General features: G+C 64.5%; 109 protein-coding genes, 1 pseudogene and 1 riboswitch (1 of these 111 running past the window's edge). Of the genes and pseudogenes, 63 read left to right on the top strand and 47 right to left on the bottom strand.

All coding sequences use genetic code 11. The features are described from left to right. The 6 genes from AC1RRJ_RS13150 to AC1RRJ_RS13125 form a co-directional block, all read right to left on the bottom strand. Positions 1-878 carry the 5' portion of a cation:proton antiporter domain-containing protein gene (locus AC1RRJ_RS13150; RefSeq protein WP_493123390.1) on the bottom strand. Its footprint begins 769 nt before the window's first position, so the window shows 878 of its 1,647 coding nt (coding positions 1-878); its start codon is at positions 876-878; its stop codon lies off the left edge, out of view. Positions 879-1,010: 132 nt separating this feature from the next. Further along, positions 1,011-1,562 (bottom strand): hypothetical protein, encoded by a 552-nt coding sequence (locus AC1RRJ_RS13145; RefSeq protein ID WP_493123388.1) that lies wholly within the window; start codon positions 1,560-1,562, stop codon positions 1,011-1,013. Between the two features lie 43 nt (positions 1,563-1,605). Continuing rightward, the gene (locus AC1RRJ_RS13140; protein ID WP_493123386.1) at positions 1,606-3,420 is read right to left on the bottom strand and encodes an ABCB family ABC transporter ATP-binding protein/permease; all 1,815 of its coding nucleotides are present in this window, start codon (positions 3,418-3,420) and stop codon (positions 1,606-1,608) included. Positions 3,421-3,743: 323 nt separating this feature from the next. Further along, positions 3,744-4,301, bottom strand: a complete 558-nt coding sequence (locus AC1RRJ_RS13135) for an LptA/OstA family protein (protein ID WP_493123384.1) — start codon at positions 4,299-4,301, stop codon at positions 3,744-3,746. Between the two features lie 14 nt (positions 4,302-4,315). Further along, positions 4,316-4,954 carry an LPS export ABC transporter periplasmic protein LptC gene (gene lptC / locus AC1RRJ_RS13130; RefSeq protein WP_493123382.1) on the bottom strand — a complete coding sequence of 213 codons (639 nt, stop codon included), beginning with the start codon at positions 4,952-4,954 and terminating at the stop codon, positions 4,316-4,318. Between the two features lie 18 nt (positions 4,955-4,972). Next, the gene (locus tag AC1RRJ_RS13125) at positions 4,973-5,590 is read right to left on the bottom strand and encodes a ribonuclease D (protein ID WP_493123380.1); all 618 of its coding nucleotides are present in this window, start codon (positions 5,588-5,590) and stop codon (positions 4,973-4,975) included. Positions 5,591-5,852: 262 nt separating this feature from the next. On the opposite strand from AC1RRJ_RS13125, the gene AC1RRJ_RS13120 reads away from it, so the two are divergent. After that, positions 5,853-6,656, top strand: coding sequence for a cold-shock protein (locus AC1RRJ_RS13120; RefSeq protein WP_493123378.1), 804 nt, complete (start codon positions 5,853-5,855; stop codon positions 6,654-6,656). Between the two features lie 93 nt (positions 6,657-6,749). Here AC1RRJ_RS13120 and AC1RRJ_RS13115 read toward each other — a convergent pair whose 3' ends face one another. The 4 genes from AC1RRJ_RS13115 to AC1RRJ_RS13100 form a co-directional block, all read right to left on the bottom strand. Beyond that, entirely contained in the window at positions 6,750-7,208 is a 459-nt protein-coding gene (locus tag AC1RRJ_RS13115) for a Dps family protein (protein ID WP_493123376.1), read from the bottom strand. Positions 7,209-7,311: 103 nt separating this feature from the next. Further along, positions 7,312-7,890, bottom strand: a complete 579-nt coding sequence (locus AC1RRJ_RS13110) for a hypothetical protein (protein WP_493123374.1) — start codon at positions 7,888-7,890, stop codon at positions 7,312-7,314. A gap of 33 nt (positions 7,891-7,923) precedes the next feature. Next, entirely contained in the window at positions 7,924-8,253 is a 330-nt protein-coding gene (locus AC1RRJ_RS13105) for a hypothetical protein (RefSeq protein ID WP_493123372.1), read from the bottom strand. A gap of 51 nt (positions 8,254-8,304) precedes the next feature. Continuing rightward, positions 8,305-8,904 carry a GGDEF domain-containing protein gene (locus AC1RRJ_RS13100; RefSeq protein ID WP_493123369.1) on the bottom strand — a complete coding sequence of 200 codons (600 nt, stop codon included), beginning with the start codon at positions 8,902-8,904 and terminating at the stop codon, positions 8,305-8,307. Between the two features lie 240 nt (positions 8,905-9,144). On the opposite strand from AC1RRJ_RS13100, the gene purE reads away from it, so the two are divergent. From purE to AC1RRJ_RS13050, 10 genes are all read left to right on the top strand, one after another. Further along, entirely contained in the window at positions 9,145-9,663 is a 519-nt protein-coding gene (gene purE, locus AC1RRJ_RS13095; protein ID WP_493124132.1) for a 5-(carboxyamino)imidazole ribonucleotide mutase, read from the top strand. Positions 9,664-9,667: 4 nt separating this feature from the next. Beyond that, on the top strand, positions 9,668-10,741 hold the full coding sequence (locus tag AC1RRJ_RS13090; RefSeq protein ID WP_493123367.1) for a 5-(carboxyamino)imidazole ribonucleotide synthase: 1,074 nt from the start codon (positions 9,668-9,670) through the stop codon (positions 10,739-10,741). Then, the gene (locus AC1RRJ_RS13085; protein WP_493123365.1) at positions 10,738-11,229 is read left to right on the top strand and encodes a dihydrofolate reductase; all 492 of its coding nucleotides are present in this window, start codon (positions 10,738-10,740) and stop codon (positions 11,227-11,229) included. Before AC1RRJ_RS13090 ends, AC1RRJ_RS13085 begins: the two co-directional genes overlap by 4 nt. Then, positions 11,229-12,410 (top strand): dipeptidase, encoded by a 1,182-nt coding sequence (locus tag AC1RRJ_RS13080; RefSeq protein ID WP_493124130.1) that lies wholly within the window; start codon positions 11,229-11,231, stop codon positions 12,408-12,410. The genes AC1RRJ_RS13085 and AC1RRJ_RS13080 overlap by 1 nt, the downstream gene beginning before the upstream one ends. Beyond that, positions 12,407-13,336, top strand: coding sequence for a bifunctional riboflavin kinase/FAD synthetase (locus tag AC1RRJ_RS13075; protein WP_493123363.1), 930 nt, complete (start codon positions 12,407-12,409; stop codon positions 13,334-13,336). The genes AC1RRJ_RS13080 and AC1RRJ_RS13075 overlap by 4 nt, the downstream gene beginning before the upstream one ends. A gap of 91 nt (positions 13,337-13,427) precedes the next feature. Next, entirely contained in the window at positions 13,428-14,474 is a 1,047-nt protein-coding gene (locus AC1RRJ_RS13070) for a glycerophosphodiester phosphodiesterase family protein (RefSeq protein WP_493123360.1), read from the top strand. A gap of 112 nt (positions 14,475-14,586) precedes the next feature. Next, on the top strand, positions 14,587-14,874 hold the full coding sequence (locus tag AC1RRJ_RS13065) for a GIY-YIG nuclease family protein (protein WP_493123358.1): 288 nt from the start codon (positions 14,587-14,589) through the stop codon (positions 14,872-14,874). Positions 14,875-15,018: 144 nt separating this feature from the next. After that, positions 15,019-17,922, top strand: coding sequence for an isoleucine--tRNA ligase (gene ileS / locus AC1RRJ_RS13060; RefSeq protein ID WP_493123356.1), 2,904 nt, complete (start codon positions 15,019-15,021; stop codon positions 17,920-17,922). Continuing rightward, positions 17,922-18,455 carry a signal peptidase II gene (lspA, locus tag AC1RRJ_RS13055; protein WP_493123354.1) on the top strand — a complete coding sequence of 178 codons (534 nt, stop codon included), beginning with the start codon at positions 17,922-17,924 and terminating at the stop codon, positions 18,453-18,455. Before ileS ends, lspA begins: the two co-directional genes overlap by 1 nt. A gap of 26 nt (positions 18,456-18,481) precedes the next feature. Further along, complete coding sequence (locus tag AC1RRJ_RS13050; RefSeq protein WP_493123352.1) at positions 18,482-18,901, top strand: DUF3035 domain-containing protein; 420 nt, start codon at positions 18,482-18,484, stop codon at positions 18,899-18,901. Between the two features lie 59 nt (positions 18,902-18,960). Here AC1RRJ_RS13050 and AC1RRJ_RS13045 read toward each other — a convergent pair whose 3' ends face one another. Genes AC1RRJ_RS13045 through AC1RRJ_RS13025 form a run of 5 tightly spaced genes read right to left on the bottom strand, consistent with a single transcriptional unit; the run spans position 18,961 to position 22,838 of the window. Beyond that, positions 18,961-19,629 carry a hypothetical protein gene (locus AC1RRJ_RS13045; RefSeq protein WP_493123350.1) on the bottom strand — a complete coding sequence of 223 codons (669 nt, stop codon included), beginning with the start codon at positions 19,627-19,629 and terminating at the stop codon, positions 18,961-18,963. Continuing rightward, entirely contained in the window at positions 19,626-20,045 is a 420-nt protein-coding gene (locus AC1RRJ_RS13040; RefSeq protein ID WP_493123349.1) for a hypothetical protein, read from the bottom strand. Before AC1RRJ_RS13040 ends, AC1RRJ_RS13045 begins: the two co-directional genes overlap by 4 nt. Next, on the bottom strand, positions 20,042-21,970 hold the full coding sequence (gene dxs, locus AC1RRJ_RS13035) for a 1-deoxy-D-xylulose-5-phosphate synthase (protein WP_493123347.1): 1,929 nt from the start codon (positions 21,968-21,970) through the stop codon (positions 20,042-20,044). Before dxs ends, AC1RRJ_RS13040 begins: the two co-directional genes overlap by 4 nt. Positions 21,971-22,027: 57 nt before the next feature. After that, entirely contained in the window at positions 22,028-22,603 is a 576-nt protein-coding gene (locus AC1RRJ_RS13030; protein WP_493123345.1) for a hypothetical protein, read from the bottom strand. Continuing rightward, a complete protein-coding gene (locus tag AC1RRJ_RS13025) occupies positions 22,590-22,838 on the bottom strand; it encodes a hypothetical protein (protein WP_493123343.1) in 249 nt (82 codons plus the stop codon). The genes AC1RRJ_RS13030 and AC1RRJ_RS13025 overlap by 14 nt, the downstream gene beginning before the upstream one ends. A gap of 153 nt (positions 22,839-22,991) precedes the next feature. On the opposite strand from AC1RRJ_RS13025, the gene AC1RRJ_RS13020 reads away from it, so the two are divergent. Both AC1RRJ_RS13020 and AC1RRJ_RS13015 read left to right on the top strand, forming a co-directional pair. Continuing rightward, positions 22,992-24,008, top strand: a complete 1,017-nt coding sequence (locus tag AC1RRJ_RS13020; RefSeq protein WP_493123341.1) for a MipA/OmpV family protein — start codon at positions 22,992-22,994, stop codon at positions 24,006-24,008. Between the two features lie 140 nt (positions 24,009-24,148). Further along, on the top strand, positions 24,149-24,604 hold the full coding sequence (locus tag AC1RRJ_RS13015) for a DMT family transporter (protein ID WP_493123339.1): 456 nt from the start codon (positions 24,149-24,151) through the stop codon (positions 24,602-24,604). 7 nt (positions 24,605-24,611) lie between these two features. Here the strand turns inward: AC1RRJ_RS13015 and AC1RRJ_RS13010 are convergent, their stop codons facing one another. From AC1RRJ_RS13010 to AC1RRJ_RS12995, 4 genes are all read right to left on the bottom strand, one after another. After that, positions 24,612-25,016 (bottom strand): GFA family protein, encoded by a 405-nt coding sequence (locus AC1RRJ_RS13010; RefSeq protein ID WP_493123337.1) that lies wholly within the window; start codon positions 25,014-25,016, stop codon positions 24,612-24,614. Positions 25,017-25,062: 46 nt separating this feature from the next. Continuing rightward, entirely contained in the window at positions 25,063-25,797 is a 735-nt protein-coding gene (locus AC1RRJ_RS13005; RefSeq protein ID WP_493123335.1) for a helix-turn-helix transcriptional regulator, read from the bottom strand. A 24-nt stretch (positions 25,798-25,821) separates the two neighbouring features. Then, entirely contained in the window at positions 25,822-26,262 is a 441-nt protein-coding gene (locus AC1RRJ_RS13000) for a DUF6265 family protein (protein ID WP_493123333.1), read from the bottom strand. 87 nt (positions 26,263-26,349) lie between these two features. Next, the gene (locus tag AC1RRJ_RS12995; protein ID WP_493123331.1) at positions 26,350-28,818 is read right to left on the bottom strand and encodes a YadA family autotransporter adhesin; all 2,469 of its coding nucleotides are present in this window, start codon (positions 28,816-28,818) and stop codon (positions 26,350-26,352) included. 504 nt (positions 28,819-29,322) lie between these two features. Then, a riboswitch (TPP riboswitch) is annotated at positions 29,323-29,434 on the top strand. 56 nt (positions 29,435-29,490) lie between these two features. Here AC1RRJ_RS12995 and thiC point away from each other — a divergent pair. The 9 genes from thiC (at position 29,491) to AC1RRJ_RS12950 (ending at position 36,218) form a co-directional block, all read left to right on the top strand. Beyond that, positions 29,491-31,383: a phosphomethylpyrimidine synthase ThiC gene (thiC, locus tag AC1RRJ_RS12990; protein ID WP_493123329.1), complete on the top strand. Its 1,893-nt coding sequence runs from the start codon at positions 29,491-29,493 to the stop codon at positions 31,381-31,383. Between the two features lie 158 nt (positions 31,384-31,541). Next, positions 31,542-32,087, top strand: coding sequence for a toll/interleukin-1 receptor domain-containing protein (locus AC1RRJ_RS12985; protein ID WP_493123327.1), 546 nt, complete (start codon positions 31,542-31,544; stop codon positions 32,085-32,087). Between the two features lie 4 nt (positions 32,088-32,091). Further along, the gene (locus AC1RRJ_RS12980) at positions 32,092-32,613 is read left to right on the top strand and encodes a TIR domain-containing protein (protein WP_493123325.1); all 522 of its coding nucleotides are present in this window, start codon (positions 32,092-32,094) and stop codon (positions 32,611-32,613) included. Next, entirely contained in the window at positions 32,606-33,265 is a 660-nt protein-coding gene (locus AC1RRJ_RS12975) for a hypothetical protein (RefSeq protein WP_493123323.1), read from the top strand. Before AC1RRJ_RS12980 ends, AC1RRJ_RS12975 begins: the two co-directional genes overlap by 8 nt. A gap of 144 nt (positions 33,266-33,409) precedes the next feature. Continuing rightward, positions 33,410-33,922, top strand: a complete 513-nt coding sequence (locus AC1RRJ_RS12970; protein ID WP_493123321.1) for a 2'-5' RNA ligase family protein — start codon at positions 33,410-33,412, stop codon at positions 33,920-33,922. A 482-nt stretch (positions 33,923-34,404) separates the two neighbouring features. Beyond that, positions 34,405-34,734 (top strand): hypothetical protein, encoded by a 330-nt coding sequence (locus AC1RRJ_RS12965; RefSeq protein WP_493123319.1) that lies wholly within the window; start codon positions 34,405-34,407, stop codon positions 34,732-34,734. Between the two features lie 77 nt (positions 34,735-34,811). Further along, positions 34,812-35,228, top strand: coding sequence for an NAD(+)--rifampin ADP-ribosyltransferase (arr, locus tag AC1RRJ_RS12960; protein ID WP_493123317.1), 417 nt, complete (start codon positions 34,812-34,814; stop codon positions 35,226-35,228). Between the two features lie 37 nt (positions 35,229-35,265). After that, the gene (locus AC1RRJ_RS12955; RefSeq protein WP_493123315.1) at positions 35,266-35,706 is read left to right on the top strand and encodes a nuclear transport factor 2 family protein; all 441 of its coding nucleotides are present in this window, start codon (positions 35,266-35,268) and stop codon (positions 35,704-35,706) included. Positions 35,707-35,750: 44 nt separating this feature from the next. Beyond that, positions 35,751-36,218, top strand: coding sequence for a nuclear transport factor 2 family protein (locus tag AC1RRJ_RS12950; protein ID WP_493123313.1), 468 nt, complete (start codon positions 35,751-35,753; stop codon positions 36,216-36,218). Between the two features lie 11 nt (positions 36,219-36,229). Here AC1RRJ_RS12950 and AC1RRJ_RS12945 read toward each other — a convergent pair whose 3' ends face one another. Then, positions 36,230-37,066, bottom strand: coding sequence for an arylamine N-acetyltransferase family protein (locus tag AC1RRJ_RS12945; protein ID WP_493123311.1), 837 nt, complete (start codon positions 37,064-37,066; stop codon positions 36,230-36,232). A gap of 158 nt (positions 37,067-37,224) precedes the next feature. Between AC1RRJ_RS12945 and AC1RRJ_RS12940 the strand changes: the two genes are divergently transcribed. Further along, entirely contained in the window at positions 37,225-37,833 is a 609-nt protein-coding gene (locus tag AC1RRJ_RS12940; protein ID WP_493123309.1) for a 2'-5' RNA ligase family protein, read from the top strand. On the opposite strand, the gene AC1RRJ_RS12935 is transcribed toward AC1RRJ_RS12940, so the two are convergent. From AC1RRJ_RS12935 to AC1RRJ_RS12920, 4 genes are all read right to left on the bottom strand, one after another. Then, entirely contained in the window at positions 37,830-38,258 is a 429-nt protein-coding gene (locus AC1RRJ_RS12935; RefSeq protein WP_493123307.1) for an OsmC family protein, read from the bottom strand. The genes AC1RRJ_RS12940 and AC1RRJ_RS12935 overlap by 4 nt on opposite strands. A 66-nt stretch (positions 38,259-38,324) precedes the next feature. Beyond that, positions 38,325-38,858 (bottom strand): hypothetical protein, encoded by a 534-nt coding sequence (locus tag AC1RRJ_RS12930; protein ID WP_493123305.1) that lies wholly within the window; start codon positions 38,856-38,858, stop codon positions 38,325-38,327. A gap of 110 nt (positions 38,859-38,968) precedes the next feature. Next, the gene (locus AC1RRJ_RS12925) at positions 38,969-39,310 is read right to left on the bottom strand and encodes an Mpo1-like protein (RefSeq protein WP_493123303.1); all 342 of its coding nucleotides are present in this window, start codon (positions 39,308-39,310) and stop codon (positions 38,969-38,971) included. A 133-nt stretch (positions 39,311-39,443) separates the two neighbouring features. Next, positions 39,444-41,762: a TonB-dependent siderophore receptor gene (locus tag AC1RRJ_RS12920; RefSeq protein WP_493123301.1), complete on the bottom strand. Its 2,319-nt coding sequence runs from the start codon at positions 41,760-41,762 to the stop codon at positions 39,444-39,446. A 793-nt stretch (positions 41,763-42,555) separates the two neighbouring features. On the opposite strand from AC1RRJ_RS12920, the gene AC1RRJ_RS12915 reads away from it, so the two are divergent. The 7 genes and pseudogenes from AC1RRJ_RS12915 (at position 42,556) to AC1RRJ_RS12885 (ending at position 52,139) form a co-directional block, all read left to right on the top strand. Next, positions 42,556-45,630, top strand: coding sequence for a TonB-dependent receptor domain-containing protein (locus AC1RRJ_RS12915; protein ID WP_493123299.1), 3,075 nt, complete (start codon positions 42,556-42,558; stop codon positions 45,628-45,630). Positions 45,631-45,709: 79 nt separating this feature from the next. Continuing rightward, on the top strand, positions 45,710-47,716 hold the full coding sequence (locus AC1RRJ_RS12910) for a tetratricopeptide repeat-containing sulfotransferase family protein (protein WP_493123297.1): 2,007 nt from the start codon (positions 45,710-45,712) through the stop codon (positions 47,714-47,716). Then, complete coding sequence (locus tag AC1RRJ_RS12905) at positions 47,713-48,870, top strand: aspartyl/asparaginyl beta-hydroxylase domain-containing protein (RefSeq protein WP_493123295.1); 1,158 nt, start codon at positions 47,713-47,715, stop codon at positions 48,868-48,870. The genes AC1RRJ_RS12910 and AC1RRJ_RS12905 overlap by 4 nt, the downstream gene beginning before the upstream one ends. Further along, positions 48,867-50,384 (top strand): 2OG-Fe(II) oxygenase family protein, encoded by a 1,518-nt coding sequence (locus AC1RRJ_RS12900; RefSeq protein ID WP_493123293.1) that lies wholly within the window; start codon positions 48,867-48,869, stop codon positions 50,382-50,384. The genes AC1RRJ_RS12905 and AC1RRJ_RS12900 overlap by 4 nt, the downstream gene beginning before the upstream one ends. A gap of 80 nt (positions 50,385-50,464) precedes the next feature. Beyond that, a complete protein-coding gene (locus AC1RRJ_RS12895) occupies positions 50,465-50,791 on the top strand; it encodes a hypothetical protein (protein ID WP_493123291.1) in 327 nt (108 codons plus the stop codon). 202 nt (positions 50,792-50,993) lie between these two features. Then, positions 50,994-51,062, top strand: a pseudogene (locus AC1RRJ_RS12890) (zinc-ribbon domain-containing protein); the annotation flags it as partial. Between the two features lie 30 nt (positions 51,063-51,092). Next, positions 51,093-52,139 carry an SH3 domain-containing protein gene (locus AC1RRJ_RS12885; RefSeq protein WP_493124157.1) on the top strand — a complete coding sequence of 349 codons (1,047 nt, stop codon included), beginning with the start codon at positions 51,093-51,095 and terminating at the stop codon, positions 52,137-52,139. 22 nt (positions 52,140-52,161) lie between these two features. Here the strand turns inward: AC1RRJ_RS12885 and AC1RRJ_RS12880 are convergent, their stop codons facing one another. Together AC1RRJ_RS12880 and AC1RRJ_RS12875 are read right to left on the bottom strand one after the other, a co-directional pair. Beyond that, the gene (locus AC1RRJ_RS12880) at positions 52,162-52,632 is read right to left on the bottom strand and encodes a DUF3237 domain-containing protein (protein WP_493123289.1); all 471 of its coding nucleotides are present in this window, start codon (positions 52,630-52,632) and stop codon (positions 52,162-52,164) included. A gap of 65 nt (positions 52,633-52,697) precedes the next feature. Next, a complete protein-coding gene (locus AC1RRJ_RS12875) occupies positions 52,698-54,848 on the bottom strand; it encodes a TonB-dependent receptor (RefSeq protein WP_493123287.1) in 2,151 nt (716 codons plus the stop codon). Positions 54,849-55,036: 188 nt separating this feature from the next. Between AC1RRJ_RS12875 and AC1RRJ_RS12870 the strand changes: the two genes are divergently transcribed. Then, positions 55,037-56,434: a spinster family MFS transporter gene (locus tag AC1RRJ_RS12870; RefSeq protein ID WP_493123285.1), complete on the top strand. Its 1,398-nt coding sequence runs from the start codon at positions 55,037-55,039 to the stop codon at positions 56,432-56,434. An 8-nt stretch (positions 56,435-56,442) separates the two neighbouring features. Here the strand turns inward: AC1RRJ_RS12870 and AC1RRJ_RS12865 are convergent, their stop codons facing one another. Then, positions 56,443-56,724 carry a putative quinol monooxygenase gene (locus AC1RRJ_RS12865; RefSeq protein ID WP_493124128.1) on the bottom strand — a complete coding sequence of 94 codons (282 nt, stop codon included), beginning with the start codon at positions 56,722-56,724 and terminating at the stop codon, positions 56,443-56,445. A 33-nt stretch (positions 56,725-56,757) separates the two neighbouring features. Then, the gene (locus AC1RRJ_RS12860) at positions 56,758-57,675 is read right to left on the bottom strand and encodes a hydroxymethylglutaryl-CoA lyase (protein ID WP_493123283.1); all 918 of its coding nucleotides are present in this window, start codon (positions 57,673-57,675) and stop codon (positions 56,758-56,760) included. A gap of 138 nt (positions 57,676-57,813) precedes the next feature. Between AC1RRJ_RS12860 and AC1RRJ_RS12855 the strand changes: the two genes are divergently transcribed. Together AC1RRJ_RS12855 and AC1RRJ_RS12850 are read left to right on the top strand one after the other, a co-directional pair. Next, positions 57,814-58,980, top strand: coding sequence for a CaiB/BaiF CoA transferase family protein (locus tag AC1RRJ_RS12855; RefSeq protein WP_493123281.1), 1,167 nt, complete (start codon positions 57,814-57,816; stop codon positions 58,978-58,980). A gap of 4 nt (positions 58,981-58,984) precedes the next feature. Further along, positions 58,985-59,689, top strand: a complete 705-nt coding sequence (locus AC1RRJ_RS12850; protein WP_493123279.1) for a glutathione S-transferase family protein — start codon at positions 58,985-58,987, stop codon at positions 59,687-59,689. Positions 59,690-59,734: 45 nt separating this feature from the next. Here AC1RRJ_RS12850 and AC1RRJ_RS12845 read toward each other — a convergent pair whose 3' ends face one another. Together AC1RRJ_RS12845 and AC1RRJ_RS12840 are read right to left on the bottom strand one after the other, a co-directional pair. Further along, a complete protein-coding gene (locus AC1RRJ_RS12845) occupies positions 59,735-60,460 on the bottom strand; it encodes a glutathione S-transferase N-terminal domain-containing protein (protein ID WP_493123277.1) in 726 nt (241 codons plus the stop codon). Between the two features lies 1 nt (position 60,461). Further along, entirely contained in the window at positions 60,462-60,965 is a 504-nt protein-coding gene (locus AC1RRJ_RS12840; RefSeq protein WP_493123275.1) for a DUF3237 domain-containing protein, read from the bottom strand. A 125-nt stretch (positions 60,966-61,090) separates the two neighbouring features. Here AC1RRJ_RS12840 and AC1RRJ_RS12835 point away from each other — a divergent pair, with 125 nt between their 5' ends. From AC1RRJ_RS12835 to AC1RRJ_RS12810, 6 genes are all read left to right on the top strand, one after another. Beyond that, complete coding sequence (locus AC1RRJ_RS12835) at positions 61,091-63,445, top strand: TonB-dependent receptor (RefSeq protein ID WP_493123273.1); 2,355 nt, start codon at positions 61,091-61,093, stop codon at positions 63,443-63,445. 202 nt (positions 63,446-63,647) lie between these two features. Beyond that, positions 63,648-64,943 (top strand): spinster family MFS transporter, encoded by a 1,296-nt coding sequence (locus AC1RRJ_RS12830; protein WP_493123271.1) that lies wholly within the window; start codon positions 63,648-63,650, stop codon positions 64,941-64,943. Next, positions 64,940-65,356, top strand: a complete 417-nt coding sequence (locus AC1RRJ_RS12825) for a nuclear transport factor 2 family protein (RefSeq protein ID WP_493123269.1) — start codon at positions 64,940-64,942, stop codon at positions 65,354-65,356. Before AC1RRJ_RS12830 ends, AC1RRJ_RS12825 begins: the two co-directional genes overlap by 4 nt. Before the next feature lie 11 nt (positions 65,357-65,367). Beyond that, the gene (locus tag AC1RRJ_RS12820; protein WP_493123267.1) at positions 65,368-66,012 is read left to right on the top strand and encodes a carboxymuconolactone decarboxylase family protein; all 645 of its coding nucleotides are present in this window, start codon (positions 65,368-65,370) and stop codon (positions 66,010-66,012) included. Positions 66,013-66,085: 73 nt separating this feature from the next. Beyond that, positions 66,086-66,703, top strand: a complete 618-nt coding sequence (locus AC1RRJ_RS12815) for a glutathione S-transferase family protein (RefSeq protein WP_493123265.1) — start codon at positions 66,086-66,088, stop codon at positions 66,701-66,703. Positions 66,704-66,721: 18 nt separating this feature from the next. Next, a complete protein-coding gene (locus tag AC1RRJ_RS12810) occupies positions 66,722-67,315 on the top strand; it encodes a VOC family protein (RefSeq protein WP_493123263.1) in 594 nt (197 codons plus the stop codon). A 153-nt stretch (positions 67,316-67,468) separates the two neighbouring features. Here AC1RRJ_RS12810 and AC1RRJ_RS12805 read toward each other — a convergent pair whose 3' ends face one another. Next, positions 67,469-69,034 (bottom strand): long-chain-fatty-acid--CoA ligase, encoded by a 1,566-nt coding sequence (locus tag AC1RRJ_RS12805; RefSeq protein ID WP_493123261.1) that lies wholly within the window; start codon positions 69,032-69,034, stop codon positions 67,469-67,471. A gap of 86 nt (positions 69,035-69,120) precedes the next feature. Here AC1RRJ_RS12805 and AC1RRJ_RS12800 point away from each other — a divergent pair, with 86 nt between their 5' ends. Further along, entirely contained in the window at positions 69,121-70,173 is a 1,053-nt protein-coding gene (locus tag AC1RRJ_RS12800) for a 5-methyltetrahydropteroyltriglutamate--homocysteine methyltransferase (RefSeq protein WP_493123259.1), read from the top strand. Between the two features lie 88 nt (positions 70,174-70,261). Here the strand turns inward: AC1RRJ_RS12800 and AC1RRJ_RS12795 are convergent, their stop codons facing one another. Genes AC1RRJ_RS12795 through AC1RRJ_RS12770 form a run of 6 tightly spaced genes read right to left on the bottom strand, consistent with a single transcriptional unit; the run spans position 70,262 to position 76,953 of the window. Further along, complete coding sequence (locus AC1RRJ_RS12795) at positions 70,262-70,954, bottom strand: alpha/beta fold hydrolase (RefSeq protein WP_493123257.1); 693 nt, start codon at positions 70,952-70,954, stop codon at positions 70,262-70,264. Beyond that, on the bottom strand, positions 70,954-71,874 hold the full coding sequence (locus AC1RRJ_RS12790) for an NAD(P)-dependent oxidoreductase (protein WP_493123255.1): 921 nt from the start codon (positions 71,872-71,874) through the stop codon (positions 70,954-70,956). Before AC1RRJ_RS12790 ends, AC1RRJ_RS12795 begins: the two co-directional genes overlap by 1 nt. Next, a complete protein-coding gene (eno, locus tag AC1RRJ_RS12785; RefSeq protein ID WP_493123253.1) occupies positions 71,871-73,169 on the bottom strand; it encodes a phosphopyruvate hydratase in 1,299 nt (432 codons plus the stop codon). Before eno ends, AC1RRJ_RS12790 begins: the two co-directional genes overlap by 4 nt. Next, the gene (locus AC1RRJ_RS12780; protein WP_493123251.1) at positions 73,166-74,149 is read right to left on the bottom strand and encodes a phosphotransferase family protein; all 984 of its coding nucleotides are present in this window, start codon (positions 74,147-74,149) and stop codon (positions 73,166-73,168) included. The genes eno and AC1RRJ_RS12780 overlap by 4 nt, the downstream gene beginning before the upstream one ends. Next, positions 74,150-75,283 (bottom strand): alpha/beta hydrolase, encoded by a 1,134-nt coding sequence (locus AC1RRJ_RS12775; protein ID WP_493123249.1) that lies wholly within the window; start codon positions 75,281-75,283, stop codon positions 74,150-74,152. A gap of 35 nt (positions 75,284-75,318) precedes the next feature. Next, positions 75,319-76,953 (bottom strand): long-chain-fatty-acid--CoA ligase, encoded by a 1,635-nt coding sequence (locus AC1RRJ_RS12770; RefSeq protein ID WP_493123247.1) that lies wholly within the window; start codon positions 76,951-76,953, stop codon positions 75,319-75,321. Positions 76,954-77,107: 154 nt separating this feature from the next. Here AC1RRJ_RS12770 and AC1RRJ_RS12765 point away from each other — a divergent pair, with 154 nt between their 5' ends. Next, positions 77,108-77,566 carry a MarR family winged helix-turn-helix transcriptional regulator gene (locus AC1RRJ_RS12765; RefSeq protein ID WP_493123245.1) on the top strand — a complete coding sequence of 153 codons (459 nt, stop codon included), beginning with the start codon at positions 77,108-77,110 and terminating at the stop codon, positions 77,564-77,566. Here AC1RRJ_RS12765 and AC1RRJ_RS12760 read toward each other — a convergent pair. Both AC1RRJ_RS12760 and AC1RRJ_RS12755 read right to left on the bottom strand, forming a co-directional pair. Further along, complete coding sequence (locus AC1RRJ_RS12760) at positions 77,563-78,138, bottom strand: NADPH-dependent FMN reductase (RefSeq protein ID WP_493123243.1); 576 nt, start codon at positions 78,136-78,138, stop codon at positions 77,563-77,565. The genes AC1RRJ_RS12765 and AC1RRJ_RS12760 overlap by 4 nt on opposite strands. 87 nt (positions 78,139-78,225) lie before the next feature. After that, entirely contained in the window at positions 78,226-78,735 is a 510-nt protein-coding gene (locus AC1RRJ_RS12755) for a MarR family winged helix-turn-helix transcriptional regulator (protein WP_493123241.1), read from the bottom strand. Positions 78,736-78,936: 201 nt separating this feature from the next. Here AC1RRJ_RS12755 and leuD point away from each other — a divergent pair, with 201 nt between their 5' ends. Continuing rightward, the gene (gene leuD, locus AC1RRJ_RS12750) at positions 78,937-79,521 is read left to right on the top strand and encodes a 3-isopropylmalate dehydratase small subunit (protein ID WP_493123239.1); all 585 of its coding nucleotides are present in this window, start codon (positions 78,937-78,939) and stop codon (positions 79,519-79,521) included. Here the strand turns inward: leuD and leuC are convergent. Then, positions 79,518-80,936, bottom strand: coding sequence for a 3-isopropylmalate dehydratase large subunit (gene leuC / locus AC1RRJ_RS12745; protein WP_493123237.1), 1,419 nt, complete (start codon positions 80,934-80,936; stop codon positions 79,518-79,520). The two genes, leuD and leuC, sit on opposite strands and share 4 nt — an antisense overlap. A 414-nt stretch (positions 80,937-81,350) precedes the next feature. Here leuC and AC1RRJ_RS12740 point away from each other — a divergent pair, with 414 nt between their 5' ends. Both AC1RRJ_RS12740 and AC1RRJ_RS12735 read left to right on the top strand, forming a co-directional pair. Continuing rightward, entirely contained in the window at positions 81,351-83,627 is a 2,277-nt protein-coding gene (locus AC1RRJ_RS12740; RefSeq protein WP_493123235.1) for a TonB-dependent receptor, read from the top strand. Between the two features lie 73 nt (positions 83,628-83,700). Beyond that, on the top strand, positions 83,701-85,416 hold the full coding sequence (locus tag AC1RRJ_RS12735; protein WP_493123233.1) for a sulfatase family protein: 1,716 nt from the start codon (positions 83,701-83,703) through the stop codon (positions 85,414-85,416). A 47-nt stretch (positions 85,417-85,463) separates the two neighbouring features. Here the strand turns inward: AC1RRJ_RS12735 and AC1RRJ_RS12730 are convergent, their stop codons facing one another. The 3 genes from AC1RRJ_RS12730 to AC1RRJ_RS12720 are packed head-to-tail and all read right to left on the bottom strand — an operon-like array spanning position 85,464 to position 88,050. Next, the gene (locus AC1RRJ_RS12730) at positions 85,464-85,919 is read right to left on the bottom strand and encodes a MarR family winged helix-turn-helix transcriptional regulator (protein WP_493123231.1); all 456 of its coding nucleotides are present in this window, start codon (positions 85,917-85,919) and stop codon (positions 85,464-85,466) included. After that, a complete protein-coding gene (locus AC1RRJ_RS12725) occupies positions 85,900-86,892 on the bottom strand; it encodes a substrate-binding domain-containing protein (protein WP_493123229.1) in 993 nt (330 codons plus the stop codon). The genes AC1RRJ_RS12730 and AC1RRJ_RS12725 overlap by 20 nt, the downstream gene beginning before the upstream one ends. 9 nt (positions 86,893-86,901) lie before the next feature. Beyond that, the gene (locus AC1RRJ_RS12720) at positions 86,902-88,050 is read right to left on the bottom strand and encodes a Gfo/Idh/MocA family oxidoreductase (protein WP_493123226.1); all 1,149 of its coding nucleotides are present in this window, start codon (positions 88,048-88,050) and stop codon (positions 86,902-86,904) included. 123 nt (positions 88,051-88,173) lie between these two features. On the opposite strand from AC1RRJ_RS12720, the gene AC1RRJ_RS12715 reads away from it, so the two are divergent. Continuing rightward, a complete protein-coding gene (locus AC1RRJ_RS12715) occupies positions 88,174-89,424 on the top strand; it encodes a Rieske 2Fe-2S domain-containing protein (protein ID WP_493123224.1) in 1,251 nt (416 codons plus the stop codon). Positions 89,425-89,487: 63 nt separating this feature from the next. Continuing rightward, on the top strand, positions 89,488-90,957 hold the full coding sequence (locus AC1RRJ_RS12710) for a helicase HerA domain-containing protein (protein WP_493123222.1): 1,470 nt from the start codon (positions 89,488-89,490) through the stop codon (positions 90,955-90,957). 51 nt (positions 90,958-91,008) lie between these two features. Here AC1RRJ_RS12710 and AC1RRJ_RS12705 read toward each other — a convergent pair whose 3' ends face one another. Continuing rightward, positions 91,009-92,058: an ACP S-malonyltransferase gene (locus AC1RRJ_RS12705; RefSeq protein WP_493123220.1), complete on the bottom strand. Its 1,050-nt coding sequence runs from the start codon at positions 92,056-92,058 to the stop codon at positions 91,009-91,011. Then, positions 92,055-94,256, bottom strand: a complete 2,202-nt coding sequence (locus AC1RRJ_RS12700; protein ID WP_493123218.1) for a dehydrogenase E1 component subunit alpha/beta — start codon at positions 94,254-94,256, stop codon at positions 92,055-92,057. Before AC1RRJ_RS12700 ends, AC1RRJ_RS12705 begins: the two co-directional genes overlap by 4 nt. Positions 94,257-94,430: 174 nt before the next feature. Here AC1RRJ_RS12700 and AC1RRJ_RS12695 point away from each other — a divergent pair, with 174 nt between their 5' ends. Genes AC1RRJ_RS12695 through AC1RRJ_RS12660 form a run of 8 tightly spaced genes read left to right on the top strand, consistent with a single transcriptional unit; the run spans position 94,431 to position 101,710 of the window. Further along, positions 94,431-95,114 carry a DUF4129 domain-containing protein gene (locus AC1RRJ_RS12695; protein ID WP_493123216.1) on the top strand — a complete coding sequence of 228 codons (684 nt, stop codon included), beginning with the start codon at positions 94,431-94,433 and terminating at the stop codon, positions 95,112-95,114. Continuing rightward, a complete protein-coding gene (locus AC1RRJ_RS12690; protein WP_493123214.1) occupies positions 95,111-96,349 on the top strand; it encodes a DUF4350 domain-containing protein in 1,239 nt (412 codons plus the stop codon). The genes AC1RRJ_RS12695 and AC1RRJ_RS12690 overlap by 4 nt, the downstream gene beginning before the upstream one ends. Next, complete coding sequence (locus AC1RRJ_RS12685) at positions 96,339-97,304, top strand: AAA family ATPase (protein ID WP_493123212.1); 966 nt, start codon at positions 96,339-96,341, stop codon at positions 97,302-97,304. Before AC1RRJ_RS12690 ends, AC1RRJ_RS12685 begins: the two co-directional genes overlap by 11 nt. Next, entirely contained in the window at positions 97,301-98,617 is a 1,317-nt protein-coding gene (locus AC1RRJ_RS12680; RefSeq protein WP_493123210.1) for a DUF58 domain-containing protein, read from the top strand. Before AC1RRJ_RS12685 ends, AC1RRJ_RS12680 begins: the two co-directional genes overlap by 4 nt. Then, positions 98,614-99,651, top strand: a complete 1,038-nt coding sequence (locus AC1RRJ_RS12675) for a stage II sporulation protein M (protein ID WP_493123208.1) — start codon at positions 98,614-98,616, stop codon at positions 99,649-99,651. The genes AC1RRJ_RS12680 and AC1RRJ_RS12675 overlap by 4 nt, the downstream gene beginning before the upstream one ends. Then, positions 99,648-100,520: an RDD family protein gene (locus AC1RRJ_RS12670; RefSeq protein ID WP_493123206.1), complete on the top strand. Its 873-nt coding sequence runs from the start codon at positions 99,648-99,650 to the stop codon at positions 100,518-100,520. Before AC1RRJ_RS12675 ends, AC1RRJ_RS12670 begins: the two co-directional genes overlap by 4 nt. Beyond that, complete coding sequence (locus tag AC1RRJ_RS12665) at positions 100,507-101,202, top strand: nitroreductase (RefSeq protein WP_493123204.1); 696 nt, start codon at positions 100,507-100,509, stop codon at positions 101,200-101,202. Before AC1RRJ_RS12670 ends, AC1RRJ_RS12665 begins: the two co-directional genes overlap by 14 nt. A 1-nt stretch (position 101,203) precedes the next feature. Next, complete coding sequence (locus AC1RRJ_RS12660) at positions 101,204-101,710, top strand: hypothetical protein (protein WP_493123202.1); 507 nt, start codon at positions 101,204-101,206, stop codon at positions 101,708-101,710. Here AC1RRJ_RS12660 and AC1RRJ_RS12655 read toward each other — a convergent pair. Then, entirely contained in the window at positions 101,707-102,153 is a 447-nt protein-coding gene (locus tag AC1RRJ_RS12655) for a hypothetical protein (RefSeq protein ID WP_493123200.1), read from the bottom strand. The genes AC1RRJ_RS12660 and AC1RRJ_RS12655 overlap by 4 nt on opposite strands. Positions 102,154-102,259: 106 nt before the next feature. Here AC1RRJ_RS12655 and gyrB point away from each other — a divergent pair, with 106 nt between their 5' ends. Next, positions 102,260-104,836 carry a DNA topoisomerase (ATP-hydrolyzing) subunit B gene (gene gyrB, locus AC1RRJ_RS12650; protein ID WP_493123198.1) on the top strand — a complete coding sequence of 859 codons (2,577 nt, stop codon included), beginning with the start codon at positions 102,260-102,262 and terminating at the stop codon, positions 104,834-104,836. Between the two features lie 234 nt (positions 104,837-105,070). Then, the gene (locus AC1RRJ_RS12645; RefSeq protein ID WP_493123196.1) at positions 105,071-105,484 is read left to right on the top strand and encodes a septal ring lytic transglycosylase RlpA family protein; all 414 of its coding nucleotides are present in this window, start codon (positions 105,071-105,073) and stop codon (positions 105,482-105,484) included. A gap of 12 nt (positions 105,485-105,496) precedes the next feature. On the opposite strand, the gene AC1RRJ_RS12640 is transcribed toward AC1RRJ_RS12645, so the two are convergent. Next, complete coding sequence (locus tag AC1RRJ_RS12640) at positions 105,497-106,426, bottom strand: glutaminase (RefSeq protein WP_493123194.1); 930 nt, start codon at positions 106,424-106,426, stop codon at positions 105,497-105,499. Between the two features lie 102 nt (positions 106,427-106,528). Here AC1RRJ_RS12640 and AC1RRJ_RS12635 point away from each other — a divergent pair, with 102 nt between their 5' ends. The 7 genes from AC1RRJ_RS12635 to pdeM all read left to right on the top strand — a co-directional run bounded on the left by AC1RRJ_RS12635 (position 106,529) and on the right by pdeM (position 112,951). Further along, positions 106,529-107,002: a VOC family protein gene (locus AC1RRJ_RS12635; protein WP_493123192.1), complete on the top strand. Its 474-nt coding sequence runs from the start codon at positions 106,529-106,531 to the stop codon at positions 107,000-107,002. Continuing rightward, positions 106,999-107,325, top strand: coding sequence for an ArsR/SmtB family transcription factor (locus tag AC1RRJ_RS12630; RefSeq protein ID WP_493123190.1), 327 nt, complete (start codon positions 106,999-107,001; stop codon positions 107,323-107,325). The genes AC1RRJ_RS12635 and AC1RRJ_RS12630 overlap by 4 nt, the downstream gene beginning before the upstream one ends. Next, positions 107,322-107,789, top strand: a complete 468-nt coding sequence (locus AC1RRJ_RS12625; RefSeq protein WP_493123188.1) for an SRPBCC domain-containing protein — start codon at positions 107,322-107,324, stop codon at positions 107,787-107,789. Before AC1RRJ_RS12630 ends, AC1RRJ_RS12625 begins: the two co-directional genes overlap by 4 nt. A 122-nt stretch (positions 107,790-107,911) precedes the next feature. Continuing rightward, positions 107,912-108,424, top strand: a complete 513-nt coding sequence (locus AC1RRJ_RS12620) for a hypothetical protein (RefSeq protein WP_493123186.1) — start codon at positions 107,912-107,914, stop codon at positions 108,422-108,424. A 232-nt stretch (positions 108,425-108,656) separates the two neighbouring features. After that, positions 108,657-111,065 (top strand): ligase-associated DNA damage response DEXH box helicase, encoded by a 2,409-nt coding sequence (locus tag AC1RRJ_RS12615; protein WP_493123184.1) that lies wholly within the window; start codon positions 108,657-108,659, stop codon positions 111,063-111,065. Positions 111,066-111,124: 59 nt separating this feature from the next. After that, on the top strand, positions 111,125-112,195 hold the full coding sequence (locus tag AC1RRJ_RS12610) for a retroviral-like aspartic protease family protein (protein WP_493123182.1): 1,071 nt from the start codon (positions 111,125-111,127) through the stop codon (positions 112,193-112,195). Positions 112,196-112,237: 42 nt separating this feature from the next. Continuing rightward, complete coding sequence (pdeM, locus tag AC1RRJ_RS12605; protein WP_493123180.1) at positions 112,238-112,951, top strand: ligase-associated DNA damage response endonuclease PdeM; 714 nt, start codon at positions 112,238-112,240, stop codon at positions 112,949-112,951. Positions 112,952-113,104: the final 153 nt, after the last annotated feature.

Genomic DNA, 113,104 nt, shown 5'->3' with positions numbered 1-113,104 from the left:
TCGAACAGCATCCCGACCGAGACGAAGAACAACACCGCAAACGCATCGCGGAGCGGCAGCGTCTCTTCGGCCGCACGGCGACTGAGCTGCGTTTCGCCGAGGATCATCCCCGCAAAAAAGGCGCCGAGCGCGAATGACACGTCGAAAATCACCGCCGCACCAAACGCGACGCCCAGCGCAATCGCCAGCACCGCGAGCCGGAACAGCTCGCGCGACCCCGAATGCGCGACCCAGTGCAGCACCCATGGCAGCACGCGACGCCCGACGATCAGCATGAAGGCGATGAAGCCGACGACCTTGAGGAAGACGATCGCCGCCGCCTGCGCCAGCCCCGCAGTCGTCGCCGCGTCGCCGCGCGCCCCGAAAAAGGCAGGGAGCAGCACGAGCGCGAGGACCATCACCAGATCCTCGACGATCAGCCAGCCGACCGCGATCCGTCCCATTTCGCTGTCGAGCATGTCGCGCGCCTGCAGCGCGCGCAACAGCACGACCGTGCTCGCGACCGACAGCGCAAGGCCGAAGACCACGCTGCCCTCGACCGACCAGCCGAGCCACAGCCCGAGCGCGACGCCGAGGCTGGTCGCGACTGCGATCTGCACCAGCGCGCCCGGCACCGCAATCTTGCGCACCGAGAGCAGGTCTTTCAGCGAAAAATGCAGCCCGACCCCGAACATCAGCAGGATCACGCCGATCTCGGCGAGCTGGAGTGCGAGCCCGGTATCGGCGACAATCCCCGGGGTGAACGGCCCGACGAGCACGCCCGCGAGCAAATAGCCCGCAATCGGCGAAATCTTGAGCCGGTGCGCCAGCGCCCCCATCAGGAACGCGACGCCGAGGCCGGCGACGATAGTTCCGATCAACGAGGTATCATGTGGCATTTCCAACGCCTACGGGCCGAAACCGCACCGGGTCAAGTAACACAAGTGATTTGGTTGCGATTCACGCTTGAGCAGCAGGTACCGGCCCGAACATCGCGCCAATCTCTCCCGCGCCGATACGACAAGTCAGCCTTATTCGCAGCGCGGCGGCATGCCTTCGGCCCATTTCTCCAGACGCAAATCCGTCAACATGATGCGGTCCGAGGCATAGGGCCAATGTTCGATGCCATGGAGGCCGGGCATCACGGTACAGACGTCGGTGCGCTGGTCCTTTCCACCGACGCGAATGACGGCCCGGAACGCCAGCGCGCGATCATATCCGTTTGCGATAACCAGCAAGCGGTGATCGCTGGTGCCGATCTGACGGAAGGCGATGTGGATCCGGCCCGGCACGACCGTATCGGCACGCAAGCCCGTTTCGTCACCGGAAAGCCCGATCGCATTTTCGCCCGTCGCCCAGTCATATTGACCGCCCGTCAATTGCCGGGCCACATTATGCAGCCACGGCGTCGGCGGCCCCAGCTTTTTGCCTTCGAGTGCTGCGACGCCGGTCCCGTCGTCACCGATCTCCATCACGGCACCGCTGTCGACGGCGAGTGCGATGACTATCTTCTCACCCTCGCGCGCGGCGGCAGGAACGGTCAGGACGGAGGCGAACAGAGCGCCGATCAGCAAGCGGTTCATGCCGCCAACCTATGCGCGCAGCAATCGGGGTGCAACGGCGGACCTAAACCGTCCCCTCTTCCTTCTCCGCCTGCTGCCGCGCCCACATATCAGCATAAAGTCCCCGCATCGAGAGAAGCTGATCGTGCGTCCCCGTTTCGGCAACGCGGCCCTTGTCGAGCACGATGATCCGGTCGGCGCCAGTCACGGTCGACAGGCGGTGCGCGATCACCAGCGTCGTGCGGCGCTTCGCGATGCGTTCAAGCGTGTCCTGGATCGCCGCCTCGGTGCGGCTGTCGAGCGCGCTCGTCGCTTCGTCGAGGATCAGCACCGGCGGATTTTTGAGCAGAGTGCGCGCGATCGCGACCCGCTGTTTCTCGCCGCCCGACAGTTTCAGCCCACGCTCACCGACCTCGGTGTCATAGCCCTGCGGCAGGATGCCGATGAAGGTGTCGATCGCGGCGCCCTCGGCAGCCGCCGCAATCTCCGCGGCGCTCGCGCCTTCGCGGCCATAGGCGATGTTGTAGCCGATGCTGTCGTTGAACAGCACCGTGTCCTGCGGGACGATGCCGATCCCGGCGCGCAGGCTCTTCTGCGTGACCTGCGCGATATCCTGATCGTCGATCGTGATGCGCCCGCCCTGCGGGTCATAGAAACGGAACAGCAGGCGCGCGATCGTCGACTTGCCCGCGCCCGACGGCCCGACGATCGCCAGCGTCTCACCCGCGCCGACCGCGAAGCTCACGCCATTCAAAATCGTCCGGTCGGGCTCGTAGCCGAACACGACATTGTCGAACGCCACCGCGCCGCCGTTCACCACCAGCGGCCGGGCATCCGGCGCATCGCTGATCTCGGGCGGGGTGTCGATCAGGCGGAACATCGCCTCCATGTCGATCAGCCCCTGGCGGATGACGCGATAGACCATGCCGAGCATGTCCAGCGGGCGGAAGAGCTGCGCGAGCAAGGTGTTCACCAGCACGACGTCGCCGACGGCGAACTGCCCCTTCGACCAGCCCCACACGGTGTACGCCATCGCCCCCGCCATGGCGGCGTTGGTGATCAGACTCTGCCCGATGTTGAGCCACGCGAGGCTGTTTTCGCTCTTCACCGCGGCCTTGGCATATTGGTCGGCGACGTCGCGATAGCGCGCCGCTTCGCGCTCTTCGGCGCCGAAATATTTGACCGTCTCGTAATTGAGCAGGCTGTCGACGCTACGCCCGATCGTCAGCGTGTCGAGGTCGTTCATCCGCGTGCGCAGCGCGTTGCGCCAGTCGGTCACCTTGCGGGTGAAGATGATATAGACGACGACCATCAGCGCGGTCGCGCTGGCGAGGCCAAAGCTGAATTTGGTCCAGAAGATGATCAGCACCGCGGCCAGTTCGACGATCGTCGGCGCGATGTTGAACAGCAGGAAATAGAGCATCGTGTCGATGCTCTTGGTCCCGCGCTCGATCACCTTGGTCACCTCGCCCGTGCGCCGCGCGAGGTGGAAACGCAGGCTCAGCGCATGAAGATGACTGAAGGTCGCGATCGCCAGCTCGCGCGTCGCATCCTGCCCGACGCGTTCGAACACGACGTTGCGCAGATTGTCGAACAGCACCCCGGCAAAGCGCGCACCGGCATAGGCAAGGACAAGCCCGATCGCGAGCGCGACGCCCTCTTCCATCCCCGGCGCCATCTTGTCGATCGCGGCGCCATAGAGGAAGCCCATCGACAGCTGGATGCCCTTCGACGCCAAGACGATGAGGCCTGCAAGGACGATCCGGATCTTATGCTCGGTATGCCCGGCCGGCCATAAATAGGGCAGGAACCGCTTCAGCGTCGCCAGGACGGGCGGTTCGCGGTTCGCGTCGGCGGAGGTGGAGGTGTCAGGCGGCATGCGCGCCCCATGTAGGGAGACGCTTGTCTGTCGCCAAGCACCTATGCGCAACCTTGCCTTGCCGTCATCGCGGCTCGCGATCCCCCATGCGGTGGATGATGCGGTCGATCAGGCGGCGCTCCTCGCTGGTCGGCCCCGCGACGACGGGCAGATCGGCCGGCACCTGACGGCGGCCGAATATGGGGCGACGGGGCGGAAAAAGCGGGGAAAAACGCATCGGGGGCTGGCCTTGCTTGCGCGGCTTCGCCCCCCGGCGCCGCAGGTGATTGGTCCCTGCGGCGAGCATCGCGGACCCAAGGTATCGGTCCGGTAAAGCTGTGTGGTTACTGCTTTCTTTCCGGTACCGTGAAGGTGCCGGTCACCCGGCCATTGGTGCCGCCCGAAACCGGATTGCCGTCGGGACCGCGGGCCGCGCCGCGTCCGTCGACCGTCGCGCGACCGGTGTTGAGATCGATCAGCAGCCGCCCGCCGCGCAGATGATTGCCGCGCTGGCGCAGTTCGACATTGCCGACCATCGTGATCAGCCGCTTGTCGAGATCGTAAATCGCGACATTGCCCGTCGCGCGCTCGTCGCCCTTGGTCACCACGACTCCGCCGGTCGCGTCGAGCCGGTTGACGTCGGTACCGCCCGCGCGCGTATAGGCGACGGTCATCCGCGCCGCGGTCAGCGTCAGCCCAGCCTGCGTGACGCGAACATTGCCCGAAATGACGACGCGGTCGGACCGGTCCTGCACCTCGATGCTGTTCGCGGCGAAATCGACCGGCGCATTGCTGTTGTGATTGGCGAGCGCCTGTGCATGCGCGGCGTTGCCGCCGCCCACGGAAAGGATCGCAAGGCTGGCGAGCGCGAAGCCCGCACCGGCGAGGGCGGCGCTTTTCATGGCCGATAGGCGGTTCATTTCAGCACTCCCTGGTTGATCCTCAGCCGCGCATTGCCCTGCAAGCGCACCACTCGCTTGTCGAGATCGGCGGTCAGCTCGTTGGCCGAAAAATGACCGATGTTCAACGTGCCGTTGACCCCGCCCTGCCCGACAAGGCTGCGAGTCTTGAGGTCGATCGCGACATTTTTCGCATCGATGCGATAGCCGTCGGCGCTTTTCACCTGCACGTCGCCCGGAAAGGCGACCTTTTCGGTGTCCATATTATAGGCGCCATCCTTGGCGACGATCGTCGCCGGGCCGTCAGCCAGCTTGATCGCGCCCGACAGGTCGGTCATCCGCACGATCGGTTCGGCCGAGCTTTTCTGCACCGCGCTGCCCGCGAGCAGCGCAAAGGGCTGCCCCTTGCCGTCCTGACCGCGATATTCGGCGCGCGTCACCTTCATCCGTTCCTTCGCCACCTCGACCTTGTCCTTGGCGAGCAGGAAGCTGACCTCGGTGCGCTGGGTGAAGGGGGAGAAGACGAGGATCGCCCCGACGACGCCGATAACCAGCGGCAGGCCATAGCGCAGCAGGCGCACGACGCGATCGTGACTCGATCCGCTGGCCGCCCACATCCGGCGCATCGTGCGGTCAAGATCGGCGCGTTCGGACATGCTCTATCGATTCGCCCTTCAGCTATGCGCGAAAATATCGGTTTCGGGCCAGCCTGCGAGGTCGAGCGCGGCGCGCGCCGGCAGGAAGTCGAAACAGGCCTGCGCCAATTCGGTGCGCCCCTCGCGCGCCAGCCGCATGTCGAGAATCTCTTTCATCGCATGCAGGAAGCGCACGTCGCTCGCGGCATAGTCGCGCTGCGCGTCGCTCAGTTCGGCCGCGCCCCAGTCGCTCGACTGCTGCTGCTTCGACACGTCCTGCCCCAGAAGTTCGCGCACCAGCTCCTTGAGGCCATGACGGTCGGTATAGGTGCGGATCAACCGCGACGCGATCTTGGTGCAGTAAACCGGCGCGGTCACCACGCCCAGCGCCTGCTGCAGCGCCGCGATGTCAAAGCGCGCAAAATGAAAGAGTTTCAGGCGATCGGGATCGGTCAGGATCGCCTTCAGCACGGGCGCATCGTAACGGCTGCCCGGCTTGAAGCGCACGAGATGCTCGTCGCCCGACCCGTCGCTGATCTGAACGAGGCACAATCGGTCGCGCAGCGGGTTCAAACCCATGGTTTCGGTGTCGATCGCGACCGCACCGGGGCCCATCACGCCCTCGGGCAGATCTTCTTCGTGGAAATATACGCTCATACGCCCGCCTTAGGCGAAGCGGCCGCGCCGCTCAATGACTGGTTTTCGCAGCTGTGGCCGGTGTGCCACAGTCCTGCGGCAAAGCGCGCAAAACAGCAGTTTTCGGTGTTGAATTTTCCGTTCGCTCGCAGCGGGCTTATAGGTTATATATTGTGCTGTTAGAGGCACGGGGCGAGTCTGTGCCCATGGTGAACTGCGTCCCCGTCCGACGCAAGGCGCTGATCGAATGGGGTATGGACGAACCGAAAGCGACTATTAGACAATGAGTTTCAACAAGGATCGCCGCGGCCAGCGGGGGCGCGGCAAGCGCGATGATTTCGGCAATTTCGATAGCTTCGAACCTGCACCCTACGGCGGCGACAGCTACGGCGGCGGAAACCGCGGTGGCGGCTTTGGCGACCGCGGCGGCTTCGGCGGTGGCGATCGCAGCGGCGGCGGTGGCTTCGGCGGCGGTGATCGCGGCGGCTTCGGCGGCGGCGGCGGCGGTGGTGGCGGCTTCGGCGGCGGACGTGGCGGCGGCATGCCCGCGCAGGTCGTCGGCGAAGGCAATGGCACAGTGAAATTCTTCAATCCCGCCAAGGGCTTCGGCTTCGTTGCGCGCGACGATGGCGGCGAAGATGTCTTCGTTCACATCAGCGCGGTCGAACAGGCCGGGCTTCAGGGTCTCGCGTCGGGTCAGCCGCTCGGCTTCACCCTCGTCGAACGCAATGGCAAGGTGTCGGCCATCGATCTGAAGATCGAAGGCGAACCGATGCCGATCGAAGATAGCGCACCGCGTCGCGACGATCGTGGCGAACGCCCCGGCGGCGCAGCGCCCGGCGGTGCTCGCGGCCGGCGTCAGCTGACCGGTGAGCGCACCTCGGGTACGGTCAAGTTCTTCAACGCGACCAAGGGCTTCGGCTTTATCGCGCGCGACGATGGACAGGCCGATGCCTTCGTCCACATCAGCGCGGTCCAGCGCGCGGGCATGACCGGCCTGGAAGAAGGCGACCGCGTCGCTTTCGATATCGAGGTCGACGATCGCGGCAAATTCGCCGCGGTGAACATCCAGCCGCATCAGGACTGATCGGCGGATACAGGATAACGAAAAGGGCGGCCCTCGGGCCGCCCTTTTTGTTTGCGCTCAATCCCCTCCCGCAAGCAGGAGGGGGAACCGGCTTCAATACCCCAGCGTCGCCTGCAGAAACCAGATCCGCTGCTGCGTCTCGTCGGCCCACGTATCGACCAGCCCGCTGGTCGCAATGTCGCCATCGGCTTCGGCCGCCGCTTTGACGGCCTTCAACTGCGCGAGCAGCGTCTGATTGTCCTTGGCCAGCGTCTTGATCATCGTGTCGGCATCGACGTTCGCGCCGTCATCATCCCTGATCGACTGGCGACGACCGATGTCGCCGATCGAGCGCAGCGTCGATGCGCTATTTTTGCGCACACGCTCGGCAATCAGGTCGGTGGTCGCCAAGATCTGCGTCGCATGCTCGTCGAACAGCAGATGCAGGTCCCGAAAGCGCGGGCCATGGACATGCCAGTGAAAATTCTTGGTCTTGAGATAGAGCGCGAAGCTGTCGGCGAGCAGTGCGTTCAGCGCATCCGCGACCGCGGGCTCATTGTGATTCTGGGGCATGGGTCATCCTTTCTGTTGCCCAACGACATAGCAGGGCCGACGACAAAAGGCCCATGGATGCTCTCGGTCGCTGTTATCGAGAAACTCGATCACCAGCGTAATATCAGGAAGATAGCCCGATCAAGCCGAACGCGGCCATCGCGGTGCGAACGCCCCAGAGGATGAGGATGATCGCACACACCCGGCGCAATATGCGCGCACCGCGCCGGTCGGCGATCGCAGGACCAAAAGCGAGGAAGGGCAAAAGCGCAAGCGTCCAGCCGATCAGCCCGCCCGCCGCCGCCCAATATCCCGCCCCGCTGGTCGCGGCGAGCGCGCCGATCAGGAAATGGCTGCGATCGCCAAACTGGTCGAGCAGCATCCGTACCATCAGCCCGGCGGGTGGCATTTCGGCCACACGATCCGCCGTGATCGCCGGCCGCTCCCGCCACAACAGTGCCGCGGCCGCAGCCAGCAATGCAAAAGCGACGAACAGCGCGATCACGCCCTGCCCGATCATCCGGTTGGCCACCGATCCGGCGATGGCCGCGATCGCAGCATTGAGAATGAAGCTGCCGAACGCGAGTCGCGTGACGCGCCGACGATCCACGCCCGCGCGCAACAACCGCGAGAGAAAAACACCGGTGCGCCCGTCGGCATTGGCGAGCAGCACCGCCACGAGCGCGAGCATGATGGCATCCATGGAAATCGCGCCTGACGGGTCAGTCAGCGCGCGTCAATGCCCCAGCCGCATCGCGACCGACGCCAGCCATGCCTCCTGCGCGGCCGCAGGCAGCGGCCCGGGCGTGCTCGCGGCATCGCTCATCGCGTCGAGATAGGTCAGGATCGCCGCGCGTTGTCCGCCCGATCCGACCGCCGATTCGAGCCGGCTCGCCAGCGTTTCGACCGCGGCAAAACCATGGTCGCGCGCGAGGCAGCGAATGTCGTCGATACCCTGGACGATCTGCGCCAGCGCACAATGCGGCAGCGCTTCGGCGAGCGCGCCGATCTGGCCGGTAATCCGGCGCTGCATATCGGGAAACGGGTCGTTGTGGCTCAGCATCATGCACCCCCTGTTTACTGGGGATGACGATGCGCCCTTTTGGTTAACGCGCGGTTAGCGGTGGCCGGGAAGCCGGTCCTGCGTCTGCTTGCACCGGTACATGTCGCGGTCGGCGGCGGCCAATATGTCCGATTCGCTCACTCCCGTCCGCAGCATCGCGATCCCGAAACAGGCCGACAGCCGGATTTCATGGCCGTCATAAAATGCGGGGGTCGCGCTCAGCATCTCGCACAGCCAGCTAACCTGCGTCCGCGCCGCCGCCTCGCTCGACTGGTCGAGGATCAGGCCGAATTCATCGCCGCCGATCCGCGCCGCCACGTCGCTCGGACGGATTGCCGTCGCGAGCCGCGCGGCGATTTCCATCAGCGCAAAGTCGCCCGCAGCATGACCGAAGCTGTCGTTGATAAATTTGAGCTGGTTGACGTCGACAAAAACGACCGCGGCCGGTTCGGCATGACGCTCGAACCGCGCGATCCGCTGATGAATCGCGGTCAGGAAATAGCGACGGTTGAACAAGGGGGTCAGCGTGTCGCGTTCGGACACCCGCTCGAGCTCGGCTACGGCGATTTTGAGCACGCGGTTTTCACGGCGCAGTGCGTCGCGTTCCCGGCGCATTTCGCGCAGCTGGTCTTCGACGGAGTCGACGGACAGCATGCCGATATGGCTGACTGCAATCCGCGCTCCTCCTACGCTATCCATTCCCGGTCCCCGCGCATGTCACATTGCTCGCCGATGGATGCCGGCGATCATCTGGCCAAGGTCATTAGCCAGCAGGTGATACCAATCCGTAAACGCAGGGGCGTTTGGCGGCGTTGCGCCTGCGAAAGCGAATAGCTAGGGGAGTGCAGCGGCGATTCATCGCCGGAACAGGGCCGGGGTCAGGAGTATAGGGTGATGGGCGATAGCGCGCCGCAGGGCGGAAGCGCCAGAGTCAGCGTTGGCGTAATCATGGGCAGCCAGTCGGACTGGCCCACGATGGCGCACGCCGTCCATATACTGGAAGAATTCGGCATAGCGCACGAGGTGCAGATCGTCTCCGCCCACCGCACCCCCGACCGCCTGATCGACTATGCGAAAAGCGCAGCAAGCCGCGGCCTCCGCGCGATCATCGCCGGCGCGGGCGGCGCCGCGCATCTGCCCGGCATGGTCGCATCGATGACGCGCGTGCCGGTGCTCGGCGTTCCCGTCCAGTCGGCGGCCTTGAGCGGCGTCGACAGCCTCTATTCGATCGTCCAGATGCCCGGTGGCATCCCGGTGGCGACCTTCGCAATCGGCAAGGCGGGGGCGACCAACGCCGGCCTGTTCGCCGCAGCGCTGCTCGCGGGCGAAGATGCTGACCTTGCGGCCAGGCTCGACGCATGGCGCGCCGCGCAGACCGAGGGGGTCGCCGTGATCCCCGTGCGCGAGGGCTGAGCCCTTGCTGCCTCCCGGTTCGACGATCGGCATTTTGGGCGGCGGCCAGCTTGGCCGCATGCTCGGCCAGGCCGCCGCACAGCTCGGCTATCGCATCCACATCTATGCCCCCGACCGCGAAAGCGTCGCCGCCGATGTCGCGGCGCAGCACACGCAGGCGGCATGGGACGACGAATCGCGCCTCGCCGCTTTCGCTGCGGCGTGCGACGTCGTCACCTTCGAATTTGAAAATGTTCCCGTCGACACCGTTCGCTTCCTGTCGGGCCATGTCGCGGTTCGTCCCGGCGGCGGCGCGCTCGAAATCGCGCAGGACCGGTTGATCGAGAAGAATTTCGTCGCCGACCTCGGCGGCCGCCCCGCCCCCTTCGCGGCAGCACCCAACCGCGCCGCGCTCGACACCGCACTGGCAGAGGTCGGCGCCCCTGCGATCCTGAAAACCGTCCGCATGGGCTATGACGGCAAGGGTCAGGCGCGGCTCGCCAGCACCGCCGATGCCGATGCCGCATGGGACGCGATCGACCGCCACGCCGCGGTGCTCGAAGGCTTTGTCAGCTTCGCGCATGAATTTTCGGTGCTGATGGTGCGCGGGATCGATGGCGAAACGCGCTTCTGGGACAGCCCGGTCAATGTTCACGAGGGCGGCATCCTCGCGACCTCGAGCCTGCCGCCGCCGCAGATCATCCTCGATCAGCAGGACGAAGCCCGCGCGCTGCTGGCCAGGATCGCCGACGCGCTCGATTATGTCGGGGTACTCACCGGCGAATTTTTCGCCACCGAAAACGGCCCGATATTCAACGAAATGGCGCCGCGCGTCCACAACAGCGGCCATTGGACGATCGAGGGCGCGGTGACGAGCCAGTTCGAAAATCATATCCGCGCGGTCGCCGGCCTGCCGCTCGGCGACACCTCGACGACAGCCTTGCCTGTCACCATGCGCAATCTGATCGGCGCCGAAATCGAGAGCGTAACCGCGCTGCTCGCCGACGGCGCCGCGCGCGTCCATCATTATGGCAAGGCCGAGGTCCGCGACGGCCGCAAGCTCGGCCATGTCACCTGGGTTGGAACCTCGCCAGCATGAACCATCCCGAAATCACGCTCATCCTCGCGCGCGCCAGCAACGGCGTCATCGGCGCCGACGGCAAGATGCCGTGGCACCTGCCGGCCGATCTTCGCCGCTTCAAACAGCTGACGATGGGCCGCCCGATGATCATGGGACGCAAGACCTTCGACAGCCTGCCCGCGCTGCTCGAAGGCCGCCGCCACATCGTTCTGACCCGCGATCCCGAATGGCAGGAGGAAGGCGCCGAGCCCGCAGCAACTGTCGAAAGCGCGCTACGCCTCGCCAACGCACCGCAAGTGATGGTGATCGGCGGCGCCGAAATTTACGCGCTGTTCCTGCCGATCGCCGACCGCATCGAGCTCACCGAAATCGCGCTCGAACCCAAGGGCGACGCCGCGATCCCCGCCCCCGGCGCCGAATGGCGCGAGATCGCACGCGAAGATCATCCCGCGGGTGACGCAGGGCGCCCCGCCTACAGTTTCGTCACGCTCACAAGGAAAAAATGATGCGCCGCTGGCTGATTGGCACTCTGGTCGTCCTCGCCGTCGCGGCGGGCGCCTTCTTCACCCTCGCCCCCGGCATACTCGAGCGCGGGATGAACAAGGTCGACGGAAAGCCGCTGCTAACGGTCAGCGAGCGCGCCAGGGCGCTGCACCAGACGCTCACCGTCGTTGATCTGCACAGCGACAGCCTGCTGTGGAGCCGCGACTTTCTCGATCGCGCGAAGCGCGGCCATATGGACCTGCCGCGCCTTGAAGACGGAAATGTCGCGCTGCAAATCCTCGCCAGCACGACCAAATCGCCCAAGGGCCAGAATTACGACGCCAATAGCGGCGACACCGACAATATCACCGCGCTGGTGATCGCCCAGCTTCAGCCGGTGCGCACCTGGAACTCGCTCCTCGAACGCTCGCTCTGGCATGCCGAGAAGCTGCACCGCGCAGTCGCCGCGTCGAACGGCCAGCTCGTCGCCGTCGCCGACCAGGCCGGTCTGAACGCGCTGCTTGCGGCGCGGCGCGGCAAGACACCGCCGGTCGGCGCGATGCTCAGTATCGAGGGGCTCCACGTCCTCGAAGGCAAGATCGCCAATCTGGACAAGCTCTACGCCGCGGGCTTTCGCATGGCGGGGCTCACCCATTTCTTCGACAATGATCTCGCGGGTTCGATGCACGGGCTCAAAAAGGGCGGCCTCACCCCGCTCGGGCGGCAGGTCGTGACGCAGATGGAAGCCCGGGGAATGATCGTCGATCTTGCCCATTGCTCCAGCGCCTGCGTCGCCGATATCCTCAAAATGGCGCGCCGTCCCGTCGTCTCGAGCCACGGCGGCGTGCAAGCGACGTGCAAGGTCAACCGCAACCTCAGCGACGAACAGATCCGCGGAGTCGCCGCGACCGGCGGCCTCGTCGGCATCGGCTATTGGGACGCTGCGGTGTGCGACACCTCGCCCGCGAGCATCGCGAATGCGATGAAGCATGTCCGCGACCTCGTCGGCATTAGCCATGTCGCGCTTGGCAGCGACTATGACGGCGCAACCACCGTGCGCTTCGACACGTCGAAGCTGGTGCAGGTGACGCAGGCGCTGATCGATGCGGGTTTCAGCGACGACGAAATTCGCGCTGCAATGGGCGGCAATGCGATCCGTGTGCTGGGCGCGGGGCTCGTCCCCCTGAGCCCGCCGGCCCCATGATCCGCCTCGACGGCCACGCCCGCATCGACGATCCGCTGCGCAGCGGCGTCATCGCGCTCGGCAATTTCGACGGCTTCCACGCCGGGCATCAGGCGGTCGTCGGCCGCGCGGTGCGCCATGCCCGCGACGAGGGTCGCCCCGCGATCGTCGCGACCTTCGACCCGCATCCGGTGCGCTTTTTCAAGCCCGACGTCCCGCCCTTCCGCCTGACCACCCTCGACCAGCGGCAGGAGCTGTTCGCAGCGGCGGGCGCCGACGCAATGCTCGTCCTCCCCTTCGACGCGACCCTCGCGGGGACCACGGCAGAGGACTTCATCACCCGCCTTCTGCTCGATCGCTACGGCGCCGCAGGCGTCGTCACCGGCAGCGATTTCGTTTTCGGCAAGGGCCGCGGCGGCGATGTCGTAACGCTGGCCGACCATGCGCGCACCCACAGCTTCTTCACCGAAATGGTCGCGCCGGTCGACGACGCCGAGGAGGTCGTCTCGTCAAGCCGCATCCGCGACGCGCTGCGCGACGGCGATTGCGACACCGCCGCGCGCCTGCTCACCCGCCCCTTCACCGTGCGCGGCCGAGTCGAGCATGGCGACAAGAACGGCCGCCTGCTCGGCTTTCCGACCGCGAACATCGACATGGGCAACTACCTGCGCCCGCGTTACGGCATCTACGCGGTCACCGGCCGCCTGCCCGACGGGCGCATCCTCAAGGGTGCGGCGAACATGGGCATCCGCCCGAGTTTCGATCCGCCCAAGGAACTGCTCGAACCGCATTTCTTCGATTTCGCCGAAGATTTATACGGGCAGGAAATCGATATCGCCTTTCGCGCCTTCATCCGGCCCGAAGCGAAATTCGACAATATGGACGCCCTGACCGCGCAAATCGCGGCAGATTGCGACGAGGCGCGGGAGCTACTCGCGAACATATAATCATCGTCACCCCGGACTGGATCCGGGGTCCATGCGACGCTGCGGGATGGATGCCAGGTTGCACCCGGCATGACGAAGAGGGGATGGGGGAATGATGACCGAAACGACCGACGACTGGGCAGCCGGGCTCGAAGCCCCGCCCAAAAAACCGATGAGGCGCGGTACCAAAATCTTCCTCTGGATCTTCGGGGCGATCGTCGCCTGGTTCACCCTCAGCAACGCGAGCTGGCTCGCCCCCGATGCTCCGGGCAAACGCACCCTCATCGCCCATCGCGGCGTGTCGCAGCTCTTCGATCACACAGGGATCGGCCGCGACACGTGCACCGCAACGCGCATCCGCGCGCCCGAGCATGATTATATCGAAAACAGCCTGCCCTCGATCCGGGCGGCGATCGGCCGCGATGCGAACATGGTCGAACTCGACATCGCGCCGACGAAGGACGGTCAGCTCGCGGTCTTCCACGACTGGACGCTCGATTGCCGCACCGACGGCAAGGGTCCGATTCGCGATGCCACCATGGACGAGCTCCGGAAACTCGACATCGGCTATGGCTATACCGCCGACGGCGGCCAGACCTTCCCGCTGCGCGGCAAGGGCGTCGGCATGATGCCAAGCTTCGATGAGGTCCTCGGCCAGCTCGGCCACCTCTCGCTGCTGATCAATTTCAAGTCGCCCGACCCGAAGGAGGCGGAAATGGTCCTTGCTGCCTTCGCGCAGGCCGGCATCGACCCCAATGACGCCCGATTCGGCTTCTACGGCAAGGGCAAGCCGATCGAAATCATCCGCAAAAAGGCGCCCAAAGCGTGGGCAATGGATCCGGGCAGCGCCAGGACCTGCACCACCGACTATATCAAATATGGCTGGTCGGGCTGGTTTCCGCCAAGCTGCGCCGGCAACACGATCATCGTCCCGCTCAACCGCCAATGGGCCTTTTGGGGCTGGCCCAAACGCCTGCAGGCGCGTGCGGCGGCGCATGGCACCCGTGTCCTCCTTGTCGGCAATCACGGCGACAAGGCGAACGGCCTTGGCCTGCACGACGTCCACCAGCTGCAAAAAATCCCCGCCGCTTTCACCGGCTATGTCTGGGTCGAAGATATCTACAACCTCGGCCCTGCATTGCGGCCGCGGCAGAAATAGGGACGCACGCGCGGCTCGCGCCTTCTGGGCCCCGGCTTTCGCCGGGGAACAGCTCGACATCGGAGCAATCTGTTCCCCGGCGAAAGCCGGGGCCCAGTATGACGGTGCGATAATGAAATCCGGCAGCGTCTACATTGTGACCAACCAGCGCAACGGCACGCTTTACATCGGCGTCACCAGCGACCTGCCCCAGCGCATCTGGCAACATCGCGAAGGCCTGATCGACGGTTTCACCAAGAAATATGGCTGCAAGCTGCTCGTCTGGCACCAGCATTTCGATGATTTGCAGGATGCTCGCCGCCGCGTAGTCCAGATGAAGGAATGGAAACGCGCGTGGAAGATCGAGTTGATCGAGGCCGCGAATCCCGAATGGCGCGATCTATATTTCGAGCTTGTTTAGTCCCGCATGGGCCCCGGCTTTCGCCGGGGAACAAGAACCGCAGCCGCGCTTCATAGCTACTTCCCGGCGAAAGCCGGGGCCCATGCGGCACGGAACCACATAAAAGGTGACGAAACCCCTTCTGTTACGCTAAGCGCCGCCACCATGACCGAAACCACGCCCGCGCCCGAAACACGCGATTATCGCGACACCGTCTTCCTGCCCAAGACCGACTTTCCGATGAAAGCCGGCCTGCCGCAGAAGGAACCGCTGATTCTCGCCAAATGGCTTGAGGGCAATCTGGAAGGGCAGATTCGCGAAGCCCGCCGCGGCCGCGACCAGTTCATCCTCCACGACGGCCCACCCTACGCCAATGGCGACATGCACATCGGCCATGCGCTGAACCATATCCTGAAGGACATGGTCGTCCGCACCCAGACGCTGAAGGGCAAGGACGCGCCTTATGTTCCCGGCTGGGACTGCCACGGCTTGCCGATCGAGTGGAAGGTCGAGGAGCAATATCGCAAGAAAAAGCTCAACAAGGACGAGGTTCCGGTCGAGGAATTCCGCGCCGAATGTCGCGCCTATGCGCAGCATTGGGTCGACACCCAGCGCGAACAGCTCAAGCGCCTCGGCATCGGCGGCGACTGGGACCATCCGTACCTGACGATGGATTATGAGGCCGAGGCCACCATCGTCCGCGAACTGCTCAAATTCGCCGCGAACGACATGCTCTATCGCGGCGCCAAGCCGGTGATGTGGTCGCCAGTCGAAAGGACCGCGCTGGCCGAGGCCGAGATCGAATATGAGGATATCGTCTCGACCCAGATCGATGTTGCGTTCGAAATCGTCGAGAGCCCGATCGCCGAACTGGTCGGCGCTTATGCGGTGATCTGGACGACGACGCCGTGGACGATCCCGGTCAACCAGGCTTTGGCCTATGGGCCGGAGGTGGACTATGTCCTGCTAGAAGGTGATGGCGGCAGGAAATTCCTTGTCGCGGACGCTCTAGATACGGCATTTGGCGAGCGCGTTGCCAAACAAACCGGTAACACCTCGGTCTTCAGACAGACTTGGGAAGGCAAAGGCTCCGACCTCGCCGGCACCATCGCCCGCCACCCGATGCACGCGCTCGGCGGCTTCTTCGCGCGCCCGCGCCCCTTCCTCGCGGGCGATTTCGTCACCACCGACAGCGGCACCGGCCTCGTCCATATGTCGCCCGATCATGGCGAGGATGATTTCGACCTGTGCAAGGCGAACGGCATCGACCCCGTGTTCGCGGTCGAGGGCGACGGAAAATATCGCGAGGATTGGGCATGGCTCGGCGGCCAAGGATCGGTGATCAACCCCAAGTTCAACGCCCCCGACGGCCCGATCTGCGCCGACCTCCACGAAGCCGGCGGGCTGCTCGCCGCATCGGCCGATTATAAGCACAGCTATCCGCACAGCTGGCGCTCGAAGGCCAAGGTCATCTATCGCTGCACCCCGCAATGGTTCGTGCCGATGGACAAGGTGATGACCCACATCTCGCCCAAGACGCCGAGCGATCGGCGCTGGGAGAATGAGGGCGGCGCGATCGATCCGCACAAGGAAGAGCTTTGCGACGCCCCGACGCTGCGGCAGGCGGCGATGCAGGCGATCGACGTCACACGCTTCGTCCCCGAAAAGGGCCGCAACCGCATCAGCAGCATGGTCAAGGACCGCCCCGACTGGGTGCTGTCGCGCCAGCGCGCATGGGGCGTGCCGATCACGCTCTTCGTCGACCGCAAGACCGGCGTCTATCTGAACGACCCGATCGTCAACGACCGCATCGTCGCGGCGGTGAAGGAAGGCGGCGTCGACGCGTGGAGCGACGCGCGCGCGCAGGAATATCTCGGCGATCAATATGACGCCGCCGATTACGAGCGCATCGTCGACATTCTCGACGTCTGGTTCGATTCGGGCTGCACCCACGCTTTCGTTCTCGAAAGCGGCCGCTGGCCCGCGCTCGTCCGCCACGACGGATCGACCCACAGCGCCGATCTGTATCTGGAAGGCAGCGACCAGCATCGCGGCTGGTTCCAGTCGTCGCTGCTCGAAAGCTGCGGCACGCGCGGACAGGCGCCGTACAAGGCGGTGCTGACGCACGGCTTCACGATGGATTCCAAGGGCTTCAAACAGTCCAAATCGCTCGGCAATACGACCGATCCCGTCAAGGTGATGGAAACCAACGGCGCCGACATCATCCGCCTGTGGGCGCTGAGCGTAGACTTTACCGAGGATCACCGCATCGGCGATGAAATCCTCAAGGGCGTCGCCGACCAGTATCGCAAGCTGCGCAACACCTTCCGCTACCTGCTCGGCGCGCTCGACGGCTTTTCGGAAGAAGAACGCGTTACCGACATCGCGGCGATGCCCGAGCTGGAGCGTTATATGCTCTCGCTCCTCGCCGACCTCGACAGGAAGATGGCGCAGGCGGTCGATGATTTCGATTTCAACACCTACACGCGCCTGCTCGCCGATTTCTGCAACGAAGACCTCTCGGCCTTCTATTTCGACATCCGCAAGGACGTCCTCTACTGCGACCTCGGCCCCGCCGCGCCGCTCGGCACCGACACGCGCCGCGCGTATCGCACCGTCCTCGACACGCTGTTCCACGCGCTCGTCCGCTACGCGACACCGGTTCTGGTCTTCACCAGCGAGGAAGTGTGGGGCACGCGCTATCCCGAAGCAGGTTCGGTCCACCTCCTCGAATGGCCCGAAGTCGATGCCCGCTGGCAGGACAATAAGCTGACCGCAAAATGGGCGGGCGTGCGCACCCAGCGCGAGGCCGTCACCGAAGCGATCGAACCCTGGCGCCGCGAAAAGACGATCCGCTCGAGCCTCGAGGCCGAGGTCGTCGTCCCCGACCCGACGCTCGATCCGGCGGCGCTTGAAGAAATCTTCATCGTATCGGTCGCGCGCGCGGGCGATACGCTGACGGTGACCCGCACCGAGAACCACAAATGCGGCCGCTGCTGGCGCCACTTGCCCGAGGTCGAGGCCGACGGCAGCTTGTGCAATCGCTGCGACACGGTATTGGACGCCTGATGACCCGCACCCGCTCCCCCTATCTGGGCTTCGGCCTGCTGATCGCGGCCTTCGCCTTCCTCCTCGATCAGGTCAGCAAGTGGATCGTCATCGTTCCGCTGTCGCTCGAGCCCAAGCGGGTGATCGAGATCTGGCCCTTCTTCAATCTGACCTGGGCTGAAAATTGCGGCATTTCGCTGTCGATGTTCTCGGCCTGCAACGACACCACGCGCTGGACGCTCGTCGCGGTCACCGCCGCTGTCGCCGCCGCCGTCGCCTTCTGGATGACGCGCGAAAAGGCGAAGGGCGATGTCATCGCGCTCGCGATGATTCTCGGCGGGGCGCTCGGCAATATCGTCGATCGTGTCCGCCACGGCTTTGTCGTCGATTTCGCCGACCTGCATTTCGGCGATTTTCGCCCTTTTCTGATTTTCAACGTCGCCGACGCCTGCATCACCATCGGCGTACTTTTGCTGGTTGCGCGCGCGCTGCTCTTGGGCGAAAAGGCCCCAGCCGCGGCCGATCGTTCGCAAGACGGAGCCGCCACCGATTAAACGGGGCGCATAGGAGAATATTTCAAGTGAACCGGACCACCGCCATCCTTGCCGCCTCGGTCATTGCCACGACATTGTCCGCCTGCGGGTCGAACAGCCTGTTCAGCCGCGACCGTCCCGATGAAATGATGGTGTCGCGTCAGGCGCCGCTCGTCGTGCCGCCCGATTATTCGCTGACCCCGCCGGCCCCCGGCTCGGCGCGTCCCGGCGGCGAATCGACCGCGGAGCAGACGCTGCGCGCGCTGTTCGGCGGCCCCGCCCCGCGCAGCGCCAGCGAAGCCGCGGTGATCGGCAGCGCCGACGGCGCGCGCGGCGATCCCGGCATCCGCAGCCAGGTCGGCAGCCCCAATACGCAGGTCGTCGACAAGGGCCTCGTCGTCCGCGACATCCTCGCCGCCCCCGAAGGCGACGGCCGCGACGCATCTTCGGCGATCCCGGGCGCCTGAGCCCATATCATCGATCATGAGACGACGGCCCGGCGATCCCGGGCCGTTTTCTTTTGGGGTCAGCTAAACAGGTTAGACAGCAACAGCACGGCGACGAGGCTTTCGACCATCGCGCGCGATGCGTGGCCGAAAGCCCGCAAGCGGCTGCATTGCAAATGCTGGGTGAACCAGGCGGTCTGCAGGCTCCCGAACCACAGCAACGCCGCCAGCCCCAGCGCGCCGCCCGCGAGGATCGACCACTGGTGCCCCAGCCGGATCAGGATCTCGCTGGCCCCAAACAGGATCGCGAGCAGCGCAACGACATAGCATTGACTGTAGAAAGGCGCGCGCAGCGTCGCGCGGCTGAGCTCGATCTTGCGCGCCCGAACCAGCCGCGTCGCCATCATCACCGCGAACAGGCTGTAGGACACGATGCGCAGCAAGATGAGATCGGTGTTGGTCTTGACCAGCGCCGACAGGCCGATCTTGCTCGTCACGACCGCGTCAGGACCGACCAGCGCCAGTTCGGCGGCATGGACCAGCATCAGCGACAGCAGTAGGAACAGCGGCGGCGACAATGTGTCGGTATATTGCTGGTCCTGGGTATCGCCCTGCTCAAGGTCCGAATAATCCATCATTTTCAGCGGATGGACGAGAGTCCGCCAGAGCGTGATCGGATAGAAGACCAGCCAGGACATAACCTCGTAGAGCAGTTCGTCGAGCGATTGCAGCAGGTTGAAGAAGTTCATGCCGCCATGCGCATCATCAGTCGACGTCCCTCCGACAGCCAGCGGGCAAAGTTGCGTACCGTCGAATCCCGACTCTCGGGCCAGTCAGGCCAATCCGCCGCCCGTAGGCCATTGAGGCCGCAAAAATCGCGAACCCAATCCTCCTGCTCGTCAGGATCGATCGGCAGATCGTTGAGATAATCGTCGTCGGGATGCGGTGTCAGGCCCGGTTTCCAATAGACGGCCAAGGCGCCCCACAAAAAGGCGGCGACATCCGGCTCGCAATCATCGGCAAGAAGCACGACAAACTCGTCCCGGGTTGGATTGCCCCGCCGCGCCACCAGGCCCGCCGCCTGTCTTTTCCATTTTTGGGCCATATAGGCCCACAGCAGGAGATAGAGGCCGAGGCAGATTGCCGCGAACCACCCGCCGCTCAAGCCCGTGCGCCCGCTTCCTCGACACCCGCGCTATTATGGCGTAGCGCCTTGAGCACCGTGTCGACGATCTGCGGCGCGTTCAGCCCCGCTTCGTCATATTGCACCTGCGGCGAATCCTGATCCTGGAACACATCGGGCAGGCGCATCGTGCGCAGCTTCAGCCCGGCGTCGATCAGCCCCTCGTCGCTCGCCAGCGTCAGCACATGCGCGCCGAGCCCGCCGATGCTGCCTTCCTCGACCGTCACGCAAACCTCGTGGTTCGCGAGCGTCTTGCGGATCAGTTCCTCGTCGAGCGGCTTGGCGAAGCGCAGGTCGATCACGCTCGTCGACAGCCCGCGCGCTTCCAGCGTGTCGGCGGCCTTGAGCGCCTCGGCGAGCCGCGTGCCGAGCGACAGGATGGCGACTGCCTTGCCCTGCCGCACGACGCGGCCCTTGCCGATCGGCAATTTCTCGGGAACCGTGGGCAGCGCGACCCCCGTGCCATTGCCGCGCGGATAGCGGAAGGCGATCGGGCCATCGTCATATTCGGCGGCGGTATAGGTCATATGGACCAGCTCGGCCTCGTCGGCCGCCGCCATCACCACCATGTTGGGCAGCGTCGCAAGATAGGTGACGTCGAACGACCCCGCATGGGTCGATCCGTCGGCGCCGACCAGCCCGGCGCGGTCGATCGCAAAGCGCACCGGCAGATTCTGGATCGCCACATCATGGACGACCTGATCATAGGCACGCTGGAGGAAGGTCGAATAAATCGCCGCGAACGGCCGCATCCCTTGCGCCGCGAGCCCGGCGGCAAAGGTCACCGCATGTTGTTCGGCAATCCCGACGTCGAAGGTCCGCGTCGGATGCGCTTTCGCGAATTTGTCGACCCCGGTCCCCGACGGCATCGCGGCGGTGATCGCGACGATGCGCTTGTCGGTGTCGGCCAGCTTCGCCAGCGTCTCGCCGAACACATTCTGGTACGCCGGCGGTCCCGGCGGTGATTTTGCCTGTTCGCCGGTGATCACGTCGAATTTCTGAACGCCATGATATTTGTCGGCGGCGGCCTCTGCGGGGGCATAGCCGTGCCCCTTCTTGGTCACCGCATGGATCAGCACCGGGCCATGGTCGCTATCGCGCACATTCTCCAGAATCGGGATCAGATGCTCGAGATTATGGCCGTCGATCGGCCCGACATAATAGAACCCCAGCTCCTCGAAGAGCGTCCCGCCCATCGCCATGCCGCGCGCAAACTCGTCGGTCTTGCGCGCCGCCTTGTGCAGCGGCTCGGGCAGTTTGCGTGCAAAGCGCCGCGCAATCTCGCGCAGTTCGAGGAACGGTCGCGACGACACGAGCTTGGCAAGATAGGCCGAAAGCCCACCGACCGGCGGCGCGATCGACATGTCATTGTCGTTGAGGATCACGATCAGCCGATTGCCCGCCGCCTTGGCGTTGTTCATCGCCTCATAGGCCATGCCCGCCGACATCGACCCGTCGCCGATCACCGCGATCGCGCGGCCGGGTTCGTCCTTGAGCTGGTTGGCGATCGCAAAGCCCAGCGCGGCGCTGATCGAGGTCGACGAATGCGCCGCCCCGAACGGGTCATATTCGCTCTCGGCGCGCTTGGTGAAACCCGACAGGCCCCCGCTGGCGCGCAACGTGCGGATGCGGTCGCGGCGCCCGGTGACAATCTTGTGCGGATAACATTGGTGGCCGACGTCCCACACCAGCTTGTCGCGCGGCGTTTCGAAAACATAGTGGATCGCAACGGTCAGTTCGACGACGCCCAGCCCGCTGCCCAGATGCCCGCCGGTCGTCCCGACGGCGGAAATCATCTCGGCGCGCAGTTCGTCGGCGAACTGGCGGAGTTGTTCGGGCTTCAGCTTGCGGAGGTCGGCGGGGACATCCACCGTGTCGAGCAGCGGCGTATGCGGACGTTCGGTCATCCCCCGGTCATAAAGATAAGCGCCGAAGCTGTCGAACGAAAAGGCGGTGCGCGCCCGTCAGCGCGCGCGCCCCGGATTTCGGATATCGTCGGTCAGCTGCCAGCAATCGGCCGTGGGGCGAAAGATCAAATAGCCGCCGGGCCCGGTCTTTTCGATCAGCGTCCCTGGCCCGTCGCCCTCGCCGGGCTCGAAACGCCCCGGAACCCAGTCGACGCGTTCGGTTCCCGTCGACGCGGTGTTGAATTCCACCTGGACATAGACAAGCTGCCCGGGATCGCCTCCACCCGGCGCATCGAACCGCCGCGCCGAAGCGCCGGTGACATAGCTGTAGTCGATCATCACCACCGGAAAATCATCAGCGTCCAGATAGCGGTTCGCCGGCACCTCGCGCGCGCTGCCCTCAACACCCGAACCGACGGCAGGCGCCGTATAGCGCTCGCGCACCGTCCGGCTGTTGGCGAAGGGCCAGAGAAAGGCCGGAAAATCGCCGCTGCGGCACGCACTCGCGGCTTCATCCAGAAAGAAACGGTCGCTCTCGCTCACCCCATCCCCAGCGGCTGCGGACCCCACTGGCACCAGTACAGACAGCATCGCCGCAAGCGCCCGGCCCGTCCGCAAATCAATCTTCGCCATTACGTCTTTTCTCCTCGGTCGGCGGCGCATCCTTCGCCGCCCCGACCTGCGCATAAAGCCCCCGCACCATCAGGTCTGTGAACACGATCATAACCCCGATCATCCCGACCAACAGCACGACCGCCGCGACCGGAAAGGGGCCGATGCCATCGATCAGCCCGCGACGCGACGCAAGCGCGAGCAACGCCGCGAGCGCCATCAGCGCATAACCGGCAAAACGCGGGGTGCGGCTCATGCCGCCGGGCCCGCGAAGGAAGAAACAGGAAATTGGTGCATGACAGCGTGATGAAGCCAAACGCGCCCGCCCGCAAGACGAAGCCTTTGCATTGCCCCGTCAATCTCTTACACCTGTGAACAAGGGGGTCGGATCGCAGGAATGTCGAAACGCATGACCCTGACCCGCTCCATGCCCTTTCCGCTTCGTCGCCGGCATATCCTGCTGCCGTTCGCACCCCTCGCTCTGGCGACAGCCGCAGGGGCCGAAGAGATGGCCGCGCCGCGTCATCACGTCACCGTGACGACCGGCTTCCCGATCGCCGGGGACGACGGCGAATCCGCCCGCTTCGTTCAGGACACCAGCGATATCGACGAGAATATCCTGCTTCCCGCTGCGCGCATTGACGCGGATGACAGCGATCGCAAATGGGCGCGCGACTATATCGCGCTGGCCGCCGGGGTGATGACGACCCCCAGCTATAATGGATCGAACGACCGCTCGATCCTCCCCGCCTTCTATCTGCGCGGGCGGCTCGGAGGCTACGCCTTTTCGACCCGCGGCACCAATTTTCAGGTCGACCTGATCCGCCAGCGGCGCGGCCAGAAGACCGATTTCAAATTCGGCCCGATCATCAGCCTGCGCAGCGACCGCAGCGGCGGGATCAAGGATCCGCAGGTGGAGGCGCTCGGCGAAAAGAAACTCGCGGTCGAACTCGGCATCTCGGCGGGCATCACCCACACCGGTGTGATCACCAGCGATTATGACCAGATCGGACTGCGCCTCGTCGCGCTCAGGGATATTTCGGGCCGCCACGGCAGTTGGGTCGCCTCGCCAACGATCGACTATGGCACCCCGCTGTCGAAGCGCGCCTTCATCGGCGTCTCGGCCTCGGTCAACGTCTATGGCAAGGGTTTCGGCCATTATTATTACGACATCGACCCGCTCGGCAGCGCCGCAAGCGGCCTGCCTGTCTATGACCGGGCCGGGACCAAGGCGACCGCGGGCAAATATACGGTCGGGATCGCGGGCGCCTATGCCTTGTCGGGCGATCTGCGCAAAGGCTTCGCCCTGATCGGCGGGGCCCAATATGGCCGGCTGACCGGCCGCTACGCCGCCTCGCCGATCGTCGCCGAGGCGGGCAGCGCCGACCAGTGGCTCGCGGGTGCAGGCGTCGCCTATCAATTCTGACCGGATATCCTGTAACACCTGTCGGGCCGACACGGGATATCCGCACGCGTAGCGGTAACGAAATCGGCACCCCCAATTGGGGCTCGCCCGGCCGCCCGTCCTCGACTATGCGCGATGCAAGCCGTGGAGGACCTGCCCCGATGACCGCCAATAACGCCGCTCCCGCCTTTGCCACGATCATGCTGCTCACCGGGATCGGCATCCCGATCCTCGCCGCGCTCAATTCAGGGCTCGGCGCGCGGCTGGACAGTCCGATGGCGGCGTGCGTGATCCTGTTCGGCATCGCGCTGCTCATCGCAATCACCGGCGCACTCGTCACCGGCACGCTGGGCCATGTCAGACTCTCGTCCGACATCCCCTTTCATTTCTATTTCGGCGCGCTGTTCATGGCCTTTTACGTCATCGCGGTGACCTTCATCGCGCCGCGCTTCGGGGTCGGCAACGCGATCTTCTTCGTCCTCGTCGGCCAGTTGATCAGCGCCGCGACGATCGACCATTTCGGCCTGTTCGGCGCGATACCGGCAGCGATCGATACCAAACGCATCGCCGGGATCGCGCTGATGGTCGCGGGCGTCTACCTCGCACGGCGGAGCTGAAGGCCGCTCACATATGCGCGGTAACCTCGGGCGGATTCCACCAATTATTGCCCGCACCGTCCATATACCGGACCGGCAGTGCCGCCATCTCGGCAGGCTCGAGGTTGTCGATGCTTGCGATCGACACCGAATAATAAGCGCCGCCGATCTCCTCGACATAGCCGTGCCCGAACGACGACACGCCGCACGTCTTGCAGAAGACATGATGCGCGCTGTTCGACCCGAACTGGTAATCGCTCAGCGCGGCGGGATCGCTCAGCAGGCGAAAGGCGTCGGGCTTGATTTGCGCGCTCCAGCCCCGCTTCTTGGTACAGATCGAGCAATTGCATTTGCCCGTTCCCGCCGACAGGTCGATATCGGCTTCATATTTGACCGCGCCGCAGTGGCATGAGCCGTGATAGGTCTTGATCATCGCGTAAAATCCTCGCCATTTTCGGGCGCCAATCGCCGGCCGCCCTTCACTTGGCGGGGGTTAGACCATCCTGCTGACAGATCGTGTCAGGAGGCTGCCCGGACAAATCGCGGTGGCGCCAGAAATCGGCCATCAGCACCGCGCGGCGGCGCCCGAACCCCTCGCCGCCAATCCGCGCCGACGTCACCCGATCGATACGGAAACTGCGGAAATCCTGTCGCAGCAGGCACCAGGCGGCGATGATCTGCTTCTCTTCATAATAGGCAAGCGCCGCGGGCCAGATCGCGCGTTCGGTCGCCGCCCCGCCCTGGTCGGCATAGCCGATATGCAGCGTCTTTTCGGCGCGCATCGCCGCGCGCACCGTCGCCAGCAGCGGCGCGTCGGTCTCGCGCCAGCGGCTGTTCACCGGCCATAGCCCCGCCTCGTCGATCCGCTGCTTGAGCTCATCGGAGCTCGCCGCCGCGATCTTCGCCAGCGCCATCCCCGCGGCGCGCGACAGCGATCCGTCCTGCCGTCCCTCGACCCAGCGCGCGCCGAGCACCAGCGCCTCCAGTTCGTCGGCGGTGAACATCAGGGGTGGCAGGAAAAAGCCGGGGCGCAGCACATAGCCGACCCCCGCTTCGCCCTCGATCGGCGCGCCGAGTGCCACCAGTGCCTGGATATCGCGATAGAGCGTCCGCACCGACACGCCCCGCTCCGCGGCGAGTATCTCCGCGGTCACGGGCCGTCGCCGCCGGCGCAGGCTGTCGATGATCGCGAACAATCGTCCGGTCTTGTCCATGCCGCTCCCTTCGCCTCGACAATATCAGCGGCGCCGATAGGTCCAGCGGCGCGCCTTCATCCCGTCGATCGCCGAAATCGATGCGGTCAGCGTGTCGCCCGCGCGAACATAATCGATGCGTTGCGGATAATCATGCGCCGGATTTTCAAAGCGCGCGCTGGTCGCATCGTGGCGTACCAGTCGAAACGCGACCGGCGCCCCGCCCTGCGGCTGCGCGACATAGGCGGGCACCCCGTCGGCATCCGCCGCGATCCGCAGAAATTCAAACTCGCGCAAATTCTCGCCGCGCCCCGATCGGCTCACCCCCAGCATCATCCCGCCACGCGGCGGCATCCAGCTTTCCTCGGTCCAGCGCCCTGCATCTTCGCGCACCCAGTCGCCCGCCAGCCACGCGAGGTCGCCGACCGTCGCGGGCGATCCCGCCGCAAACAAAAGCGCCGTCACTCCCGCCAGCCATGGCATCATTGCGCACCTCCCGACAAAGCCGACGGGATGCGTTTATCGGCGTGTTGGCGGGAGCGGTCAACGACCGCTCCCGCCCGTCTTTCACGATCAGAAGCCGATCGTCACGCCCGCACGCGCAGCCGTTTTACCGCGGCGGTTGAAGCCCGACGCGACCCCGGCGTTAAGCGCGAGGTTCGGCGACACCAGCACGCCCATCTGAAGCGCCCCGGCATGCGCGCCATCATAAGTGGCGACGTTCGCAGTCAGGTTGAACTTCATGTCGGGCAGGAAGGCGTTGCCGCTAAGCGCCGACGCGACCGCGGTCGAGCTGGCGATGCGGTCGTCGAGCACCGACATCCGCGATTCGATCTGGTCGATCCGCGTCGATACGGCGTCGATCCGCTGCGACAGCGCATTATCGGCGGCGAGACGCGCCGACATTTCATTGGCAAGGCCCAGCGTCAAACTGGTCGTTGCCGCTTCCTGTACCGCCTGCCGCTGCGACATTTGCAGGTTGAACTGCTGGCGGGCCGCAGCTTCGGCATCCAGCTGATCCTTGTTCACCGCGTCGGTCGCCGCGGACCCTGCCGCGACGTTGGTCACCCGGCGCTCGGCTCCGGCCGCGCCCACCGAGACGGTGTTCGCCTGGCTCGCGACCGATCCCGCACCCAGCGCGACGCTGTTCGCACCCGTCGCCGACGATCCGCCGCCGAGCGCGATATTGCCCGCGCCATTCGCCGTCGCACCGTCACCAAGCGCGATCGCCGACCCGCCATTGGCGGTGCTGAGATTGCCCAGCGCGACCGCGCCGTCGCCGGTTGCCGTGTTATCGGCGCCGATTGCGACCGCGCCATTGCCCGTTGCGATATTGGGATCGCCGATCGCGACCGCGCCATTGCCCGTCGCCTTGTTGTCGAGCCCGAACGCGATCGCTCCCGCCCCATCGGCGACCGTCCCCGACCCGCCGGCCATCGCGCCATTGCCCGTCGCCTGCGCCGACACGCCGCCATTGTTGTTGCCGACGACATTGCCGTTCTGGACGATCACCTGCTGCACCGCAGCAAGCGCCTGATCGGCCTTGCCATTTGCCTGATTGGCGGTGGTCAGCGCGGCATTCGCGACCGTCCCAACGGCATTGAGCTGGTCGAGATTGACCGCATCGGTGCCTTGCGTACCGGCGGAGACATTGGTCAGCTGGCGTTCGTTGCCCACTGCACCGAAAGACACGCTGTTGGCACGGTCGGCCAGCGAATCGCTACCAATCGCCGTGCTATTCTCGGCCGAGGCATAGGCGTTCGTGCCAATCGCCGTGGAGAGCAAGTTGTCGGCCGTCGCGCCGGATCCGATAGCGATGCTATTGTCTCCCGTTGCGGATGACGAGATACCGAGCGCGACGGCAGCACCTCCGCTGGCATCCGCGCCGTTACCGACCGCCGTCGAGCCAAAAGATGCCACAGCCTGCGTCCCCAGCGCCGTGCTGAACGGACCATTGGCCCGGCTGCTATAGCCAAGGGCTACCGCGAAAGAGTCCGACGCCAGGCTTTCGGAGCCAATGGCGACGGCGAGTCCTCCACTCGCATTGGCATTGCCGCCGATCGCGACGCTTTCCTGCCCACTCGCCTGCGCCGCCGCGCTCGACGAATTGGCCTTAAAATAGATGCTCGACCCCAGATTTGCGGTAACAGAATCGGCAAAACTACTAATCGCTTGCTGAAGCTGGCCCAGGTTGACGGCATCGGTCGCCTGCGTGCCAGCGGCAACATCGACAATCTGTCGCTGACCGACCCCAACACTATTGTCACGCATTGCAAAGGTTCCGGCGCCCAGCGCAACGCTATTCAGTCCCCCTGCAAGCGAACCACTGCCAAGCGCCGTGCTGCCGCTTCCCGCGCGCGCATCGCTGCCGATCGCCGTTGCGCGCACGCCATTGGCATACGCGCCTTCGTTGTCGCCATTGCTATCGCCGCCGATCGCGACGCTTCCGTTTCCTTCCGCTTTTGTGGCCCGGCCGATGGCAATCGCCGCTTCGCCGTTTGTCCGGACAAAAGATCCAAGAGCGACGGCATAATTTCCCTGCGCAGCGATATTTTCGCCGAGGGCCGCCGACGCATCGCCAGCGGCGCTCGTATTCGAGCCCAGCGCGAGAGCGCCATAGCCTTGGCTTGATGCGAAATTGCCGATAGCAGTCGACACGCCCCCACCGGCATTGGCGAATTGCCCGATCGCAATAGCGCCAGCCCCACCGGCGGTCGCGCCCTGGGCTGCGGAGTTTATCCTGATATAAGGCGTTCCGCCGCCACTAAGCGCGGCATTGAGCTGCGTGAGATTGACCGCGTCAGTACCATTTACCGCCGTTGCGACATTTGTGATCCGGCGTTGCAGACTCAGCGAGCCTACCGACACTGTGTTCGCCGCATCGGCTACCGAATTTGCGCCCAGCGCGACGGAATTGGTTGCGAAACTGAGCGTCGATGCGTTCGTTCCAACCACGACAGACGCCTCCCCCCCTGCGTTGGTCGATGCACCGATCGCGATGGAGCGCTGCGCGGCAGAGGTCGCGCCGAAGCCCAACGCCACGCTATTTGTAAAGCCGGCATTTGCACTCGCTCCCACTGCAAGCGAACCGCTGCCGCCCGACTGCGCACCATTTCCGACCGCAGTCCCGAAGGCACCGGCCGCGCTGCTGTCTGCGCCCAGGGCGGTCGAGAATGGAGCCTGAGCGCCAGCGTTGTTGCCGCAGGCCAGCGTCTCGGCCGTTCCATCCGATTGCGCTCCGCCGTCAGTATCGGCGGCATCCACAACGCCGTTGTTATTGGTATCCAGCAGACACTCGGCCGCCTGCGCAGTTCCCGAAAAACCCGCCGTCAAAGCGGCAACACAAAGGGACGCGCGAAGCGCGTTACGAACACCGGAAATCATATATTATGCCCCCATAACAAACGGCTACGATTCGCCGCCCCATCCCGATTCCGAAAAGATTAACGCTTCGTCAACCAATAAAGTTTTTGTTTACTATCTATTTATGTCAACGCTCCACCAACGCCTCTCCGGTGGACAGCAAGCCCCTGCCCGGCTAAACACCCCCCATCCCCGGGGAGCCTGTCGCGTGATCGCAGGTTGAGAGCGGAATAAACCGCGACCCGTTGAACCTGATCCGGATAATACCGGCGGAGGGAGGGTCGGCGTTTCGTTCCATATCCAAGGACCGGAATCCCCGTTCTCGCTCCGACATATATGGAGCGACTGCACATGGCCGACATCGACACCCGCCTCGCAAAGGGCGCCGCCACCCCGATCGGCGTCACCACCGGACCGATCCGTGGCAGCCGCAAAATCCATGTCGCGACGCAGACCGGCAGCGGCATCCGCGTCGCGATGCGCGAGATCGATCTCGACCCGCATTCGGGCGAGCCCCCGGTGCGCGTCTATGACACGTCGGGCCCCTACACCGACGTCAACGCCACCATCGACATCGAAGCCGGCCTCCCCGAAATCCGCGCCGACTGGATCCGCGCCCGCGGCGACGTCGAGCAAGTCGCCCAGCGCGAAGTTCGCCCTGAGGATAACGGCCAGCTCGGCCCCGACCGCAGCGGCGGCGTCGCCCCCTTCCCCAACGTCCGCCGTCAGGTGCTGCGCGCCAAGCCCGGCGCGAACGTCAGCCAGATGTATTACGCCCGCCGCGGCATCATCACGCCCGAGATGGAATATGTCGCCGAGCGCGAAAATCTCGGCCGCGTCCGCCTCGCCGAGTACAAGCGCGACGGCGAAAGCTTCGGCGCGTCGATCCCCGATTATGTCACGCCTGAGTTTGTCCGCGACGAGGTCGCGCGCGGCCGTGCGATCATCCCGAACAACATCAACCACCCTGAATCCGAACCGATGGCGATCGGCCGCAACTTCCTCGTCAAGATCAACGCCAATATCGGCAACAGCGCGGTCGCATCCGACGTCGCGAGCGAAGTCGACAAGATGGTCTGGTCGATCCGCTGGGGCGCCGACACCGTCATGGACCTGTCGACCGGCCGCAACATCCACGACACCCGCGAATGGATCATCCGCAACTCGCCCGTCCCGATCGGCACCGTCCCCATCTATCAGGCGCTCGAAAAGGTCGGCGGCGTCGCCGAGGACCTGACCTGGGAAATCTTCGCCGACACGCTGATCGAGCAGGCCGAACAGGGCGTCGACTATTTCACCATCCACGCCGGCGTCCGCCTTCCTTACGTCCCCCTCGCGGCAAAGCGCATGACCGGCATCGTGTCGCGCGGCGGCAGCATCATGGCGAAATGGTGCCTCGCGCATCACAAGGAAAGCTTCCTCTACGAACGCTTCGACGAGATTACCGAGATCATGAAGGCGTATGACGTCGCCTACAGCCTCGGCGACGGCCTGCGTCCCGGCAGCATCTACGACGCGAACGACGAGGCGCAGTTCGCCGAGCTCTACACGCTGGGCGAGCTCACCAAGCGCGCCTGGGCGCAGGATGTGCAGGTGATGATCGAGGGGCCGGGCCATGTCCCGATGCACAAGATCAAGGAGAATATGGAAAAGCAGCTGGAGGCATGCGGCGAGGCGCCCTTCTACACGCTCGGGCCGCTCACCACCGACATCGCGCCGGGTTACGACCATATCACCAGCGGCATCGGCGCCGCGCAGATCGGGTGGTACGGCACCGCGATGCTTTGCTACGTGACGCCCAAGGAGCATCTGGGCCTGCCCGACCGCGACGATGTGAAGGTCGGCGTCGTCACCTACAAGCTCGCCGCCCACGCCGCCGATCTTGCCAAGGGCCACCCCGCCGCGCAGGTCCGCGACGACGCGCTATCGAAAGCGCGCTTCGAATTCCGCTGGCGCGACCAGTTCAACCTGTCGCTCGACCCCGACACGGCGGAACAATATCACGACCAGACGTTGCCGGCGGAGGGCGCCAAGACCGCCCATTTCTGCAGCATGTGCGGTCCGAAATTCTGCTCGATGAAGATCAGCCAGGAAGTCCGCGAGTTTGCGGCGAAGCAGAACCAGCCCGCCGAAAACTTCATTGCGGCCGAGGAAGCCGAAAAGGGCATGGCCGAGATGAGCGAGCTGTTTAAGGAAACGGGGAGCGAGCTGTATATGGGCGCGGGTGGCAGGGAGCATGATTGATAGAGACTAGCAAAAGCCGTCTCGATTCACTTTGAAGTATGCTGCCAGCGCCATGAGTACGAACTAAAGAAGCCAAGAAAACTCATTCCTCTTCCCATTGAGTGAAAATCCGATAGTAGCTAAACGAAGATTTGCTTAGGGGAAGGGGCCGGGGATCTGTGCCTGTCGAATATACAACAGCAAGTGAGCTTAGAAGCCTCGGGGCCGGGCTGTCGGAGGAAGTTCGCAAAAGCGTTACAGCCGCAACAGCATCTTCAGCTACTACTTTTTTATCGCACTCAAGCAAAGACATAGATATTTTACCGGGCGCAATAAGGGTTTTGCGTAATCACGGGGCAAGCGTCTATATCGACAAAAAAGATACTGCGCTCCCACCGTATACGTCACGCGAAACAGCGGAAATCCTCAAAAGACGCATCGGCCAGACAAAAAAATTCGTCTTGCTTGCAAGCGTCAATAGCAAGGACAGCCGCTGGGTTCCTTGGGAACTTGGCTTGGCGGACGGGTACAAACGCCTAGAAAACGTAGCAATTTTTCCTTCTGTCGATTCTCGAAATGAGACAAATTGGACCAAGCAAGAGTATCTCGGCTTATATGATCGTATTGTATTTGGAGACATGAAAGGCCGTAGTGACAGAATCTGGATGGTCTTAAATCATGAAAAATTTACTGCCACACCCTTGTCGATTTGGCTGAACAGGTAGGTATATGTCCTCAATCTTTGGCACTCAAAAATCTGTTAAGCCTCGCATTTTTGTGAGCTACCATCACGCGCTTGATCAACAGTACTATGATCATTTGTCCGCCAACATGAATCACCCCTATTCTTTCTGTTACGATAATTCTTTGGACAGAATGATAGATAGCGATTCATCTGACTACGTAATAAGAAAAATCCGCGAGGAATATATTACGGGCACGTCTTGCACCATTGTTCTTTGCGGTCTCCAAACTCCTAGAAGAAAATTCGTTGACTGGGAGATCAACGCGACACTTCAGAAAGAGCATGCGCTCTTAGGGGTGAAATTGCCTGCCCTCCAAGTCGTGAACGACGGCTGCGAGAAGCCTCCTAGACTACAGGACAACATCGGCAGCGGCTATGCGCATTGGGTTTGGTGGGAAGATATATGGAATGACCCGACTGCGCTGGGAAATGCGATTTTCGAAGCTAGGTCTCGCTCAAAGTCACTAATCGACAACTCGCGCGCGCGGCGAATTAGAAATGGCTAAACCACCGCTACCCGCAGAGACCGATCTTCTCCGAATATTTTGGAGTGATGGCGCGTTCAAGCTTGAGATCGGCCTGTGGCTGGCACTTGCATTGATCGCGCTTGCGTTAGCATCGGCATTATGGGCCTATTTTTCAAGAGGGTACATTTTTTCCAAAGGCTTTGACATTGATTCTGCAGAGTTCGGATTCGGAGAATCCAAAGTTACAATTAAACCAAATCAAGATGATAGAAAAGTAGCTTATCAAATATGGGTCGAACTGAGTACAAGGAAAATAGGTTTAGAAATAGACTTTGATGACGACGTAATAGCTGAAATATATGATTCTTGGTATAAATTCTTCGATGTTACGAGAGAACTTATTAAGGATATACCAGTTTCCAAGGTTCAGTCTAAATCGACTTCTAAAATAATCGATCTATCAATTGACGTACTAAATAGCGGCCTTCGCCCTCACCTTACAAAGTGGCAGGCAAAATTTAGGCGATGGTACAACTACCAACTAGATTTAGACAAAGAAGCCCTTCTAAATCCCCAAGACATACAAAGGTCCTTCCCTCTATACGAGGATCTAGTTTTAGATATGAGAAGCGTAAATCAGAGACTTATTCTATATAGAAGAAAAATGAACGAGATAGTTCACCGACTCTGAGAAATATATTTACTATTACGGCCGGAATTTGGTATTACGGGGCTATAGAATTGCGGTGATAGTTTACTACTAAACTCCCAAATTCCGGGTCAACGGAGCGCCCGACAGTCGGCCTCACGCCCACCTCATGCTACACTCCCACCCATGCGCGCCCGGAACCCCCTCTACGTCATGGCCAAGCCGCCGCCGGAGGTGCAGGCGCAGATCGCCGCGCTGCCGCGCAACGATCCTTCGCGCGGGCCGGACCTCCTCCATGTCACACTCATCTCGCTCTACGACCTGCACTATGCGCCGCCCGAGTGGCTGCCCGCGACCATCGCCGCGCTGGACGGCTTCGCCGCGGCGCCCTTCCCGCTCCGCTTCGACCGGATCGAGAACCGCAAGGCGGTGACGCTGCGCACGCGCGATCCGCTGGCCGAGGCGCGGGCGTTCCAGAAGGCGCTGGTGAACCATCTGCTGCGCGAAAAGGCGCCGATCATGGACGGCACCACGCCCGAACCGCACATCACGATCAACTATCGCGGCGACCGCCTCAACGCGCAAAAAATGCCGCCGATCGGCTGGACGGTCGACGAAATCCTGCTTGTGGAAAGCGTCGTCGGCAAGACCACCCATGTCGAACATGGCCGCTGGCGGCTTGGCGGGGGCGACGGCTGATTCCGCACCCCGCCATGGCAGTATAGTGGTGCAAGGAGACATTTCCTTTCTCGTCACCCCGGACTTGATCCGGGGTCCCGCTCGGCAACGGTGAGAAGCTGGACCCCGGATCAAGTCTAACGAGCCGCGTGTCTCTTTAGAGGGTGACGAAGAGGGACAGGACCACTTCCGTTCGTATCCGGGCAGTCGAATATCTCAGCGCCACGCCGCGCCGATCCTGTTTCGCACCGCGCGGGCCAGAAACCCCTTTCCTACAATATGCACATCTGCTTCACTCTGTCGGACGCTGCGGCAGCGCCGCTTCCACTCCGTCTCCGCCGCCGCTCCTGTCATCCCGCCTGATACCGCCGCCACCGCATCGCCACCGCATCGCCACCGCATCGCCACCGCATCGCCACCGGGCTGAACTTTCCTGAACTTTGGCTGGCAACCAATCATCAATACGCCCGCTTCCCAGGACCCGCCCCCTCGAAGGCACCGCAATGTCCCACCCCTCCAACATCGTCCATTGTTCCGGCCCGCACGATCCGCACGCGCTCGACGGCATTTCCGCCCGGCCCCGTACCGGCGACCTCGACCTGCGCTGTCCGGTCTGCGCAGGGCATGGCCAGTGGAACAGCCAGATCGACCTGATCAGCCACCGCTCGATCCGTGTGCCCTGTCCCAAATGCGACGGGCGCGGCTGGATCGAGACCGGGGCCGACATGGTCCCCAGCCACGACATCGCGCTGTCGCCCGACGGACGCCCGATGTGGGTGGTGCGGCTCGATCCATCCGACGATATCGAAGACGGAAACGACACGGCCACCTGACGGCCGGAACCCGAAACGGGAGGTGACAGTTGATGCAGGTTCCGCCAGCCTGCCGACTCCAGCAAAGCGAGCCAGCCATGACCGACACCCCGACCGGCCCCGATAGCGGCGCGACCTTCTACCACGGCACCCGCGCCGATTTGCAGGTCGGCGATCTGCTCGCCACCGGCTGGGGCAGCAATTATCAGGCCGCCCCCATGTCGTGGATCTATTTCTCCGCGGCACTCGAATCGGCGATATGGGGCTGCGAACTCGCCGCCGGCGACGGCCGCGAGCGCATCTATATCGTCGCACCGACGGGCGACTGGTTCGACGACCCCAATCTCACCGACAGGAAATTCCCCGGCAACCCGACGCGCAGCTATCGCAGCCAGTCGCCGCTGCGCATCGTCGGCGAAGTCGAAAGCTGGGAACCCCATGCGCCCGAGGTACTCGCGGCAATGAAGGCCAGTCTCGCGAAGCTGAAGGCGGAGGGGGCGCCGATCATCGACTAGCCTCTTTTTTCGTCACCAGCCCAAAACCGGAGCCGCCATGCTGACCACCCTGCTCACCCTCGCCGCCGCGACCGCAACCCCGGTACCAACCGGCACCCCCGCCGACCTCGCAGCGATCGAGGCCACCTGCTTCGACTATGTCGACGGCCAGCTCGAGGGCGACCCCGAACGCGTCAAGCGCGCACTCCACCCCGATCTCGCGAAACGCCGCGTCCTCGGCGACACCCCCGACGAACGCCTCGGCCTGCAACGCTTGAGCCGCGAGGAACTAGTCGACCTCACCAAACGCGGCGCGCTCAAGACCCCGCGCGAGGCGTGGGACCGCTCGTGCAAGATCCTCGACGTCGCCGGAAACGCCGCCGCTGTCCGGGTCGAAACGCCGTGGTTCATCGATTATTTCCACATGGGCAAGTTCGGCGATCGCTGGATCATCGTCAACGCGCTCTGGCATATGAAGCCGCGGCCGGCGGCGAAATAAAGACGGAGCAGCAGGGCGCTTGCCGCCACGACAGGAGGATAGGGATGCGTAGCATATTGGCCCTCATATTCGCGATCGCCGGCCTCGGCGTCATATCCGCGAACGCTGCGCCAGCGCCCGGTGACAGCGCCGCGCTCACTGCCTTCGCCGACGCGTTCGACGCAGCACAAATCGCCAGGGACGGCGCGGCGCTGGACCGCATGGTCGCCGACGATCTCGTCTTCATCGACGGCAGCGGCCAGCGGTTCGGCAAGGCCGCTTTCATCGCGGGCTGGACCGGCGCCAACGACAGCTATGATCCCGTCACGCTGCGCGACCGCATCGTTATGCCGCTGGGCGCCGATGCAGGGCTCGCGAGTGCCGAGACGGTTTTATCGGGGCGTTCGGCGGGCCAGCCCTTCCGCGTCCGCATTCGCTTTACCGACATCTTCCGCCGCACAGGAAACAGCTGGCAGGCCGCCTATATCCACGTCACGCGCATGGCGCCCGAAGACGCCGCGCCCAGGCCCTGACCGGGCTTCTCCTAAGCCGCAATCTCCATCACCGCGGCGCGGGCAATCGCCGGGCGCCAGTGCGGGCGCACCGGCAGCAGGAACAGGTCGCCCAGCGCCGCCTCAATCTCGTCGGCGGTCAGATAGGCCTGCTCGACGCGCCCGTCGGTGGAGCGGATCGTCAGCCGGTTGTCGCGCAGCACATAGCGCGCCGCGTCGTCTGCTCGCGCCACGATCAACTGGTGGCGGAAATGCGAGCTTGGGTGCGTCGCGGTGTACCAGTTGGCGACCGCGACATCGATCGGCTGCTGCGGCGCGTCATCGAAGACATACATCGCCGCCCAGCTATCGCCGAGTAACGCCTCGACCAGCCACTCGTCATGCGATTGGCGGATGCGATAGGCCTCGTGCACGGTCGGCTGCGGGTCGCGATCGTCGATCGCCAGCGGCGCGGTCGGCGCCGCGGCGCCGAAACCAACGTCGGCGAGCCACGCTCGGCCGTCGAGCATCACGCGGATCACCAAATGGCTGCGCGCGGTCGTCGGCGCATCGTCCGCCATCATCCAGCGCACCCGCCCCAGCCGCGCCGCAGCGTCAAAGCCGATCGTCTGCAGCACGCGCAGAAACAGCCCGTTCTGCTCATAGCAATATCCGCCGCGCCGCTGCCCGATCAGCTTGGCATCGACCGACGCCGCGTCGACTTCGACCCCCTTGCCGGTCAGCACATCGAGCGCCTCGAACGGGATCGCCGCGACATGCGCCGCCTGCAACGCGCGCAGCACCTCCAGCGTCGGCGCAACCGGCCCGGCATAACCGATCCGCGCGAGGTAGCACGGCAGGTCGACGGGATCATGGGCAGGCTGGGTCATCGGCATATCTCCGTTCAGCGAATCATCTGCCGCATCTTATGCAAGCTCAACCATGGTTGAGATCAAGCGACTTTGTGCCGCGGGCGATTTCCCGCTGATTCGACTCTTGTCGCAAATAAGAACATAACAGGAACATTATTTCGATTCGGAGGAGTCCCATGTCCAGTCAGATTATTCGAACCTTTCTCGGTTTCCAGCTTCCCCCATCGCTGCGCCCGCCGTTCGCCGAGTGGCAGAGGCGCGCCGGGCAGACCGGCAACGCCGTCGACCTCGCCATGCTCCACCTGACCTTGTGCGTCGTCGGCGAGACCTTTCAGCGCGACCTGTTCCTCAAGAACCGCGTCATCGCCGCGCTGGGAACCGCGCTGCCTCCCGCCGCACCGATCCGCTTCGGCCGCGTCCATGGCGGCGCGATGGGCGCCGAACTTGTCACGCGCGGCCGAGCGCATGAAATCAAGGATTTCTTCGACGCGATCGCGGTCCTGCTCGGCGCCTATGGGGTCGATCCGTTGCACCGGGCATCGGGCCTCCGCCCGCATATCACGCTCGGCTACGACCGGGCGCTCTTCGACGCATTCAACGTCATCCGCCACTGGACACCCCGGGAACTGCTGCTGATCGAAAGCCGGCCGCACCCCGGCGGCAAAGGGCGCGAGCATCTCGTCCTCCACCGCTGGCCGCTTTTGCCGCCCGCGCAGTCGGCCTTCGCCTTCATGGCCGAGGAACCGCCCGCACGGCCGATGCCCCCGCTCCTCCGTGCCGCCTAGCTCTCCAGACTATGCTCGAGCGTAATCTCGCAATTGAGCAGCTTGGAGATCGGGCAGTTCTTCTCGGCCTCTTCGGCGATCTTCGCAAATTCGTCGGCGCTGATGCCCGGCACCTTGCCCGTCAGCGTCAGCGCCGATTGGGTCACGGTGAAGCCGCCGTCCTGCTGCTCAAGCGTCACCGCCGCGCTCGTGTCGAGCGAACCGTCGGCATAGCCCGCGCGCGCCAGCCCGAACGACAGCGCCATGGTGAAACACGCCGCATGCGCCGCAGCGATCAGCTCTTCGGGATTGGTCCCCGGCTTGCCCTCGAAGCGCGTCCCGAAACCATAGGGCTGCGCATTGAGCACCCCCGACTTGGTTGTGATCGCCCCCTTGCCTTCCTTGCCAAAGCCTTCGTAGCGGGCGGATGCGCGATTGACGGTCATGAACATACTCCTTGGCTGAAATCGGGTCGGGGAGACTCGCCCGGCCAGTATAGCAGGACAGGCGGGCTAGCGCTTGATTTTGGCGACCAGCGCCACTGCCGTATCCTTCGCGCTCGTCGCCGGCGCGCTGCCGAGAGTCAGGATTACGAACTTGTCGCCATCGAGAAAGACGTTGAGCTGGTTGATGCCGGGGACGAAAAAGGCCGCCTTGCCCAGCCCCGCCACATCCTCGATCGCCTTGTCGGAAAAGGCTGCCATCGTTTTGGCGGTGGCTTCGCGTGTCTGCCTGATCGCAATGTCGCTGTTGTCGCCGATCGGCGAGCGCCGCGCCATCAAGGTGGCGGCATCGCCATTCGCGAGGCGATAGGTGCATTCAGACGTCGCGGCATTGGAGCCCTCGGCCTTGTTGACGAAGGCGAGGCTGGTTTCGGTCACCGTATCGCCCAGCGCAGCGCCGACCGCCGCTTTGCCCAGCAAAGCACAGGCATCGCTGGCATCCCAGTCATTCGCCGCCATCGCCTTGGCATCACCGTCCGCAGCAGCACCATCCCTGGCCCCGCCGCCGCACCCGGCGAGCATCAGCGCGCCGAGCGCCGTCATGATATGATTCACACCTGTCCGCACAAGTTCATCCTTCTGCCATGGCGCGACCCCGGCACCACGATGCGCGCAAAGCGGCGCCGCGGCAAGGATGGCGAACCACCCGTGAATCAGCGCGGGGCCCGCGCCACGCCCGCCTTGTCGAGTTCGGGCCCCAACCGCCCGGTCAGCCACATCGCCCACATTTTGAAATCGGCGGCAAGGCTCCACAGCGGATAGGTAAAGGTCGCGGGCCGGTTCTTCTCGACCCCGAAATGCGCGACCCAGGCAAAGAAATAACCCGCGAGCGGTAGCGCGAAGAGCCACGCCCAGCGCGCGCTGAGCACCGCGAATATCGCAATCAGCACGACGAGGCTGGTCCCGACATAATGGAGCGCCCGCGTGCGCACCTTGCTATGCTCACGCAGGTAAAAGGGCCAGAATTCGGCAAAGCTGGTGTAGAGCCGGGGCATCGTCGAAGAATGTCGCGATCAGGATGCGCGGTCAAGCCACCTGCCGAACCGGGGCCCGCGAAGCCGTTCACGTACAGCCCGAGGTTCGCGCAAGCCGGCGCCGGGCGCATCGACGACACGGCAGCGCAGCGCCTTACCATTTGTAGCGCAGCGACCCCACTACAGTCCGCGAAGCCCCGAAATAGCAGCTGTTCGAGAAGAAGCAGGACGAGACATGCTTCTTGTCGAACAGGTTCTGGGCATTCACCGCAATGCCGAGACCGTCCAGCGCCGGGCTGGCATGGCCAAGGTCGTAAGCGAGCATCGCATCGACCAAAGTGAAGCTCTTTGTCCTGAACAGTTCAAAGGTCGTCACGCTATTCACGACCTTGTAGCTCGACGAGCCGAGCGAGCCGTCGACATAACGAAAGCCCGCACCAAGACTGAGCCCGCCAAGTGGACCATCGCCCGCGCCACCACGGCCGAAGTCGTACGAAAGGAAGGCCGATGCCTGCCACTCGGGAACGCCGAGCGGAACGGTGCCCGTGGTCGATGGCGTGCCGGTCGTGCCCAATTTGGAAAGTGTCGGCGCCGAAGCAGGGATGGCGGGCGCGCCCTGCGTGATCAGCGCATCGGTGTAGGTGCCGGCAAAGACAAGATCGATGCCGGGGCGAAGCTCGCCGCGCGCTTCGAGTTCGACGCCCCGAACGCGCGTTTCGCCGATCTGTATCTGCGAATTCGTCGGACGGCCGCCGGTTCCCGCAAGCGGATCACCGACCGGGACATTCTGCCGCTTCAGTTCGTACGCCGACAGGGTGATGAGCGTGTTCAGGCCGCGCGGCTGAAATTTGAGGCCCGCTTCGTACATATTGCCCGTGGTCGGCGAGAAGGGATTGCCGAGATAGTCGGCGCCCGCCTGCGGCTCGAAAGATTCAGTGTAGCTGACATAGGGCGACAGGCCGAATTCGAACGCATAAAGCGCGCCGAAGCGCATCGTGAAGGCGCTCTGCGAGAGCGGCGTCAGAACCCGGTTCTTCTTGTTGAGGCTGCTCTGGTCGTACCAGTCCCAGCGGCCACTGGCGATCAGATGAAGTCCGCCGATTGTCACCTGATCCTGGATATAGATGCCGGTCTGGTCGCGCTGGCTGTAGCTGTTGGTATAGGCTAGCGAGAGCTGGGTCAGATCGAGGCTCGGAACGCGGCCATAGACCGGCGCATAAAGATTGAGGTTCGGAATGCTCGTTAGCGGGTTGGCGGTCTGGCCGGTGTTGAACTGCTGGAAATTCTCGCCGGTGATCCGCAGATAATCGAGACCCACGAGTATGTCGTGCTCTATCCCCGCGGTTTCGAACTTTGCGTTCAGGCTGTTGTCCATCGTCAGCGTGTCGAAATCCTCATCGGCACCGCCGCCGCCGCGGATGATCGTGCTGTAGTCAGTGTTGATATTGAGCCCCGTCCCCGTGGTCGCAAAGCCGCCGACATAGATCTGACGGTAGCTCAGCTTGTTGTTCTGGAACCGGACGTTCGAACGAAACGCCAGATGTTCGTTGAAATCGCGCCGGAACAAAAGGGCGACCGATTTCTGCTTGTGGTCATAGACCTCATATGCCGGATCACCGGTGTTGATATGATATTCGATCGAGCCATTGGGGTTCGGCAGCACGCTGCCATAGGCCGGTACGCCCGAATAGCCACCGCCCGATGGCGCATGCTGATAGGATGCGATGAGGGTGATGTTCGTCTGATCGTCCGGGGCAAAGGCAATCATCGGGCTGATGTGATAGCGCTCGCTTTCGGTGAGCCTAGTGAAGCCGTCCGCCTTCTGCCACCCGCCAACGAAGCGCACGCGCCATTTGCCCTCGGCGTCGAGCGGCTGGTTGATGTCGCCGACGAAGCGCAGACTGTTGTAGTTTCCGACCTGCGCTTCGAAACGGCCGAACGCCTCAGCCTCGGGCTTTTTGCTCGACAGGTTGATCAGGCCGCCGGGCGTACCATTGCCATAGAGGACCGATGCCGGCCCTTTCATGATGTCGATCTGGTCGATCCGGTTGAAGTCGGTCTGCGGGGTCGAATAGGGCCCGGCGATGAGCCGCATGCCGTCGAGGAAGAACCCGGGCGAAAAGCCGCGCAAATACATCTGGTCGTAACGCGACACCGTGCCGCCGCGCTGGTTGGCCGCGACACCGGCGACATAGCCGACCGCCTGGTTGAGCGAGATCGCGCCCCGGCGTTCAAGCTCTTCGCCGTCGATCACCGTGATCGTCTGCGACGTCTCGATAAGCGGGGTGCCCGTCTTGGTGGCCGAGGACACGCTGGCCTCGCGCAGCCCGGTTACGACGATGGTCTCGCCAGCCGGGCCGCTCCCGGCGGCCTCTTCGGCAGCGAAAACGGGCTGCGAGCCCAAGAGCATCGCCGCGACCAGCGCGGCGCGCGACAGATTCGACCGCGTTGCGGCTCCCGGATTCGGCCTCATTGACTACCCCTTGTTGCTATTGATATCGATTCGCATTTGCGCCTAGTCGCATATCCGGTTTGGAGCAAGCCGCAGGCAATCGATCGATTGAGGATGGGGCAAGGACGGGTGTATTTTTCGCGAACGACCGCATGGCCGCGCGCTGTTTACCGCCTGTTTCGGCGCCTATGCCGCGGCGGCGGGCCGCATGTCGCTGTTTGCACGAATCGCGTGTGACAGGTCGTGCTGACAATCTGGAGCGTTGCAATTGTCCCCACGACATGCGCGTGGGTGCCGGGCCTGCCGTATGAGCAAAGGCAATTCCAGGGCGGAGCCAGCGGCCCGTCAATCGATGGCCTGGATTCACGGCTGACAGCGAACGGCGTTTCCGGCAGGGTTTGGCACGGCTATAATTGCCATTGGCGCCATATGACTGGCTTCACAAGATAACCGTATTGCTTCGTCGGCGGATGCGCGGATCGCGCGACCTGGTTTCGGATGAAACAAAATTTCGCGGACTATGCACGCCGCAACGCTTGTGTTTCGGCCTTGTTGCAAACAAGTCACAATCGCCCATGAAACGCCAAGACGCGCCGGAAATTTTCTTTACCCCACATGAATAGGGGCTCATCCCCATAGTGTCAGGGCATTTCACTGTCTTCCAGTTTGAGCGCAGGATCATGCCCTGGATACTCATCGACTAACGGTAGGGGACGGCGCTGTGAGAAAAATCCAATCATCGAAGTTGACGCTGAAATTAAGCGGAGCACCCTTTCTTCTAGGGGTCAGCCTGCTCGCTCTCGGTTCTCCGGCCATGGCGCAAGACGCGCCTGCGGACGACAGTACAGCAGCAGACGAAACGATCGTCGTTACCGGTTCGCGCATCCCGCAAGCCAATCTTGAATCCGCCGCGCCGATCACCGTGGTCACCAGCGAAGATATCAAGCTGCAGGGCACGACCCGCGTCGAGGATATGCTGAACTCGCTGCCGTCGGTCTTCGCCAGCCAGTCGTCAACCGCTGCCAACGGAGCCGACGGCACCGCAACGGTTGATCTTCGCGGTCTTGGTACCACCCGTACCCTCGCGCTGGTCAATGGCCGCCGCCTTCTGCCCGGCGATCCGAGCCCGAATAGCGGTTCGGCCGCCGACATCAACATGATCCCGGCTGCGCTGCTGAAGAATGTCCAGGTCCTGACCGGTGGCGCTTCGGCAACCTATGGCGCCGACGCGGTCGCGGGCGTCGTGAACTTCGTCATGGACACCGACTTCTCCGGCTTCCGGCTCGACGGCCAGTATAGCGTGTTCCAGCACGGCAATCGCAACAAGGTGACGCCGCCGCTGCTCGATCGCCGCGGCTTCGGCTATCCCACAGGCAGCGTTGTGGACGGCGGCACACTCGACGTCACCGCGATGTTCGGCGCCGGATTCGACGATGGCCGCGGCCATATCGTCGCCTATGCCGGCTATCGCAAGGCGAAGGCGGTGCTGCAATCGCGGCGCGATTACAGCGCCTGTACGATCCAGAATACCGGTGCCGGCGCGCTGCAGTGCGGCGGTTCGCTGACCAACTCTTCGGGGACCGGGCTCGTATTCGTTCCCAAAACAAACGCTGCCGGGCAAGTGATCCCGGGCTTTACGTCGACCGCCTTCACCTTCCAGCCGGGCGGCGGCTTTGAACAATCGACGACGCGCTATAACTTCGCGCCGACCAATCATTATCAGCGTCCCGACGAACGTTACACCGCCGGTCTGTTCGCGAACTATGAAATCAATGAATCGATCAAGCCCTATCTCGAATTCATGTTCATGGACGACCGCACGGTCGCCCAGATTGCGCCGTCGGGCAACTTCGGCAACACGCTGACGATCAACTGCGACAATGCTCTGATGTCGGCGACGCAGAGGAACATTATCTGCGGCCCCGCAGGCAGCACGAATTATTACAACCTCATCAATGGCGCTATCGGCAATTTCCCGACGGCCATCGGGGCAGGTTATAATCCCAATCCCGGAAACCCGGCACTGGTGTTCACCGATTCGCTCGGCAACACCTATAAGCAGGGCTTCCTGCAAGTCTTGCGCCGGAACGTCGAAGGCGGTCCGCGTCAGAGCGATCTGCAGCACACCAACTTCCGCGCGGTGATCGGTACCAAGGGCGACCTTGGCAAGGCATGGTCGTACGATACCTATTATCAATATGGCCGGTCGAACTATAGCCAGGTCTATTCGAAAGAATTTTCGGTCGCGCGCCTTGGCCGTGCGCTGAATGTCATCGACGATCCGCGCACAGCGGCGTTCGACCCGGTCTGCCGTTCGGTCATCGACGGCAGCGACCCGACCTGCGTTCCCTATAATATCTTCAACGGCGCAGGCGGCGCCAGCCCGGAAGCAGTCGCCTATCTCAATGCAACCGGCTTCCAGAAGGGGACCACCTCGGAACAGGTCGCCAACGCCTCGTTCACGGGGATGCTCGGCGAATATGGCATCAAATCGCCCTGGGCCGAAGACGGCATCAGCGTCAATCTGGGTTTCGAATGGCGCAGGGAGTCGCTGGATCTTCAGACCGACAACGCCTTCTCGACAGGCGATCTGACCGGTCAGGGCGGCGCTACCTTGCCGCTGTCGGGCAGCTTCCGGGTCTATGAATTCTTTGCCGAAACGCAAATTCCGCTGATCCAGGAAAGCTTCATCTATGACCTGACCTTCAGCGGGGGGTATCGCAAATCCTATTACCGGACGAGCGCCGACCGGAAATATGATACCGACACCTTCAAACTGCAGCTGGAATTCGCACCGATCCGCGACGTTCGCCTGCGCGGCCAGTATAACCGCGCGGTTCGCGCCCCGAACATCCAGGAGCTGTTCGCAACACCGACCGTCGGCCTCAACGGGGCCAGCGATCCGTGCGCGGGCCGGGTCATTGGCGCGACCGACTACGGCTGCCTTGCGCAGGGCTTTGTCGTCAATCAGGGAACGGCCGAGAATCCGGCGGGCCAGTATAACGGCCTGCTGGGCGGCAACCCCGACCTGAAGCCCGAAACGGCAACGACGAAGACGCTCGGCATCATCCTGCAGCCGAGCTTCCTGTCGCGCTTCTCGCTGACGGTCGACTGGTTCGACATCAAGCTCAAGGATGCGATCCAGCCGCCGGCACAGGATGCGATTCTGAAGGATTGCACGCTGAACGCTACCGCGTCCTTCACGCCCTTTTCTTGCGGCCTGATCAACCGCGATGCGGCGGGCTCGCTGTGGCTGACCCCGGACGGCTATGTCGACAATATTCCGTCGAACCTCGGCACCGTTCACACGCGCGGTATCGAAGTCAACAGCGCGTTCAGCCAGGAAATCAGCGATCTTGGCACCTTGTCGTTCAGCTTTGTCGGGACCTACCTCGACAAATACAAGGTCGATAACGGCATCACCGAAGCTTACGACTGCGCCGGTCTTTATGGCCCGGTTTGCAGTTCGGGCGGCACGACGGCAGGCGGATCGATGCTGCCCAAATGGCGTCACAAGCTACGCACGACCTTCAAGATGGCGGACGGCCTCGGGATTTCGTTCCAGTGGCGCTACATCGGCAAGGTCAAGGCGGAAACACTCGACGACAGCCAGTCACTGCACGGCGACTTCGTCTTCGATCCCGGCAAGCATATCAAGGCGTACAGCTATTTCGACCTGACGACGACCTTCGATGTGTCGGATAATTACACGTTCCGCCTGGGCGTGAGCAACCTGTTCGACAAGCAGCCGCCGCTGGTGACCTCGGGCAACGCGGCGCGCGACGGGTCGAACCTGTGCCCGACCGGACCCTGCAACGGCAACACCTATCCGGCGACCTATGACGCGCTGGGCCGGTATATTTTCGCAGGCGTCACGCTGGACTTTTAAGGCCGGTATTTGATCCTATGATGGGGCGGCGGATCGTGCGATCCGCCGCCCTTTTTTTGATTCGACGGATGACATACCGATGCTCGATCCCATAACCGCCGATGTCCTGCGACAAGCCGTGGGTGCGGCCCAGTCGGGCGACACGACGCGGGCACGGCAGCTTGCCGAAGGTGCGCTGGAGACAGGCGGCGACAAGGTCGCGCTCAACGCCTTTTTGGGCATGTTGCTGGCACGGTCGAATGATCCGGCCGGCGCCGCCCGCCATCTAAAGGCGGCGCACGCAGCGCGGCCGGCCGACACGACGATTGCCTGCAACCTGATTGCCGTGTTGATCGATAAAGGCGATCTTGATGACGCCCTGACCATCGCCACGCACGATCTGGCCCGCGCCGATCCGTCGCTGCGTATCGCGCGCTATCGCGGCTTCGTTGCCCAGTCGCTCGAACATTTCGCCGAGGCGGTCGAAGCCTATGAACATGTGGTCGCAAGCGAGCCCGGCGACTTTGAAAGCTGGAACAACCTCGGCAATGCCCGTTCGGCGACCGGAGATCTTGAAGGCAGCGTCGCCGCACTCCAAACGGCGATGGCGCTCAATCCGCTCGCCCCGCCGACACGGCTGAATGTCGCGGTCGCATTGCGCACAGTCGGGCGCCATGAAGAGGCCGAAGCGCTTCTTCGCAGAACAGCAGCCGAATTTCCCGACGATGCCCGCGCGCTCCATGAACTTTATGTGCAATACAAGAAGGAGGGTAAGCAGGACGAGGCAATGCCCGCGCTGGAAGCCGCCTTGGCACGCGACCCCGACAACGCCAATCTTCAGCTGAAATTCGGGGTCGAATGCGGCCTGCTCAATCGGATGGAAGAGGCGGAGCAAGCGTTCCGGAAAGCAATCGCGCTCGATCCGTCGACAACCGATGCCTATCTCGGCCTCGCGGTCCAATATGAACATAGCAATCGCGAGGAAGAGTTCGCGCCGCTTGTCATGCTCGCCGAAGAAAATGGCATCGGCGAGGGAGCAATCACTTTCATGCGCGCCTATGAGCACCGCCGCGCCAAGCGCTTTGACGAAGCGCTGGCCAGCCTGGCACGCGTTCCTTCCGATCTGGAGCCCGAGCGCACGACGCATCTGCGCGGCCAGCTTTTCGATCGGCTCGGCGATGCGGACAAGGCTTTCGAAGCCTTTTGCGCGACCAATGCTCTGCACGAATCCTCGCCGACGCGCCCGCTCGAGCGGGCGGCAACCATGCGCCAGAAGCTGCGCAGCGAAATCGAACTCCTGACACCGGAATGGGCGGCAAGCTGGTCCGATACCGGAACGATCGATGACAAATATTCGGATCCGGTATTTCTGCTGGGCTTCCCGCGATCGGGGACGACGCTACTCGACACGATATTGATGGGCCATCCCGACACCATCGTGATCGAAGAACAGCCGCCGCTAAGTCATGTCGACAAGCATGTCAGCGGACTGGTGGCGATCCCCGAGCTGGACCGGGCAGCCCTCACCGATGCCCGGCGACTCTATTTCGACGAGATCGCCAAGGTCGCGCCGGCCCCGCTCGATCCGGCCCGGATGCTGATCGACAAGTCGCCGCTGTTCCTGAGCAAGGCGGTGCTGATCCAGCGCCTGTTCCCCAATGCACGCTTCATCCTTGCGCTGCGTCACCCGTGCGACGTGCTGCTCAGCTGCTTCATGAGCAACTTCCGGCTGAACGACGCCATGGCGAACTTCCTGCGGCTCGAGGATGCAGCCGAATTTTACGACCTCACCTTCCAGCATTGGGAACGCGCGCGCGCGCTCTTTCCGCTCAATGTACACACGATCGTTTATGAGCGGCTGGTCGAGGATGTCGCTGCCGAGGTGCGGCCGCTGTTCGATTTCCTCGGACTCGAATGGCGCGACGAAGTGCTCGACCATCAGACGACGGCCAAAAAGCGCGGGCTGATTACCACCGCAAGCTATGCGCAAGTCGTCGAGCCGATCTACAAGCGAGCCGCCGGCCGATGGGAGGGGTATCGCCAGCATCTGGAACCGGTCCTGCCGGTCCTGCGCCCATGGGTCGAAAAATTCGGATATAGCCTGTGAGCGGAACCCGCGCCGCGCTGGTCGCCGAAGCCGACCGCGCGACGGCGGGACAGGATCTGGCGCGCGCGGTCGCGCTGCTCGAAGAAGCACTGGCGCTGGGCGAGGACTTTCCCGCGCTGCTGCGTCTCGCGGGGGTCCACCGCGCCGCCGGGCGGCCGCGCATCGCATTGGACGCGGTGCATCGCGCACTGGCGCTGGCCCCGCTCGACTTTACCGCGCTGATGCTGCGAGCCAGCCTGCTCGACCGGCTCGGCGATCCAAATGGCGGCGAAGCCTGGGGGCATGCCATCGCCCAAAAACCGGCGGAGGCACTGCCCCCGCAACTCGTCGCCGTCCTCTCCGAAGGCGAACGCAAGCATGCGCTGTGGCTCGATGCGAAGGACGCAGCCTGGGCCGGGCATATGGCCGATGCCGAAAGCCGCGCTGACGCCGAGGAGCGCGGACGCATCGCCCGCTTCCGCAGCAACGCCTTGCGCCGCACCCGCCCCTATCATAGCGAGCCGACGCATTTTCATTTCCCGGGACTGCGCGAACGCGAATTTCATCCGCGAAGCCTGTTTCCATGGCTCGCACAGATCGAGGCGGCGACCGAAACGATCGCCGCCGAACTCGATGCGGTGATGACCGCCGAGCGCGCCGAACTGGTTCCCTATGTCCAATATGCCGCGCATCAGCCACTCGACCAATGGCGCGCGCTGAACCATAATCCCGACTGGACCGCGATCCACCTGCTGCGGAACGGCCGGCGGATCGAGGCCAATGCGCGCCATTGCCCGCAAACGATGGCGCTGCTCGAAGGGCTGGGGCAACCGGCGATCGCCGGCGCATCGCCCAATGCGATGTTCTCGCTGCTCGCGCCCGGCACGGCGATCCCGCCGCATGTCGGTTTCAACAACGCGCGGCTGGTGTGTCACCTGCCGCTGGTCGTCCCCGACGGCTGCTGGTTCCGCGTCGGCGCCGAAACCCGCGACTGGCGACGCGGCGAAGCTTTTGTGTTCGACGACACGATCGAGCATGAGGCGCTGAACCCCAGCGACAGGTTGCGCGTCGTCTTCATCTTCGACCTGTGGCATCCCGACCTCAGCCCGGTCGAGCGCGAGGCCGTGGCGGCACTGATCGCCAGCGATGCGGGCAGCCTGCCCGAAAGCCGATGAGTTTTGCCGCCCGGCTCGCGGCCATCCGGGCCGGGCAGGCGAATATGGAAGACTTCGGCGATCTTGCCAGCCTGGCCCTCGACGCAGGTGAGGAAGAGGCCGCGCTGCCTTGGGTTGCCGCCGCCGCGACACAATATGGAACGGCACGCTTGTGGCAATGGGCCGGCCTGTTGCACCGCGCGCTCGATGCCCATCCCGCCGCGCTCGACGCCTTTGGCGAAGCTGCCCGTCTCGCGCCAGCCGACGTCGGCATTGCCCATGGCCGCGCGCGCATCGCCTTGGAGGCGGGGCTCGATGCCGTCGCACTCTTCGAAACCGCCGAAAAGCTCGGGCCGCCCAATGGCGATATATTGATCGGACTGGCCGCCGCACGCTGGGCGGCGGGGCGCGGGAATGAGGCCGAAGCGGCGCTCGATGCGATCGTCGCCCAAGTGCCCTTGTGGATACAGGGACATAACCAGCTGGCGCAACTCCGCGCCCTGATGGGAAAGCCTGCGCAGGCGACGGCTTCCTTTGAACGGGCGCTGGCGCAGCAACCCGACGCGCTCGCGCTTTGGCGCGGGCTGCTCGACCAGCATCTCGCGCATGAAGATTATGAAACGCAAGCGATCGTCGTGAAGCGGGCGCAAGCGGCCGGGCTGACCGCCGCACAAATTGCCGACCATGCGGCGATTTGCTCCGCCGAAGGAAGCGAAGTCGACCGCGCCGACGCCTTGTTCGCCGCTGCCCCGGTGGCCATGCGGGCGGGGCTAAACCTGTGGCAGGTACGGCATTTTTTGCGGACAGGCCGATTGGCATCGGCGCTGTCGCTGATTGATGAAGTCATCGATACGGCCGCGCCCCAACAAGCCGCAATCTGGCCTTATGCGGCGACGGCGTGGCGATTGGCCGGCGATCCCCGCTACGATTGGCTGGTCGGAGATCCCCGACTGGTGGCCGAGATGGATCTGCGCGACCGCCTGCCGCCGCTCGACGTGCTCGCCGCGCATCTCAGGGGACTCCATGTCGCCAAGGGTGAATATCGCGACCAGTCGGTGCGCGGCGGCACCCAGACCGACGGGCCCCTGTTCTGCCGGAGCGATCCGGTCATCGGCGCCCTGCGGGCGGCGGTCGTGACCGCGGTCGAGACCTATGTCGCCGCATTGCCATCACGCGATGCCGCCCACCCGCTGCTGGCCATGCCGCGCGACCGGCGCCCGCGTTTTGCCGGAAGCTGGTCGGTCAGGCTGGGCGGTGGCGGCCATCATGCCAATCATGTTCATCCGCAAGGCTGGATCAGTTCGGCACTATATGTCGCGCTGCCCCCGAAAAATGTCGAGGATGCGCCCGATGCCGGATGGCTGGCCCTTGGCGAACCGCAGGCGGCGCTCGGGCTGACGTTGCCGCCAAGCCGGATGATCGAGCCCGCACCGGGGCGGTTGATCCTGTTCCCCTCATGGCTCTGGCACGGCACGCGGCCATTTGGTGAAGGCGAACGTCTGACCGTCGCCTTCGACGTGGCGCCACCGCGCTGAACCACAGGTCCATGCGACCGAAGCGGCCGAAATCGCTTGGCCGATGGGCGATGACGCCATAAATATGGCGGATCAATCGCATGGAAAGGCCCCTCATGCTCCATGGACGCTTCATCTCGCTGGCCACATTGCTCGGCTGCACGCTGACAGCATCTTTCGCCGTCAGTGCGGCAGACCCGTCGACCGCTCCCGCGCCAGCGAAGCCCGCAACATCCACATCGGCGAGAGATGGAAAACCCAAGCTTCGCGATCCGAATGAGATCATCTGCCGTAAGGAGCAGGTGCTGGGCAGCCGGCTCGAGACAAAGCGCCGATGCATGACGCGGAGCGAGTGGGCCGAGGCAAACCGTGTCACGCGCGGTGAACTGGAGCGCGCGCAGGTTCAGCGCGGCTCGTCGACGCAATAGGCCCGCCCCCCAAGGGGCGCCGCCAGCCCCACCGCTTGCATGAAACCCGCGATCCTGTATCGGCGCGGACCGTTGCATGACGCAGCCTGTCATTGATATTGCACGAAGAATACCCAGTGCGATGAGTCACATATTTATCACCGCATCGCCGCTATCAGCCGCGCGAGGGTGGCATTCAAATTCGAAGGATAGAGATTAGGACATGTCGAAATTTTGCTCCGAGTGCGGATCCGCGCTTTCGCAAGGCGTACGCTTCTGTCCGGCGTGCGGAACTGCCGTGCAGGCGCTGGCCGGAGAAGCTGTGCAGCCAGCGACGGAAATCGCGCCGCCGGCACCCGTTGCGCCGGCCGCGGTGGTCCATGATGTCGTCGACGTGGAAAGCGCCGCGCCGGCGCCCCGCAACAATGTCGTACTGCTGGGCGGCGCCGCGCTGCTCGCCGTGGCGATCGGCGGCGGAATCTGGCTTGGCCTGTCAAGCTCGGGCGGGGAAGTCGAAACGACGACCGGACAGAATGCCGGGCCGGGCGAAACCGCTCAGGAGAAATTCGACTATTTTGCCGTCGCCGACGCCAATTTGCGCGACCGGCCGACGGTCGAGGGTTCCAAAATCGTCGGATCCTTGAAGCGCGGCGAGAAGATCACCGGTACTCTCGTCGGCGACGAGCGCGGCAAGCAGTGGGTGAAGATCGACACGACGGGGCAATATGTCAGCCTTGTGAATTTGTCCAAGAGCGCACCGTCCTCGCTCGCGACGCTCGATGGCAGCGATCGCGTCACCACCGCGCGATGCCCGGTCCTCGAAACCGCAGCATCCGGAGCGGCGGTCAAGATCGCGCTCGCGCCGGGCGCGAAGGTCCGGCTGATCGGCGCGACCGCCGATGGTTTCACCGAATGGGGGCTGCCGGGCGGCGGGGTCGGCTATACGCCCGCATCCGGCGCCTGCGCGACCGATCCCTCACCGGCGAAGGGCGCCGTCGCCAATTCGCTGATCAAGTTCGATTTTCGCGATTGCGAATTCGGCCCCGAACTCACGCCCTATTTCGAGAAAGCGGGGAACGCGCGCCTGGCAAAGGGCAATGACGACGACGCCGAGGAATATATCTTTCCGGTCGACAAGGTGTTTCAGGGCCTGCGCGTCACCAATGTCATCGTCGGTTACGAGTGGCACGGCGTCGCCTTTGCCGACCCGGCGGGCAAGGCGCAGACGGTGTTCCGCAAGCTCGGTTTCGAAATCGACAAGGACGGCAATTTCGCGGTGCCCGACGATGTCGCCCCTGTCTCGTCACTGCAGCCGACCGATCCCGCTTCGCGGGCGCGCGGGCAGAGCGAACTGATCTGCGGCGTCTGACCGGCGCGGGCCGGGCGCGTGGCTATAAAAGCTCAAACACGTCGTAGCGCACCGCGCCACCGACGCTGGCGCCCAGCCCGACCGCAACGATGTCGTTGAGCCACGCATAGCGTTCATCGCCGGTCTCGAACATCGGCGTCGTGCGGAAATAGATTTCGGCCTTGTCCGCATCGGTCTGAGGGCCGCCGGCGCGCGCATGTTTGTGCGCGACCGACAGCGGGCGCAGCACGCCGCGATAGGAGACATAGATCAGCGCGCCGTCATGGGTTTCGAAGGTGATCCGCGCGTCGAGGCGCAACGTGTCGTTGTCGTCGATCGTCGCCCAATCGCCGCCGCTGGGCATCACCCGGCCGCGCAGCCGCTCACCCTCGAGCTCGCCGCCGGTCAGCGCAGCGATCATCCGGCGGCCGAAATGCGCCTTGCCGATCTGTTGCTGCGGCTCGGTGAAGCTGGCGCGGTAGGAACAAAGATAGCGAAAATCAGGCTGCTGCATCACTCTTCCTTTTGTCAATCGAAGGCGAAGCGCGGCGGGGCAGGGACTCCCCGCCGCGCGCCCTGTCAGATCTTGAACGCCAGCGTCATGCCGTAAGTCCGCGGCGGGGCGTAGGGGGTCAGAATCTGCCGGAATGGCCCGAAGTAGGTGACGTAAGTCGGCACCAGCTCATTGGTCAGATTCTTGCCCCACAGCGACAATTCCCATTCCTCGCCGGGACCCGCGATCGACAGCCGCGCGTCGACATTGTCGTGGCTCGGCCACAATTGCTGCGGAATGTTCGACGCTTCGAAATAGGCGTCGTCGACCCAGCTGTAATCGACCCTGAGCTTCGCCGTCAGGTCGCCGATCGGCGCTTCATATTGTCCGCCGATGTTGAACTTGTTCTTCGGCGAGCGCGGGAGACGGTTACCCGTATAGGCCTGCCCCGGGATCGAATATTCGGTGAACTTGGCGTCGAGATACGCGTAGCTGCCGTCAATCTGCAGTCCCTGAGTCGGCCGCACGACAAACTCGACCTCGGCGCCACGAATCCGCGCCTTCGCCGCATTGCTCACGACGACGCAGCACAGCGGGACGAGCTGCGAAATCTGGAGGTCCGAATAATCGGTCTGGAACGCCGCAACGTTCAGCCGCAATTTACGATCGAACCAGTCGGTCTTGGCCCCGACTTCATAGCCCCAGGCGAATTCGGGATCATAGGGGGTCGATGCGCCCTTCGCAGTTCCCGACAGCCCCTGAAATCCGCCGCTTTTGTAGCCGCGAGCAACCGAGGCATAGACGAGGATATCCTCGCTCGCCTTCCAGTTCAGCGCCGCGCGCGGGGTAAAGGCCTTCCAGCTTTTGGCGCCTGTCACGTCATAACCCGCGATCGAGCCGAGCGGCGGCGGGAGGCCCGGACCGTCGTCGATCTTGAAGCCCGCGAAGCGTCCGCTCTTGCGTTCCCACGTCATGCGTGCGCCGACCGTTGCGGTGAGCGACGGCACGATCTCGTAATCGAGTTGGCCAAACACCGCGACGCTGCGCGCGTTGACCGATTGCGGATAGAGGCCGATGCCCGAGCCTGCGGGGGTCGGGAATTGCTGGATCTGCCCCTGCACGCGGTCGTTGTTTTCCTTGAGGTAATAGACGCCCGTCTGACCGTTGAGGCGGCCGTCGAACGCCTCGAACGCGAGGCGCAGCTCCTGGCTGAACTGGCTATTGTCTTCCTCACCGAAATCGGTCGATTCGATCTGCGCCGGCGGGTTGACCGGGTTGCTGAAGAAGGGGGTTTCGAATTTGAAATCGACCTTGCGCAGTGCCGTCAGCGAGGTGAGCGTGCCAAACGGCAGGTCGAGGTTCACTTCGGCCGAATAGGCCTCGATCGTCCGTTTGATAAACCCGTCGGTATAGGCATTCACTACGCGCGGATCGGGATTGATCCCGACGCAGTGGATGCCGCCCTGAAAGCCGGTGTCGCAATTGTTGTGACGCGGATTGCCACGCTGGTCCTGATGCGAAATATCGGCGCGCAGGATGATGTCGAGCGTGTCGCTGGGCTGGAAGCGCAGCGCAAGCCGCCCCGTGGTCAGATTCTGGTCGTTGACGTCATGACCGGTTGTCTCGTTAAACTCGTAGCCACTGCGCTGCTTGTGCGAGATGCCCGCCGACAGAAACAATTTGTCGGTCAGCGCCATATTGCCGCGCGCGACAACCCCGACCTTGTCATAATTGCCGTAGGTGCCCTCGAAATAGAAGCTGTTGTCGGCCGACGGTTTGCGGCTGATGAATTGAACGAGCCCGCCGATCGCATTTTTGCCGAACAAGGTGCCCTGCGGTCCGCGCAGCACTTCGACGCGTTCGAGGTCGAGTGCGTCGAGGTCGGGGGTGCCGCCGCGTCCGGCATAAACGCCGTCGACGAAGACGACGACCGACGGATCGCCGCCGGCATTCTGGCTGATCCCCGGGGGGCTACCGATGCCGCGCATCGCGAAATTGGTGTTGATCGGATCGACCGCGCTGACGCTGAGCCCCGGGGTACGGGTCGCGATATCGGCGACTGTTTCGATATTGCCGGCGCGAAGCTGGTCCGAACTGAAGGCGGTGACCGATACGGGTACGTCCTGCAGTTTCTGTTCCTGGCGCTGCGCGGTGACGATGATATCGCCGCTGCTGTCGTCGGCCGCTTCCTGCGCCGCGGCGACGCCCGGCATCGCAAGCAGGGCCACGCCTGTCATCAGCCATGCAGACGGATTCCACCTCTGTTCGGACATTTGCTCTCTCCCTTATGTGTCGCCGAAGCGCGCGCCCGATCATGCTTGACTGTCGGCGCCTTTATTGCTTAGCTAACTAAGCATATAGCTGCTATATAGCAGCATTATCCGCCTTGCAAGAGGCGGTCGCCAAAAGGAAGAATGGGAGAGTTATGGCAGCGCAAAGCGCGGGCAGCGGGCCCCTCGAGTCCATCGAAAACCCGCCAGCGGCCAGCCCGCCCTGGCCGCGCCCGGCGTATAGCTGGTATGTCGTCGCTGTCCTTTTGCTCGCTTACACGCTGTCGTTCATCGACCGGATGATCCTGAGCCTGCTCGTCGCACCGATCCGCGCCGCGCTCGATATTTCGGACACACAGGTCAGCCTGCTGATCGGCCTCGCCTTCGCGCTTTTCTATACCTTGCTCGGCCTGCCACTCGCGTGGATCGCCGATCGCTACAACCGCCGCAACCTGATCCTCGTCGGGATTGCGGTGTGGAGTTTCATGACCGCGGGCTGCGGCTTTGCGGGAAGCTATGCGACGCTGTTCGCGGCGCGCATGGGGGTCGGGGTCGGCGAGGCGACGCTGTCGCCCGCGGCCTATTCGATGCTCAGCGACTATTTCCCGCGCGACAAGCTGGCGCGCGCCATGGCGGTCTATTCGATCGGAGTACCCTTGGGGGCGGGCATCGCGCTCATCCTCGGCTCGTTCGTCGTCCAGGCGGTGCTCGCGGCGCCGATGGTCGATGTACCCTTCTTCGGCGCGATGGACGCGTGGCGGCTGATCTTCGTCTGGGTCGCCGCGCCGGGGCTGTTGATCGCGCTGCTGATGTTCACCGTGCGCGAACCGCTTCGCCGCGGACGCCGTGTCCTCGCACCCGTGGCGAACGCATCGAACACACCGGCGCCCGGCCTCCTCGCGCATCTTCGCGAGCAACGCGTGGCGCTCGGTGCGCTGTTCGCCGGCATGTCGCTGATCGGGCTCGTTATGTACGGCGCGATCGCGTGGATCCCGACCTTCTTCGCGCGCACCTATGGCATGAGCGTCGGCGATGCAGGGCTGTGGTTCGGGATCATCATGGCGATCGGCGGTACGATCGGGCTGCTCGCCGGCGGCGCGCTCGCCGACCGGCTCTATGCGCGGGGCGTCGCCGATGCGCATCTGCGCGTCATGCGGCTGTCGATCCTGCTCGGTGGTCCACCGCTGATCGCCGCTGCATTGATGCCCGATTCGACGCTCGCCTTCGGCATGCTCGCGCTCGCCTATCCGTGCATGACGATGCACGGCGTCGGCGGCGTCGCGCTGCAACTCATCACGCCGAATGAATATCGCGCGCGGATGACCGCACTCTATTTCTTCGTCGTCAATCTGATCGGGCTTGGCTTCGGGCCGATGCTGATCGCCCTGCTCACCGACTATCTGTTCGAGGATGATGCGATGCTGCGCTATTCGATCGCGACCGTCGCCGGCATCGCGCTGCCGGTCGCTGCGGTGATCCTGACATGGGGCTTCAAAGGGTTCGCGCGCGACCTCGCGCGCATGTCGGCCGAGGCGGAAGCCGCCCCGGCCTGACGCGCGGATCAGTTCAGCGCGTCGAGAAATTCGACTTCGGGCGCGGCGCCGAGATGCGCGGCGAGCGCGGTGCGGATCTCGGCGAAATGCGGGGTGCTCGGGTGGGCGTCGAGCGCCGCCTGCGATTCATAAACTTCCATGAGCTTGTAGACGCCCGCCTCGGTGCGCGAGCGCGCGACGCGATAGAGCAGGCACCCCGGTTCCCCCGCGAGCACCTTGGCGGCGCCATCGGTCAGCGCGGCGCCCAATTCTTCTTCATGCCCCGGTTTGGCGGTCAGCCTGGCAATCACTGCGATCAAATTCTCTCTCCTCTGCTTGTGTTTTCAGCTTTTGGGGACGGGCGGGAAGGCCGGCGCCTTGCTGACCATCGCGGGCAGCGGGCGACCCATCACACCGGCGAACCAGCCCGCCGCATCGACGATCGCGGGCAGGACAAGCCCGGTCGCGATGCCGCCGCGTTCGAGCATATAGACGACGTCCTCGGTCGCCACATTGCCCGCCGCCCCCGGCGCAAAGGGACAGCCGCCAAGCCCGCCGAGCGACGCATCGACCGTCGCGGCGCCCTCGGCGACCGCCGCCCAGACATTCGCGAGGCCGCTGCCGCGCGTGTTGTGGAAATGCACGCGCACCGGGAGGCCGCCGACCGCTTCGCGGACGCGGCCGACCATCTCGCTGACCTGCGACGGCACCCCGACGCCGATCGTATCGGCGAGCGCGATCTCGCGGGGGTCCGCTTCGGCGGCGCGCTTGGCCATTTCGACGACGCGGTCGATCGCGACCTCGCCTTCGAACGGACAGCCAAACGCGGTCGCGATCGTGATCTGGCCGCTGCGCCCCGCGGCCTTCGCCAGCGCAACAATCTCCATCGCCGCAGTCAGCGATTCGTCGGATGTCTGGCGCTGATTGTTGATCCCGAAGGTGTCGCTCGTCACGCACACCGCGCCCAACTCGTCGATCCGCCCGGTCGCCAGCGCGCGCTCGGCACCGCGGCGGTTGAGCACAAGGCCAATGTAGGTAACATCATCGCGGTCAGGCAGCATCGCCACCAGCTCTTCGGCATCGGCGAGTTGCGGGACGCGGCGCGGGTTGACGAAGCTCGTCACCTCGATCCGCCGCGCACCATAAGCAATCGCACGGGCGACGAGTTCGACCTTGTCGGCGGTCGAGACGATCGCCGCCTCATTCTGCAGCCCGTCGCGCGGGCCGACCTCGACCATTTCCACGCCTGTTCCTGTCGCCATCGCGCCTGTCCGCTTTCGTGCCTGATTTAGCCGGTTGCAAATTACATAGCATACTAAGTATATCATCGCCATGGGCGGCGACAAGTCTTGTCGATGCGGATAAGCCGATACGCCATATTACCGCCCGAAGGGAGCGACATGACAGAGAAACATGGCAGCGGGGGAGCGCTGGAGGGCATCCGCGTGGTCGAGATGGGGCAGCTGATTGCGGGCCCCTTTTGCGGGCAATTGCTCGGCGACATGGGGGCCGAGATCGTCAAGCTCGAGCCGCCCGAAACCGGCGACCCGATGCGCCATTGGGGCCAAGGCGACACACCGAGCTGGTGGCGCGTCATCGCGCGCAACAAATATTCGGTCGCGGTCGACCTGCGCTCGGAGGAAGGCCAGCAACTGGCGCGCGAGCTGATCGCCAAGGCCGATATTCTCATCGAGAATTTCCGCCCCGGGACGCTCGAGAAATGGAACCTCGACCCTGCCGAGCTGCGCAAGACCAACCCCGGACTGATCGTCGTGCGCGTCTCGGGCTATGGCCAGACCGGCCCCTATTCGTCGCGCGCCGGCTTCGGCGGGATCGGCGAAGCAATGGGCGGCTGGCGCGGCATCGTCGGCTATCCCGACCTTCCTCCCGCGCGCATGGGGGTGTCGATCGGCGACACGCTCGCCGCGACTTACGGCTGCATGGGGGCGCTCGCCGCGCTCCACCACCGCAGCAAGACCGGCGAAGGCCAGGTCGTCGATTCGGCGCTCTATGAAGCGGTGCTGCAGGTGATGGAATCGACCGTGTCCGACTATTCGGCGAGCGGCACCAAGCGCCGCCGCACCGGATCAACCCTGCCCGCGATCGCACCGTCGAACGTCTATCCATGCCGCGACGGCGAATATCTGATCGGCGCCAATCAGGACGGCGTCTTCGCGCGCCTCGCCGAAGCGATGGGGCAGCCCGGACTCGCGGCCGACGAACGCTATGCCACCCATCTTGCGCGCGGGGCGCGACAGGAGGAACTCGACGCGCTGATTTCGGAGTGGACTGCGACACTGACGATCGCTGAACTCGAAGCAAAGATGATCGCGGCGGGCGTCCCCGCGGGGCGCATCTTCGATGCCGAGGATATGCTGGCCGACCCGCATTTCGCGGCGCGCGAGGCGCTGGTGACGGTCGCGGATGAAGAGCTGGGCGAAATCCGGATGCAGGGGGTCTTCCCCAAGCTGTCCGCGACCCCCAGCAGCGTCCGCCGCCCGGCCCCGCTCACCATCGGGCAGGATGGCCCCGATGTTCTGAAACGCTGGCTCGGCCGCGAAGGATAAATATATGATCACCCTCTATGGCGGACCGACCCCCAATTCGCGCAAGATCGCGATCGCACTGCTCGAAATGGATCTCGCGTGGCAGGTCGAACCGATCGACATTCTTGCCGGCGACCAGCTGACCCCCGAATTTCTCGCGCTCAATCCCAACAACAAAACCCCGGTGATCGTCGACGACGAAGGCCCGCATGGCCCGGGCTTTGTCTTGTGGGAGACGGGCGCGATCCTGCTCTATCTCGCCGAAAAGACCGGGCGCTTCCTGCCCGCCGACCCGGCGCTGCGCGCGACCTGCTGGCAATGGCTGATGTTTCAGGTGTCAGGGGTCGGCCCGATGTTCGGGCAGGAGGTGCATTTCACCCATTATGCCAAGGACCGGCACGAATATGCGATCGCGCGCTATAGCCGCGAGGTCGACCGGTTGATGATGGTGCTCGACAAGCGCCTTGGCGAAGCCGGGTGGCTCGCGGGTGACGATTACAGCATCGCAGACATGGCGATGCTGCCCTATCTGCCGCGCCAGCTTGCCGAGAAAGCGGGACGCTTCCCGAACGTCGAACGCTGGGCCGCGGCGATGTTCGCACGCCCCGCGGTTGCCGAAGGAATGAAGTTCGGCGTCGCGCGCGCCGAAACGATCGCGGGCGGGCTCACCGGCTTCACCGACGAGCATCGCGCGATCCTGTGGGGCGACCGCCAGCACGTCGCACGGTAAGGGCCAGTCATCCCGGCCTGCGCCGGGATGATGCTCTTCTCGGGCTCAGTCACCCCGCACCGCGGCATGATTGGCGTCTCCGAACATGTTCGACCACTCGGCCTCGTCGAGCTTCTGATGACGGCCGATATATTTGGCGGGCGCAGCCAGATCCGCGCGGCCCATGGCGCGGACGACGGCCGGCCGTTCGCGAATGCTCTCGAACCAGCGGTGCGTCGCGGGATGGTCGTCCAGCCCCATGCCCATCACAAAGGCCGAAGCGCGGCCGGGCCAGATCGCCATGTCGGCGATGCTATAGTCGTCACCCCCGACATAGGCGCTTTTCTCCAGCCGCTTTTCGAGCACATCCTGCAGCCGCTTCACTTCGCGCGTGTAGCGCTGGACCGCATAATCCTGTCCCGCCGGGGCGTAGCGCAGGAAGTGGCTCGCCTGCCCGCCCATCGGCCCCAGTCCCGCGACCTGCCAGGTCAGCCACGACAAGGTCGCCGCACGCGCCGCGCCCGAGGGGGCGAGGAAACACCCGCTCTTCTCGGCCAGATACTGCAGGATCGCGCCCGATTCGAACACGGTCACCGGATCGCCGCCCCCCGCCGGAGCATGGTCGACGATCGCGGGCAGCTTGCGGTTCGGGTTGATCTGTCCGAATTCGGCGGTCAGCTGGTCGCCATTGAAGATGTCATAAGGAATGACGCGATAGGGCGCGCCAATCTCCTCCAGCATGATGGCAATCTTCTGGCCGTTCGGGGTCGCCGAATAATGAAGGTCGATCATCTCAAAGGATCGCGTGGATGGAATGGCGGACGCCGAAGCCCGTCCGTTCGCCGACGCCGACCGCCAGCACGCCGTTGAGCCAGCCATATTTCTCGCTCGCGGTTTCGAACACCGGGGCGATTCGCAGATAATAGCGCGCCGGATCGACATGGGGCTGCGCCGGATCGACGAATTCGGCGCGAACGTCGTCGGGGATCATATTACGACCGCTATAGGTCAGATAGATGAGCTCGCCATCGTCGGTCTGCCAGACCGCCCGCGCGTCGAAGGTCCCGACCGACGCATCACCGAGGCGCCCCGAGCGCGACCAGTTGCCGCCGCCCGGCAAGATGATGCCATTGATTTTCGGACCAAAGAAACGCCCGCCGCTGATATAGCCCATGCGCTGATCACCGAACGGCGTCGCCCCGATACCGATGATTCCGCCGCCCACTTCAAACTCGGCGGTGCACAGATATTCGCTGGCGAGTGCCGCGGCGGCGGGTTGCTGATCGGTCTGGGTCATGATGCGAATCCTCCTTGCAAAACTATGGACAAGCTTAAAACCATTAGTATACTAAGGGTCAATCAGATTGACGGATCAGCGCATGGGCGCGGCACCGTCGACGATGGACCATTGGGAGGGTGTATATGAAGCTTCTTGACCAGATTCTGCTGTCCGGCGTGGCTTGTGCCGCGATGATGGCAGGTGCCGCACCAGCGATGGCGCAGAGCGACGCGCCGGCCGATACCGCCGCCAACGACACGAACGACATCATCGTCACCGCGCGTTTCAAAAATGAATCGCTGCAGGATGTTCCGCAGGCCATCTCGGCCTTTGGCGAGCAGGCGCTGACCAAGATTGCGGCGCGCGATATCACCGACCTTGCCCCCTCGACCCCGAACGTCAGCATCCAGCCGGTCGCAACCTTCTCCAACTCTGCCGCCATCTTCATTCGCGGCCTGGGCGCGCAAGGCATCGAATCGACCGAGGAAAGCCCGGTCGGCATCTCGATCGACGGCGTCTATGTCACGCGTCCGGTGGCGACGATGCTCGACACCTTCGACCTCGACCGGATCGAAGTGCTGCGCGGACCGCAGGGCACGTCGTTCGGCAAGAACTCGCTCGCGGGCGGCATCGCCGCCTACACCAAGAATCCCGGCAAGGACTGGGGCGTACAGGCCGAAGTCACCGTCGGCAATTACGGCCGCATGGACGCACGCGCGGCGGTCAACATGCCGATCATCCGTGACGTGCTGGCGGCCCGGCTGGTGCTCAACAAGGAAACCTATGACGGTTTCTATACCAACCGCCTGAACGGCAAGCGGGTTGGCGGACAGGACCGGCTGACGCTGCGTGGTACCGTGGTCTTCACCCCCACCGACAATCTCGACATCAACCTGAAGGCCTTTCTCGTTCGCGACCGGTCGAGCGCACCCGGCGGCGACTCGGCGCCCAACCGCAACCAGCTGCTGTGGCAGATCTTCCGCTTCGAAGAGCCCAACGATGGCGCCTTCACGATCGGCCGCGATTTCCCGACCAACCACGATACCGACCAGCTGGCCTTGACCAGCAATATCGGGCTCGACCTTGGCGCGGTGCAGCTCAAGTCGGTGACCGGCTATATCGAAACCGACGATTTCAACGACAGCGACTATGACCAGTCGGAAGTCTTTTTCTTCCCGACCTTCCGCGTTCAGTCGCACCGCCAATTCAGTCAGGAATTGCGTCTGCAGTCCGATTTTTCGGACCGCGACGACGCCCTGGCGCGCCTCAATCTGGTTTTTGGCGGCTATTATCTGAAGCAGAGCTTTGAGCTGGCTCAGGCCTTCCCGACGCTTCCTATCCTGCTCGCGCCGGCGCTGAAATTCGGCAGCCAGGATTTCGTGGCGCAGGACAATACCGCCAAGGCGCTGTTCGGGCAGGCCATCTATGGCGTCACCGACCGCCTGAACATCACCTTCGGCGTCCGCCAGAGCTGGGAGTCGAAGGATTATTTCCGCGATCCGACCGGAACCCTGCTGTCGCCCGCCTATTTCACGTCGCGTTCGGTGGTCAAATCGCTCGACGAAATGGAAGCGATCGCCAACACCAACCTCGCGGCGGGCAAGGCTTTCAAGCTCGGCTACAAGCGCGACCGCATGACGTTCAAGGCCGGGATCGACTATCGCCTGAGCGACGATCTCATGGTCTATGGCGGTTACAGCCAGGGCTATAAGGGCGGCGGCTTCGGCGCCCGCGCCGCGACGACGACGACCGCGGGTCCGACCGATGACAATACTTCGGAATTGTTCGAGGCCGGCTTCAAGGGCGATTTCTTCGACAATCTGCTGCGCCTCAACGTCACGGGCTTTGTAACCAAGTTCAAGCAGCTGGAATTCGGCGTCTTCTTCCCCAACCCCAATGTCGCATCGGGGCAGGAAACCGCGGCGCTCAACATCGGCGCAGCAACGACCAAGGGGATCGAAGTCGAAGCGACATTGAAACCGACGCAGAATTTCCGCCTGTCGGCCAATGTCGGCTATCTCGATAGCAAATATACCGATTTCTGCGCCGACATTGACGGCCCTTCGGCTTCGCCGACGCCGCCGACATCGACCTGCGGCAAAGTCACCGCGCTTCCGAACGGCACCTATCTGGTCGATGTCGATCACACCGATCTGAAGCTGGTGCGCGCACCGAAATGGCAGACCCAGTTGTCGGCCGACTATACGGTTCCGCTCGGCACCGCCGGCAATGTCTCGCTCCGCGCGGCAATGGCGTACCGCAGCCTCTACCAGCAGACCCTTGCCAATGACCCGGCGGGACAGAGCGGGGATTTCATCCTCGTCGACGGCTCGATCGGCTGGGAAAGCGAAGATGCGCGTTTCCGGGCGATGCTCTGGGGCAAAAATCTGACCAACAAAACCTATGTGTCGGCGCTGACCCCGACCGCCCAGTTCTTCACCCAGCGCTTCTATGGCGCGCCGCGGACCTTCGGCCTGACGCTCGGCGCCAGCTTCTGATCCGCAGCCGCCGGGCCTAAACCCCGGCGCTGGAACTGTGCATAAAAGGCCCCTCTGTCCTGCCGGACAGGGGGGCTTTTCCTGTGCCCGCACATCCTGGTGCGGGTCGCCTCCACGCGCTAATCGTAAACCGCGTTGACAGATAAGCTTAAATATCTAAGTATTTTTCCAACAAGAAGAATCGCAGATTTTGGGGAGAGTTATGACAGAGGCTACCGTTCCCGATGGAGCCGCCGCCGCGTCGCACAGCAGCCTCGCGCTCCGCCGCAACGTCGCACTGATCATGCTTTTCCTCGTCGGCACGATCAACTTCGTCGATCGCCAGCTTCTGTCGATCCTCGTCGAACCGATCCGCGCCGACATGCAGTTCAGCGACACCCAGTTCGGGCTGCTCACCGGCCTCGCCTTCGCGCTCTTCTATGCGGCGATGGGCATTCCCATGGCGATGGTCGCCGACCGCTGGAACCGCATCAAGCTGATCGGCATCGCCTGTATCGTGTGGAGCGGTTTCACCGCCGCCTGCGGCATGGTCTCCAATTTCTGGCAGCTCGCCGCGATGCGCTTTGGCGTCGGCGCGGGCGAGGCCGGCGGCACCGCGCCGTCGCTGTCGGTGCTCGCCGACTATTATCCGCCGGCACAGCGCCCGCTGGTGATCGGCCTGTTCACGCTCAACGGCCCCTTCGGCGTCTTCGTCGGCGCGGCCTTCGGCGCGTGGGCGGCGGCACATATCGGCTGGCGCGGCGCCTTCCTCGTGATCGGCGCCGTCGGCATCGTCGTCGCGCCGCTGCTGATCTGGCTGGTGCGCGAACCCGCGCGCGGCCAGATGGACAAGCGCGCAGAAGACGATGCCCCGCTTCCGATCGGACAGACGCTGGCAATGTTCGCGCAGCGCCGTTCGCTGCGCATGGTGATGATCGGCAGCGGGATGGCCGCCTTCGTCAGCTATGGCATGCTCAACTGGATTCCCGCCTTTCTGATGCGCGTTCAGGGCATGCCGCTGTCGGCGATGTCGACCTGGTTTGCACCCGCCGCCGGCATCACCTTCGGCGTCGGCATATTGGGCGGCGGCTGGCTGGTCAGCCGCGCGGCGCGCACGTCGCCGCGCGCCTATGGCACGATCCCGGCAATTGCGGCCGCGGTGCTCGTTCCGACCTTCATCGCGGCGCTGCTCGTCGACAGCTGGCAGCTGTCGCTCGCGCTGATGCTGATCCCGATGGCGGCGTGCATCGTCTATGTCGCCCCCGCGCTGGCTTTGGTCCAGAACCTCACCGCGCCGCGTTCGCGCGCGACCGCCTCGGCGGTACTGATGCTGATGTTCAACATCGTCGGCCTCGGGCTCGGCCCGCTGTTCGTCGGTATGATCAGCGACGCGCTGAAACCCGAATATGGCGACGAAAGCCTGCGCTGGGCGTTGATGGCGATCATCCCCTTCGCCATCGTCGCCGGTATCGCGCAATATGCGATGACACGGCACCTCGATAAGGATTTCGCCGAATGAGCGATGAGGAGAGGATGATGGACAGCGAAAACGAGATCGCCGCAATGGCGGCACGCTTTTTCGACGCGATCGAGGCGGGCGATATCGAGACGATGCGCGCGACCTTCACCCCCGATGCCGAAATCTGGCACAACACCGACGAGGCGATCGTCACCCGCGACCAGACTGCGCAAACGCTGACCGGCATGGTCGCGCGGATCAAGGACCGCAAATATGCCGAGCGCCAGCTGACCGCCTTTCCCGGCGGCTTCGTCCAGCAGCATGTTCTGACGGGCAAGCGCGTCCATGACGACGGCCTCGTCCGTCTGCCCTGCGCGATTATCTGCAAGGTTGAAGGCGGCAAAATCACCCGTCTCGACGAATATTTCGATTCGGCGCACGTCGCCGAATTCCGCAAATTTGCGAATGTTTGAGGAGTAAGCCCATGCCCGTCCTGCGCCAGGTTCCCCGGTCGGAAGTCACCGACGAAACCGTCCTTGCCTATTACAATCGCCTGTTCGGCGATCGCTGCCCCGTCGCCGAACCCGGCACCGCGACCGGCACGCCCGGCGACTGGTGGACGGTGTTCGCACTCGCCCCCGACATCTTCAAACATGCCGTCGACGGCTTTGCCGTCTATCGCCACCCCGCGCGCAAGATCGATCCGGTGCTGCGCGAACTCGGCCAGACCCGCGCCGGATGGGTCAAGGGCAGCCAGTTTGTTTTCTCGCAGCATTGCAAGTCGCTGCGCGGCCTTGGCGTCAGCGAAGAAAAAATCGCCGCCATCGCGCATTGGACCATCGCCGATTGCTACAACGACCAGGAACGCGCCGTCCTCGCCTATGCCGACTGCCTGAGCCAGGGCGGCGGGCGCGTGCCACTGGAGGTCTTCGAAAAGCTCAAGACCTTCTGGGACGACGAGCAGATTTTCGAATTCACCTACATCACCTGCCTCTACGACATGCACGCGGTGATGACCCGCGCGCTGCGGATGGAATTTGATGCGCGCGAAGACCCGATCGTCGAGGTCGCGGCGCCCGAAGGCTTCAACGCCGCCGACTTCCTGAGCGCCCCGCGGCCGAAGGAATAGGCACCGGGCATAACCGTCAATCTAATTGACGGTTATGCCCGCAGATGGTAGATATGAGAATGAGAGGATGGCCATGAAGCTTTATACCAGCGTCGGCCCTAACCCCCGCGCCGTGACGATGTTCATGGCGGAGAAGGGCATCACCCTGCCGCAGGTCGAAATCGATCTGCGCGGCGGCGAGAATCGGCGTGCGCCCTTCAACCAAAGCGTCAACCCGGCGGGACAGACCCCGGCGCTCGAACTCGACGACGGGTCGGTGCTGACCGAGATTTTGGCGATCTGCGAATATCTCGACGAACTTTATCCCGAAGCATCGCTGATCGGCTCGACGCCCGAGGAGCGCGCGAACACGCGCATGTGGACGCGCCGCGTCGACCTCAAAATTTGCGAGCCGCTGACCAATGGCTTTCGCTACGCCGAGGGCCTGCCGCTGTTCGCGTCACGGATGCGCTGCCTGCCCGACGCCGCGCCGGGGCTGAAGGCGATCGCGCAGGACGGGCTGCAATGGCTCGACCCGCTGATCGCCGGGCGCGACTTTATCGCGGGCGACCGGCTGACGCTCGCCGACATCCTGCTGTTCGCATTCCTCGATTTCGGGGCGACCGTCGGTCAGCCGATCGATCCCGAGCTCACCCATATTTCGCGCTGGTACGACCGGATGAAAAGCCGGCCCAGCGCCAACCCCAACTGAACAAGAAGGAGACGGATCATGGCTGCAACGAATAGCGAGTTCGAATTCTGCGGGGTCAACCACCTCGCACTGGTGTGCAAGGATATGGCGCGGACGGTCGAATTCTACCGCGACACGCTCGGCATGCCGCTGGTCAAGACGCTCGACCTGCCGGGTGGACGCGGCCAGCATTTCTTCTTCGATATCGGCAATGGCGACAGCCTCGCCTTTTTCTGGTTCCCGAACGCGCCCGAGGCCGTCCCCGGCATCTCGGCGCCCGAAGCCCTGCCGACGCGCGGCAATTTCATGTCGGCGCACGGGTCGATGAACCATATCGCGATCAACGTCCGCGCCGACAAATTTGACGAATATTACCAGCGGCTGGTCGACAAGGGGGTCGAGGTCACCCCGATCCTGAACCACGACAATTCGCCGACCCAGTCGTCGGCCGAAATGAACGACGACGTCTATGTCCGCTCGGTCTATTTCTTCGACCCCGACGGCGTCTGCCTCGAATTCGCGGCATGGACCAAGGTGTTTGACGAAAGCGACATCGCGCATGACCCGGTCCGCGCCGACGGCACCAAGGCCGAAGGCATGATCACCGGCCGGACGCCCGTCCCCGCCGAATAGGTCTTTTCCCCAGGAGCACTCCTCGGGCCCGGCGTACGCGCCGGGCCCCTTTTTTTTGAGCAGGATTGGCTGCCGCCGGCTTACGCGCGACTTGTCATTCTTCGTCATCCCGGACTTGATCCGGGATCCATATCCGCTGGCGTTTCCGGACCGCTACCCCACCGCGCGGTCGCGGCCTTCCCAATAGGGCGCGCGCAGTTCGCGCCGCAGCACCTTCCCCGACGGGTTGCGCGGCAGTGCATCGATGAACTCGACGCTCTTGGGCACCTTATAGGCCGCGATCCGCGCCCGCGCCCACGCGATGACCTCGGCCGGATCGGGTTGTTCGCCCGGCGCCGCCACGATCAGCGCCTTCACCGCTTCGCCCCACCGGTCGTCGGGAATCCCGATCACCGCGACATCGGCAACCCCGGGACAGCCCATGATCGCGCTTTCGACCTCGGCCGGATAGACATTCTCCGCCCCCGACACGATCATGTCCTTGATCCGGTCGTGGACGAAATAATAGCCGTCGGCGTCGCGAAAGCCGACATCGCCGGTCAGCAGCCAGCCGCCCACCACCGTTTCGGCAGTCGCGGCATCGCGCTGCCAATATTGCTTCATCACGATGCCGCCGCGGATCGCGATCTCGCCGATCGCACCATCAGCCAGCGGCTGGCCTTCGGCGTCAAGAATCGCGACATCGACCCCCGGCCACGGCTTGCCGCACGAGGTCAGCTTGCCCGGCAAGTCATGCGCCGACGGTGACAAAAACGTCCCCCCGCCCGCCGATTCGGTCATGCCGTAAAATTGTACGAAACCGCAGCCAAAGGTCGCGCGCGCGCGGCGCAGCACATCCTCGGCGATCGGCGACGACCCGTAAGCGATGGTGCGCAGCGCGCCATAATTGCGCTCGCCGACACCGGGTTGCTGCAGCATCATCTGGATCATCGCGGGGGCGAGGAAGGCGTGCGCGACCTTTTCCTCCTCGATCATGCGGATCGCATCGTCGGCCGCGAAATCCTTGACCAGCACCAGCCGCCCGCCCTGCGCGAGTCCCGAGAAACTAACGTTGGTGCCCGCGACATGGAACAGCGGCATGATGATCATCACCGTCTCGTCGACTTCATAGCCAAAGCCATCGATCTCGGTCGCCATCTCCATGAAGGCGCGATAGTTGCGGTTGGCGATGACGACCCCCTTGGGGCGCCCCGTCGTGCCGCTGGTATAAAGCTGGAGGACGTCGTCTTCGAGGCTGGGGCTCTGATCCAGCGGCGTCGCGGCGGCATCGCCGAGCCATGCTTCAAACGCTTCGAACGCCGGATGCTCGCCATAGAGCGCGACCAGCCGCGGCGGTGTGGCCAGATCGGCGACAGCCGCCAGCGCGAGGTCGAAGAAATCTTCGCCGACGAACAAGAGCTTGGGTGCCGCATCGCCGAGGATGAAGCCGATTTCGCCCGCCGCCAGCCGGTTGTTGATCGGCGCGAGGCAGGCGCGGGCGAGCGCGGTGCCAAAGAACAAAGGATACCAGCCGTCGTGATTCTTGGTGAGCACCGACACGCGGTCGCCGGGCGCGATGCCCGCCGCGACCATCGCATGGGCGACGCGGTTCGACTGCACATCGAGCGCGGAAAAGCTGGTTTCGCGGGCGCCGAACTTCACGGCAATCGCGTCACCGCGCGCGCGCGCTTGCGCCGCCGGAATGTCCGACAACATCCGAATGGCGTCCAGATCGATCATTTCGCTCTCCCAGCTTCGTTTTCAACTTGAATTAGATAGAATACTAAGCAAATGTTTGACCAGCCCAAAAATCGAGAGGACAAGCCTTGTTTAAGCACCCGATCCTGCCAACGACTATCGTCGGAAGCTATCCCCAACCCGACTGGCTGATCGACCGCGAACGGTTGAAGGCCAGCCTGCCGCCGCGGGTGCGTGCCGAGACGCTGTGGCGCGTCCCCGCCCCCTGGCTCGCCGATGCGCAGGAAGCCGCGACCCTGATGGCGATCCGCGATCAGGAAGAGCTGGGCATCGACATCGTCGGCGACGGCGAAATGCGCCGCGAAAGCTATTCGAACCGCCTCGCGACGGCGCTGTCGGGGATCGACCCCGACAAGCATGGCAGCGCGGTCGACCGCACCGGCAAGTCGAACCCGGTGCCGCTGGTGTCGGGGCCGATCCGCCGCATCGCGCCGATCGAGGCGCAGGACGCCGCCTTCCTGCGCCGCCACTCGACCAGGCCGGTCAAGCTCACCCTGCCCGGCCCGTTCACGATGACCCAGCAGGCCGAGAACGGCTATTATCCCGACGCAAAATCGCTCGCGATGGACTATGCCGACGCGGTGAATGCCGAGGTGAAGGATTTGTTCGCCGCCGGGGTCGATGTCGTCCAGCTCGACGAACCCTATTTGCAGGCGCGCGCCGACGAAGCCGAATATTATGCGATCGAGGCGATCAACCGCGCGCTCGACGGCGTCGACGGCACGACCGCGCTCCACATCTGCTTCGGCTATGCGATGGTTCATCATGGCGCGGGTTCGACCAAGCCGAAGCCCAAGGCCTATGACTTCCTCGCCGAACTCGAAGCCTCGGCGATCGACGTGATCTCGATCGAGGCGGCACAGCCGGGGCTCGATCCCGCGATCCTCGCCGAACTGCCGACCAAGACGATCATGTACGGCGTCCTCGACCTGTCGATCCCCGAGGTCGAAACCCCCGAAGTCGTCGCGGGCCGTATCCGCGAGGCGCTGCGCTATATCGACGCCGAACGGCTGTGGATCGCGCCCGATTGCGGGATGAAATACCACAGCCGCGAACATTCGCAGGCGAAGCTGAAGGCGATGGTCGATGGCGCGGCGATGGTGCGCGCGGAGCTGAAGTAACAATGACATCCCCGCGAAAGCGGGGACCCAGGGGCCAGATCAGCCGACGCGCGCTCTGGGCCCCCGCTTTCGCGGGGATGACAGAAGATTATTGATCGATAAACTCGGTCAGCAGCGCGCCCACCACCTCGGGCGCCTCGACCGTCGGCAAATGCCCGGCGCCCGGCACGACCTCGAGCCGCGCGCCGGGGATCGCGTCCAGTATCTCGTCATGATGCGCGCGGCTGGTGATGCCGTCCTGTTCGCCCCAGATCAGCAGGGTCGGCACCGCGATCTCGCCGAGCCGCGGTCGGCTGTCGATGCGCGCCATGATCGCGCGCTGCTGCGCGAGGAAGGTTTCGGCGCCGGTGTCGGCCGCCATCTGCCGCGCGATGCCAAGCAGGCGTTCGTCGCTGCGCTTATGCTCGGGGAAGAGGATCGGGATGCGCTCCTCGACCACCTGATCGAACTGGCCGCTTGTCACAAGGTCGATATAGCCCTGCCGCCGCGCGGTCTGCGCCGGGCCGTCGGCCGAAGCGAGGGTCGAAATGAGCGCGAGCTTGGCGACGCGTTCGGGGGCGCGGCGCATCACCTCGAAGGCGATAAAGCCGCCCAGCGCGTGGCCGACGAGGACGAACTTCGGCGGCGCATTGTCGAGCAGGCGCTGCGCGAAACCTTCGATCGTGTCGTCGCTGCGGTTGTCAGCGACGATCACTTCGCGGTCCGCCCACGCGTCGAGTAGCAGCTGCCACACCGCGTCGGTCAAAAGCTGGCCGGTGATGAGGACGATGGGGAGAGACATTAGACCACCTGATGCAAAAGCGCCTCGCCCGCGGCGAGACGGCGACAATTTTCGTGGGCGACGTTGAGGCTGCGCGTGAGCGTTTCGGGCGTGAGCCACGCGATATGTGGCGCGAGCACAGCGCTCGGCTGCGCAAGCAACGGATGGCCGGCCGGCAGCGGCTCTTCGGCAAACACGTCGAGCCCGGCGCCGCGCAAATGCCCCGACGCCAGCGCATCGACCAGCCGCGCTTCGTCGACCAGCTCGCCGCGCGCCGTGTTCACCAGCACCGCGCCGGGCTTCATCGCGAACGGGTCGATGGTCCCGCGCGTCTCATCGGTCAATGGAATATGAAGCGACACCACATCCGCCTCGGCAACCAACCGGTCGAGCGGCCAATATTCATAAGGCACATCGCGCGCGCTGCGCGCGGTATAGACGACCTTCGCGCCGAGCGCCGCGAGGACGGGAGCGAGAAGCTGCGCCGAATGACCGAAACCCACCAACCCGACGGTGCGCCCGGCAATCTCGCCGACGCTGTCGAGTTCGGACGGGTCGGCGGTCCAGCCTTCGCCGGCGCGGGTGCGCGCGTCGAAGAAACAGGTCCGGCGCAGCACCGCCATCATCAGCGACAGCGCCATTTCGGCAACCGCCTGGCTGTTCGTCCCCGGCATGTTGCACACCGCAACGCCATGCGTCCGCGCGGCGTCGAGCGCGATCGTGTTCACCCCGACGCCCAGTTTCTGGATCAGCTTGAGCTTCGGCGCCGAGGCGATGAAGTCGGCGGTCACCGGGGTCAGCACATGGAGCAAAGCGGTGATCTCGCCCGCGACGCCATCGAGCGACGCCGCCTCGTCGACATGCGTCACGACGCCGGGGCCGAAAATGGCATCGACCGCAGCGCGGAAGCCGGGGCTGGGGCGGGCGTGGAGGACGATCATGCGAGTGTGGCCGCGATCGGCGCGGCAAAGGCCGATGCGCCGGCATAATCGGCATCGGCGCCGAGCGACTCTTCGATCCGCAGCATTTCGTTCCACTTCGCCATGCGCTCGGACCGCGTGAAGCTGCCGACCTTCAATTGTCCGGCGTTCCAGCCGGTCGCGAGGTGCGCGATGGTGACATCCTCGCTTTCGCCCGAGCGCGCCGAGACGATCGCGCCCCAGCCGCGCGTCACGGCGGCGTCGAGCGCGGCCTTCGCCTCGGTCACCGTACCGACCTGATTGACCTTGATCAACGCGGCGTTGCACGCGCCCGCTTCGGCCGCATCGGCGACGCGCCGGGCATTGGTGACGAGGACATCGTCGCCGATGATCTGGACCCGGTCGCCGATCGCTGCGGTCACCGCCGCCATCGCCGCCCAGTCGTCCTGCCCCGCCGGATCCTCGATCGACAGGATCGGATAGCGCTTCGCCCATTCGACGATCCGCGCCGCCATTTCCTCGCTCGTCAGACGGCCGTCGTCGAGCGCAAGGCTGTAGCCCGACGCATCGCCCAGTTCGTTCGCGGCGATGTCGAGCGAGATATAGACCTCGTCGCCTGCGCGGTGCCCGCTCGCCTCGATCGCCTTCGTCAGCGTGTCGAGCGCGTCCTCATTCGACGCGAAATTCGGCCACCAGCCGCCTTCATCGGCGACCCCGGTGAGCGGCCCCTTCGCTTCCATCAGCTTGCCCGCGGCGCGATAGACATCGTCGGTGATTTCGAGCGCGCGGCGGAACGATCCGGCCTTCGGGCACATGACCATGAAATCCTGCACATCGGTGCGCCGTCCGGCGTGCGCGCCGCCGCCGAAAATCTGAATCTCGGGGAGCGGGATGCGCACCTTCGCGCCGTTCGCGAGATAGCGCCACAACGGCTCGCGCGCATGCGCCGCGGCGGCGTGGAGCACCGCCATCGACACCGCGACGACGGCATTGGCGCCGAGCCGCGCCTTGTTCGGCGTCCCGTCGAGCGCGCACAGCGCGGCATCGATCGCCGCCTGATCGCGCGCGTCCATGCCGGTGAGCGCCGGGGCGATCTCCGCGCCGATGCCCGCAACTGCACCGTTCACGCCAAAGCCGCCATACGCCGTACCGCCATCGCGCAGATCGATCGCCTCATGCGCGCCGCGCGATGCCCCCGCAGGCGCGATGGCGCGTCCGACGGCGCCCGATTCGAGTATCACCTCGGCCTCGACAGTGGGCCGTCCACGCGAATCCCAAAGCTGGCGGCCGGTAACGGAGGCGATACGCGAGGTCATGAAAGAGTCCTTTTCCAATGGGTGACGAGTGCATCGATCGGCACCGGCGCGGCAATCCGCGCCCGTGCCTGCTCGCGCACGATATGTTTGTGATCAGGGTCGGTCAGATAGGGAGCGGGTGACTTGCCCTCGACGCGCGCGAGCAACAGCGCGGCGGTGAGCTGGCCCGCGCGCAGCAGCAGATCGGCGGGGTCCTCCCAATCGATTCCGGCGCGATAGGCGGCGACCAGCGCAGTCGCGGCCTCGGTCAGGCGCGCGTCGTCCAGCCACACCGCCTTGAGCAGCATATGCGTGGTGCAGAAAGCGAGGTCGAACGCCGGGTCGCCATAGACCGCGCATTCGGCGTCGAGGATGACCGGACCATCGGCGCTGACGAGGATATTCTTGGGGCTGACATCACCGTGAACGAGCGCGATCTTGCGCCCCGCGAGATCGCCCGCCAGCGCGCGCAGAGCGGGCGCGAGTTCGGCATCATGCTCAGCGACATAAAGCAGAAACGGATCGATACGCAGCGCGCCGAACATCTCGTCGTTCGGAAAAGCATCGCGGTCGGCGTCGTTGTATGCCGTCGCCGCGTGGACAGCGGCGATCCCGCGCCCGACGGCTGCTGCGAAACCCGCATCGACGCGCCCGGCGACCAACTCGTCCTTCCACACCGGGCATCCCGGGAGGAAGCGCATCGCAAAGGCGTGACCGGTCGGCAGTTCGGCAAGCACTTCGGGCGCGAGCCGTGCGTCGACCCCACGCGCGCGCCGGAGCCAGCGGACTTCGCTCTGGCCGCGCTCGACCGGGGCGAGCCATTCGGCCGCGACGCGCAATTGCGCCAGCGGCCGTTTGACGACGATCGGCCCCGTCGGCGTCTCGACCTTCCACACGTCGCACGAGACGCCGCCGGTCAGCGGCTCGAGGGCGACATCGCCCTCGCCGATCAGGCCGGCGCCGCGCAATTCTGCGATGATATCGGCGTCGGCCTCACCCATTTACAGCTTCTCCCGGATCCAGCTGCCGACGAGATCGGCGGCAGTCTGGCGCTCTTCGATCGAGTCCTCGAAATAATGCGCGCCGGGGATGAGTTCGAGCTTTTTGTCCTGGGTACCCAGGAAGTCGAAGATCTTGCGCGCATCGCTGGGGAATACGCCGGTGTCGGCGGTGCCCTGAACGACCAGCGCCGGGGTGTTCTGCTTGGCGAGGTGCGGCGCGCCCTGGCACGGCGAGGTTTCGAGGCTCCACATGTTGAGCCAGGTCTTGATCGTGTTCGCGCGGCCGATGCTGGGCGTACGGTTGGCGATCGCGGGGTCGCCGCGGTAGCACCAGTTGGGCTTGCGGTCCGACGGATCGATCAGCGGATCGACGCAGCGGATATCGCCCCAGCAACGGAACATCGGGAAGATGCGGTCGGGAATGCCCGCATCGTTGAGGCGCACGAGCTCAGCCTTTGCCCAGTCGGTGATGCGCTGGTTGCGCGCGCGCTGCGCCGCGCGATATTTTTCGATGAAGGCAGCCGAATAGGGCGGGCCATTGTCGGGGTTGAACGGATCGAGTGCGGGGTCGGTCAGAGTGGGATCATTCTCGTCGATCACCGACGGGTCCATCCAGTCGGTCAGCACTTCGGGGCGACCCTGATGCGCGTTGAAGCTGATATAGAGGTCGCCCTTGATCAGTTGCGCGAGCGCATCCTGCCCAACCGACGGCAGCCGGTCGGTCAGCGTCGGCGCGATCGCTTCGGCCTGATAGGCGCCCATCAGCGAGCCGCCGCCCGAATTGCCGAGAATGACGATCTGTTCGACCCCGGCCACTTCCTTGAGCCACTTCATGCCCACGCCGATGTCGAGCACCGCATGTTCGAGCAGGAACTGATCCTCGACGCCGCGATAACGCGTGTTCCAGCCGAGGAAACCGAAGCCCTGCCGCGCGAAATAAGGAGCGATATAATGTTCGGAAAAATCGACGTTATAATGGGTCGCGATGATCGCGACCTTTGGCCGCGTCCCCGATTGCGTCCAGTAAATGCCCTGGCACGGATGCCCGCCCGCCTGAATGCGCGGCGCGGTCGGCGACACCAGCCCGACAAATTGCGCGTCCAGTCCTTCGTTCCCGTTGGGGTCCATCATCATCTCTCCTGTTTGTCGATTGTCGTGAAATAGTTCGTTCAGCGGCTGACCTCGAAAGGCAGCGTATAGCCATCGAGCCCGGCGCGGATCGCACGCTTGTCGATCTTGCCCGTCGGCCCCAGCGGGATTTCGTCGACGAACAGCACATCGTCAGGCATCCACCATTTGGCGATCTTGCCGTCGAGATACCGGATGAGGTCGGCGGCCACGGCGGTCGCGCCGGGTTTGAGCTGGCAGAGCAGGATCGGGCGTTCGTCCCATTTGGGATGCGCGACGCCGACGACCGCGGCGACCGCGACGGCGTCCTGCCCCAATGCGATATTCTCGATCTCGATCGAGCTGATCCACTCGCCGCCCGATTTGATGACGTCCTTGGCGCGGTCGGTGATCTGCATATAGCCCTGCGCGTCGATCGTGCTGACGTCGCCGGTGTCGAAAAAGCCTTCGGCATCGAGAACGTCGCCGCCTTCGCCGCCGTAATAGCCGCTCGCGATCGTCGGCCCCTTGATCATCAACCGCCCCGGGGTCTTGCCGTCATTGGGCAGGCGTGCGCCGTCGTCGTCGACCAGCTTCATCTCCAGCCCGCAGAGCAATCGGCCCTGTTTCAGCTTATACGCCATTTGCACATCATCGGGCATCGCCGCGACGGCCGCATTGGGCACGGCGACGGTCCCCAGCGGCGAGGTTTCGGTCATCCCCCAGCCCTGAATGACATCGACGCCATAATCGTCGCGGAAGGTACGGACGATCGATTCGGGGCACGCCGCGCCGCCAATGGTGACGCGCTCGAGCGTTGTGAAGCGCTTGCCATTGTCCTGCATATATTGGAGCAGCATCTGCCACACCGTCGGCACCGCGGCCGAGTAGGTGACACGCTCTTCCTCGATCAGATTATAGATGGATTCGCCGTCCATCCGCTGGCCGGGCAGGACGAGTTTCGCGCCGACCGCGGGCGCCGAATAGACGACACCCCACGCATTGGCGTGATACATGGGCACGATCAGCAGCACCGTGTCGCGCGCCGACAGGCCGAGCGCGTCGCGCTGCAAGGTCATCAGCGCGTGGATATAATTCGACCGGTGCGAATAGAGCACGCCCTTCGGATTGCCCGTCGTCCCCGACGTATAGCAAAGCCCGCACGCGCTATTCTCGTCGAATCCGCCCCAGACATATTCGGCAGGCTGGCCCGCGATCCAGTCGTCGAACGCGGTCGCGGCAAAGCTGGTTTCGGGCAGCGACTTGGCGTCGCAAAAGAAGATCACCTTCTCGATCGACGGAACCTGCGGCAGCAATTGCTCGACCAGATCGGCTGTTGCCGGGTCGGCGATCAGCAGCCGGTCGCCGGCATGATTCGCGATATAGGCAATCTGCTCAAGAAACAGCCGCGGGTTGAGCGTGTGGAGCACCGCCCCCAACCCCGCCGCGCCATACCAGGCGGCGAGATGGCGGCCGCTGTTCCAGCCCATCGTCGCGACGCGGTCGCCGGGGACGATTCCTTCGGCGGCGAGCGCATTCGACACGCGCTTCGCATCGGCATGGATATCGGCCCAGGTCGACCGGGTGATGAGCCCCCCGGCATCGCGCGACACAATCTCGCGCGCGCCGTGCCAGCTCGCCGCATGGTCGATGATCCGGTCGACCGTCAGCGGCACATTCTGCATCAACCCGTCCATGCGCCCCGTCTCTCCCTTGGATGCCCGATCATGAAAGATAGTATACTAAGCATTTTGCCTTTGCAACGCCGCTCTGCTTGCCTCGCCCCAGCCCTTCTTCTAGCGTGATACCGTCGGCGCTTCGCCGGCAAACGGGGAAACATCACATCCGCCTATGCGTACCAACCAGCTGATCATCGCCCTTTTTCAGCGCTTCTGCTGGCTCGACGAAGGGCTGCAATCGCGTCTCCACGACCATGGCTGGCCGGACGTCAGCCGGCCGCAGTCGATGGTGATGACGAATGTCGTCAGCGGTATCGTGCGCCCATCCGACATCGCCCGCAACATCGGCGTTTCACGGCAAGCGATCCACAGCACGATCGGCCAGATGGTAAAGCTGGGGATTGTCCGGCTCGAACCCGATCCAGCGGATCGCCGCCACATGATCGTATCGCTGACCGACCTCGGCGCGCGGATGCGCCTCGACGCACAGCGTGCGATGGACGCGATGACAACCCAGATCGCCGCGCGGCTGGGTCAACCGCAGTTCGACGCACTGCTCGCCGCACTCGACGCCGATTGGGGCGGCAATATCGAACCTGCCGCCCCTGTGTCGCGGCAACGCAGCGCCTAGGCCGCGAGCGCCTTCGCAACCGCAATCAGGCGCGCCGTGGTCATGTCGACCAGCGACGCGGGCAACGCATCCCTGAGCGCACCCGCCTCATCGAACGCGGCATGTGCCGCGGGGATGACGACCTGTTCGGGGATCACCAGCATCTGGATGGTCGACAAGATCTGGCGCAAATGTGCGAGCCCGCGCAGCCCGCCAAAGGGGCTGAGCGACGCCGACATGACCGCCGCCGCCTTGCCGCGATAGGCGGTCAGTGCGACCAGCCCCTCGTCGCCGGTGGGGCGCGAGGCCCAGTCGATCGCATTTTTGAGCAGCGGGGGCAGCGAGCCATTATATTCGGGCGACACGAACAATAGCCCGGCCTGCCCGGCAAAAAGCGTCTTCAGCCGCAACGCATCGGGCGGAAAGGCACCAGCCTCGAGCGCGGCCGAGTAGAGCGGCAGGTCAAAGGTCGATAGATCGACCCGGGTGACGTCGGCCCCCTGCGCTGCAAGGCTCGCAACGGCGAGCTCACCCAGCATTTTGTTGAACGAACCGTCGCGCGTGCTGCCGACGATTACCGCAATCTTGGTCATTGTCCCTCCCGGAGTAAAATAATTAGCATGCTAACCTATTTTCCGTCCGGTGGGCAACTCCCTTGCTGACAGATGCGCGCGGCGCGATCAGGCCTTGATGTCCGACAGGACCGACAGCTTGCGCGTTTCGTCCGACAGATTGTCGATCACGCGGCGCAACAACAACTGCAGCTGCTCGACCTCTGCATCGGTCATGCCCTGGGTCGCAATCTCGTGAACCTCGGCATTCATCGGCGCGAGAACAAGCTCCAGCCGCTTGGCATAGGGCGTCAGGTAGATGAAGGTCTTGCGCCGGTCCTCGTCGGTTTTTGTCCGCGTGATCAGCCCGGCCTTTTCCAGCCCCTTCAGCGCGACGACCGTCGTCGGCTCACGCATCCCGACCCGCTCGCTCAGCTCGCGCTGGGTAATGCCGTCTTCGCGCCACAACTGCCGCAGAAAGCGCCATTGGCCCGCCGACACATCATGGGTCAGTGTTCCGCGTTCGAGCAACCGTGAAAAAGACCGGAAAACGATGCGGGAGAGGTAGCCGATACTGTTTTCCAGATCGGTGTAATATTCGGCAGGATGCCGATAGGCTTGGTTTTTCTTGGCCAACATGTTTCCCCTTCGGCCGTTTCCGTCCACAAACTTGGTCGTTGCCTATTGAACCTTAGGCTCCGAAGATTTGGGCGGCAATATGCTTCGATGGCCGCGTCGATCGACCGCAGGCCACCCCCGGCAACCACCCGTCACGCCAATCTCATTGCACAACGCTGCGAATAGCCTATGCTTAGAATACTAAGTTATTGAGGCAAAGCTATGGAAAAATTCACCCGGCTGTCGGCCGTTGCGGCACCCCTGCCGCTGACCAATGTCGACACCGACATGATTATCCCCGCGCGTTTCATGAAAGCGCTGACCCGTGACGGTCTGGGTGACCATCTGTTTCAGGAGCTGCGCTTTGCCGCCGACGGCAGCGAACAGGGCGATTTCATCCTCAATCGTGGCCCCTGCCGGCACGCGCAGATACTGGTCGCAGATCGGAATTTCGGCTGCGGCTCATCGCGCGAGCATGCGGTGTGGGCGCTCGTCGGCTTTGGCATTCGCTGCGTCATCGCGTCCAGCTTCGGCGATATTTTCTCGAACAATGCGCGCAAGAACGGCCTGCTGCTGATCCGTCTGGCCGACGAGGCCTGTGCGCATCTGCGCGAGGAAAGCGCGCTATCTCAATATGCGCCGATCACGATAGACCTTGAGGCGCAGCACATCACCCTCGCGTCGGGCGAAACGATCGCGTTCGACGTCGATGCCGCCGACCGTCGCATCCTGATCGAAGGGCTCGACGATATCGACCGGACGCTGCGCCATGCAGCGGCGATTTCGCGATTCGAGAACACCGCCTAGTCCAGCATGCGCGGATCGGCGATGCTCCCCGCAATCGCGCTCGCAGCGGCGAGGGCAGGACTCATCAAATGCGTCCGCCCGCCCCGGCCCTGCCGATTTTCGAAATTCCGGTTCGACGTCGCGGCGCAACGCTCGCCGGGCGCGAGCCGATCGGCGTTCATTCCGACGCACATCGAGCATCCAGGTTCGCGCCAGTCGAACCCGGCGTCGCGCAGGATCGTGTCGATCCCCTCGGCCTCGGCCTGCCGCTTCACCAGCCCCGATCCCGGCACAATCATCGCGCGGATATGTGGCGCCACGCGGCGGCCGCGCGCGATACCGGCGACAACACGCAAGTCCTCGATCCGGCTGTTGGTGCAACTGCCGATGAAAACCCGGTCGAGCCGCTGCCCGGCGATCGCCGCGCCGGGCGCCAGATCCATATAGGCCAGCGCGCGCTCGGCGGTGGCCCGTTCGTCGCTGTCGACCATCGCAGCGGGGTCGGGGATGCGCTCGCCGATACCGATCACTTGCGACGGATTGGTGCCCCAACTGACCATCGGCCCAACGTCGGCGGCATCGATGCGCACTTCGCGGTCGAAGCTCGCGTCCGCATCGGTCGCCAGCATACGCCAGCGCGCGACGGCGTCGTCCCAATCGCGCCCCGCTGGCGCCGCCGGACGGCCTTTCAGATAGGCGAAGCTGATATCGTCGGGCGCGACCAGCCCAGCGCGTGCGCCCATTTCGATGCTGAGGTTGCACAGCGTCATGCGCGCCTCCATCGATAGTGCACGGATCGCCGCGCCCGCATATTCGATGACATGCCCCGTCGCCCCGTCGACGCCGAGCGTACGCAACAGATGCAGCGCCAGATCCTTGGAATGGACATGCGGCGCCAGTTCGCCGTCGACCACCACCCGCATGTTGCGCGACCGACGCTGACGGATCGTCTGCGTCGCCAGCACATGTTCGACCTCCGATGTGCCGATGCCGAACGCCAGCGCCCCGAAAGCGCCGTGGGTCGAGGTGTGGCTGTCGCCGCAGACGATCGTCATCCCGGGCTGCGAGCGCCCCTGTTCGGGCCCGACGACATGGACGATCCCGCCGCGCGGGTCGCCCATCGGAAAATTCTCGATCCCGAAGCGCGCGGTATTGACCGCGAGCATCTCGATCTGTGCCCGCGCCTGCTCGTCCGCAACCCCTGCCGGGCCAGCCGCCTGCCCCTCGGTCGGCACATTATGATCGCACAGCGCCAACGCCAGCGCCGGACGTCGCACCGGCCGCCTCGCTGCAGCAAGCGCGGCGAAAGCCTGCGGCGACGTGACCTCGTGCAGCAAATGGAGGTCGATATAGAGCAGGGTCTCGCCATCATCTTCGGCGACGGCGTGAGCGTCCCATATCCTGTCGTATAATGTGCGCGGCGGCGACGCTTTCATCCGCCGCGCTTCCATCGCAAATCACCCTTGATTCTCACGCAACCATATCCCCCGGCCCTGGCCTCGCCGCTCGCCCGAGGGCGCCGACATAATACTTAGATAACTAACCTATAACCCGAAACACCCCACTCCGGCAAGCGGATTTGCTGGGATTTCTGTCGGGCCCGCACCATAATGCTTAGCACTTGAAGTATTATTCGCTTCTGCTACAGCGGGGGCGGAACGAAGGATAGCGACGCAACCGACGGTGCAAGACAGGGACACGACAGATGTCCTGCGCCGACGGAAAAAAGGGCCACGGCCGACACCGCTCCCGTTCCGACAAATTGAAGATGCCGGATGTGCAGGCCGCATTTCCGCCGCGGTGACGTGTGCGGAAGGCAGGAGCGTCCGGCTGCAAAGTGGGAGGACTTTATGAAGACCGGTTTTCTGTTCATTTCGACAGCGGTGGCGGCGCTCGCCGCAATGCCCGTTCAGGCGCAAACCAGCGACGCACAAACCGACCAGGCGACATCCGGTGAAACGGCGTCGGGCGCCGACAACAGCTATGGCGAGATTCTCGTGACCGCCCAGCGCCGGTCCGAGAGCGTCCAGAATGTCCCCATCGCGATTTCGGCGTTCAACGCCGAAATGGTCGAAGGCAGCGGCAGCACCAACATCACCAGCCTCAACGGCCTCGCACCCAATGTCGTCCTCCAGACGCAAGGCCTTGTCGCCAACGTGCCCATGATCTCGATCCGCGGCATGAGCACAGCGGATCCCGATCCCAACGCCGACCCCAAGGTCAGCACGATCATCGACGGCGTCTATATCCCCTTCGTCTCCAGCACGATGCTCGACCTGTTCGACGTCGAACGCGTCGAAGTGCTCAAGGGCCCGCAGGGCGTGTTGTTCGGCAAGAACAATCTCGCCGGGACGCTCAACGTCATCACCGCCCGCCCGACCGACGATTTCGGCGCCGAGGCGCGCCTGACTATCGGTTCGTTCGGGCTCAAGCAGTTTCGCGGCAAGGTCAACACCGGCAATTTTGCCGACGGCGCACTGTCAGCCAAGGTCGCGGTCAATTTCCGCGACTATGACGGCTACAGCCGCAACGTCATCACGGGCAATCGCCTGAACGGCAGCAACGTCAAATCGGTGCGCGGCGCGCTCGCCTATGACGCCGGCGGCGCGTTCGACACGACGATCGTCGCCGACTGGCTGAAGCAGAAGACGACCGGCCCCGCGCCGCACGTCCTCGACAATGGCGATCCCAATTGGGACCTGCTGCCCAATGAGGTGAAGACCGATGTCCGCAAATCGGCGGTGCTGTTCGACCCCATCGCCAATACCGAAACCTATGGCGGGTCGTGGACCTCGAACCTCGACGTCGGTTATGGCACCATCACCTCGGTGCTCGGCTATCGCCACCTCACCTATCTGACCCGCGGCGACTTTGACGGGCTGATCACCCCGGCACCGCAGCTCGACGTCACCCGCGACTTCAAGGGCGAATCGAAGAGCGGCGAGCTGCGCTATGTGTCGCCCACAGGCGAGCCGGTCGATTTCGTCGTCGGCCTCTATTATCAAACCGACAAATGGCGCCAGTTCAACACTGTGCTCGCGACGCCGACCACGAAGACGCTGGCACAGCTCCACCAGAATACCGAAAGCTATGCGATGTTCGCGCTGGTCAACGCGCATCCCGTGGAAGGGCTGACGCTGTCGCTCGGCGGTCGTTACAGCCACGACCGCAAGAAGTACGACATTGCGACGCAAGTGTTCGTCAACAACAATCAGACTTCGTCGTTCGCCACACACCTTGAGGCGTCGTGGGCCGAATTTACTCCGCGTCTGACCGCCGAATATCGCTTCTCGCCCGCCGTCATGCTCTACGCCAATTATTCGCAGGGCTATAAGGCCGGCGGCTATAACTCGCGCGGCACCATTCCCGAGAATGTCGGCCCGTATAACCCCGAGCGCGTCAACGCGTTTGAAGTCGGCGCCAAGACCGACCTGTTCGACCGGCTGCTGCGCCTCAACGTCGCGGGCTTCGTCAACAATTACCGCGACCTGCAAAGCTCGGTGACCAAGATGGGTGCGCTGCGCGCCGAAAATATCACCACCAATGTCGCAGCAGCCAAAATCTACGGCTTTGAGGTTGAAAGCCTGCTGCGGCCGATGGACGGGCTGACCATCGGCGCCAACGTCGCCTATCTCCACGCGCGCTACACCGACTTTTGCGCCGACACGAACGGCGTCTTCACCAACGGCGCACCCGAAGTCGGCCAGTGCGGCCCCGCTACTCCGATCCTGATCAACGGCGTGCCCAACGGCACCTTCGCGGTCCCGACCGATTCGTCGGGCCTCGACCTGGCCAATGCGCCGAAGTGGAGCGGCAGTCTGTCGGTCGACTATGCGATCCCGGTCAGCTTCGGCGAGATCAAGCTGCACAGCGACGCGCGTTATTCGGCGCGCTTCAACACCTGGGGCCGCAGCAATCTTCCTGGCTATTACCGCGACGAAGTCGTGCTGCTCAACGCGAGCATCGCGGTCGCGGGTCAGGACGACAAGTGGAAGGTCACCCTCTATGGTTCGAACCTCACCGATCAGGAGGTGATTTCGGGCGCGACCAACGCCGGCGCGACCCCGATCTCGCAATTTTACCAGCCGCCGCGCGAATTCGGCGTCGACTTTGCGGTGAAATTCTGACGATCAGGGCCCCGCGGCGCAGCGATGCTGTACCGCGGGGCGATCGCGTCAAAGGATATTGGGAGAATAAGGGATGGCTTGGGACGTAAATCGCCGGACGTTCGTCGGGGGCATGGGGGCGCTGGCGGCCGCCGGCCTTGCGCTGCCGACCTATGCGAAGAACGGCAAGAAGCTCAATGTGCTGATGATCGTCACCGATCAGGAACAGGGCGTCGCCAGCTATCCCAAGGGCCTGCTCGAAAAACTGCCCGCGCACCGCGAACTGATGGAGCGCGGGATGCTGGTCGAAAATTACCATGTTCACACGACGCCCTGCACGCCGTCGCGCTCGACGATCTTCGCGGGGCATCACACCCAGCAGACCGGGCTGTTCCTCAACAGCGACAACGCCCCCAATCCGGTGATGGCCGACGACATGCCGACGCTCGGCCACATGATGCAAGCGGCGGGATATTACACCAGCTACAAGGGCAAGTGGCACCTCAGCCGCATGAACTATGAACGCAACTGGCCGCGCGTCCCCGGCGGCATCTATCCCAGCACCGAAAACGCCATGGAGAAATACGGCTTTCACGATTATGGCTTCGACGGCGAAGAGTTGGGACTGACCTGGGACGGATACCGCGCCGACATGTATGTCGCGGGCGATGCGTCGCGCAGCATTTTCGATTTCGTGCGCCGCGACAAGGCGGGCGGCAAGCCATGGTTCATGGTCGTCGGCCTGATCAACCCGCACGACATCATGTTCTATGATGCGACGGGCGAGCAGGCGAAGCATCGCACCCATCCCGACATCCTCGGTCCGCTGCGCCGCGAGCCCGGCGACCCGATTTACGAGGTCGACAACAAGTTCGACCTCCCCGAAAGCTTCTACAAGGACGACCTCAGCACCAAGCCCGAGGCGCATAGCGCGATCGTCCGCCTGAACGATCTTTTCTATGGCCCGATCCCGCACGAGGACGAGGCGTCGTGGCACCGCTTTAATAATTACTATTACAACTGCCTGCGCGACGTCGACCGCCGCCTCGCCCAATTGCTCTGGGCGCTCAAGGAAAGCGGGCAGATCGACAACACGATCATCATCTACACCAGCGACCATGGCGAACGCGCCGGGGCGCATCGCATGCGGCAAAAGGCCGGGACGATGTACCGCGAGGAAACCAATATCCCGATGATCATCGCGCACCCCGACTTCGCGGGCGGGCGCACGACCAAGGGGCTGATGGGCGCGATCGACATCGCGCCGACGCTGATGTCGCTCGCGGGCCTGTCCGCCGCCGATGCAGCCAGCCGTTTCCCGGGGCTTCCCGGGGTCGATGTGTCGGGCCTGCTATCGTCGCCCGCCGCGCCGACCGAACGCGACAAGCGCGGCCATTTCTTCAACTATGCCGTCGCGCATATGTGGGAGCCCGCGTCGAAGCGGACCGTCGGCCCGCGCCCGCCGGGCGAGAATATCCCCGACTACAGCAAAATCTATGACCTTTCGAAGCGGCGGCTGCACCGCGGCGTCCACGACGGGCGCTGGAAATTCGCGCGCTATTTCGCCCCGGCGCATCACCATATGCCGAAGGACTGGAAGACGCTGAGCGGGCTCAACGACCTCGAGCTTTACGACACCCACGCCGATCCGACCGAGCTCGTCAACCTCGCGAACGATCCGAAGCATCGCGCGACCGTGATGCGACTGAACAAGATGGTCAACGCCCTGTCGGACCGCGAAATCGGCCCCGGCCTCGACGATGGGCGCGAATATCCCGGCCCGACCGAAATGTACAACCAGCCTGCCTGAGGCTGTTGCCGGAAAGCCGGAGCTTCCCCGACTTTCCGGCCCCCAGCTCAGTGGCCGGTCTCGTCCTGCGCCAGATTGCCCGTCATTCGTTCTATCACATCAAGGAACAGCGCCTGCTCCTTTGCGCTGATCCCCGCCGCCGCGCGACCGTTGACGTCGGCGACATAGGGAAAAAGCTCGGCCCGCAGCGCTATGGCATGCGGGGTCAGCGCAATCCGCCATTTGCGCTTGTCGTCGGCCGCGCGGGTGCGCGTGACGAGCCCGTCCTTCATCATCGCCGCGATCATCGCCGCAGTCGTATTTTCGGCGACCCCGGTACGGTCGGAGAGCTGTTTCTGGGTCAGCCCGTCCTCGTCCCACAGCGCGCGCAGATAATACCAGTAACCCGTCGCGATGCCGTGCGGCGCCAGCCGCCGCTGCAGCGCGCGGTCGAAGGCACGGTGCGCGCGGCGGATGGCAAAGCCGAAGCTGGGCTGACCCGATTCAGATTTTGAAGGCTTCAAAACATTCCTCGGCAAAAAGCTCTTCGGGCTGCAGGCGCCGCGACGACAGGCCCTGCTCGTGATGATAGCGCAGGAAGGTGTCGATCACCGCGCGATTCGGACCAAAGCCATAGGGCCACCAGTCGCGCCCGAGCAAGCTCACCGCCTGTTCGACCGCCGCGATCTGCCACGGCAGCATCGTCTTCAGCGACGCGGTGACGAGCAGTTCCTCGTAAACCTTCGCTTGGGCCGCCTCGAACGCCTTTTGCAGCGAGCGCGCGATCCAGCGGTTCTTTTCATAGATTTCGCGGTGGATCGCGACGACGTGCATGATCGGGAAGATGCCGGTGCGGCGATAATAATCCTGCTCGACGGGCACGAAATCGGTGAACAGGCGCCGCACCTTGTCGGGCTCGCTGTAGAAGGTGCTGGGCGTACGCGCCGTGTGCAGCGCGTCGATCTCACCGTCAGCGAGCATCCGCGACAGCGTCTGGTCGGGACCGATCGGCTGGAGTTTGAATTTCTCGGGCAGGGTGAGTTTCAGCTTCTCGTCGCGCCCCGGCTGCTCCTCGCCGCCGGTATAATAAGTGACGCTCGCCGGATCGACGCCATATTCGTCGGCGAGGATGCCGCGGATCCAGACCGGCGCGGTCATCTGATATTCGGGGACGCCGATGCGCTTGCCGACGAGGTCGGCGGGGGTTTCGATCCCGCTCTTCGCCGAGACAAAAATGCAGCTGTGGCGGAACAGCCGCGACGGAAAGACCGGGATCGCGATGAACGCCGGGTCAGGGCGCGACAGCGTGACGCAATAGGAAGACATCGACATTTCGGCGGCGTCGAATTCGCGGTGCCGCAGCATGCGAAAGAAGGTCTCCTCGACCTCGAGCGTCTGGAAATTGAGGTCGATGCCGTCGGGCCGGATGCTGCCGTCGGCAAGCGCCTGGGTGCGGTCATAATTCCAGCAGGCGAGCGAAATGGGGAGGCGGGTCATGCGTGTCTTTCAGTGCGAGGAAGGAAGAAGATCGGAAGGCGCAATGTCGCAGCCCTCGCGCGCCGAGCGCAGGATCGCGTGGCACACCGCGAGGCTGCCCAGCCCCCAGCGCCCGTCGAACAGGGGCGGATCGCCATCGAGGATGGCGCGGGCAAAGGCATCGGCGACATCGGCGCGCTGCACCGGCGGCAAGGGCGCGGCGATGCTGCGCATCCCGTTATCGCCGTGAATATTCACCCCCTGCGGGGTCAGTTCGAGATCGGCCTTTTCGCATAGCGCGACAAGGGTCCCGAAGCGTTCGTGGTGGCTCACTGCGAAGCTGCCCGGATTGCCGGCGGCAAAGGTCCGCGCGGCTTTCGCCGTCTGTTCGTCGGCTCCCGCCAGCACCGCGCGCGCGCGACCATGGGCTGCGGGGTCTTTGACGCCGCCCAGCTCGCCCGCCCAACCTGCCAGCGCGTCGCTGTCGTAGCGCGCATAGCCCGAATAGGTGAGGTTCGCCGCTGCGCCATTTTCAAAGCTCAGCAGCGCGGTGAACGCGCCCTCGGCCGCGCGTGCGTCCCAGCCGCCGGTCCATGCGCGGACCGACGCGACGGGACTCCCTGCGAGGCGGCGGATCATGTCGATCTGGTGCGTCGCCTGGCTTAGCACCACACCGCCGCCCTGTGCGGTGTCGAGTTCGGCCGGGCGGCGCGGGCGATAGAGGAAATCGGTGAAGTTCGCGGCGTGGATTAACCGCACCGCACCCGTCTCGCCCGACGCGATAAGGTCTGCGGCGAGCGCGACCGGCGGATCATAGCCATGGCTCGGCCCGACCATCAGCACCGTTCCCGCAGCCTCCGCCGCCGCGACCATCGCCGCCGCCTCGGCGAGCGTCACCGCCATCGGCTTTTCAACGAGCACATGCTTGCCCGCCCCGGCCGCCATGATCGCGTGGCGCGCATGAAATTCGTGCGGCGAGGCGATGTAGACGGCGTCGAAATCGCCCCCATGCGCGAACAACTCTTCGGCGCTGGCACAAGCGGGCAGCCCGAAGCCCGCGCGCGCATCGGCATTGGGATCGCATCCCGCGACCAGCTCGATCCGCGGATGCGCAGCGAACGCCGGCACCGTCAGCACGGCGCCGCGCCCCAATCCCAGCACTGCCAATCGCACCGTCATCCGCCGCTCCCGAAACCCTTATGCGCCCATCTAACGCCCGCCCTCTTGAAAAGCAAATTACTTCTATATAGAAGTATTTTCAACACAGACATCACGGCGACTTCGCCACATTCGGGAAAGACGATGACTCCTCAGCAAAATGACCTCCTCTGCCGCGTCGAAGGCGATGCCCCGATGGGCAAAGTGATGCGCCGCCACTGGATGCCCGTGTGCATGAGCGAGGAAGTTGCCGAGCGCGACGGCCCGCCGCGCCGCGCCCGCCTGCTGGGCGAGGATATGGTGGTGTTTCGCGACACCGAGGGCCGCGTCGGCGTCCTCGACGAACAATGCCCGCACCGCCGCGCCTCGCTGGTGTTCGGCCGAAACGAGGAATGCGGGCTGCGCTGCCTCTATCATGGCTGGAAATTCGACGTGAACGGCCAGGCGGTCGACATGTCGTCCGAACCCGTCGAGGCCAAGCTGCGCGAATCGATGCGCACCCGTGCGTATCCGGCGCGCGAGGCCGGCGGCTTCATCTGGGCGTGGATGGGCGATCCCGAAAATCCCGCGCCCTTCGATCCCCCGGTGTGGACCAAGGCCCCCGACGACAGGATCGCGATCGTCAAGATGCACGCCGCGTGCAACTGGGCGCAGGTGTTGGAAGGGTCGATCGATTCGGCGCACAGCAGCAGCCTTCATTCGTCGAACATGCCGACCGCGACCGACGTGTCGGGCTCGACCGCGACCGACAGCCAGTGGCTGCGCCCATCGGCCGACAAATCGCCGCGATTGCAGGTCGAACGCACCCCCTATGGGTTTCGCTATGCCGCGATTCGCACCCCGATCGCCGACGCCGACAAGCAGGATTATGTCCGCACGACGCTGTTCGCCGCGCCCTTCACCGTGATGATTCCGCCGACCGATCGCTATCGCCTGATCCAGATGCTGGTCCCGATCGACGATGTGAACTGTATGTTCTACTGGATCGCCTGGCACGAGACGAAGGGCATCTCGACCGAAGCGTGGCGGCAATTCTGCGACGCCACCCCGGGGGTCGACATCGATCCGGTCACCTTCCGCAAATATCGCAACGCCGAAAACGACTATCAGCAAGACCGCGCGGCGATGAAGGCCGGCGACTTCACCGGCATCAAGGGCATTCCGACGCAGGATATGGCGATGTGGGAATCGATGGGCCCGATCGCCGACCGCAGCCACGACAAGCTGGGATCGAGCGACCGTGCGATCTTCGAATTCCGCAAGATCATGCTCGCGCAGGCGAAGGATGCGGGCAACGAAGCCCCCGAAAAGGGTTATCGCAACGCCGATCTCTTCACCTTCGAAGGCATGGTCAGCCATAGCGACGACTGGCGCGAAGTGCTCCCGCCAGCCTGATCGGACACCCCGCTTTGGCCTTCGCCGTTGTCAAGCCAACGGCGTCCCGGTAGGGGCAGGTGCGTGGACAGCAGCATCGAAATCGGAACCGAAGGAGCGGGCAGGGCCGTCCATATCAACGTGCAGGAATTGCTCGCAACACGCCTGCTCGTCCAGGGCAATTCGGGTTCGGGAAAGTCGCATCTTCTCCGCCGCCTGCTCGAGGAAAGCGCCGAGCTGGTCCAACAGGTCGTGATCGATCCCGAGGGCGATTTCGTGACCCTCGCCGACACCTACAGCCATGTCGTCGTCAATGCCGGCGACTATAATGAGCGCGAGATTGCAGCGATGGGCGCGCGCATCCGCGAGCATCGCGCCTCGGTCGTCCTCAGCCTCGACACGCTCGATATCGAGGCGCAGATGGGCTGCGCCGCGGTTTTCCTCAACGCGCTGTTCGATGCGCCACGCGAATATTGGTTCCCCGCGCTGGTCGTCGTCGATGAGGCACAGATGTTCGCGCCGAGCGCGTCTGGCGACGTGTCAGACGCCGTGCGCCGCGCCAGCCTGAGCGCGATGACCAATTTGATGTGCCGCGGGCGCAAGCGCGGACTCGCAGGGGTGATCGCCACCCAGCGGCTCGCCAAGCTCGCCAAGAATGTCGCCGCCGAGGCGAGCAACTTCCTGATGGGCCGCACCTTCCTCGACATCGACATGGCGCGCGCCGCCGACCTGCTCGGCATGGAGCGGCGGCAGGCCGAACAGATCCGCGAGCTGGAGCGCGGATCCTTCCTTGGCCTTGGCCCCGCGATTTCGCGCCGGCCGATATCGGTCAAGATCGGTGCGACGCGGACGGCGACGCGGATGGGGACCCACGGGCTGATGCCGATGCCCGAGGCCGAGCCGCAGGACATGCGCACAATGCTGTTCGCCGAGCTGGAAACGCAGGTGAAGCCGCCCCCGCCGCCCGCACCGGCGCCGGTCGCGCCCGATGAACTGATCCGCCGCTTTGCCGAGCAGGCCGCGACGGACCATGACGACGGCAGCGCGAGCGACAACGACGCCGACGCGCCCGAAATCGATATGCCCGACGTCGATGGCGCGATCATCACGGTGCTCGAGGATATGCTCGCCGATCCGGGCAACGCCTTTCACCCCGAATCCTTCCTCTATCAGGATTTCTCGGTGCGTTGCCGGATGCAGCGGCTCGCCCGCGTCCCGCTCGACCTCACCCAGTTTCGCCGCCGCTTCGCGTTCGCCAAGGGCGGCATCTTCGAGCCGGCCCAGCCCGAGTGGCAGGAACTGATCGGCGCCGCCGGGCGGCTTCCCGACGACATGCTCGCGCCCTTCACCCTGATCGCGCGCGCGGCGATGGAGGGGAGCGCCTGCCCCGACGACGACGCGCTCGCGCGCGCCTATGGCACCAGCTCGTCGGGCCGCGTCCGGCGCCTGCTCGAATATATGGAAAAGCAGGGCGCAATCGTCGTGCGCTCCGATTTCGGCGGCCGGCGCTCGATCGGCATCCCCGCACTGGGCGTCAGCACCGAAGCCGAATAGCCCCGTGCGCCACCGGCGGTGGCGCGGGCTTTCCCGCTCCGGCTGGCGCGATCAGCCTTTCACGACATGCTCGCGTTGCCCGGCACGGCCCATCGAGAGCAGGACCGGATCCTCCGCTTGCCGCGCCATGAAGTCGGCCTTGTTCGCAATCCCCTGCCAGCCGATGCCGATCAGCGATTGCGCGATCGCGCCGCCCAGCGTGTCGCCGGGGCCGGGCAGGATGATCACGTCGGGCGCATATTCCTTCACAGCGACCTGCACCGAGCGGGCGAAGTCATAGGGCGCGAGGATCTGGTGGCCGAAGCTGTAGTCCCAAAGCGCGGCCGGCTCGCTCGACAGGCGGCGCCAGATATGGCCACGCCCGTCGACCAGCGGCAGCGCCGGGCGGCCGAACAGCGAGGCCGGCAATTCGGCCTTCGCCTTGTCCGAACTGCCGAACATCAGCGGCGTGTGGAAGGGACCGTGTCCCGCAAGACGCAACGGATCGCGGCCGGGGGTCGGCGGCGCTTCGGCGAGCAAGGCGGCAAGCCCTTCCTCATTGCCCGCAAGCACGAGCATGCCGGCAAGGTCGATCGAGAGCGCGAGCGCATGGCCGGGCCGCGCAGCGATATCGGCAACAAGCGCGGACAGCGTTTCGCGCAGGCCGGGCACCGGCCGCCAATCCTCGTCGACCACCTGCAGCAAGATCTGCCCGCCAGGACCGTGCGTCTGGCTGTTCATCCCCATCGCATTGCTGATGCGAAAGCCGTCCTCGACCGACACCGCGCCGCCGCAAGCGAGCGCGCTATACCAGCCCATCGAATTGCCGAGGGCGGCGACAATGTCGAATGCCTCGCGGTCGATGCTGAGGAAATCGAGGATCGTCGCCGTGTAGATCAGCGGCGCCGCGACATCGCCGCGCATGTGGGTCGCAACGCTGAAGCGGTCGGCACCGTCGAGTTCGCTGACCGTCGGCTGGCCGCGTTCGCGGCGCTGCGCGTCGAAGTTCGCGATCAGTTCGCCGAAGCGCTGCCCGTGCAATCGCGCGATGCTGCCGAGCTCGCCCTTGCCATAGGTTCCGCGCCCCGGCGCGACGACGAGGGCGGTCTTGCGCGCGCTCATGCGAGAAGCTCCTTCGCGGCCACAATGATCGAATCACGGCTCGGCATGGTCAGGGTTGCCGCACGGCCGAGCGGGATGAAGCTGTCGTCCGCGGCAATGCGCGCGAGCTTCTTTTCGGGCGTGCGTTCGACGAACAGCGCCATCAACGCCTCGCTCTGCGACCCGGTGATGCGGCATTCGTCAACGATCAGGATGCGTTTCGCATCGCCAACCGCCGCGACCAGCGCATCGGCGTCGACCGGCCCCAGCCAGCGCAGGTCGATTACCCGCGCTTTCACGCCTTCGCCCGCCAGAATCTTTTCGGCCTGACGCGAGAGATAATATCCATTGCCGTAGGTGACGATGGCCAGGTCGCTGCCGTCGCCATGCACCCCGACTTCGCCGAGGCGGATCGGTGCGCCTGCACCCGGGGCTTCGTAAATGCTCGTCCACAGGCCGTCGCCCTCTTCGTGGAGGTCGCGGGTCATATAGAGCGCGATTGGTTCGACAAAGACGACCACCCGCTGCTCTTCGCGCGCGAGGCGTACGCATTCGCGGAGCATGTGCACCGCATCGCGCCCGTTCGACGGCACCGCGAGAATCACCCCCGGAATATCGCGGAAGACCGCGAGGCTGTTGTCGTTGTGGAAATGCCCGCCGAAGCCCTTTTGATAGCCGAGCCCGGCGATGCGGAGCACCATCGGGTTGGTATATTGGCCGTCGGAGAAGAAACTGAGCGTCGCCGCCTCGCCGCGGATCTGGTCCTCGGCATTATGGACATAGGCGAGGAACTGGATTTCGGGCATCGGCAGGAAATCATTATGCGCCATGCCGATCGCGAGCCCGAGGATCGCCTGTTCGTCGAGCAAGGTATTGACGACGCGCGCCGATCCGAAACGCTGGTGGAGTTTCGCGGTGACATTATAGACCCCGCCCTTGGGCCCGACATCCTCACCCGCGATGACGATTTCGGGATAGGCAAGCATCAGGTCGGCGAGCGCCCAGGAGAGCAGCCGTGCCATATGCTGCGGCTTGTCCATCGCGCCGGCGTCGCTGCCGAACATCGTTTTGCGATCCTCGGCCGAGGGGGTATTCGCGCGAACGACCTCGCGCTTCGGCGGGATCAGGCTTTCCATTACCTCGGCCGGGGTTGTGATTTTCGGACGAAGGATTGCGGCCTCGGCCTGCCGCGCCAGAGTTGCGCCTATATCTTCATAGGTTTCGGCGATTTCGGCGGGGGTCATCCAGCCCTGCTGCGCCATCAGCGCCGCGCCGGCGAGCAACGGGTCGCGCGCCTCGTCGGCCTCGATCAAGGCTTTGGGGAGATAGGCACCCTGCACATCGGACCCGGCGTGACCATAAAGCCGCACCGTCGCCATGTGGAGAAACACCGGCTTGCGATAGCGGCGCGCATAGTCGGCGGCTTCGCATGCCCCGGCATAGGCCGAGGCGAGGTCGGTGCCGTCGCACCGGATATAGTGCAGCCCCGCGCGGTGGCGGAACTGCGCCTCGATCCACCCCGTCGGGGTGCGGGTCGAAATGCCGATGCCATTGTCTTCGCACAGGAAGATCAGCGGCATCGGCGATCCCTGAAACGCCGCCCAGCCGGCGGTGTTGAACGCGCCCTGCGCGGTCGAGTGATTCGCCGACGCATCGCCAAAGCTTGTCAGCACCACCGCATCGTCGGGAAGCGGCAGCCCGGTCCGGCCCAGTCGCCGCGCAATCCCGATCGAGAAAGCCGCACCGACCGCCTTCGGCAGATGCGAAGCGATCGTCGAGGTTTGCGGCGGGATATTGAGCGGCTTCGATCCGATCACCTTGTGCCGTCCGCCCGAAATCGGGTCATCACTCGACGCGGCGAAACTCAGCAGCATGTCCCACGTCGGCGTCTGTCCGGGCACCTGCCGCGCGCGGTGGAGCTGAAAGGCGTTCGAGCGATAGTGCAGAAACGCCATGTCGGTGACGCGCAGCGCCGCGGCAACCGCGGCATTGCCCTCATGCCCCGACGATCCGATCGTATAAAAACCCTCGCCGCGCGCCTGCAGATGGCGCGACAACCGGTCCATCTGGCGGCTGGTCAGTTGCGACAGGAAAATATCGGTCGCGTCGGCGCGCGACAGGCCGATCGCCGCCGGATCGGGCGCATCGCCGCGATCGGGCAACACCCCCTGTGCCAGTGCCGCAAGGAATTTTTCATGTACCGCCTGTGCCGCGTCCACTCCCGACCTCCTGTTCATCGCCACCGGTTACGCTTGCAACCATCGGCCGATTTTGCTGCGCGCTAGAACGGCACATCATGCCGCGCAAGCATCTCTTGCCTTGGCGCGGCGCCTCGCGCTACCACTTGTCGCGATGACGGAGCGGGACAGGGCTATATTTTCAATATGATGTCGATGGGGATCGCCCAGGCTTCGGCCGTCGCCGAGCCGCCGAGCCAGGGGTGGCTCCTCGATCCCGAACTGATCGATCCGGGCTATGCCCAGACGATGGCCGGTGGCGAGATCCAGACCAGCTTCCCGCCGCCGCCGCCTTCTCCCCCCACGCCCGAATGGCTGAAATCGCTGCTCCAGGCGCTTGGCGATTTTTTCCAGTGGAGTGCGCCTGCTGCGAAACCCTTGCTATGGATCGGCGCAATTCTGCTGCTGCTTTTCATCCTCTATCATTTCGTCCCCGCCTTTGCGCAGTGGGTCGATGACATTCGTTTTCGTCGCAAGACACCCGCAGCCGACGACGAGATGATCGGCCAGGCCGAAGCCGGGGCGGCACGCGCACTGCTGGCAGAGGCCGACGCGCTTGCCGCCGGGGGGCGCTTTGCCGAGGCCGCCCACCTGCTGCTCTATCGCAGCGTCGAGGATATCGAAGGCCGCCGCCCCGGCCTCGTCCGGCCCGCAATGACCTCACGCGACCTCGCCGAGACGCAGGATCTCCCGGCAGTCGCCCGCGGCGCCTTCAGCCGCATCGCCCGCGCCGTCGAAATCAGCCTGTTCGGCGGACGGTCGATCGATGCCGCCGCGTGGCAGCAATGCCGCGCCGCCTATGCCGAGCTGACCGTGCCGAAAAACTGGGCGCGCGCATGAGCGCTTCCACCAGCGACAATGCGGGCTTCAACCCGCGCCTGATCGGCGGCGTGATCGGCATCGGCATCATCGCCTTCATCGCGCTCTGGGCGTTGATCGCGCTCGGCCCACAGCTTTCGAGCGGCAAGGACGGCGGTGCTCATGCGCTGTCAAAGGCCGCACCGGGCTATGCCGGTATCGTCGATCTGCTCGAGCGCGCAGGCGCCGACGTCGAACTGCGGCGGCGGGTCGAGCCGCCGCAATATGACGACTATACGCAGCTCGTCATCCTGACCCCGACCGTCCGCACGCGGCCCGAGGAGATGACGGAGTTGCTCGACGCGCAGGGCGGCGCGCCGATCCTCGTCGTGCTGCCCAAATGGTCGACGATCCCCGTTCCGGGACAGGCGCCCAAGCCCGGCTGGGTCGGGCCAGGCTTCCCCGGCGCGCCGCCCTCCCGGCTCTTGCCGGCGGCGACGTTCGGCCCTGTCGAACTGCAATCCCATCCGGGAAGCCCCGCCGAAGCGGTGCGCGCCAATCTCGCCGGCCGGCCTGTCGATGTGCCCGTGCCCACCAATGGCATTACGATATCGGGCGACGCGATCGAAACGCTGATCGCGCATCCGGCGGGCGGCGCCATTCTTGCGCGCGTCAAGGAGCGCGACCTCTATATCCTCGCCGACCCCGACCTCATCAACAATCTCGCCTTCGCCTCGCGCGACAAGGCACGCGCGGCCGTGTTGCTGATCGACACGATCGGTGAAGACGCCAATGCCGACGGCTTCGCCTTTGACCTGACGCTCAACGGATTCGGCGGCGGGCGTTCGCTGCTGCGCTTCGCCTTTGTTCCGCCCTTCATCGGCATCACCCTCTGCCTGATCGCGGCAGGGTTGCTCGCGCTATGGCAGGCGTGGATACGCTTTGGCCCATCGTTGAAACCGCAGCGCGCGATTCCGGTGTCAAAGGCGGCGCTGATCGCCAATAGCGCCGATCTGATCAAGCAGGCACGGCGCGAACTCGATGGTGCCGACGCTTTCGTCCACAGCCAGCGCGCCGCGATCGCGCGTCGGCTGCATGCCCCCACGGGACTCGATGCCGCGGCAACCGACGCATGGATCGACAAGCATTTGCCGCCCGGCAGCGACCTTTTTTCTTCGCTCGCGCGGCGCCTGCCGCTCGCGCGCAACACCCATGAGTTTCTCGGCGACGCGCAGGCGCTGCACGCCATCAGGAAGGATCTACTCCGTGACAGCTAATCCCATCGAAAGCGTTCAGGCGCTCGGCGCCGCGATCGAGGCCGAGGTCGCCAAGGTCGTGTTCGGCCAGGGGCCACTCACCCGCATGGTGACGATCGCGCTCCTCGCGGGAGGGCATGTCCTGCTCGAAGGCCCGCCGGGAACCGCCAAGACCCTTCTCGCCCAAGCCTTCGCCCGCGCGACAGGCCTCGATTTCGGGCGCATCCAGTTCACCCCCGACCTGATGCCCGGCGACATTTTGGGGTCGAACCTGTTCAACTTCCAGACGTCGAGCTTCACCCTGACCAAGGGGCCGATCTTCACCGAATTGCTGCTCGCCGACGAAATCAACCGAACCCCGCCCAAGACACAGGCCGCGTTGCTGGAGGCGATGCAGGAACGCCGCGTCACAATCAACGGCGAGGCGCATCAGATGAGCCCGCGCTTCACCGTGCTCGCAACGCAAAACCCGATCGAGCAGCAAGGCGTCTATCCGCTGCCCGAGGCGCAGCTCGACCGCTTCCTGTTCAAACTGGTCGTCGACTATCCGGCCGCCGACGAAGAGCGCCGCATCGTCGCCGATCATGGCGGCCGTTTCAAAAGCCCTGCCGTCGCCGATTTCGGCGTCACCGGGGTGGCGAACGCCAAAACGATCGAAGCCGCGATCGACACGATCGCGACCGTCCGCCTCGCCGACGAGATCGTCGACTATATCGTCCGCCTCGTCCGCGCGACGCGCGAGAGCGCCGACCTCGAATGCGGCGCCTCCCCGCGCGCCGCGACCCTGCTCGCGCGCGCCGCCTGCGCCGCCGCGGCGCTCGACGGGCGCGACTATGTGATTCCCGACGACATCCAGCGGCTCGCCCCGGGTGTGCTGCGCCACCGCGTCATCCTGTCGGCGGCCGCGGAGATCGAGGGACGCACGGTCGAACAGGTCGTCGCCGCGCTGCTCGAACGCGAGGAAGTCCCGCGATGATCTACCCGACCCGCCGGGCGATCTATCTGCTACTTGCAGGCGCGCCCCTGGCGCTCGCGCTCGGGCTGATCCAGCCCGAGCTGTGGCTGGTCGCGCCGGGGTGGATCGCCGTCATTCTGGCGTGCCTGCTGCTCGACGCAGTCGCCGGCGCCAACCCGCGCCATCTCGCGCTCGATGCCCGCTTTCCGCATCAGGTCGGGGTCGGCGACCCCTTCGACATGACGCTCAGCGCGACGGGTCGTTCGGTTCCGCGCCATGCGGAAATCGCGATCGCCATCGACGAGCGGATCGCACCCGGCGGACGGCTGGCCAGTGACATGACCTCGGCGGGCGGGGCCAACGCGCTGGTCCGCACCCTGTCGCTTTCGGCATCGCGGCGCGGTCAGGCGCTGGTCGAGGCATTGTGGGTGCGCTGGGCCGGACCACTCGGCCTCGTCTGGAAGCAGCGACGCTTCGCGATCGATCGCGCGATCGGCGTCGTCCCCAGCCTGCGCGCGGTGACCGAAGAAGGCAGCCGCCTGTTTCAGCGCAACAGCTGGTTTGGCCTCCGCCAACAGCAGCTGCGCGGCGAAGGCACCGAGTTCGAAGCGCTCGCCGAATATCAGCCGGGGATGGACCGGCGCGCGATCGACTGGAATGCATCGGCGCGTCACGTCAAACTGCTGGCCAAGGAATATCGGGTCGAGCGCGACAATCGTGTCGTGCTGGCGATCGACGGTGGCCGGACGATGGCCGAGCCCGTCGGCGGCATGCCGCGCGTCGACCGCGCGGTGTCGGCGGCGCTGCTGCTCGCCTATGTCGGGTTGAAACTGGGCGACCGGATCAGCCTCTTCTCCTTCGCTGCGAAGCCGCAAGCGCTGACCCCCGCCTATATGCACACGCAGGATTTTCCGGCGTTGCAACGCGCCGCGAGCCTGATCGACTATGCCCATGTCGAAAGCAATTTCACCCTCGCACTAACGACGCTGTCGGCGCAGCTCACGCGTCGCTCGCTGATCATCTTGTTCACCGAATTCACCGATGCGACCAGCGCCGACCTGATGATCCGCGCCGCCGGACGGCTGGTGAAGAAACACCGCTTGCTGTTCGTCGTGATCAAGGATGAAGAAGTGGAAAGCGAAGAGCGCCGCCACCCCGAAAGTGCCGCCGACGTCACACGGTCGAACGTCGCTGCGGCGATGCTACGCGACCGGCAGCTGGTGATCGCGCGGCTCCAGCGGCTCGGCGCCGACGTCATCGAAGTGCCCGCCGATGCGATGGGCGCGAGCGCGGTCGAGGCCTATCTGGGCATCAAGCGGGCGGGCAGCCTGTGATCCCCGCCGCCCCCGCCACACGCGCCATCGATGCGCCAAGCTTTTCGACCAGCCGCTTTCGCGCCGAGCGCGAGGCCGACTGGATCGCCTTCGAAACGCTGCTGACCAAGCTGGAGAAACGGGGCGCCAAGGCGCTGACCAGCGACGAGCTGTTGCAACTGCCCCTCCTCTATCGCGCCACCCTGTCGTCGCTGTCGATCGCGCGCGCGACCAGCCTCGACAAGGCCTTGCTCGATCATCTCGAGACGCTGTCGATCCGCGGCTATTTCCTCGTCTATGGCGTGCGCGAAACGCGGCTCAGCCGGCTGCGCCGTTTCTTCCTCTATGACTGGCCTGCGGCGGTGCGGTCGGTGTGGAAGGAGACGATCATCATCGCGCTGATCATCCTGCTCGGCGCGCTGACCAGCGGTTCGCTCGTCGCCAGCGATCCCCAATGGTATTTCAACTTCGTCCCCGAAGAAATGTCGGGCGGCCGCGATCCGCGCGCTTCGGTCGAATATCTCCAGTCGACACTGGGCCATGGCAAGGCCGCAGGCGAGCAGGAAGATGGCCTCCACGTCTTTGCGACCTATTTGTTCACCCACAACAGCCAGGTCTCGATCCTGTCTTTTGCGCTCGGCTTCGCCTTTGGCGTGCCGACGATGATGCTCGAATTTTACCAGGGCATTGGCCTCGGCGCGATGCTGGCGCTGTTTTCGTCCAAGGGGCTCGGCTTCGACTTCGGCGGCTGGCTGTTCATCCACGGCACGACCGAGCTGTTCGCCGCCGCGCTGTCGGGCGCTGCGGGGCTTCGCATCGGCGCCGCGGTCGTCTTTCCCGGCGCACGCGGGCGATTGCAGGCGGCGTCGGATGCGGGGCGCACCGCGGGCAAGGTGATGGCCGGCGTCATCCTGATGCTGCTCGTCGCCGGGCTGCTCGAGGGTTTCGGACGCCAGCTGATCACCGATACGATGCTGCGCTACGCCATCGGCACGCTGATGCTGTTGTTCTGGCTCGCCTATTATTACATCCCGCGGCGCGAGGATGTCGCATGACCGCCGCCCTCGCCAACGCCCAGCGTCGCAATGCCGAGAACCGGAAAATCCGGCAGTTCATCACGCCCGAAGGCGTCGATCTGGAGCTGAAGATCGCGAGTTCGGGGCTGCGGCTCGGCGCGCTGTTGATCGACGTCGTGCTGATCCTGATCGTTCTGACCCTCTTTTCGCTGGCGATGCTCTGGGCCGGAATGGCATCGGGATCCGATATCATGGTGGTCGTGTGGATGCTCGGCGCCTTCGTGCTGCGCACCTTCTGGTTCATCGGCTTTGAACTCGGGCAGCGCGCCGCGACGCCGGGCAAGCGGCTGACGGGCATCCGCGTCGTCGCGCGCGACGGCGGGCGGCTCACCGCCGACGCGGTGGTCGCGCGCAATTTGATCCGCGAGCTCGAACTTTTCCTGCCGCTGATGATGCTGGGGGTCGGTGCGGCAGAGGATATGGTGTCGGGCTGGACCATCCTCGCCGGGGTCGCCTGGTCGCTGACGCTCAGCCTGTTCCTGCTGTTCAACCGCGACCGGATGCGGATGGGCGACCTGATCGCCGGCACCTGGGTGGTGATGGCGCAGCGCGCCAAGCTCGACGCCGATATCGCCGCGGACAGCGACCACAGCGACGCGATCCGCTTCAGCGATGCCGAACTCGCAGTCTACGGGATTTTCGAGCTGCAGGAGCTCGAACGCGTGCTGCGCGTTCGCGATCCGCGCGCGATGCGCGAGGTCGCCGACACGATCCGCGCCAAGATCGGCCGGCCCGTCGCCGAAGAGGATGACGTCTTCCTGCTTTCCTATTATCGCCAGTTAAAGGCCCGGCTCGAACGCAAATTGCTGTTCGGCAAGCGTCGAGAGGATAAATATGCCAACGACTGACACGCTTTCCCTTTCGGTCACCAGGGCATTGCAACGCCGCCGCTCGGTGCGCGCCTTCACCGGCCGCACGGTCGATCCCGCGTTGCTCGGTGACATTTTCGCCGCGGCCCAGCGCGCGCCGTCAGGCGGCAATCTCCAGCCGTGGCAGGCGACGGTGCTCACCGGCGAACCGTGGCAGGCGATGAAGGACGCGGTCGCCGCGCGCATCGCGATGGGGCGCGAGGGCTATGAGCCCGAATATGACATCTACCCCAAGGGCCTTGTCGAGCCCTGGGAAGCGCGCCGCTTCAGCGTCGGCGAGGGGCTCTATGCCGCGCTGGGCATCCCGCGCGAAGACAAAGCCGGGCGGCTCGCTCGGTTCATGGAAAATTACCGGGGTTTCGGCGCACCGGTGATGCTTTTCCTCCATTGTTCGCGCATCATGGGCCCGCCGCAATGGTCGGACATGGGCATGTGGTTGCAATCGGTGATGCTGCTGCTCGTCGAAGCGGGCCTTGCCAGCTGTCCGCAGGAATGCTGGGCAATGTACGGCACCACGGTGCGCCGCACGCTCGCGCTGGACGAGGGGCAGATATTGTTCACCGGCCTCGCGATCGGCTATGCCGACGAGGATGCGGCAGTGAACCAGTGGCCGGTGCCGCGCGCGCCGCTGGATGAAGTGATCGATTGGCAGGGATTTTAAAATGACCAGCAGCAGCGCCGGATTTCGTCATGCCATCGCAGGGGCGCTTGCCCTCGCGCTGGCGGGCTGCACCGCGATCCCGAAACCCGTCGCACCGCCTACCCCGCAGCCGGTCGCGCCCACGCCGACGCCGGCCCCGCTGCCGACACCCTCCAAAAGCTGGGAGGATCGTGCGGTCGACAGCGGCGCATGGCGCTATGATGCGGGGAACCGGACCGCGACATTCGTCCCCACGGGCAGCGCGAATCCGCTGCTGACGATGGCATGCAGCGGCGATGCCATTCGGCTGACCTCGGCGCTCGCGGGCAATGTCAGCCTGCGCACCAGCGCAGGGACCGACCAGATCCGTTTTGACAACGGAAACGCGAATCTCGGCAATCGCGACGCCCGGCTCGACAAGATCGCGTTCAGCCGCGGCCGCTTCGCGCTCGAAACGTCAGGCGGCGGCGCGCTGACGTTGCCCGTCCAGTCCGAAATCGGCCGCGTGATCGAGGATTGCCGGGGCTAACCCCCCAGCTGCACCGTGCCGCCCTTGATCCAGCCCCAGCGGCACGGACCCTGATATTCGCGGGCATTGGGCACCGACTTGCCGATGCCGCACATATCGGGATCGGTTCCGGGCGCATCGAACACCACGCCGAACCAGGCATCATTCTCGGCCGCCTCGCATAGCGATACATGCGCGCCGCCCGCGAGCCTTGCCTTCACCGCGCGGGTTTCGCCGGGCGCCCAATAGACGTCGGTGCCGCCCGCCTTGACCCGCGAGATGCTCGAACAGGCGGGCAGGCTGGGGCCTTCGGTGCCGATCATCACCGCGCGCGTCGCGAGCGGTTCGCCGGCGACGACGGGCGCATTGTCGGCGGGCGGCGCAGCTTCGGAACAGCCCGCAAGCGCGAGAGCCAGCAGCGCGGTGATAGGAAGGGCGAGGTGAGCGAATGGAGAGCGTTTCATGCCGCGAAACTAGCCGCCGCAGCGCGTGCGCGCAACGCTCCTCGCCCCGGCCCCGAGAGCCGCATTTTCGCTTGGGTTTTGGGTGCTTCGACCCTATATAATCAATATGACGGACACCCCTGAGAATATGGCGCCGAGCGCCAATGCCAACCTGCCCAATGCCAACGCCTATGGCGCCGATTCGATCAAGGTTCTCAAGGGCCTTGACGCGGTGCGCAAACGGCCGGGCATGTATATCGGCGACACCGACGATGGCTCGGGCCTGCATCACATGGTGTTCGAGGTTTCGGACAATGCGATCGACGAAGCGCTCGCGGGGCATTGCGACCTCGTCCTCATCACGCTGAACAGCGACGGGTCGGTCAGCGTCGAGGACAATGGCCGCGGCATTCCAACCGGCATCCACGCCGAGGAAGGCATTTCGGCGGCCGAGGTCATCATGACCCAGCTCCACGCCGGCGGGAAGTTCGAGAACACCAGCGACGACAACGCCTACAAGGTGTCGGGCGGCCTCCACGGCGTCGGCGTTTCGGTCGTCAACGCGCTCAGCGAATGGCTCGAACTCACCATCTGGCGCGACGGCGAAGAGCATTGGATGCGCTTCGAACATGGCGATTCGGTCGCCCCGCTCAAGGTCAACGGCCCCGCCCCGGCGGGCAAGAAGGGCACCCGCGTGACCTTCTCGGCCTCGACCGACACGTTCAAAAATGTCCTCGAGTTCGACTTCGACAAGCTCGAGCATCGCTATCGCGAGCTGGCGTTCCTCAACTCGGGCGTGCGGATCAAGCTGGTCGACGCGCGCCATGCCGAGCATGTCACCCACGATCTTTACTATGAGGGCGGCATCGCGGCGTTCGTCAAATATCTCGATCGCAACAAGACCGCCATGCTGCCCGAACCGATCGCGATCAGCAGCGAACGCGACGGCATCGGCATCGACGTCGCGCTCGAGTGGAACGACAGCTATTATGAAAATGTCCTCTGCTTCACGAACAATATTCCGCAGCGCGACGGCGGGACCCACCTCGCCGCCTTCCGCGCCGCCCTGACGCGTACGCTCAACGGCTATGGCGACAAGTCGGGCCTTCTCAAGAAAGAGAAGGTCTCGCTGACCGGCGAGGATATGCGCGAAGGCTTGACCGCGATCGTTTCGGTCAAGCTGCCCGATCCCAAATTTTCGTCGCAAACCAAGGACAAGCTCGTCTCGTCCGAAGTGCGCCAGCCGCTCGAAAGCCTGATGGCCGACCGGATGACCGAATGGCTCGAGGAAAATCCCGGCCATGCCAAGATGGTGATCCAGAAGGTCGTCGACGCCGCCGCCGCGCGCGAAGCGGCCAAGCGTGCCCGCGAACTCACCCGGCGCAAGGGCGCGATGGACATCGCCTCGCTCCCCGGCAAGCTCGCCGACTGTCAGGAACGCGACCCCGCCAAATGCGAACTCTTCCTCGTCGAGGGTGACTCGGCAGGCGGGTCGGCCAAGCAGGGCCGCGACCGCAAGGTTCAGGCAATCCTGCCGCTGAAGGGTAAGATCCTCAACGTCGAGCGCGCGCGTTTCGACCGGATCATCTCGTCGAAGGAAGTCGGCACGCTGATCCAGGCGCTCGGCACCGGCATTCGCGATGAATTCACCATCGAAAAACTGCGCTATCACAAGATTGTGATCATGACCGACGCTGACGTCGACGGCGCGCATATCCGCACGCTCTTGCTCACCTTCTTCTACCGCCAGATGCCCGAGATCATCGAGAACGGCCATCTCTACATCGCCCAGCCGCCGCTTTACAAAGTCGCGAAGGGCCGCAGCGAAGTCTATCTGAAGGACGACACCGCGCTGGAGAATTATCTGGTCGACGGCGGTATCGACGCGCTGATGCTCGAAACCACGGGCGGCGCGCGGTCGGGCGCCGATCTGCGCGACCTGATCGAGCACGGCCGCCGTTTGCGCGCGCTGATGCGCTATGTCCCGCGCGGCCATAATTATGAACTGGTCGAAGCGCTGGCGCTAACCGGCGCGCTCGATCCCGCGCTCGATACCACCGGGCGCGCCGCCGCCGCGGTGCGCGCCGCCGAATGGCTCAACGCCGCCGAGCGCGCGCTGACCGGCGGACGCGAAGCCAAGTGGACGATCACCGCCGAAAATGGTGGTTACACGCTCGAAAAGCGTTGGCGCGGGGTGAGCGATCATCACGCCATCGACGCCGCCTTCCTCGCGAGCCAGGAAGCGCGCCGCCTCCACACGCTCGCGGGCGCGCAGGCCGAAAGCTATGCCCACCCCAGCCGTCTGGTGAAGGGCAGCAATGCTGCGGCGCAAGCCGCCGACGCCGCCGCGCTCGCCGCAGCAGCCGAAGCCGACGGTGATGCCGAAGCGAGCGACAGCGATCTGCCCGCCGCCAGCACCGGCAAGGCGACGCCGATCACCCGTCCCTCCGAACTGCTCGAGGCGATTTTCGCGCACAGCCGCAAGGGGCTCGCGATCAGCCGCTACAAGGGACTGGGCGAAATGAATGCCGAACAGCTTTGGGAAACCACGCTCGATCCGTCGAACCGTTCGCTGCTGCGCGTCGAGGCTGAACAGGCCGATATCGCGCATGAAATCTTCGAACGATTGATGGGCGACGAGGTCGAGCCACGGCGCGATTTCATCCAGACCAACGCGCTTTCGGTCGCCAATCTGGACGTTTAAATCGGTTTCAGCATAGCCGAAACCGCGCGGCACCGGCCCGCTCCCCCACCCGGCCTCCCTCACGATAGTAGCCTATGGGAGGCCGGGTGGGGGAGCGGGCCGGTGCCGTCTCCGCGCCAGTGGAACAAGCAGAAAAGCACATCCGGCCCCATATTAGGTTCAGTTCAACGCGCGGCGGCTTGTGTTAACAGGCCGCCGCTGCTTTTGGCGCGTCCACCGAAAGGGGATGTTGCCATGCGGGTATTTTCAGCGATGCTGATGCCGCTTCTGCTCACGGTCTCGGCCGCGGCGCAGGATGCCGAAGTCACCAATGATAGTGCCGACGCCGCCGCCCAGGTCGACGAAGAAACCGCTATCGGTGGTGGCCTTGCTAGCTATTATGGCGATGAACTCGCCGGCAACCGCACCGCGAGCGGCGAGCGTTTCAACCCCGGCGAACTCACTGCGGCGCATCGCACGCTTCCGTTCGGCAGCCTCGTGCGCGTCACCAACACCTCCAACGGCGACAGCGTGATCGTCCGCATCAACGACCGCGGCCCCTTTTCGCGCGGGCGGGTGATCGACGTCAGCCACGCCGCAGCCCGCGAAATCGGCATGCACCGCAGCGGCACCGCGCGCGTGAAACTGGCGCTGCTCGACAACGACTGAGCCGCCCGCCGGTCAGTCAAATACCGACCAGCCCGCCGCATAGGCGAAATGTTCGAGCGCGACCGCGCCCGCGAGCGAGGTCCCCGCTTCATTGAGCCCCGGCGACCACACCGCGATCGATCCCTGCCCCGGCGCGATACACAAAATGCCGCCGCCGACCCCGCTCTTGCCCGGCAGGCCGACCCGAAAGGCGAATTCACCGCTGTTATCATAGTGGCCGCACAGCATCATGATCGCGTTGATCCGCCGCGCGCGATGCGGTTCGACGAGCTGCTCGCCGGTCAGCGGATCGCGCCCGTCCATCGCAAGGAACAGCCCGGCCTTCGCCAGCTGGCGGCACGACATCGCAATCGCGCATTGGCGGAAATAGACGCCGACCACCGTCTCGACCGGATGCTTCAAATTACCGAACGCATCCATGAAATGCGCAAGGCTGCGGTTGCGCGCGCCGGTTTCGGATTCGGACATGGCGACCTCAAGGTCGATCGCAACGCGGTCGTCACCCGCGCGCCCGCGCATGAAATCGACGACCTCCCCGGCCACCGCATCGCCGCTTCGCCCGTCGATCAACCGGTCGGTGGTCGCGATCGCACCCGCGTTGATCAGCGGATTGCGCGGAATGCCGTGCTCGCTTTCGAGCTGGACGATCGAGTTGAACGCCGACCCCGACGGTTCGCGCCCGACGCTGTCCCATAGCGAGCTTCCGACCCGCCGCAGCGCCATCGCCAGCGTGAAGACCTTCGACACCGACTGGATCGAAAAGGCCTCATCGGCGTCGCCCGATGTGTGGACGGTGCCATCGGGCAGCGCGAGAGCGAAGCCGAGTTTGTTCGGATCGACCTCGGCCAGCGCCGGAATATAGTCGGCGACGCGCCCTTTGCCGAGTTGCTCGGCGGCCAGTTTCATCGCTTCGTCGATGTGATTGCGCAGATCATCGGTCATGGTGGAAGCTTAGCAACTTCGTGGTCAAACGCATTTATTTTCATTTTTGCGAAAATATTCTATATACACGAAATAATCTGCAGCGAATCGGGAGAGAAGATCATGGTCGATCATCCGCGAGGCAAAGGCTTATCGAGCGCCATCAGTTATCGGGACAGCAAGGCAGCGTTCCGCTGGCTCGAACAGGCGTTCGGGTTCGAGCCGCTGTTCGTGCTGCTCGATGCCGACGGCAATCTGGCACACAGCGAAATGGGTTTTGGCGATTCGGTGGTGATGGTCGGCAATGAATGGTCGGACGACCACAAGAGCCCCAAATCAATCGGCGGCAAGAATACGCAGTCGGTGCATGTCCAGCTCAACGTCGGCGACGATATCGACGCCCATTGCGAAACCGCGCGTACCGCGGGGGCCGAAATCATCGCAGAGCCCGAGACGCAATTTTACGGCGACCGCAGCTACCGCGCGAAGGACATCGAAGGCCATATCTGGACCTTTGGCGTCACCGTCGAGGAAAAGACCGCCGAAGAATGGGACGCCGAAGGCGGCTTCACGACCAAGACGCGGCTCGACGATTGAGCGCGGGGGTCGACCGCATCTTCGCCGCGCTTGCCGACCCCAACCGGCGGCGCGCGGTCGAACTGCTGGGGCAGCGCCCGCACAGCGCGGGCGAGCTCGCGGGGGCGCTCGGACTCGCCGCCCCGGCGATGAGCCGCCATTTACGCGCGCTGAAAGAGAGCGGGCTGATCGAGGACGCGCACCCGGCCTTCGACGCGCGCGTCCGCATCTATAGCCTCAAACATGGCGCGACCGACGCGCTGAAGCGCTGGCTCGCCGAGACCGAGGCGCTGTGGACGCACCAGCTCGCGGGTTTCAAGGCGCATGTCGAGGCCGGCGAATGAGCGCCGCGGTGATCGTCGCGCTGCGCGTCGCGGTCACACCGCAAGTGGCATTCACCGCCTTCACCCGCGACATCGGGCGATGGTGGCAAAGCCATCCGCTCTTCCAGCTGACACGCAAGGGCGACGGAATGCTGCGGTTCGACCCCGAAGGGCCGGACGGGCGGCTCGTCACGCGGTTTGCCGATGGCAAGGAGTGGGAAATCGGCCCGGTCCATCACTGGCTGCCCGGCGAACGACTGGCCTTCGGCTGGCGGCTGCCGAGCTTCGCCGCAGATCAGGCAACCGAAGTCGATATCCGCTTCGAAGCCGTCGGCGCCGAAACGCGGGTGACCGTCGAGCATCGCGGCTGGGACGCAATCCCGCAAAGCCACGTCGCGCGGCACGGGTTCGAACTGATGCTATTCCAGCGGCGGCTGGGCGAGCATTGGCGGGGGTTGCTGAAGGCGATGGCGGAGGGGTTTTGAAAGGATGTCGGGTTTGGGGTGGAAAGCAAACGGCGCTTCTCTACAACGAGGTCATGTTCAAGAGAGCTAAACCAACAGGCAAGGGCGCCGTCCCTGACCACCTTAGGGATCGATTCCGGTATTTGGACGAGCTCCCGCCTGCCAATGCTTTGGGGCCTTGGCGTAAATTGACAATAGTCGCCGTAGGGGGCCTTCAGTACATCGGGTTTGCGTCGAAATCTGACCTGCTCTTGGTTGCCTCGGTCAGCGGACGTGGCGTTGTTGACTGCGCAACCGGCGGCAAAGTCGCAAGAGATGATGAAGAGTATTACCCTGATTTCGGTTCTTTGGAGGCCGAAGGCATAGGCCCGTTGGAAGGGCAGCAGATCCGTGTAGCCGGGACCTCTGGCGGTGGCTTATCCCACGCCACCGAGGACGGATGGCTTATCGAACTGCATCCGCTTTCATGGCCAGAGGAAGAGTTTTTCTTGTGTCCACCGGGACAGACAATGCTGTGGAACCCTCCTGCGACCAAACCCGAGCTGTTTAAACTAAGGCCATTACCTTCCTCATTGGTGGCTTATGGTTTTTCTCCGACCGGTAAATCTCTGGTCATCGCTACATCTTCGGATTTGGAGATATACAGCCGCGCTTAATGTCCGTGATTGGTCGTTTCCAGCCGTTCGTCATCCCGGACTTGATCCGGGATTCATAGCCTCGCTCACCCGAAAACGTCGCGCCCGCCGTCATGGACCCCGGATCAAGTCCGGGGTGACGAGGAATGGCACGTCGCCTTTTGGCGCGACGGGCACCCTCTCCCCATGACGTCGTAACAGCGAAAATCTGAAAGGCTTGCCCCGCGCCCCGCGCCGCCCCAAGCTCGCACCCATGCCGCTGCCTCCCCTTTTCACCGACTGGTTCGCCGCGCGCGGGTGGCGGGTGCGGCGGCATCAGGGCAATATGCTGGCGGCGGCGGAGCGCGGTGAGCATGCGCTGCTCGTCGCGGCGACCGGGGCGGGGAAGACGCTGGCGGGGTTTCTGCCGACGCTCGTCGACCTGACCGAACATCCGACCGACCGGCTCCACACCCTCTATGTATCGCCATTGAAAGCCCTCGCGGCCGACGTCGAACGCAATCTCGGCGCGCCGATTGCCGACATGGGGCTCGATATCAGCGTCGAGAGCCGCAGCGGCGACACATCGTCGGACAAAAAGGCGCGCCAGCGCAGCCGGCCGCCAAACATCCTGCTCACCACCCCCGAATCGCTGTCGCTGCTGCTCTCCTATCCCGACAGCTTCCTGATGTTCTCCGACCTCAAGACGGTGGTGATCGACGAGATTCATGCGTTTGCGCCAGGCAAGCGCGGCGACTTGCTGAGCCTCGCGCTCGCGCGGTTACAGACGATCGCGCCGGGGCTGCGCCGTGTCGGCCTGTCGGCGACGATCGCCGACACCGCCGCCTATCGCAGCTGGCTCGCCCCCGGCGGCGATGCCGACGCGGTGACGCTGGTCGAGGGCGAGGCGGGCGCCGATCCCGACATCGCCATCCTGCTGCCCGAGGGCGCGGTGCCGTGGGCGGGCCATTCGGGACGCTATGCGGTGCATCAGGTGATGGCCGAGGTCGCGAAGAACCGCACGACGATCATCTTTTGCAACACCCGCGGGCTCGCCGAATTGATCTTTCAGGAACTGTGGAAGGTCAATGACGCGGGGCTCCCGATCGCAATCCACCATGGCAGCCTCGACCGCGAGGCGCGCCAGCGCGCCGAGGCGGCGATGGCGGAAGGGCGGCTGCGCGCGCTCGTCGCGACCTCCAGCCTCGATTTGGGACTCGACTGGGGTGATGTCGATTGCGTGATCCAGATGGGGGCGCCCAAGGGATCGTCGCGGCTGCTCCAGCGCATCGGCCGCGCCAACCATCGCCTCGACGAGCCGAGCCGCGCGCTGATCGTTCCGGGCAACCGCTTCGAATATCTCGAGGCGCAGGCGGCCCTCGATGCGGTCGAAGCGGGCGAGCGCGACGCCGACCGCTTCCGCCCCGGCGCGCTCGACGTGCTCGCGCAGCATGTGATGGGGCTCGCCTGCGCCGCGCCGTTCAAGGAAGATGCGCTGCTCGCCGAGGTGCGGAGCGCCGCGCCTTACCAGTGGGTCGATGCCGACCTCTTCGCGCGGCTGCTCGGTTTCGTGCGCGATGGCGGCTACGCGCTCAAAAGCTATGATCGTTTCCGCCGCCTTGCCCCCGACGGGCAAGGCGGCTGGCGCATCGCGCACCCCCAACTGGCGGCGCGTCACCGGCTCAACGCCGGGATCATCGTCGACGCGCCGACCTTCGACGTGCGTTTCAAGAACGGCCGCCGCCTCGGCAGCGTCGAGGAATATTTCGCGAGCACGCTGACGCCGGGTGACACCTTTGCTTTCGCGGGCCTCAGCCTCGAGGTCGAGTCGATCCGCGACTCCGACCTCTATGTGCGCGCGACGACGCGACCCGCGCGCATTCCCAGCTATATGGGCGCGCGCATGGCGCTGACGACGCGGCTCGCCGACCGGGTGCGCGCTTTTCTGGCCGACCCGGCAAGCTGGGGGCGCTTCCCCGAAGATGTCCGCTTCTGGCTCGAGGCGCAGGCCGAACGCTCGGTACTGCCGCGCATCGACCAGCTGCTCGTCGAGACTTTTCCGCACGACGAAGCGCATTTCCTCGTCGCCTATCCCTTCGAAGGCTGGAACGCGCACCAGTCGCTCGGCATGCTGATCACCAAGCGGATGGAGCGCGCGGGGCTGCAACCCTTGGGCTTCGTCGCCTCCGACTATGCACTCGCCATCTGGTCGCTGCGCCCGGTCGCCGACCCTGCCACGCTGTTCGACCCCGCGATCCTCGAGGAGGAGTTCACCGAGTGGGTCGAAGGATCGCACCTGCTCAAACGCGCCTTCCGCGAGGTCGCGGTGATCGGCGGACTGATCGAGCGCCAGCATCCGGGCAAGCGCAAGACCGGCAAACAAGTCACCTTCTCGACCGACCTGATCTTTGACGTGCTGCGCAAATATGAGCCCGACCATCTGCTGCTCGAGGCGGCATGGGCCGATGCGCGCGAGCGATTGACCGATGTCGCACGGCTCGGCGATCTGCTCGACCGCGCCGCGGGAACAATGCTCCACCGGCCGCTCGGCCACATCAGCCCGCTCGCGATCCCCGTGCTGATCCTGATCGGCCGCGAGAGCGTCGCGGGCCACGACCTCGACGATGCGCTGCTCGGCGAACTCGCCGATACGCTGGCGGATCAGGCGATGCGGCCCGATTGAAGCTTGCTTGCCGCCGGTCCGCGCGCGGTGTAATATGCAAGGGAAAGAGGATGCCAATCATGATGCATGCTGTTTTCCCCGCCCGCCTGCGGGCCGCTTTCGATATCCGCCTGCGGTGGGCCACCATCCTGCTCGCACCGCTGGCCATCGGCGCCAGCCCGGCCCCTGTTACGGTGCCCTCCGCCGCGCCGCCACTGACCGCACCCGATGCCGGCACCGCGCCGACGGGGCATCTCGGCGAAGAAATCATCCCGATCATCCAGCCCTTTGACCTCGACGCCACCCGCCGCATGGCGGTGCCGGTGATGGTCGAAGGAAAGGGCCCTTATTCCTTCCTTGTCGACACCGGCGCCGAACGGACCGTCATCGCCGAAGAACTGGCCAATCGGCTGGGACTGGCGAAGGGCGCCAAGCTGCGGCTGGCGACGATTGGAAGCTCGGCGCTCGTCCCCTCGTTTCAGGTCGCCTCGCTCGAGATGACCAATTTGCGGCTGCTGCCGTTCGACGCCCCCGCCTTTGCCGGGCGCCACATCGGCGCGCCGGGGCTGATCGGGGTCGACATGCTCGAAAAACGACGCGTGTTGATCGATTTTCGCAACGAAACGATGCAGATACTGGAAACGCGCTATCGCGCCCGGCCGATCATCCACAGCCCCGATGCGATCGTCGTCAGCGCGCGCAACAGCGCGGGACGGCTGATCCTGTCCGACGCGCGGATCGGGGGTCAGCGCGTCGATGTGATCGTCGACACCGGCGCCCAGACCAGCGTCGGCAATCTCGCGCTGCAAGCGCTGGTCGTCAAGCGGCGCCAGAATCGCCTGCCGCTGATCCCGACGATTCTGAACGCGGTCTCGGGTGAGGAAGTCGCGGCGATGCACACCGCGATCAAGGCGATCCAGATCAACGGGATCGACGTCAACGACCTGCGCGTCTCCTTCGCCGATTCCCAGGCGTTTCGGGCGCTTGGCCTTCATGAGCGCCCCGCCCTGTTGCTGGGCATGGACGGGCTGGCAGTGTTCGACCGGATCGAGATTGATTTTCCGAACAAAAGGGTGATTTTTGACCCGCCGAGCAGTGCGGGACGCCCCCCTCTCATGCGCGCGACGACGGGCGGTCGCCTGTCGAGCTGACCGACGCTTGCCCGCCGCGGTGCAGCTTGGCATAGCGCGGCGATGTCGGGCCCCCCTTTGCTGCATTTTGCCGGTCACACATTTCACGCGCTGGCCGACCGCGCCTTGTTCTGGCCGCGCCACGCGGCACTGATCGTCGCGGACCTGCATCTGGAAAAGGCCAGCTGGTACGCCGCACTCGGCCAGCCGCTGCCGCCCTATGACAGCCACGACACGCTCGACCGGCTGGCGCGGCTGGTGGCCGAAACCGGCGCACGCGCGATCTGGTGCCTCGGCGACAGCTTTCACGACCGGGACGCTGCCAGCCGTATCGCGCCCGCGATCGCCGACCGGCTGCACCGTCTCGCCGCATCGGCGGAGCTGCTGTGGATCGCCGGCAATCACGACGGGCTGAGCGGCGGCGCGTGGGGTGGCGAGGTCGCCGACGAACTGGTCGTCGATGGCGTGGTCCTGCGCCACGAATGCCGCGCCGACGAGCAACGCCCCGAAATTTCGGGCCACTTCCACCCCAAATTGCGCCTCGCGACGCGCGGGCGAAACGTGGCACGCGCCTGTTTCGCGGGCGACGATCGGCGGCTGATCATGCCCGCGTTCGGCAGCCTGACCGGCGGCCTCGATGTCGGCGACCCGGCGATCGCCCGAAATTTCCGCGACGATTATTGCGCGATGCTCGTCGCGCAGGGGCGGTTCCTGTCTTTTCCGTGCCGGCGCGGGACAGGATATGACGCTACGGAAAATGGCGCAGCGTCCGGTTGAGCGGCAAAACGCGGCACAATTCCCCCTCGCCCGCCTGTGGCGCAAAAACATCACCCGCCCAAAGAATCGCGCAAATGCGCGGCTTGCGCTGGATTGGCTTTCGGCTTTGGCTATGATCGCCCCCTAACGATAAAAATGACCGAGAGAGGAGTG

The sequence above is a fragment of the Sphingopyxis sp. GW821-FHT12C06 genome (assembly GCF_058807415.1).
Note: the sequence above shows the minus strand (reverse complement) of the source record. Positions and strands in the feature narration are given on the sequence as shown.

Bases quoted from the DNA above. Each gene is read 5' to 3' on its own strand.
- AC1RRJ_RS13145 (WP_493123388.1), bottom strand. From the start codon at position 1,562: ATGAACCGCTTGCTGATCGGCGCTCTGTTCGCCTCCGTCCTGACCGTT.
- AC1RRJ_RS13140 (WP_493123386.1), bottom strand. From the start codon at position 3,420: ATGCCGCCTGACACCTCCACCTCCGCCGACGCGAACCGCGAACCGCCC.
- AC1RRJ_RS13135 (WP_493123384.1), bottom strand. From the start codon at position 4,301: ATGAAAAGCGCCGCCCTCGCCGGTGCGGGCTTCGCGCTCGCCAGCCTT.
- lptC (WP_493123382.1), bottom strand. From the start codon at position 4,954: ATGTCCGAACGCGCCGATCTTGACCGCACGATGCGCCGGATGTGGGCG.
- AC1RRJ_RS13125 (WP_493123380.1), bottom strand. From the start codon at position 5,590: ATGAGCGTATATTTCCACGAAGAAGATCTGCCCGAGGGCGTGATGGGC.
- AC1RRJ_RS13120 (WP_493123378.1), top strand. From the start codon at position 5,853: ATGAGTTTCAACAAGGATCGCCGCGGCCAGCGGGGGCGCGGCAAGCGC.
- AC1RRJ_RS13115 (WP_493123376.1), bottom strand. From the start codon at position 7,208: ATGCCCCAGAATCACAATGAGCCCGCGGTCGCGGATGCGCTGAACGCA.
- AC1RRJ_RS13110 (WP_493123374.1), bottom strand. From the start codon at position 7,890: ATGGATGCCATCATGCTCGCGCTCGTGGCGGTGCTGCTCGCCAATGCC.
- AC1RRJ_RS13105 (WP_493123372.1), bottom strand. From the start codon at position 8,253: ATGATGCTGAGCCACAACGACCCGTTTCCCGATATGCAGCGCCGGATT.
- AC1RRJ_RS13100 (WP_493123369.1), bottom strand. From the start codon at position 8,904: ATGCTGTCCGTCGACTCCGTCGAAGACCAGCTGCGCGAAATGCGCCGG.
- purE (WP_493124132.1), top strand. From the start codon at position 9,145: ATGGGCGATAGCGCGCCGCAGGGCGGAAGCGCCAGAGTCAGCGTTGGC.
- AC1RRJ_RS13085 (WP_493123365.1), top strand. From the start codon at position 10,738: ATGAACCATCCCGAAATCACGCTCATCCTCGCGCGCGCCAGCAACGGC.
- AC1RRJ_RS13080 (WP_493124130.1), top strand. From the start codon at position 11,229: ATGCGCCGCTGGCTGATTGGCACTCTGGTCGTCCTCGCCGTCGCGGCG.
- AC1RRJ_RS13075 (WP_493123363.1), top strand. From the start codon at position 12,407: ATGATCCGCCTCGACGGCCACGCCCGCATCGACGATCCGCTGCGCAGC.
- AC1RRJ_RS13070 (WP_493123360.1), top strand. From the start codon at position 13,428: ATGATGACCGAAACGACCGACGACTGGGCAGCCGGGCTCGAAGCCCCG.
- AC1RRJ_RS13065 (WP_493123358.1), top strand. From the start codon at position 14,587: ATGAAATCCGGCAGCGTCTACATTGTGACCAACCAGCGCAACGGCACG.
- ileS (WP_493123356.1), top strand. From the start codon at position 15,019: ATGACCGAAACCACGCCCGCGCCCGAAACACGCGATTATCGCGACACC.
- lspA (WP_493123354.1), top strand. From the start codon at position 17,922: ATGACCCGCACCCGCTCCCCCTATCTGGGCTTCGGCCTGCTGATCGCG.
- AC1RRJ_RS13045 (WP_493123350.1), bottom strand. From the start codon at position 19,629: ATGAACTTCTTCAACCTGCTGCAATCGCTCGACGAACTGCTCTACGAG.
- dxs (WP_493123347.1), bottom strand. From the start codon at position 21,970: ATGACCGAACGTCCGCATACGCCGCTGCTCGACACGGTGGATGTCCCC.
- AC1RRJ_RS13030 (WP_493123345.1), bottom strand. From the start codon at position 22,603: ATGGCGAAGATTGATTTGCGGACGGGCCGGGCGCTTGCGGCGATGCTG.
- AC1RRJ_RS13025 (WP_493123343.1), bottom strand. From the start codon at position 22,838: ATGAGCCGCACCCCGCGTTTTGCCGGTTATGCGCTGATGGCGCTCGCG.
- AC1RRJ_RS13020 (WP_493123341.1), top strand. From the start codon at position 22,992: ATGACCCTGACCCGCTCCATGCCCTTTCCGCTTCGTCGCCGGCATATC.
- AC1RRJ_RS13015 (WP_493123339.1), top strand. From the start codon at position 24,149: ATGACCGCCAATAACGCCGCTCCCGCCTTTGCCACGATCATGCTGCTC.
- AC1RRJ_RS13010 (WP_493123337.1), bottom strand. From the start codon at position 25,016: ATGATCAAGACCTATCACGGCTCATGCCACTGCGGCGCGGTCAAATAT.
- AC1RRJ_RS13005 (WP_493123335.1), bottom strand. From the start codon at position 25,797: ATGGACAAGACCGGACGATTGTTCGCGATCATCGACAGCCTGCGCCGG.
- AC1RRJ_RS13000 (WP_493123333.1), bottom strand. From the start codon at position 26,262: ATGATGCCATGGCTGGCGGGAGTGACGGCGCTTTTGTTTGCGGCGGGA.
- thiC (WP_493123329.1), top strand. From the start codon at position 29,491: ATGGCCGACATCGACACCCGCCTCGCAAAGGGCGCCGCCACCCCGATC.
- AC1RRJ_RS12980 (WP_493123325.1), top strand. From the start codon at position 32,092: ATGTCCTCAATCTTTGGCACTCAAAAATCTGTTAAGCCTCGCATTTTT.
- AC1RRJ_RS12975 (WP_493123323.1), top strand. From the start codon at position 32,606: ATGGCTAAACCACCGCTACCCGCAGAGACCGATCTTCTCCGAATATTT.
- AC1RRJ_RS12970 (WP_493123321.1), top strand. From the start codon at position 33,410: ATGCGCGCCCGGAACCCCCTCTACGTCATGGCCAAGCCGCCGCCGGAG.
- AC1RRJ_RS12965 (WP_493123319.1), top strand. From the start codon at position 34,405: ATGTCCCACCCCTCCAACATCGTCCATTGTTCCGGCCCGCACGATCCG.
- arr (WP_493123317.1), top strand. From the start codon at position 34,812: ATGACCGACACCCCGACCGGCCCCGATAGCGGCGCGACCTTCTACCAC.
- AC1RRJ_RS12955 (WP_493123315.1), top strand. From the start codon at position 35,266: ATGCTGACCACCCTGCTCACCCTCGCCGCCGCGACCGCAACCCCGGTA.
- AC1RRJ_RS12950 (WP_493123313.1), top strand. From the start codon at position 35,751: ATGCGTAGCATATTGGCCCTCATATTCGCGATCGCCGGCCTCGGCGTC.
- AC1RRJ_RS12945 (WP_493123311.1), bottom strand. From the start codon at position 37,066: ATGACCCAGCCTGCCCATGATCCCGTCGACCTGCCGTGCTACCTCGCG.
- AC1RRJ_RS12940 (WP_493123309.1), top strand. From the start codon at position 37,225: ATGTCCAGTCAGATTATTCGAACCTTTCTCGGTTTCCAGCTTCCCCCA.
- AC1RRJ_RS12935 (WP_493123307.1), bottom strand. From the start codon at position 38,258: ATGACCGTCAATCGCGCATCCGCCCGCTACGAAGGCTTTGGCAAGGAA.
- AC1RRJ_RS12930 (WP_493123305.1), bottom strand. From the start codon at position 38,858: ATGACGGCGCTCGGCGCGCTGATGCTCGCCGGGTGCGGCGGCGGGGCC.
- AC1RRJ_RS12925 (WP_493123303.1), bottom strand. From the start codon at position 39,310: ATGCCCCGGCTCTACACCAGCTTTGCCGAATTCTGGCCCTTTTACCTG.
- AC1RRJ_RS12920 (WP_493123301.1), bottom strand. From the start codon at position 41,762: ATGAGGCCGAATCCGGGAGCCGCAACGCGGTCGAATCTGTCGCGCGCC.
- AC1RRJ_RS12915 (WP_493123299.1), top strand. From the start codon at position 42,556: ATGGCGCAAGACGCGCCTGCGGACGACAGTACAGCAGCAGACGAAACG.
- AC1RRJ_RS12910 (WP_493123297.1), top strand. From the start codon at position 45,710: ATGCTCGATCCCATAACCGCCGATGTCCTGCGACAAGCCGTGGGTGCG.
- AC1RRJ_RS12900 (WP_493123293.1), top strand. From the start codon at position 48,867: ATGAGTTTTGCCGCCCGGCTCGCGGCCATCCGGGCCGGGCAGGCGAAT.
- AC1RRJ_RS12895 (WP_493123291.1), top strand. From the start codon at position 50,465: ATGGAAAGGCCCCTCATGCTCCATGGACGCTTCATCTCGCTGGCCACA.
- AC1RRJ_RS12880 (WP_493123289.1), bottom strand. From the start codon at position 52,632: ATGCAGCAGCCTGATTTTCGCTATCTTTGTTCCTACCGCGCCAGCTTC.
- AC1RRJ_RS12875 (WP_493123287.1), bottom strand. From the start codon at position 54,848: ATGACAGGCGTGGCCCTGCTTGCGATGCCGGGCGTCGCCGCGGCGCAG.
- AC1RRJ_RS12870 (WP_493123285.1), top strand. From the start codon at position 55,037: ATGGCAGCGCAAAGCGCGGGCAGCGGGCCCCTCGAGTCCATCGAAAAC.
- AC1RRJ_RS12860 (WP_493123283.1), bottom strand. From the start codon at position 57,675: ATGGCGACAGGAACAGGCGTGGAAATGGTCGAGGTCGGCCCGCGCGAC.
- AC1RRJ_RS12855 (WP_493123281.1), top strand. From the start codon at position 57,814: ATGACAGAGAAACATGGCAGCGGGGGAGCGCTGGAGGGCATCCGCGTG.
- AC1RRJ_RS12850 (WP_493123279.1), top strand. From the start codon at position 58,985: ATGATCACCCTCTATGGCGGACCGACCCCCAATTCGCGCAAGATCGCG.
- AC1RRJ_RS12845 (WP_493123277.1), bottom strand. From the start codon at position 60,460: ATGATCGACCTTCATTATTCGGCGACCCCGAACGGCCAGAAGATTGCC.
- AC1RRJ_RS12840 (WP_493123275.1), bottom strand. From the start codon at position 60,965: ATGACCCAGACCGATCAGCAACCCGCCGCCGCGGCACTCGCCAGCGAA.
- AC1RRJ_RS12835 (WP_493123273.1), top strand. From the start codon at position 61,091: ATGAAGCTTCTTGACCAGATTCTGCTGTCCGGCGTGGCTTGTGCCGCG.
- AC1RRJ_RS12830 (WP_493123271.1), top strand. From the start codon at position 63,648: ATGACAGAGGCTACCGTTCCCGATGGAGCCGCCGCCGCGTCGCACAGC.
- AC1RRJ_RS12825 (WP_493123269.1), top strand. From the start codon at position 64,940: ATGAGCGATGAGGAGAGGATGATGGACAGCGAAAACGAGATCGCCGCA.
- AC1RRJ_RS12820 (WP_493123267.1), top strand. From the start codon at position 65,368: ATGCCCGTCCTGCGCCAGGTTCCCCGGTCGGAAGTCACCGACGAAACC.
- AC1RRJ_RS12815 (WP_493123265.1), top strand. From the start codon at position 66,086: ATGAAGCTTTATACCAGCGTCGGCCCTAACCCCCGCGCCGTGACGATG.
- AC1RRJ_RS12810 (WP_493123263.1), top strand. From the start codon at position 66,722: ATGGCTGCAACGAATAGCGAGTTCGAATTCTGCGGGGTCAACCACCTC.
- AC1RRJ_RS12805 (WP_493123261.1), bottom strand. From the start codon at position 69,034: ATGATCGATCTGGACGCCATTCGGATGTTGTCGGACATTCCGGCGGCG.
- AC1RRJ_RS12795 (WP_493123257.1), bottom strand. From the start codon at position 70,954: ATGTCTCTCCCCATCGTCCTCATCACCGGCCAGCTTTTGACCGACGCG.
- AC1RRJ_RS12790 (WP_493123255.1), bottom strand. From the start codon at position 71,874: ATGATCGTCCTCCACGCCCGCCCCAGCCCCGGCTTCCGCGCTGCGGTC.
- eno (WP_493123253.1), bottom strand. From the start codon at position 73,169: ATGACCTCGCGTATCGCCTCCGTTACCGGCCGCCAGCTTTGGGATTCG.
- AC1RRJ_RS12780 (WP_493123251.1), bottom strand. From the start codon at position 74,149: ATGGGTGAGGCCGACGCCGATATCATCGCAGAATTGCGCGGCGCCGGC.
- AC1RRJ_RS12775 (WP_493123249.1), bottom strand. From the start codon at position 75,283: ATGATGATGGACCCCAACGGGAACGAAGGACTGGACGCGCAATTTGTC.
- AC1RRJ_RS12770 (WP_493123247.1), bottom strand. From the start codon at position 76,953: ATGGACGGGTTGATGCAGAATGTGCCGCTGACGGTCGACCGGATCATC.
- AC1RRJ_RS12765 (WP_493123245.1), top strand. From the start codon at position 77,108: ATGCGTACCAACCAGCTGATCATCGCCCTTTTTCAGCGCTTCTGCTGG.
- AC1RRJ_RS12760 (WP_493123243.1), bottom strand. From the start codon at position 78,138: ATGACCAAGATTGCGGTAATCGTCGGCAGCACGCGCGACGGTTCGTTC.
- AC1RRJ_RS12755 (WP_493123241.1), bottom strand. From the start codon at position 78,735: ATGTTGGCCAAGAAAAACCAAGCCTATCGGCATCCTGCCGAATATTAC.
- leuD (WP_493123239.1), top strand. From the start codon at position 78,937: ATGGAAAAATTCACCCGGCTGTCGGCCGTTGCGGCACCCCTGCCGCTG.
- leuC (WP_493123237.1), bottom strand. From the start codon at position 80,936: ATGAAAGCGTCGCCGCCGCGCACATTATACGACAGGATATGGGACGCT.
- AC1RRJ_RS12740 (WP_493123235.1), top strand. From the start codon at position 81,351: ATGAAGACCGGTTTTCTGTTCATTTCGACAGCGGTGGCGGCGCTCGCC.
- AC1RRJ_RS12735 (WP_493123233.1), top strand. From the start codon at position 83,701: ATGGCTTGGGACGTAAATCGCCGGACGTTCGTCGGGGGCATGGGGGCG.
- AC1RRJ_RS12725 (WP_493123229.1), bottom strand. From the start codon at position 86,892: ATGACCCGCCTCCCCATTTCGCTCGCCTGCTGGAATTATGACCGCACC.
- AC1RRJ_RS12720 (WP_493123226.1), bottom strand. From the start codon at position 88,050: ATGACGGTGCGATTGGCAGTGCTGGGATTGGGGCGCGGCGCCGTGCTG.
- AC1RRJ_RS12715 (WP_493123224.1), top strand. From the start codon at position 88,174: ATGACTCCTCAGCAAAATGACCTCCTCTGCCGCGTCGAAGGCGATGCC.
- AC1RRJ_RS12705 (WP_493123220.1), bottom strand. From the start codon at position 92,058: ATGAGCGCGCGCAAGACCGCCCTCGTCGTCGCGCCGGGGCGCGGAACC.
- AC1RRJ_RS12695 (WP_493123216.1), top strand. From the start codon at position 94,431: ATGGGGATCGCCCAGGCTTCGGCCGTCGCCGAGCCGCCGAGCCAGGGG.
- AC1RRJ_RS12690 (WP_493123214.1), top strand. From the start codon at position 95,111: ATGAGCGCTTCCACCAGCGACAATGCGGGCTTCAACCCGCGCCTGATC.
- AC1RRJ_RS12680 (WP_493123210.1), top strand. From the start codon at position 97,301: ATGATCTACCCGACCCGCCGGGCGATCTATCTGCTACTTGCAGGCGCG.
- AC1RRJ_RS12670 (WP_493123206.1), top strand. From the start codon at position 99,648: ATGACCGCCGCCCTCGCCAACGCCCAGCGTCGCAATGCCGAGAACCGG.
- AC1RRJ_RS12665 (WP_493123204.1), top strand. From the start codon at position 100,507: ATGCCAACGACTGACACGCTTTCCCTTTCGGTCACCAGGGCATTGCAA.
- AC1RRJ_RS12660 (WP_493123202.1), top strand. From the start codon at position 101,204: ATGACCAGCAGCAGCGCCGGATTTCGTCATGCCATCGCAGGGGCGCTT.
- AC1RRJ_RS12655 (WP_493123200.1), bottom strand. From the start codon at position 102,153: ATGAAACGCTCTCCATTCGCTCACCTCGCCCTTCCTATCACCGCGCTG.
- gyrB (WP_493123198.1), top strand. From the start codon at position 102,260: ATGACGGACACCCCTGAGAATATGGCGCCGAGCGCCAATGCCAACCTG.
- AC1RRJ_RS12645 (WP_493123196.1), top strand. From the start codon at position 105,071: ATGCGGGTATTTTCAGCGATGCTGATGCCGCTTCTGCTCACGGTCTCG.
- AC1RRJ_RS12640 (WP_493123194.1), bottom strand. From the start codon at position 106,426: ATGACCGATGATCTGCGCAATCACATCGACGAAGCGATGAAACTGGCC.
- AC1RRJ_RS12635 (WP_493123192.1), top strand. From the start codon at position 106,529: ATGGTCGATCATCCGCGAGGCAAAGGCTTATCGAGCGCCATCAGTTAT.
- AC1RRJ_RS12625 (WP_493123188.1), top strand. From the start codon at position 107,322: ATGAGCGCCGCGGTGATCGTCGCGCTGCGCGTCGCGGTCACACCGCAA.
- AC1RRJ_RS12615 (WP_493123184.1), top strand. From the start codon at position 108,657: ATGCCGCTGCCTCCCCTTTTCACCGACTGGTTCGCCGCGCGCGGGTGG.
- AC1RRJ_RS12610 (WP_493123182.1), top strand. From the start codon at position 111,125: ATGATGCATGCTGTTTTCCCCGCCCGCCTGCGGGCCGCTTTCGATATC.
- pdeM (WP_493123180.1), top strand. From the start codon at position 112,238: ATGTCGGGCCCCCCTTTGCTGCATTTTGCCGGTCACACATTTCACGCG.